Source organism: Acidobacteriota bacterium (genome assembly GCA_039030395.1).
Classification (GTDB): domain Bacteria; phylum Acidobacteriota; class Thermoanaerobaculia; order Multivoradales; family JBCCEF01; genus JBCCEF01.
Genome location: JBCCEF010000001.1, coordinates 461,371 through 576,713, shown reverse-complemented (window position 1 = coordinate 576,713; position 115,343 = coordinate 461,371). Strand labels below are relative to the sequence as shown.

The window sequence follows — 115,343 nt, the reverse complement described above, 5'->3', positions numbered from 1 at the left end:
CCGGGTGGCAATGTCCTCTTCGATCAACCAGCTTTCGAATTCGGCGATCAGCTCCGGCGGCGGCTGCCAGGAAGCGATCGACTCCTTCGACAGCTTGCTGGCGTAGTCCACTGCGAAGCCGAAGTAGGCGCTGCGGGCGAAGAGATACTGCTGGAAGGGCGTGAACTCGTTCGGTTCGACGATCACGTCCGGCGTGATGCCGCCGCCGCCGTAGACCTCGCGGCCCAGGTCGGTGGTGAAGATCTCCGACGGATCGAGGTCGTCGCGCACCGCATCGCGCGGATCCTCGGCTAGCGGATCGTAGTTGTAGTAGTCGAAGAACGAGGAGTAGTCGCGCTGGATCAGCCGTCCGGAGGGGGTGTAGTACTTGGCGGTGGTCAGCGCCAGACCGGCCCCGTAGGACAGGCTGTAGACCGTTTGCACTAGACCCTTGCCCCAGGTGGGCGTGCCCACCACCAGACCCACATCGTGGTCCTGAACGGCGCCTGAAAGGATCTCCGCCGCCGAGGCGGTGCCCCGGTTGACCAGCATGATCACCGGCAGTTCGAGGTCCGGATACTTGTCCGAGGCGCGGAAGGACTGGAAGGAGTCGCGGGTGCGGCCGCGGGTTTCGACGATCTGCGAGCCTTCGCCCAAGAATTGATCCGCTACTTCGATGGCCTGGTCGAGGAGGCCGCCGCCGTTGTTGCGCAGATCGACCAGCAGGCGCTCCATGCCTTCGTCGCGCAGCTTGTCGAGGGCTTCCGAAACCTCGTGGCCGGTGCCCCGCCCGAAGTCCGAGATCTGCATGTAGCCGGTTCGCTCGTCGAGCATGTAGGCCAGGCGGACGGTGGTCTGTGGGATCTCAGCGCGGGTAACGGCGAGCTGCAGCGGCTCGTCCAGGCCGCGGCGCACGATGGTGATGTTCACCTCGGTGTCCTTGGGGCCTTTCAAGCGATCCACCGCCTCGTCGAGGGACATCTGCTCGGTGGGTTCCCCCTCGATGGTGTCGATGATGTCGCCGGCGCGCATGCCGAGGCGCGAGGCCGGCGTGCCCTCGATCGGGCTGATCACCGTCAACTGGCCGTTGCGGACTCCGACTAGGATGCCGAGTCCGTAGAAGCTCGACTGCTGCCGCTCGCGCATGCCGGTGTAGGCCTTGGGCGGCAGAAAGCTGGTGTGGGGGTCGAGTTCTCGGAGCATGCCCTGGATCGAGGCATACACCAGGTCGCGATAGCTCACTTCTCCGCCGTACCGCTGGTGGGCGACGGTGACCAAATCGGTGTAGACGCGGAGGGTGTCCCGAGCTTCATCGGTCAGCGCGAGTACCCGATCGCCGAACAGACCCCCACCGATCAGAGCGAGCAAAAACAGGAAGATGGCGGCTTGTTTCCAGGGTCTTTTCATGCGAAACAGTGTAGCATTTCAAGACTCGCGCCGACCCCCGGTGGGGGCGGATATTTTCTTTCTTGGCGGTGGAGGTATCGGTGTTCGGTTCGTTGGGCATTCCCGAAGCGCTGTTCATCCTGGCGTTGGCTCTGCTGATCTTCGGTCCGAAGCGGTTGCCCCAGGCGGGCCGCACCCTGGGCAAGGCGATGGGGGAGTTCCGGCGCGCCAGCAACGACCTGCGGCGCACCCTGAATACGGAAATCGCCCTCGAAGAGGAGAAGGAGGCGGAGAAGAACTCCCCTCCTGCCCTCCAACCGACCGCCGGTGGCGAAGTGCCGTCGATCCAAGCGCCTTCCGCCCAGGCCGAGATGGCGCGTCGGCAGGTAGCCCGCCGCGACGAGGTTGAGAAGCGCACCGAGCCTGCCGCCGGCGCGACGCCTCCGAAGCCCGCTTCTGAAACCTCGCCCGCCTCCGAAGCGGCAAAGGACTAGCCGCTGAGCACCGCGCGGGATTCGAGCGCCCTGCCGCCGGCCGACGACGAGGTTCTGGAGCAAATGGGGCTTCTGGATCACCTGGAGGAGCTGCGTCGCCGACTGGTCTACTCGCTAGCGGCACTGTTCGTTGGCTTTCTCGCCTGCTGGTCTTTCGTCGACCACATCTTCGCCTTCCTGGCGAAGCCCGTCGAGCGGTTGTTGCCGGAGGGCACCCGGCTGACCTTTCTGGGCATCTCGGATCCCTTCCTGCTGTACGTCAAGGTGGCGCTGTTGGCGTCGCTTTTTCTCGTCTCGCCTTTCTTGATGTACCAGGCCTGGCGCTTTATCGCCCCGGGGCTGTACAAGCGCGAGCGGCGCTACGCCCTGCCGTTCATCGTCTTCGGCACCCTGTTCTTCGTCGCCGGCGGCGCCTTCGCCTACTACATTGCCTTTCCCTTCGCGGTGGAGTTTTTGCTCGGCATCGGCGAGCAGTTCCAGCCGATGATCACCATCGAGCGCTACTTTCGCTTTCTGCTGACGGTGATTCTGGGTCTCGGGCTGATGTTCGAGTTGCCGATCGTGATCGTGATGCTGTCAATGCTCGGGCTGGTCACGCCGGGATTCCTGATGCGGCACTTCCGCTGGGCGGTGGTCATCATCTTCGTGGCGGCGGCGATCATCACCCCGACGCCGGACGTGGTGAATCTCTGCCTGTTCGCCCTGCCGACCATCGGGCTGTACCTGTTGGGAGTGGCCGCCGCGGCGATCTTCCGGCGGAACAGGGCGAAGGCCGAGGAGTAGGTCAGAGATATCCGAGAGCTCGAAGCCGCTCCAGATCCTCTTCCGACATTTCCGCCGGCGCCGCCTTCGGCGCCGGGCGCCGGGCGCCATGCCAGCGTTCGAGCAGTTCGCGCAGGGGCTCTTCCTGCGGGTGGCCGGTGCCGGCAAGGTTTTCCGTCTCGCCCGGGTCCTGGCGCAGGTCGTAGAGCATCACTGGGTCCGGCACCATCGGGTTGTCGCGGCTTAAGATCAGTTTGAAGTCCGCGGTCCGCACCATCTCGCCCTGGCCGTGGGCGTGTTCGGCGAAGACCGCCCGGCGACCTTCGTCGTGCGGATCTCGCAGGTTGCGACCGTCCGACGGCGGTATCTCATCCGCGCTGAGGCCGGCCGCCGCCAGCAGGGTGGGGTAGAGGTCGATGCTCTGGGCCAGGCCATCGAAATGCCGGCCGCGATGCGGCCGCCCGGCGGGATCCAGCGGCACCTGTCGCTCGGGCCAGCGGATCATCATCGGAACGTGGGTAGTGGAGTCCCATAGGCCCGCGTGGCGGAAATCGATGCCGTGGTCGCCCAGGTTTTCGCCGTGGTCCGCCACCGCCGCCAGCAGGGTGTCGGGTAGGTGGCCGCCGGCCTCCAGGAAGCCCACCAGCCGGTCCACCTGGCGGTCGAGATAGGCCACTTCGCCGTCGTAGAGGTCGCGCTGGCCGCCGAGGAAGCGTTCCGTGAAGCTTCGCGCCCCGAGGGGGCGAAAAGGCAGCCAGCCGCCGGTCGGCTTCAGGCCGAAGGGCTCCGCCGGCCGCAGCCCCAGGGCGTAGGGCTTGGGGGGAGTGTGTGGGGTGTGCGGGTCGAATAGGTGCAGCCACACGAACACCGGCCGGTCCGCGGGCAGGTGCTCGTCGAGGTAGTCGATTGCCATGTCCACCACCAACTCGGCGGCGAAGGTCTGGTCCGAGACCACCACCTCGTCAAAGCCCTGGCCGAGACCGGAGGGTCGCGGGCCGAGATGGCGCGCGGCGATGATCGCCAGGGTGCGGTAGCCGGCGGCGGACAGCGCTTCCGCCAAGGTGGTGTGCTCCTCCGGCAGGGGGGTCACCAGGTCGTAGACGCCGTGGTTCTTGCCCCACAGGCCGGTCAGGATCGAGGCGAAGCTGGGATTGGTGACGTTGAAGGCCGAGAAGGCGCGGGTCCACACGTCACTTTTTGCTGCCAGGTGATCGAGGGCCGGGCTCAGGGTGGTCCGGAAACCGCGCGGCCCGAGGGCGTCGGCGCGCAGCGTATCGAAGCCGAGGAGGACGATGTCCGGCCGATGTCTGGCCGGTGCCGGCTCGCTCGTCTTGCCGCCGGACGGGGGCTGTTCGTCCGTCGCCGGTTCCGGCTCGCGTCTACCGTAGATCGCCGGGCTGCCCCACAGCGCCCAGGGTGTTGGCCCACTGGTGAGATCCGTTCCGGGACGGGGATCGACCTGGAAGATGATCTCCACGTTGGTGTCGCCGAAAGGCGTGAGGTCCAGCTCGACGGTGGCCGGAGCCGCCGCCGGGTCCGTTCCCACTTCCGTTTGGTAAAGCTCCTGCAGGAGACCGTCGGCGTCGCGCACGCCGGTCCGGTAGGTGCAGCGGCAGGCGCCATCGGGGCTGCCCAGGGGGACGAAGGAGAGGTAGCCGTCCTCCGGCAGGCGGAGGGACCAGGCCAGGCGGGTGCCGCCTTGCTGGGCGACGGTGCGCACTTGGCTGCCGGCTCGCCGGCCGCGTCGTGCCTCGGCGACGTCGGCGCCATCGTCCCGCGGTCCCAGCGGTTCCAGCCGTCGCTCGAAGGCACGGCCGCGGCGCGGTCCCGCAATCTCCACCTGCGGCCGTTCGATGAACAGGTCGATGCGCTGCCAGGGGGGCGGGGCCGGTTCCTCCCGGGCGGAGTCGCCGCATCCGATCAGCAGAGCGGCGACCGTCAGGGCGAGGAGGGCGGTGCGCATGGCGCGGGAGTCTAGCAGCGGAGAGTTCATCCAGCAGGCGTCTCCTCGACCGGTGGCCGCCGGCGCCAGCGGCGGTGCATCCACACCCACTGTTCCGGGCACTTGCGGACCTGACGTTCGATCTCTGCCGTCAACCGGGCAGTGCCTTCGCGCTCGTCTTGGGGCAGGTCTACCGGCGGCCGGAAGGTGACCCGATGGCGGCCGTCGGCGAGGCGTTCGGAGAAGGTCGGGATCACCGCCACCTTGGGCCGGCGCCCGAGCTTGGCGGCGGCCGATGGGGTGAAGGCGAGGCGGCCGAAGAAGGGCACCCATACGCCGTCGACGTCGGTGTCCTGGTCGATCAGCAGAGCCAGGGCGTCGCCGCGCCGCAGCACGCCGAGCAGCCGGCGGGCGGAATCCGGCTGTCCCCGCTCGATGGTCTCGCTGCCGAAGCGCCGCCGCAAATCGACCATGATGCGGTTCAGATTGGGCTCGTTCCAGGAGCGGGCGATCACCGACAGGGCCAGCTGCTGGTCCGGCGGCAGGTCGCGGCCCCGGCCGTTGGTGAGGGCGGCGAGCATTTCCCAGTTGCCGCAGTGGCCACTCACGATCAGTACCGACTGCCCCCGCCGGCGCGCTTCCGCTATGTGTTCCCAGCCTTCGCAGACGATGTGCGACGCGAGCTGCCGCCAGTTGCGGTGGCGCAGGTGGAGCAGCTCCGCCAGGGTGGTGCCGTGGTGGCGGAAGCAGGCCCGCGCCAGGGCGATTCGTTCGTCCTCGGATTGCTCCGGATAGGCGATGGCCAGATGTTCCAGCGCCCGCCGTCGATCCCTTCTTCCGAGGTGCCAGGTGAGGCTACCGATGCCGCGCCCGATGCGCTGTGCGACCGACCAGGGCAACCGGCCGAGCAGGGCCGACAGGCCGCGCACGGCGGCCTCGATCAGGCGCGCCCGCGGCGGAATCGAGCCCCGGGGTGAGACGTCTGAGGCCATCGGGTTAGCCGTCGAGGTAGGGGCGCAGTAGATCGCTCCAACGGCCGCGTGGCCGCAGGATGCGCTCGACCATCTCGCGCACCGCACCATAGCCGCCGGGGGTGGCGAGCACCAGGTGAGCATGCTCGCGCACTTCCGCCGTGGCGTCCGCCGGGGCGCAACCGAAGCCGCAGCGGTTGAGCACCGGCAGGTCCATCCAGTCGTCGCCGGCATAGGCCACCTGCTCGGCTTCGAGGCCGTGCTCGGAAAGAAAACTCTCGAAGGCTTGGGCCTTGTCGCTCTGGCCGGTGAGGATGGGATCGAGATCGAGTTCCCGCGCCCGGCGGTCGAGCACCGGACCGCCGCGGCCGGAAAGGATGCCCACGCCGAGGCCCGCCCGCTGGGCCAGGCGGATGCCGAAGCCGTCCCGCACGTGGAAGTTCTTGAGCACCTCGCCTTCGGCGCTGTAGGTCAGGCGGCCGTCCGTCATCACACCGTCGACATCGAGCAGAATCCAGCGCAGGCGGCTGGCGCGGCGAGCCAGTTCGGCGTTCGAGAGGTTCAGAACAGCTCCAGGCCCCACAGGTCGTGCAGGTGGACGATGCCGATCAGCCGGCCGCTGGAGTCCACCACGAAGAGCGAGGTGATGCGGTGGTCTTCCATCTCCTTGAGGGCGGTGGCGGCGAGCTCCTCCGGGTCGATGGTGCGCGGTCCCCGGTGGCCGACCTCCGCCGCCCGCCGGGTGAGGGGGTCGGAGTCTTCGGCCAACAGGCGCCGCAGGTCGCCGTCGGAAATGCAGCTCACCAGGCGGCCCTCGCCGTCCACCACGGCGGTGATCCCCAGCCCCTTTTTGCTCATCTCGTAGATGGTGTCGGAGAGCGGCGCGTCCGTTGTCACTCGCGGCATGTTGTCGCCGCCGTGCATCAGCTCGCGCACTCGCATCAACCGCTTGCCGAGATTGCCGGCCGGGTGCAGCTTGGCGAAGTCTTCCGGCGAGAAGCCCCGCGCCTCCAAAAGCGCCATCGCCAGCGCGTCGCCCAGGGCGAGGGTGGCGGTGGTGGAGGCCGTCGGTGCCAGGTTCAGGGGGCAGGCTTCGCGGTCGATGGCGACGGAGAGATGGAGATCCGCCAGCCGGGCGAGGGAACTGTCGGCGTTGCCGGTCATCACGATCAGCGGTGCGCCGAGGCGCTTGACGGTGCCCACCAGCCGCAGCAGTTCCTCGGTGGTGCCGGAGAACGAGGCGGCGAGCACCACGTCGCCCGGCACGATCACCCCGAGGTCGCCGTGCACTGCCTCCGCCGGGTGCAGGAAGAAGGCCGGCGTGCCGGTGGAGGAGAGGGTGGCGGCGATCTTTTTGAGCACCAGGCCGCTCTTGCCCATGCCGGTGCACACCACCCGGCCGGTGGCGCCGCGGATCATCTCGACGGCGCGGTCGAAGCGCTCGTCGAGCTGCGGCAGGAGGCCCTGGATCGCTCCGGCTTCGGTGGAGAGCACCTCCCGCGCCACCTCCCGCGGATTGCGTCCGGGGGGCTTCGAGTCAGGTTTCATGGGAGTACCGCCCGGCGCACCGTCGCCAGGGAGGTCAGCAAGGCCTCGGCGCGCTCCGGATCGAGCTGCACGGTGCGGTCCGACAGGGCTTTGTCCGGGTCCGGGTGGACTTCTAGGAACACGCCGTCGGCGCCGGCGGCGACTGCGGCCCGCGCCAGCGGCTCGGCGAAGCGGCGATCGCCGCCGGTCTCGTGGCCGCCGGAGCCCGGCAACTGGAGGGAGTGGGTGACGTCGTAAATGGCGGCGACGCCCTCTTCCCGCAGGATGGCGAAGGAGCGCATATCGACCACCAGGTTGTTGTAGCCGAAGGCGTAGCCGCGCTCGGTGACGGTCACCCGGGTGTTGCCGGTGCTGCGCGCCTTGTCGACCGCCCGCAGGATGTCGCCGGGGGCGATGAACTGGCCCTTCTTGATGTTGACGGCGCGGCCGGTCTCGGCGGCGGCGACGATCAGGTCCGTCTGGCGGCACAGAAAGGCCGGAATCTGAAGCACGTCACAGACCTTCGCCGCCTTTGCCGCCTGGTGCGGCTCGTGGATGTCCGTCAGCAGCGGTAGGCCGGTCTCCTGGCCCACCAGTGCGAGGATCCGCAGGCCTTCCTCCAGGCCCACACCGCGGAAGCTATCGATGGAGCTGCGGTTGGCCTTGTCGAAGGAGGCCTTGAAGACCGTCGGCAGCTCCAGCCGCTGGGCGATGGCAGCGACCCGCCGGGCGGCTTCCAGGGTGCGTTCCTCGGATTCGATAGCGCAGGGGCCGGCGATCACCGGCAGGGGGCCGGATCCTGCGAGCAGAATGCCCGGGGCTAGTTCGACGGGTTCGACGGGGGTGGTGATCACGGAGGCCTCGCGAGTACGGCGGTCGTTCGAGCGGGAAGGGCTAGCCTGGACTTCTCACCGGCGACCGTAGCGAGAGGCCGTAGGTCGCTGAAAATGCAAGGCATCCGCAGGTTCTGCGACGAAGGCGTACTCGCAGTACGTCGAGGAGCGGGTTCTGTGGATAACGCAGCAGATTCAGTGACATACGGCCTCGCAGTAGGTTGCTGATGAGAAGGGCAGGCTAACGGCTGTCCGGCACGGCGGAGAGTTCGACCCGCGCCGGGGTCTCCTCGTCCGCCTCTTCGTCCGTGCGGCGGAGCTGATGTTCGAGAGCCGCCTGGATGTAGGAGACGAAGAGTGGATGCGGCTCCGTCGGCTTCGACTTGTATTCCGGGTGGAACTGGCAGCCCAGGTACCAGGGATGATCGGCCAATTCCACCATCTCCACGAACTTCCCGTCCGGCGATTTTCCGGCCACCGTCAGGCCGTGGTCGACCAGCGGTTCGAGGTATTTCTGGTTGACTTCGTAGCGGTGGCGGTGGCGCTCGCTGATCTGGTCTTGATCGTAGATGCGGTGCGCCAGGGTGCCCTCCGTGAGACGGCAGGGATAGGCACCGAGGCGCATCGTGCCGCCCATCTCTTCGACTCCCAGGAGATCGCGCAGCTTGTAGATCACCGCGTGATCCGCTTCGCTGTCGAACTCCGATGAGGTGGCGTCTTCGATGCCGCAGACGTTCCTGGCGAACTCGATGACCATGATCTGCATCCCCAAACAGATGCCGAACATCGGCACCTTGCGCTCCCGGGCGAAGCGCATCGCGCGGATCTTGCCCTGGGTGCCCCGCTTGCCGAAGCCGATCGGCACCAGCAGGCCGTCCACTTCGAAGATCTCCTGAGGCCAGTTGCCGGTTTCGATCTCCTCGGCGTTGATGTACACCAGCTCGACGGAGGCATCGTTGGCGATGCCGCCGTGGATCAGCGCCTCGTTGAGGCTCTTGTAGGCGTCCGGCAGCTCGACGTACTTGCCGACGATGCCGATGCGTACCTCGTGGTGCGGGTTCTTGATCTTGTTGACCAGCTTCTCCCAGCGCGACATGTCGCGGTCGTACTGGGGTAGGTTCAAGAGCTGCAGGATGCTGTTGTCCAGGCCCTCGCGGCAGAAGGTCAGCGGCACCTCGTAGATGGTATTGACGTCGACGGCGGCGATCACCTGGTCGACGTCGACGTTGCAGAACAGAGAGATTTTTTTGCGTACATCGTCCGGCAGCGGCCGGTCGACGCGGCAGATCAGCACGTCCGGGGCGATGCCGATGGCCCGCAGCTCGCGCACCGAGTGCTGGGTGGGCTTGGTCTTCAGCTCGTCGGCGGCGGCGATGTAGGGCACCAGCGTCAGGTGCAGGTTGATGGCGTTGCCGCGGCCCAGCTCCTGGCGGAACTGGCGGATGGCCTCGACGAAGGGCAGCGACTCGATGTCGCCAATGGTGCCGCCGATCTCGACGATCACCACGTCGTGATCGTCCGCCACCCGGCGCATGGCGTCCTTGATCTCGTCGGTGACGTGGGGGATCACCTGCACCGTCTTGCCGAGGTAGTCGCCGCGGCGCTCCTTGTTGATCACCCGCTCGTAGATCTTGCCGGTGGTGTAGTTGTGGCGCTTGGAGGTGACCGTGTGGGTGAAGCGTTCGTAGTGGCCGAGGTCGAGGTCCGTCTCGGCGCCGTCCTCGGTCACGAACACCTCGCCGTGCTGGTAGGGCGACATGGTGCCGGGATCGACATTGACGTAGGGATCGAGCTTCATCAGGGTCACCGAGAAGCCACGCGATTCGAGGATCGCCCCCACCGAGGCCGCCGCCACGCCCTTGCCCAGGGACGACACCACGCCGCCCGTCACGAAGATGTACTTGGTGGTCATCGTCCTCTCCTCACTCCTTGGGGCGGCCTGCCGCCGCCTGCGAAAAGATGTCGCTCACGGCCCGCCGCCGTCACCGGCCAGCAGGGCCTCGATCCGCGCCAGGTCGTCGTGGGTATCCACTCCCGGTGCCGCTCCCTCGGCGGCGACCAGTACACGGATGGCCATGCCGTGCTCCAGGGCGCGCAACTGCTCCAGAGATTCACTGCCCTCGAGGGGCGTCGGTTCGAACCGCGCAAGTTCGAGCAGTGCTTCCCGTTGATACCCATAGATTCCTAGGTGCTTCAGGGGACTTGCCGTCGCTCCCGCCCCGCGCTCATAGGGTATCGCAGACCGGCTGAAGTAGAGGGCGTAGCCGCGGGTATCGAGCACTACTTTGACGGCGTTGGGATTGCCCAGATCCTCCCGTTCGGCGGGCGCCGCCAGGGTGACCATCGGGTCCGTCGGTTCGGCGATCAGGTGCCGCGCCAGGCGGGCGACGCCCGCGCCGTCGATCAACGGTTCGTCGCCCTGAATGTTGACCACCGCCGAGTCGCTCCAGGAGCGAGCCGCATGGGCGATACGGTCGGTGCCGCTGGCGCAGTCGGCGGGGGTCATCTCCACCTCCCCGCCGAAGGCTCGCACTGCATCGGCAATGCGTTCATCGTCCGTCAACACCACCACTCGGGAGAGCTCTCGAACGCTCGCGGCCCGTTCGTAGACGTGCTGGATCATCGGTCGGCCGGCGATCGGCAGCAACGGCTTGCCGGGCAGACGGGTTGAGCCGTAGCGGGCCGGAATGGCGCCGACGATGGTGCGGGGACCGGGAATGTCTGGCGAGGGGGGCACGTCCCAATCTATGTCCCCTCGGGCGGCCTGTCAACGGCCGATTCGTTGACACTGCTGTCGGGGCTTGAAAGCATGACCCCTTCGCTTTTTGAGGCAACGACTCCGATTGCAGGTCCCGCTATGTCACCCGTCGCCTTCCTCCATCCGCCGCCGGCCCGCCCGTTCGGGGCGCCCGAAGACTTGTCCTCGCTCGGCCATGAGGTGAAGTGGCGGGTGGCGACGGGCCGACAGGAGGCGGTGGCGGCGCACCTCGAGGGCTGCTGCCGACAAGACGCGGAGTACCCGGCGAACACCGTCGCCAGCATCTACTTCGACACCCCGGATCTCGCTTTCCTACGCGAGAAGCTCAGCAGCGACTACCTCAAGACCAAGGTTCGGCTGCGCTGGTACCCGCAGGCCGGTCGACCCTCGACCCGTTGCTTCGTCGAGATCAAGGGGCGGATCGGTACTCGCCGATCGAAGGCCCGACGGGCTTTGCGCTTCGTCGCCGGTGGGTTCGATGATGGGGACGGCGCCGGCCCGATGCTGCGCCGCCAGGTCGACGCCCGTGCCTTCGGCGTCGACGACCTGGAAACGGTTCCGCTGTCGGCTCTGAAGGCCCTCGATCTGCGGCGGATGCCGGAACTCGCCGGGCTGCCGGGTCCACTCCTGCCGGTGCTCGAAGTGCGCTACCGGCGGCGGCGATGGCGGGATCCATTCAGTGACCAACGCCTGGCCCTGGACTCCGAGATCCGCCCCGGCCGGATCCATCCCGTCGTCGGCCGATGGTCCGGCGGCGCCCACGGGGCGTTGCGGTCGCACCTCGGCCGGGTGTCACCGACGGTAGTGGAGAGCAAAGGGCCGAAGGCCGCCCTGCCGACATGCCTGGAACCGATCGTGGGAACCTTCTGTTTCCGGTCATCCTTTTCGAAGTACAGCGCCTGTTTCGCGGCCCTCGGGATCGGGGATCGGCGCTCGGGAGAGAGCCTTTGAATCTCGACTCGCTGATGGGACCTCTGTCCAACCTGCAGGACGGCCGGGTCTCGGAGATCGGCCCTGGGCCGTTCCTCCTGATCATGACCGTATCGCTGGCCTGCGGGTTCTTCGTCGCTTTTCTGTACCGCTTTTTCTATGCCCGACGCGAGACCGGCTCGCAGATCCATCGGTCGTTCCCGCTGCTGGCGGTGTCGATCACGGCGATCTTCATCTGTATTCAGTTCTCGTTGCCCCTGTCCCTCGGCCTGCTGGGGGCCCTGTCCATCGTACGCTTCCGCACGCCGATCAAGGAGCCCGAAGAGATTGGCTTCCTGATGGTGGTGATCGCCACCTCCCTGGCCTGTGCCACCTTCCAGTTCGTGTTTCTGGCGATCCTTCTGTCGCTAGTGCTGGTGGCGGTGGCGGTCCGTGGATGGGTGCCATCGCTCCTCGGGTCGGCGACCCGCCACGGTCTTTTGCTCCTGGCGGTGCCGAAGGATCTGTGGCGCGCCGAACGGGAGGATCTGTTGGCGAAGCTCACCGCTTTCCTGCCCAAGGGACGGATCGAGAGCCTGACACAGCTCGACGACGAGGTGGCGGTGACCTACAGCTTCCGCAATCTCGCCCCGGAGCGCTTGACAGCCCTCGAAGGGGAGTTGCTGCGGGAGATGCCGGACCTCTCTCTGACCCTGAGCTACGATCGGCCGGGAGCGCCGTAGGGCGTACCGCCCTTGAAGTTCCGTTACCTCGTCGCGTGGATCACCGGCCTGCTGCTGGCCGGCTTCGTGCTGGAAGGGATTCTGCGCGACTCCCCGGCCGGCGACGAGGTCGAGCGCCAGCAGGTGTCCGCCGAGGAGATGGGCGAGGGCCGCCTGCCGGAGTTGCTCGAACGTTTGGGGGCGCTCGAACCGGTGGCCGGCACCGGCGCCCGGTCCGCCGCCGGGGAGGACGCCCGGCCCGCCTGGCGCACCCCGCCGGCCGCGGCGGAGCCCGGCCGGAGCGCTGCCGGGCGGTCACCGGACAGTACCGCGCTGCGCGAACTGGTGCCCTTTCATTTCCGCCGCAAGGGATTGCGCACCGTGTCGATCCACACCGATCCGCAGGGGCTCGAATGGATCCGCCAGCAGCCGATGGAGCAGCGGGAAGTGCCGGCGGCGGTGGCCGTGCTCGAAGGCCAGCGGGTGCTCTTCACGGCCTATGCGGGGCTGCGCCTGCACGGTGGAACCACCCGTACCTTCGGACCGTCGCGGAGCTGGCGGCTGATGTTTCGGGCCGGGGACGGCTTCGCCCCGTCCCTTCTCGGCTGGGCGGCGGGGCCGGCCCTGGAATCGCTGATCATCCGCAACTCGCTGCGCGTCGATCGCGGTGACCGCCAGTGGCGCTACACCAACGCCATGGCCTTCGATGTCGTCCGGCGGATGGGTGGAGAGGTGCCTCACACCGCCCCGGCGCTGCTCTTCATCAACGGTGAGAATCGCGGCTTCTTTTTCCTGACAGAGCGCATCGATCGAGGATTCTTGCGCCGCCGCTACGGCCACGACCGCTTCGTTTTCGTGTGGACGAAGGACGCCGACTATCGGTCCATCGTGCGGTGGGGCAATCCGCTGCTCTACGAGCGCCTGATGGACCTGTTCCCCACCCGCACCAAGGCGGGGCCCCGCCGGGTGGCCCGTTGGGTGGATCTCGACAATCTCGACCGTTGGTTTCTCTCGGTGCTGTTCTGTGCCACGACCGATGCCTACCAGGGAGCCCTGCTGCGCGACGAAGGGGATCCCGCCGGTCGCTGGTTCTGGCTCCACTGGGACATGGACCAGAGCTTTATGGCGGCCCTCGCCGACCGCCTGGATCCGTGGAACAGCGACATCTGGTCGACGGTGACCGAAGGCTCCCGGCACGACCTGCGGGCGCGGCTGTTGCGCTCGTTGACGGTCCGCTCCGAGGAGTATCGGCGGCGCCTGGCGGGGCGCGCCGCGCTGATGCTCGACCGGCAACTGACGCCACCCTTCTTGGCGGAGCTCCTCGGCCGCTACCGCGAAATCGAGCGGCGCTACGAGGTCGACGACACGGAGTCCCTGGAATTGATCGGGCGCTTTTTCGAGGAGCGGCCGAGGGTTCTCCGGCAGCGCCTGGCGGAGCGCCTCGGGCCGCTGCCGGCGCCGCACGATGATCCGCTCGCCGCCAACGCCGCCGATCCACGGTAGGCTTCACCGGTGAACGATTCCCCCCTTCGATTCGGCCCGATCTTCGCCCTGGTGATCTCAGTGGCCGTCTCCCTTTGGCTGCTCATCGCACAGCTCCCGGGGCGGAGCCTGCTGCGGGCGTTTCCGGCCGAGATCGGGCAGGCCGAGTGGATTTGGACCGAAGGTCCGCGGGACCGCCGTTCACCGGTGGCCTTCTACGCGCTCAGGGATTTCCACCTCGCCGAACTCGGCCGAGACCCGGCGGAATCCCCGGCGCCCGCGGTCGTCTATTTGGAGATCACTGCCGACGAAGAGTACGACGCGTTCCTGAACGGAGTCCGCCTCGGTTCCGGTCGCCTCGCCGCCTCGGGCCTCCCGAGCCTCGACCGCTGGCCGGCGGCCCATGCCCTGCGTCCCGGAACCAACCGGCTGGCGGTGGAAGTGCGGAGTGCGCGCGGCGCCGGTGGCCTGCTGGCGCGCCTGGTCGATGGCGCGGGCCGCTCCCGGGTGGCAACGGACGATCGGTGGCAGATCTCGCGCCGTGCCCTGCGCGGGCTGGTGACCGGCTGGCAGCCGCTCGACCGCGCCGAGCCGGCCTTCTCCTGGGGCCGGCCGCCGGCGGGCCGTTGGGGTTCGCTGCAGTCGGTGCTGCCGCGCACCCCGCCGGCGCTCGGTGCCGCCACCTTCGAGCCGCGGCGCGGCCGCATTCTCGGCCCCGGCCAGGCCTGGTACGACATGGAATCCGGTCCTCCGGTGCAGGAGGTCCGGCGGGCGATTCCCGGCGCCGTTTTCGACTTCGGCGAGGAGATCACCGGTCATTTACATCTCGGCTTCGGGGGCAACGATCTGCGCTGTGCCTTGGCCTTCGTCGGGCCGCGACCGGCGGGTCCCTTCGCTGCCGTGGAGGCGGCCCACGGTGAGATCCGGGAAGGTGAACTCCCGGACGGCGAGGTCCGGCCAACGGAATCTGTTTCGATTGTGCTGGTTTCCGGCGCCCGCCACTGGCGCGACACGGTGGCGCGGCAGTTCCGCTACGTGACGGTGCTCGGCGCGGTGGGCGGGGTGGTCGCCTGGGTGGAACAGGCGCCGCCGCTGGCGGCGGCCGAGAAGAGCGGACCGCGCCGGGGGGTGGAGGCCCTGGGAATTCGGCCGCCGCGCCTACGAACGCCGATCGAGGACGAAGTCGGGCGCGAGCTGCAGCGCTTCCCGGCTCTCGCTGGGGGGAAAGACCTCTAGGGCGGCCTTCGCTCGGGACGAGTACTCGGCGGCGAGCTGGCGGGTTTCTTCCAGGGTGCCCTCGCGCTCCACCAGCGCCAGGATCTCTTCCGCCGCCACCCGCTCGAAGGAGCGATCTTCGAGCACCCGTTCCACCCGTTGCCGGTCCGCCGCCGGCACCCGTGGCAGCAGCAGGATCAGCGGCAGGGTGAGCTTGCCTTCTTTCAGATCCGACAGCACCGGCTTGCCGAGAACCTCCGGCCGGCCTTCGAAGTCGAGCAGGTCGTCGACCAATTGGAAACAGATCCCCAGGTTGGTGCCGTAGCGCTCCAGCACCTCGCCGGCTTCGGGGCGCATCGGCGGGATGAGCGCCGGCACCGCGCAGGCGGCGCCGAACAAGCGCGCCGTCTTGCGGTGAATGATCTCGAAGTACTCTTCGGAGGCGAGATCGACGGCTCCCAGCCGGTCGAGAGCCAGCAGCTCGCCCTCGGTCATCTTCAGGGTGGCCCCGACCAGCTTCTGGATCACTTCCACCCGGTTGTGGGACAGCGCCTTCTGCATCGCCAGGGTGTAGATCCAGTCCCCTAGCAGCACCGTCGGGTGATTCCCCCACAGGCGGTTGACGGTCGGTTGACCGCGCCGCCGGTCGGCATGGTCGATCACGTCGTCGTGGATCAGGGTGGCGGTGTGGATCATCTCCACCACCGCCGCGTAGGTCACTTCTTCGTCGCCGTCGCGGCCGAGAAGGCGGGCGGCTAGGAGCAGCAGCGCCGGCCGAACCCGCTTGCCGCCGCCCTCCACCAGGTAGGGCCCGGCCTCGTGAATCAGCGGCACGTCTCCATCCAGCGCCTGCCGAAAGATCTCCTCCGTGGCGGCGAGCTTGTCCGCCACCAGGGCGAGGAATCGCGCCGCCGACGGAGGGGCGACCGGGGTGTGATGTTCAGGCTGCACGAAGCGATCTCTCTAGAAGGGTTTCACCGGCGAAAAACGTTCGTCGCTCACCAGCGAGCCGTCGACGAAGCGGAACACGTGCCCACTCTCGAAGTACCACCAGGCGGCTTCCTCGCGCTGCGACGACACCTGCTCCTCCACCCGGTCCGGCTTGCCCATCTGCTGGTAGATGCGGTTTTCGTCGTCCGTCGAAAGGCTAGCCAGGAACTTGCGCACGGTGGCGATGTACTCGGCGTCTTCCACCACCAGCGGAGTGACCAGCGGATTGCTGCGCTCCAGTCGGCGGGTGATGTCCAACCGCTCGAGGGGTTGCAGGTCGCCGCCGTCGGCCTGCCGCACCGGCACTCCGGCGATCAGCTCGAAGGTGTTGTAGTAGCGGTTCCAATGCCACTGGATCGAGTAGCGGCCGCGTTCGTCGGTGAGGGACGAAAGGCGCGTGCGGTCGCGCTGCTCGCGGCTCAGGGTGCGCAGTTTGAGCCGGCTGCGGGACGCTTCGAGCACCACTTCCACACCCGGCACTGGATTGCCGTCGGTGTCCGTCACCACGCCGCGCACCTCCACCTGCTCGCCTTCCCGGTAGCCGGCCTCGGCGGAGGAGCCGGTGAGGGCCCAGGCCGCGACCAGGGCAAGGGCCAGGAAACCGCGTGGAAAACGGGCCATGTTGCCGGCTGAGGGGTAGAGGATCTTCACGACCCTCGGTAGTTGGTGAAGGTGAGAGGAACGTCCAGATCCAGTCCCTTGAGGTGGGCGATGACGTTTTGCAGCTCGTCCCGCTTTTTTCCGGAAACGCGCACCGTGTCGCCCTGAATGGAGGCCTGGACCTTGAGCTTCTGGCGTTTGATCTCCGCCACGATCTTCTTCGCCGTCTCCTGCGGTATGCCCTGCTGAAAGGTCACCTTCTGCCGCGCTCGGCCGCCGGCGGCGGGCTCGACCTCGCCGTAGCGGCAGGACTTGAGCTGCACGCCGCGCCGCACCAGTTTGCCCTTGAGCACTTCGAGCGCTTGGGAAACGTTGAAGTCGTCGTCGGCGGTGACGGTGACCTCCTCGCCTTCGAGGGTTACCGTGGCATTCGCTTTCTTGAGGTCGTAGCGGCTGGTGACCTCCCGCGCCGCCTGGTCCACGGCGTTCTTCACTTCCTGGAAATCGACGTTCGAAACGATGTCGAAGGAGTTGTCGGCGGCCATGGTTTTTTGCTCGATCGTCGGAGCGGTCGGCAGAGGCGCCGCCGCCGATTCAATTATACGGGAATCACGCGTCGCCGCTGGCGGTCCTACGGCTCTTGCCAGAGGATCGATTCCGGAGGGGTGAACTGGCCGCCCTTCTCGAGGGGGCCGTAGCCGGAGATCTCGAAGCGGGTACTGCCCCCCTCACGATCCTCGTAGGACACCTCCAGCAGGCGGTCGGTGCGCGAGTCGATCACGAAGCGGGCGCCGATCAGGACCGTCGCCATCTCATCCGGCTCCAGGTCGAGGATGATGTTCCCGGCGTCGTCCGTTTCGGCCGTGGCGCGATAGCGGGTGGCCAGTTGCCGCGTATCGAGCAGCAGCAGGTCCAGCCCCGGCTCGCCTTGCGGATCGACCATCGAGCGCTGTCCGGTGCCGTCTTCGGGCACCCAGAAGTGGGCTTCCCGGCCGCAGATCAGGAAGCTCTTGCCGTAGGGCTCCCGGTAGTCCCAGCGCAGGCAGTCCGGCAGGGCCAGGGAGAGTTCGCCGGACTCGACCTCGCCGTCCGGAAAGCCGGCGGGGATGTAGTGGTGAACGAAGTCCGCCCGGGTCGGCCCGTCCGCGCGGAGCTGGTTTTTGACCTCGGCGAGGGTCGCCCAGGGATCCAGAGCGTTCTCTTCGGCCCAGGACGGTGAGGCAAAGGCGAGGGCGAGGAAGCCACCGGCCGCGGCTAGAAAGACGTTTCTCATGAGTCGTACCGTATCGGAATCGGCCTTGCGGCGCGATAGGATCGACAGCATGGTGTCCTGCCGCCGCTGTTTCGCCTTCGGCCTGGTGCTGGTGGTCCTCCTGGGCCTGGCGGCGCCGATGTTCGCCGAGCCGGACTGCGGCTGCTGCGGCGGAACTTGCGATGCCGGCTGCTGCATGCTGAAGGCCCTCGCCGGCTTCGCCATCGGGCATCCGTCCTCCGAACGGCCCCACTGGAAGCCACCGACCGAGGTGCGGGCGGAGCTTCCCTGCGCCGTCACCGGCGCCGCCTCTGCCCTTCCTACGCCGCGGACGGCGGAACCGTCCTACCGGGCACCGGGGATCACCCTCGATCGCTGGAGCCGGCCGGACGACTCGACCGCTCCCGGCCTTTCACCGTGCGCCAGACCGGCCGCGCCGCGCGGACCACCCCTCCCTCAGACCTGACCTCTTTGTCGTGAAGTTCGTGCGCCGTGACCGAGTTCGGTCGTGGCGCCGCTTTCCGCACGGCGGATTCGTGCCTTTTCCGCCGGCGACGATCGAACGACGGTGCGCGTTTGAACAGCGCGCGATGGGAGATGGGTAGATGACAAACAAGAGATGGATCTTCGGCCTCCTCCTCGCCCTCTGCGGGGCGATGGCGGCCGGAGCCGAGAACGATAGAACGAGCGGCACGGTGGTCGATCCTCAAGGTCGGCCCATCGCCGGCGCGACGGTCGAGCTGATCAGCGCCGACGGCGAGACCCTGCAATCGGTGCGGACCGGCAACGACGGCACCTTTCGGTTCGAGGGATCGGCGCCCGGGGCGACCCTCGCGGTGCGCGCCCGCGGTTTTGAAACGGTGAGGCAAGGCGCCGCCGAGCAATTCGGTCGCATCGAGCTGCCGCTGGCGGCGGTGCGCCAGGAGCTGCTGGTCACCGCCGGCAGCCCGGATCTGGCGACGGAACTGCAGGTTTCCGCCGACGAGCTGGAGCGGGCATCGCAGAATGATCTGGCCGAGGCCCTGCGCGGCACGCCGGGGCTGTCGGCGGTGCGCCGTGGGCCGGTCAATCTGGAGCCTTCGATCCGCGGTCTGCAGGAGTCGCAGGTCGCGATGTTCGTGGACGGTACCCGCACCTTCGCAGCGGGGCCGGCGCGGATGGATTCGGATCTCTCCCACGTCGGTCTGCACGCGGCGGAGCAGGTGCGGGTGGTCAAGGGCCCCTACGCCCTGACCTGGGGTTCCGGCGCCCTGAGCGCCATCCAGGTGAACACCGCGGCGCCGGTGTTTTCGTCGACGGGATTCAACGTCGGCGGCTCCGCCGGCCTCGGCTGGAACGACAACGCCTCGGCCGGCGGCCACGGCTCGGTGGCGATCTCCGGGTCACGGATCGCCGGCTCGCTCTTTGCCGAGCGGCTGGAGGGCGACGACTACGAGGACGGCGACGGCTTCGAAGTGCCCGGCGACTTCGTATCCTCCACCGGCCGCTGGCGCCTGGCGGCGGATCTGGCGGATGGCCTGGTGCTGGATTTGAGCGGCGGCTATCAGCAGCAGGAGGACATCGACTATCCGGGCCGGTTGCTCGACGCCAGCTACTTCTACACCCGCTCCCACGCCCTGTCGCTCCAGGCCCAGAACCGCCGGGGCACCTTCTCGGAGCTGTACGGCCAGCTGTGGGTGAACCGCAAGGATCACCGCATGAACAACGACGAGAAGCCCACGGCGCGGCCGATGGCCGGCCGCATTCCGCCCTTTGCCTTGCGGGTGGATCTGCCGACCGAGTCGAACGCCGCCGGCGGCCGGTTCCACGCCGCGACGGACGGCGAGCGCTGGCGCTGGAAGGTCGGCGGCGATGCCTATCGTTCCGAACAAATGGCCCAGCGGCGCATCTTTCGACGAGCTGGTGATGGTACCGGGGGGGATCGCCTGCTGTTCAACGACATCGTGTGGCCGGAAGCCGAGATCGAGAACCAGGGGGTCTACGCCCAGGTGGTGCGCTCGGCGGCCGCCGCCGAGATCAGCCTGGGGGTGCGGGTGGATCGGATCGACGCGTCCGCCGGCGAGGTGTCGGACTTCTTCCGGGCCAACACCTCCGGCGATCTCGATCAGGCCGAGACCCACGTCAGTGCCGCCGTCTCCGGCCGCTGGCGGCTGACGGACCGCTGGAGCGCCACCGCGGGCATCGGCCGGGCGGTGCGCACGGCGACGGTGCTGGAGCGCTATTCGGACCGCTTCCCGGCCTCCAAGTTCCAGGCCAGCGTCGAGTTCATGGGCAACCCCGCCCTCGATCCGGAGACCAGCCTGGAGTTGGATCTCGGCAGTCAGTGGTCCGCTGGCGACTTCTGGTTGGACGTGGCGACCTTCTATCGGCAGATCGATGACTACATCACCATCGTGCCGGATCCCACCTTGCCCAAGCGGCTGCCGCTGAGTCCGCCGACGGTGTTTCGCTACATCAATGGCGATTCAGCGACTTTCTGGGGAGGCGAGTTGACCCTTCGGCAGCAGCCGTCGGAGAACTTCACCTGGTACGCCTCGGCCAGCTACACCCGCGGCGAGGACGACCTGCTGGACGAACCGGTGCTCGGCATCGAACCGCTCACCGGGCAGCTCGGGCTGACGGTGCGCTCCGCCGGCGGGCGCTGGTGGGGTGACCTGTCGGCGACCTTCGCCGAGCGCCAGGATCGCGTGGCGATCCGCCGTTTCGAGATCGAGACTTCCGGCTACACGACGGTCAATTTGCTGCTGGGGACCGAGGTGCGCCAGGGCTTAAAGATGGAAGTGGGGGCGGAGAACCTCTTGGACGAGGCCTACGCCGATCACCTGAACGCCCGCAACCCGTTCACCGGTCAGCGCATCCAGGAGCCCGGCCGGGCCGCCTTCGTGCGGGTAAAGCTGGACTTCTAGTCGGCCTAGGAACGGCCGGGGGCTCGTCCCCCGGTCTGTCTCCAGCCGATCCACGCCAGCAGCAGGCCGAGGAGCACCCAAGCCCAGGTGCCGAGGGTGGGAATCTCCACCGGTGCGATCTCGCCCAGTGGAGCCTCGGCTTCGGCGTCGAAGGACCCCGGGGCGGTGAGGAAACTGCGCGCTGCAGCGCGATTGATCGGCGTCGCCTGTCCGGCGTCCCCGCTCGGTTCGATCCGCAGATCCAGCTCGCAGGTGCGGGCCTCGCCGTCCTCGAGCTGACCCACCTGCCAGAGCAGCTCGCTGCCGGCCGGATCGCCTACCGGGGGTCCGGCGCCGCAGTCATCGCCCAGCCAGGTCACCCCGGCGGGCAGGAAGTCGACCACCTCGACGGCGGCGTTCGCTCCCGGACCGCCGCCGATCACCTCCAGAGTGCAGAGGAATCGCCCAGCCTCGCCGCTCGCCGCCGCCGCGCAGCGCTTGTCGAGGAACAGCGCCGGAGCCGTGCCCAGCCCGGAGAGCGGAACGGTCGCCGTCGCCCGGGCCGGATCGTCGCTCTCAAACACCAGCTCCGCCCCACTCCCACCCGGTGCCAGGGGAATGTACGAGAGTCGGAGGACGCGCTCGCCGTCCGGGGTCAGCACGAAGGGCGCGGCGCCCGTTTCGATGCGGAACCGGTCGGCGTCAGGCCCGAATATGCTGCTGGTTTCGACGCTCAAGGTGGCGTCGCCGGTGTTCTGGACCCGCACGAAGCGCACCGCCTCGGCGCCGGCGCCGACCGGGCCGAAATCGCGCTCGGCGGGCTCCACCGTCAATTCCGGCAGGGTGCCGATGCCGAGCAACTCGATTTCCAGACCGCCTTCGTCCGGATCGTCGTTCGGGAGGACTAAGAATGCGCCGCGCTCGCCGGTTTCCGAAGGCCGGAAACGCAGGGTGATCTGCGCCGCGTCGCCGGCCGGCAGGATCGGCGGCAGGGTGCCTCCGGAAATCGTGAAGTCGCCGGCCTCCGGCCCCTCGATGGTGGCGCCGGCGAGAGCCAGGTCGCGGCTGCCCTCGTTGGCGATGGTGAAGATGCGCTCGCGAAAGCGGTCCACCCGCACGCTGCCGAAGAAGTACACCGGCCCCGGGGTCACAGCGATGTCCGGCCCCTGGGCGGTGCCGGTGAGTTCCAGGCCGAAGCGCGGCCGTTTCGGATCGTTGGTCGGCAGGAAAGCGAAAGCCCGCTGGGTGCCCACCCGCCCTCGGGGCCGGAAGGCGAGGGTGATCTCGCCCGCGCCGCCGGCCGGCAGCGAGAGCTCCGCCCGCCCGACGGCCTCGAAGCGGTCGCCGTCCGGCCCGTCGAACACCGGCGGACCGATCTCTAGCGCGCCCTCGCCGCCGTTGGTGATGCGGAAGGAGCGGAGGGACTCTATTGCCGAGTCTCCGTAGATGAGTTCTCCGAAGTCCTCGGCTAGGGGGTCGACCGTCGCTGCCGGCACGCCGCCCTGTCCCAGGAGGCTGACCCTCGGCTTCGGAGCTAGGGGATCGCCGGAGGTGGTGGTCAGGGTGCCCAGGAAGGCCCCGAGGCCCGGGGGAGTGAAGGCGACCTCGGCGGTGGCGATGCCGCCGGCCGGCAGGGACGCCTCGGCGAGGTCGAAGGACTCCAGCTCGAACCCGGTTCCGGTCAGCGCCGGCGGAGCGAGGGCCAGAGGTGCCGTACCGGCGTTCTTGTAGGCGACGGATCGGCGGCTCTCGTTGGTGACCGGTTGGGCTCCGAAGTCGACGCTCCTTGGCCGCAGCACCAGTTCCGCCCGGGGACCGCCAGCGACCAAGGCGAAGGCGATGGCATCGAGCGTGTTCTCGATGCCCGAGAAGGCCTCCACCGGGCTGTAGTGGTCGCGGTCAAAGTCCACGTCGAGATCGTCGGCGCTGCCGAAGATGCCGTCTTCGCCCACTCCGAGGAGCAACGGGATGCGGCCGCCTCGGTCCATCAGGGTGGTGGGTCCGGAGTCCCGTTCAGTGTGAAAATTGGCCAGGAAGTGGCCGGCCTCGTGGGCCACCAGGTTGCCGAGGGCGGTGCCGATCAGCTCGACCGCCGACACTCCCGGCGCCCGCTCGATGCCGTTCAAGGAATTGGGGTCGTCCGCCTCGGCGCTCAGAAAGTCGAGCAACACCACCGCCGTTTCCCGCGGCGCAAAGTTGCCCGGATCGATGCTTTGCGCCAGTCCGATGGTCAGGCCGCCGAGCTCATCCACCGTGCCGCCCACCACCACCCGGCTCACCCCCGGCTGGCCCCAGGGGTCGGTGTGATCGCGGCTGTTCCGGAGTTCGAGGTCGAAGCGGCCAAACAGACCCTCGGTGGAGAAGTCGCCGTTGCCGCCGCGGCTCCGGAGGTCGTCCCGGAGGTTTTCTGCCACCACCGCCAGGACGCGGTCGATCAACGCGTCCTCGTCTGCCGGCGACAGTCCCCAGCGCGGTAGAAAGTCCGCCAGTGGAGAGAACGGTCGCGGGCCCGGCTGAAGGCGGAAGATCACCGGGTCGATCACCGCGCCGTCAAAGTCCACGAACAGCACCGCCGTTTGCGGCGTCGCGGTGGCGAGCAGGGGGCCGCGCGCCAGTTCCACCTCGACCCGATAGGCGCCGCGCTGGAAGGAGGGCGCCCGGGCCACCGTCAGGGTCCAGGGGCCAGCCCGGTCGACAACGTAGGCGAGGGCTGCCTGGCCGCCGCCGGGGAGCGGCGAATCTGCCGGGTAGATGGCCGACAGGTCCCGTCCTACGGAGGTCACCCGCGGGAGGCCGCTGGGATCCGTCAGGGTCAGTCCCAGGGCGCCGCCCAGGAGATTGGCACCGATCACGTCGCCCGAGCGCAGGTCGAGGCGGAAGGTGTCCTTATCCACCCGCCGGCCGCTGCCCGGTCCGGGGGCATCGAGGCCGGCGGTCAGCGTGTAGCGGCCGGTGCTGCCGGCGCCGGGGCCGGAGGCGGCGTCGAAGGGGTCGGAAGGGAACTGGTCTTCCAAGTCCGACGATCCTCCCGCATCGCCGCGGCCCCCGACCACCGCGTAGTAGGTGCCGTCCGCCGGCAGGGTGACGGCCAGGTAGCTGTCAAAGGATTGGAGAAAGCCGGAGCCGGGCAAATTGTCGTTGAGGTCGATCACCTCGCCGGCAGCGCTCCACAGGGCGACGATGGGATCGAGGTCCGCCAGCGGCCGGTCGGTGTCGACGGCGAGTTCCAAGAGCTGCCCGGCGACCCCCTGGAGGCGGTAAACGTCGAAGTCGCCGGAGGTGGCGCCGAAGGCGCCGTCGCCGATCTCGCCGCGCACCGCCCGCGCCGCGCCGGCGCCCACATCGAGGAGAGGTGCCAGGGGAATGGCGCCGTTCGGTTCGGAAGCCGGCGCTTGCTCCGCCGGCGCCGCCAGCAACGTGCCGTGGATCTCGAAACGAGCGCTTTCGCCGGGCGCCGTGCCGGCCTCCGGCAGGCTCTCGGCGAAGGGGGGCAAGTCGTTCTCGCCGCTCACTCCGTTCGCCTCCTGCTCGCCAAAGATCGGTCCCGCCAGGGCGCCCAACCGCCGGCTCCTTGCCGCCGCCTCGGCGGCCATTTTGGTATTCCACGCCTTCCAGTCCGGCGTCACACCGGAGGGAAGCCAGGCCAGGTAGGGGTTGGGTAGGGGGAGGTCCGGTCGCAGAGAGCGCTGCGCGGTCGGTTCGGGGGCACCGGCACCGGCCATCATCGCCAAACTCCCGCAGGTTGCCACGATGAGCGCCCAGGCCCATCTGCGCGCGGCCCGCCGTCGGCCCGAGATCAAAGGCGCCATCGCGGCAGAATAGCACCGGGCACGGGTGCTTCTGCCGGCTTTGCCGTCCCGCCGCCCGTTCGCCCCTAGGGGCTTTCCGGTAATCTCGGCCCGCCATGTTGTCCACTTCTCGCCGAACCTTGCCGAGTCGTGACCTGCCGCGCGCGGAGGTCCTCAAGCTGATCGGCCTCGCCGCCGTGGTGGCGGTACTCCTCGCCTGGGTGCCGTGGTTGTCGGCGCTGGCCTTCCCCTTTCGCCTGCTTCTCACCACCGTCCACGAGCTGGGACACGGCCTGGCCGCTCTGTTGACCGGCGGGGAGTTCCAGCGCTTCTGGATCGCTCCGGACGGTTCCGGCCTGGCCTACACCGCCGGCGGCTGGCGCTGGCTGATCGTCCCCGCCGGCTATCTGGGGGCTGCTCTCTTTGGGGCGGTGCTGGTCCTCCTCGGTCGGCGGCCGCGGGCCGGGCGCTTCGCCCTGATCGCCATCGGCGGCGCCATGGTGCTCTTGACCGTGCGCTATGGCGTGCCGAATCTCCTCTCCGGCGACCTCGGCGCCGGGCTGCTGACAGTGGTGGCCGGCTGCGGCATCGGGTTGCTGCTGCTGTTCGTGGGTCTGCGGACTTCGGCCCGCTGGGTGGTCTTTACGGTGCATCTCATCGCCATCGAGGCGGCGCTCTTCGCTCTCGACGACCTGCGGGTATTGGTCGGCCTGTCCACCGGTCTCGGCGGTGCCAACGATGCCCGTTCGATGGCCGAGATGACCTGGATTCCAGCGGTGGTGTGGGCGCTGCTGTGGGGTGCTGTGGCCGGCGCGATGATCGGCTTCGCCGTTTACCGAGCCTGGCTGCGGCGATGACCGGATGGCGATGAGGAGGCGATCGTCTCTCTGGGCCTATTTATGGGCCTGGCCCACCACTACCGTCGGCCTGCTGGTGGCCGCTCTCGGCCGCTGTACCGGCGGCCAGGCGCGCTCCGTCGACGGGGTGCTCGAGGTCCACGGCGGCTTTGCCACCTGGCTGCTCGAGCGGCGCTGGCTGCGAGCGACGGCGTTGACCCTGGGCCACGTGGTGGTGGGGCGCCGCGGCGGCGACCTCGACCGCTGGCGCCCCCACGAGCGCGTTCACGTGCGCCAGGCGGAGCGCTGGGGACCTCTCTTCATCCCGGCCTACCTGGTCGCCGGCGCCTGGGCCTGGCTACGCGGCGGCCATCCCTACCGCGACAACCCCTTCGAGCGCGAAGCCTTCGCCGCGGAGGAAGCCGGCGAGGCCGTTTGGGAAGATCCTGTCAGCCGCCCTGGAGAATGAAGCCGGCCCAGTAGTAAGGCGCCTGCCAGCGCGGTTCCTGGGACATCTCGAGCTGGGCGTGGCGCAGGGCGGCGCTCACCGACAGGCGGTCTTCAAGGAGCGCTCGGTAGAAGCGGGTCATCAGCTCGGCCGTCGCCTCGTCGCTGACGTCCCACAGGCTCACCACCACCCGCGGCACCCCGGCGTGCATGAAGGCGCGGGTCAGGCCGAGGAGGCCCTCGCCTCGTACCACCTTGCCGAGGGCGGTTTGGCAGCCGGAGAGCACTACCAGATCCGCTGCCAAATCGAGGGCGGCGATGCGGTGGGCGCGGAGGAAGCCCGGCCGCGGATTGCCGGCGGAGTCGACCAGTGAGAGCACCAGCCCCGACAGTTCCGGATGGTGGCTGTTGACCAGCGTGTGGGTGGCGAAGTGGAGGATGTGGAAATCGCCCAGGCGGCCGCCCGTCACGGTGTCCAGGTTCGCATCGAAGTCGAGGGCGATCAGCCGCCGCTCGGCCGGCAGCAGCCGGCCGATGGCCAGCGCCTCCCGGCGGGAGAACGGCAGCCGGCCGATGCGGTCCAGGGACAGTTCTCGGGCGGAGCGCTGGAGATCCGGGGGGATTTGAGCGTGCACGCCGCCGCCGAGGGTCGAATCGGCGAGAGTGGCGATCGGACGAGGCGAGGCGGCTCCGGCTTCAGGAGCCGCCTCGCCGGCTGCCCCCCAGGCCGCTTGATGGCCCACCCGCTCGTCGCGGGGAGCAAACACCGGATCCGCCATCACCGCCAGGCGGAGGGGCTCCGCACTCTCCGGGCCTTGCGCGGGACCCGTGCGGCGGCGCAGCTCCGCCAGCACTCCGGCCGATGGAGCGTAGATCACATCGTGGCTGTCGGCCAGCGGCCGCGCCTCGCCGGTGCGGCGAGGTACCGAAAGTTGGCCGAGGGGCAGGTAGGCGAGGGCGCCGTCGCTCACCAGCACCAGCCGCTCTCCGCCGAGCCGGTCCAACACCGGCCCGAAGAGCTGCTCTCCCAGCCTGCGCGAAGCCAAGTCCACCGAGGGGCCGGCGCCCCGCAGGTGACTCTCGGCGAGCAGTCGGTGCAGCCGAAGGGCCTGCTCTTCGATCTCTCGGCGGGGAGGCAGGCGGAAGCTCTCGAAATGCTCCGATCCGATGTGCCAGAGAAAACTCTCCTCGCGGCCCAGAGCGATCTCGATCAGCTCCGTGCCGTCGGCGAGGACTTCCCTCTGTAGGCGTTCCACGGAGGTGTGAGGAATCTCCGTCAGAGCGGCGTAGCGCGGATCTTCGGCCCGTGCCTGGGCGCGCAGATCGCGGTAGCGGTCGAGGGCTCGGCGGATCTCCCGGTCGATCACCGCCAGCGCCTCCAGCGAAGGCTCCTGGCGGCTGCGCAGCCGCAGGCGCTGGGTTTCGAGGGCTTCGAGGCGCCGCCCTTGGTGGCGCAGCGCTTCCGCCTGGCGGCCCGTGGCAAAGGCATCCGGCTGGCCTTGGCGACCGCTGATCAGGGCTTCCCTCAAGCTCCGGGCACGGGCCGCTTCCCAGGCTTCGAAGGCCTGGCGGTCGAAGCCGGATGTCTCCGGGTTCGCGCGGTGGAGATCCATCCACAGGGCGACGTTCAGCTCGTAGACGAGAGCTTTCGAGGCGGCATAGGACGTCCGCCGGTCCGGCCGCACCAGCCGGTCCCGATGGGCTTCGATGAGGGCCATGGCGCTGTCGATCCGCTCCCGGGCGCTGGCGAGGGCGCCGCTCTCGCGTTCGCTCTGGGCCAGGGCGAGGAGGGCATGGAGCTCGCCGTCGCGGTAGCCCAGGGCCCGGTTGCGCGCCAGGGCTTGCTCGGCAAAGGGCGCCGCCGCTTGCGGCCGGCCGCGCTCCAGTTCCACCTGGGCCATGTAGAGCAGCAGGTCGGCGTCGTTGCGGTTGGGCCGTTCGATCAGGGAACGACCCTCCTCGAGGCGGGCGAGGGCATCGGAGTAACGGCCGGCGTCGGTCAGCGCCCGTCCGAGATTGCGCAGCACCCAAACCTGCACCCGTCGGCTCTCCGATTCCACCGCCAGGGGCAGCGCCCGTTGCAGATGGTCGAGGGCTTGGTCGACATCGCCCAGGGCCAGGTGAGTGGCACCGGTTTCGGCGAGGCTCTGGGCCTCGCCGTCGAGCCAGCCGATGGTCTGCTCGAGGGCGGCGGATTCGGCGAAGGTGCCGAGGGCGCCTTCGAAGTCGCCGAGGTTCTTCTGCAACACCCCGAGGTTGCGCAGGGCGGTGGCTTCCACCCAGCGGTCGCTGCCCCGGCGAGCGAGATCGATGGCTTGCTGCGAATAGGAAAGCGCCTCCTCCGGCCGGCCGAGCTGTTCCGTCACCGCCATCAGGCTCGAGAGAGTCGCCGCGTGGGCTTCTGGATAGTCGAGCCGCTGGTAGATCGGGAGGATGGCTTCGAGGGTGTCGACGGTCTCCTCCCAGGCGCCCATGGCGTGCCGCGCCGTCGCCATATTGAGCTTACTGTCGGCGAGGTAGACCTCCTCGCCGGCGGCGGCGAAGCGCTGCTGGGCCGCTCGGTAGAGGGGAATCGCCGTCTCCGGTCGGTCGAGCAGCCAGTGGCAGAAGGCTGCGGCGTCGAAGCAGCGGCCTTCGAGGACGAGCCGACCGGCGGTCTCGAAGGCCGACCGCGCGGCGTCGAAGTGCTCGATGCAGGCCGCCGCCCGTTGGGCCGAGCGTGCCATCAGTTCCCCGGCGCCGGCGATGAAGCGGCGTTCGGCCGCTACCTGGTCCCGGTCCGCCGCCCGCGCCGGACGCACCTCCACCAGCGAGATGACGTAGCTGCCGGCCTTGGCGTCGGGGACGACCGGCGCGACTTCTATCTCAATGGGAGGCACTCCGGTGGGGTCTGAGTCCTCGGCCAGGAGCGTCACCTCCTCGGTGCCGAAGGGACCGCCGAGATTCTCCATCGTCCACGCCGGTTTTTGGGCGGCGGAGAGGAGGTGCACTTTGAGGTCGATCTGCTGCTGTTCTACCAGCAATCGGCCGTGCAGACCCGGCAAAAGGGCGAGGCGATAGCGATGTGATTCGCCGCCGGCGAGGGTGCCTTCGACGGCGAGGTCCGGAGCGAGGTCGCGCACCGCCGGCTCCGCGGTTTGCGGAGAAGGCGCAAAGAGGCCGGTCACCAACAGCAGTGCCGCGCCTCTCACCATCCCCAGGGCGCAACAACGCCTCGTTAGAGAGGGTTTCCGGTCCATCGAGTGATCCTTTCTGCGTGCCGCCGAGGGGGGCGCTCGGGCGAACCGGCCCCCTCCATCCTATAAAGAATGTATCCCGTCCCCGCAGGAATGTTTAGTTGTGGGGACGGGATGATGAAGAATGTCTGTCATGGATTCATACGAACGGATCTACGCAGTCGTCCGGGCGGTACCCCGCGGACGGGTTGCCACCTACGGTCAAGTGGCGGCTTTGGCGGGGCTTCCGGGACATGCCCGGCAAGTCGGCTACGCCCTCCACCGAAGCGGCGAGAACGAACTGCCTTGGCAGCGGATTATCAATGCCAAGGGCGAGGTCAGCCCGCGCTCCGAGCCGGGCTACGAAGGGTTGCAGCGCGCGATCCTCGAAGAGGAAGGCGTCGAATTCAATGCCCACGGCCGCATCGACCTCCGCCGATTCCGCTGGGAACCGACCGCCGACCTCATCTTCACCTAGGTGCCAGGGGAATGTTCAACGCCCCTCCGTCGAGGTGCTCCGTCGAGGTGCCAGGGGAATGTTCGGAAGCCTCTGTTGAGAGGTTCGGCGGACTCGATTCACACCTTTCCGCTGAGGTGCCAGGGGAATGTCAGGAGCGACCGGCCGCCACCGCAACTCCTGGATTTGATTATACGAACGATCGTGCTATTGTCATGACCCATGAGCAAGGGAGCAGAAACCCGCAAGACGATTTTGCGAGAGGCCCTCGCCCAGGCGAGTCGGCTGGGGTTGGAGGGTTTGAGTATCGGCACCCTCGCCAAGGAGGTGGGGTTGTCGAAGAGCGGGCTGTACGCTCATTTCGACTCCAAAGAGGATCTACTGATCGGAGTACTCGAAGCCGCGGCGGCCAGTTTTGTGGAGATCGTGGTGGGACCGGCGCTGGCGAAGCCGCGCGGCGAAGCGCGCGTTCGGGCGCTGTTTGACAACTGGTTGAAGTGGGAAAAGTCCGTCTTCTTGCCCGGCGGCTGCGTCTTCATTTCGACCGCCAATGAACTCGACGATCGCCCCGGTCCGGTGCGGGATCGGCTCGTCGCCTATCAGAAGGAATGGCTCAACACAATCGCTCGCACCGCGTCGGTGGCGGTGGAACTGGGTCAGTTTCGAGGCGATCTCGATGTACAGCAGTTTGCCTACGATGCCTACGCGGTGCTCCTGGCCTATCACCACTTCGGCCGCCTGATCCGTGATCCGGACGCCGGAAGCCGAGCCCGTTTGTCGTTCGAAAACCTGCTCGAGGTTTCGAAGGCCTGAAGTGGGAGGAATCGGCGCATGAGGATCAACAATAAAGGCACGATCGTTCGTGTTGAATTCTCGCCGAGTGTTGGACCTCTTAGCCCGCAATACCGCCTTCCCCGCACAAGGTGCCAGGGGAATGTTCGAGGAGCGCAACTGACCTCTGCTCTCGGCATAAAAAGGCACGATCGTTCGTGTTTGTTTACCTCGAAGGTAGGCCCGATGCAGTCCAGAAGGACTAAAAGGCGACCCGCTAGCAGGTGCTCCACAGGCAGGTGCCAGGGGATTGGGGCCGAGGGCGAAAGGCGACCCGCTAGCAGGTGCTCCACAGGCAGGTGCCAGGGGATTGGGGCCGAGGGCGTTTGGCACGGTGCGACACCAATCCAGATGAGGAGATTCCGATGACCAAGACCATGATCTACGTCGAAGACAGCGCGGAAATCCGTGTCGGTTTGCCGCTTCGCGCCCTGCGCCTGGTGCTCGGCGGGGCCTGTCGGATCGCCCCGGCGACGATGTCGCGGTGGGCGGAGCGACGGTTCCTTCGACCGCGGCGTTTTCCTCCGCCGTCCCGGGAGTCTCGGTGGCTGGCTGAGGCGGACCGATTCTCGGTGCCCTTCGGCGCAGGTGAGTTGGCCTGTTGGGCATGGGGCGAGGGACCGCTGGTCCTGCTGGTCCACGGTTGGGAGGGGCGTGGTGGTCAGTTCGGAGATCTCGGGCGGTGGTTGGCTCGGGAGGGCTTCCGCGCCGTGACCTTCGATCATCCGGGTCATGGCGAATCGCCCGGAAAGAGTTCTTCCCTGGTGGCGTTTGCCGAGGCCATCCACGCGGTGGTCGGAGTCGCAGGCAGGCCTTTCGCCCTGGTCGCCCACTCGGCCGGCTGCGCGGGTTCGTCGTACTCTTTGCAGATGGGACTCGAACCGGACCGCCTGGTCTACATCTCTCCGCCGTCGGAGTTGGCGCCCTGGGCGCGCCAGTTTGGGGCGATGATCGGTCTAACGGAGCAGGTCTCTGAACGGATGCGCCTGCGAGTGGAGGATCGCATCGGCGTGCGTTGGCGCGACATTCACGGTCTCGATCTGATGGTGGACAAGACTCAGCCTTTGTTGGTGATCCATGACCACGACGATCGGGAAGTGCTCATCAGCCACGGTCGCCAGCTAGCCGCCCACTGGCCTGGTGCCCGGATGGTCGCTACCCGCGGCCGTGGGCATCGCCGGATTCTGCGGGCGCCGGAGTTGAAGGCGGCGGTGAGCCAGTTCCTCGGTTTGGGCACTGCGGCGGTCGGTGCACCGTTGGAGCGAGTGTCGTGAAAGCACTGTCTTTCGCGCTCGCCATCTCGCTTTGCCTTCCGCCGGGCTTTTCTCTTGCATTACCCGCTGCCCGGACGAGCCCCGAGGGAACGAGTTTGTCCAACGCCGTGACTCGCGAGATGGTCCAGTGGGCGCGACGGTCGGTTCCGAAGCGCGCAACCGACGAAGCGAGATTCACGGCGCTGATCGAGGCTTTGCTCGACCACGGCATGCGCGAGGTCGAGGGGCCGACGGAGGCTGCGCCCGTTGCCTTCGCGGACCGGCGGGCCAACTGCGTGAGCATGGCCCATCTGGTCGTCGGCCTGGCGCGGCGGCTCAAGATTCCCGCCTACTTCGTTCTGCTGCGCGCGCCTCCTCTGGTCGAGAAGCGAGGCGATCTGAGGGTGGTCAACGGCCACCTGGCGGCGGCGGTAGGTCCCCTAGAGTCCCCAACAGTGGGAGATTTCGTCGGCACGACTTCCATCTCGACCGTTCCCCTGGCACCCGGTGAGGAGGCGGTCGCATCCGGTGAGGCGGTGACTCCGACCCTTCCCCTGGCACCCGTGTCGGATGCAACGGCGGGGGCGATATTCGAATTGAACCTGGGGGCGGAGAGGCTGCTGGCGAGGGACGTCGAGGGCGCGGTGCGGCATCTCGGCGCGGCGGTGGCCCTCGATCCGGAGTTCGAGCAAGCGTGGCTGAATCTCGGGGTTGCCCTGCGCCGGTCCGGCAACCGCGGCGCGGCGGCGGGTGCCTATCGTCGGGCATTGGTTCTCAACCCTGACTTGCTCGCTGCTCGCCAGAACCTTGCATTGTTGGAAACGACCCCTTCCGAGATCTCTGGACCGTAGGGCTATGGCGGTTTGGAGGCTGCTTCGGATGGCTTGGAGCGGGTTGCGCAGGGCAGTTGTCCGGCCCCGATCGGCGCTCAGGCCTTGCTGCGGGCCGGTCAGCTAACGGACCGATTCGATGCGAGTTGTTCAGAATCCAGGGACCCGTGCCGTGGCAGCTCGAGGCGCTCGAGAAGCGACTGGAATCGGGCATCTGCCCTGACCGAGTCGAGTGCTGGATCGATGGCCAGGAAGGGCATGAAGCCGGAGCGCTGGGAGTAAGCCGCCTCGAGCCAAAAGATAGCCCGGTCGGTATTTCCGACTTCAGCATGGGCCTGGGCCAGGGAAATGGCGTAGGTGGCGTCGGCACTCTCCTCCAGGCGGGCAAGGCGTCGGGCGCGATACGTCGCGACCGCCCCTTGGGCGTCGACGGCGGCAAGAGCGTCTAGCTCCGCGAGATCTGCTGGCGGACTCTCCGCTCGCTTGAGCAGTGCCTTAATTTGGACCCAGGCTTCAGCACTATCGTTCTCGGTTAGGGCGACGGAAAGAAGGCAAGACCGTGCATTCCAGTCATCGGGTTCCAGATCCAACGTCTCGAGACAATGCTGTCGAGCGTCCGAGTAGCGCCGGGCGCGATAGAGGAACCAGCCAAGATCAGCCTGCAAGTTGACCGAGATCGGATCGAGGAGCAGGGCGCGATCTACGCTGTCGAGCGCCAGTGTGTGTTGTCCTTGGCTCGAGTAGAAAAGCGCTAACCCCTTGTGGGCCTCTGCCAGATTGCCGTTCAGGGCGATGGCCTTTTCAAAGGCATCCTTCGCTCCCTTCCAATCCCATTCGGAGAAGAAACGGAAATTGCCGAGCTGCAAGTTGGCTGTCGCCGATTGGGGATCGAGGGAAATGGCCTTCTCGAGCAGCACGCTCACGCGCTCGGATCCACCAAAGGATCTGTTGGGGCACGACATCACGGCACGGGCCAGGTCGACGTAGGCTTCAGCGAAGTCCGGCTCGCTTTCGATCAGTTGTTCAAAATGGGCGACGGCCTTGGCAAGGCCCTCGGCATTCTGCTTGCGCAAGTGGTACCGCCCTTTGAGCTGAAGTGCATAGGCCTCTGGAGTGAGGATTGGGCTGGAACGCGGTCGTGGGGCGGGCACAATGCCTGAAAGGGCCGTCATGACCCCGTGACGAATCTTGCCTTGAATCTCGAGGAGACTGGCCAAGTCGCCGTCGAAAGTTCCGCCCCAGGCCAAGGTTTGATCCGCTGTGCGTACCAACTGAGCGGTGATTCGCAGGTCATTGCCGACTCTCCGAACGGTGCCCGTGAGCAGAAGGTCCGCCCTCAGCTTGCGGCCGATCACCAGTGGCGTTTCGCGGCCTGGGTCGTAGCGGTCGGCAGAGCTCCGAGCGATGACCGCCAGGTGTTCCATTTGGAGGGCTCCAAGCTGGTAGGTCAGCTCTTCACTGAGACCCAGAGCGAGGACCTCCATGTCGGGCTCCTCGGTCAGGTGTTCGAACGGAAGGACGGCAATCCGCTTCGCAGGTTCGATTCCGCCGTTCTCTTCGATTTGGCGAGGACCTGCACTCCAATACCAGCCGAGGGCAAAGAGAGTCAGGGCCGCCGTGACACCTACCAGAAGCCTGGTCCGGAATTTGGGCTCTGGCTCGGACCGGTGGCTTACCGGGGCGATAAACCGGTACCCTTCTCCTCGAATCGTTTCTACATAGCTTGGGCTCTCGGCGCTCTCCGCCAAGGCTTCGCGAATCTGTCGGATGCAGAAGTTGATTCCCAGGTCCGACTGGACATGGGCCGTACCCCACAGACGCTTCTGTAGTTCATCTCGCGAGACGACAGTGCCCGCCGACTCTAGGAGGATGGCCAACAGCTTGGCGGGCTGTGGCTGCAGCCTGACCCTGTGGCCATCACGACGCAGTTCCCCACTTTCGATATCGAACTCGAAGAGACCGAATCTCACCGTTTTGGATGGGCTCATGGAGGAAGGCAAGATATTGATGAGAAGGGGTTTATTCGATCATCGTGCGGCTCATGTGAACTCATGAAGGGAAAGTCCGAAAGGCGGCTTACGATGACTGCGTGCGCTGCTACGAACCATCCACGATTCCAACCACTATAACGGTTGATGGGAATTCCCGAGGAGACACCCACGTGTTCAAAACGATCGCCGTCGCCGCCACCATGCTGATTGCCCTTCCTTGTTTCGCCGCCACCGAAGGCCTGGCGGAAGCCGTTGCCCGTCACCAGTCGGGGGCTCCCGACAGTGAACTCGAGCTCTCCATCGTGGAGAGTCTCTCCAAGCTCAAGAATGATGGCTGGCTGCCCGATTTTTGGTCGGCCTACATCCTCACGCAGGTGGTCATGCGCCACCCGGAGGATCGAGCGAAGCGTCTGGCACGCGCTCAGGATCACCTGACGAGAGCTATGGAGAAGGCTCGGCGCTCAGATGAGGCCCCGATGGGAGACCTGTTTTCCCTACAGAGCCTCGTGTACTCCTTCTCGAGCGGACAAGCGAAGAACAAAGAGGAGGCGGAGAAGATCCAGGAGGCAGCCACCGCTGAGCTCGCAAAAGCCTTCGAGGTGGCGGTTGATAGTCCAACCGTGATGGTCATGGCTGCGACGGAACTGATCAAGGTCGGCCAGAAGGAAGAGAGCCGACCACATTTGATGGCCGGCAAGGCTCTCCTCGAGAAGGCAAGGGAGCGGTTCGAGGCTTCGGATCTTCCTCTCGGTGAAACCACTCACTTCAACGGCGAATGGGTTCAGCCATGGATCGATTGGGTCGACCGCATGCTGGCCGACGGATTCTCCGCCGAGTAGCCTTCCGCTGAAGAGCGAGGTGACGTCCTGGCGGTGATGAGCCGGGTCCCCACGCCGTCAGGTCGTCTCGATGACCACCTTGCCGAAGTGCCGGGCGGAGGCCAGGTGGTCGAAGGCCGCCCGCGCCTCGTCGAAGGGGAACACGCGATCGACCACCGGGTGCAGCGAGTTTGCCGCCAGGGCGCGGTTCATCGCTTCGAAACCGTCTCGATGACCGACCAGCACTCCCTGCAAACGCACCTGCTGCATCAGGACGGGAAGGACCGACAGCGGTGCCTTCACCCCCGCCAGCACGCCGATCACGCTGACGGTGCCGCCCGGGCGCACTGCCTTGAGGCTCTGCTCCAGGGTGCCGGCGCCGCCGACTTCGAGCACCTGGTCCACGCCGCGGCCGCCGGTGAGCTGGCGCACGGTCTTGCCCCATGCCTCGTCCCGTCGATAGTTGAGGGTTTGCCAGGCACCGAGGTCCCGCGCCCGCTCGAGCTTGGCGTCGCTCGACGAGGTGACGATCACCCGTGCTCCGAGGGCGACTCCGAGCTGCAGCGCGGAAATCGAGACACCGCCGGTACCGAGAACCAGCAGCGTGTCGCCGGCGGTCAGATCACCAAGGGTGACGAGGGCGCTCCAGGCGGTGAGGGCGGCGCAGGGTAGGCAGGCGGCTTCCGCATCGCTCAGGTGCTCCGGCGCCGCCACCGCGCCTTCCGCCGGCAGGGTCATGTGGCTGCGGAGGGTGCCGTCCAGGGGGCCGCCGAGGGTGGAGCGCAGGCGCTCCGGGGTCGGCTCGCCGGCGATCCAGCGTTGGGAGAACAACGGGCACACCCGGTCTCCCGGCACGAATCGCGTCACCCCCGGTCCCACCGCCTCGACGGTGCCCACCCCGTCGGAGCACGGCACCAGAGGCAGCGGTTGCCGCGGGTTGTACTGGCCGGTAACCATCAGCAGGTCCCGGTAGTTGAGGGATACGGCGGAGAGGGCGATGCGAATCTCACCGGGACCGGGCTCAGGTCTCGGACCCTCACCGGGAGTCAGGTTTTCGAGACCGAAGGCCTCTGTGACTTCGTACCGTTTCATGGAGCGATCCCTTCGAGCAGCGCTCTGCGAATGTGCTCGCGTTCTGGCCTCGTGCCGGCGGAGGGATTTTCTCCGGCGCCACGCTGTTTACAACACTGGCGCTTACCGTTGCGCCAGCCGGAACGAATCTACCCCACCTGACCGATGAATAGGACTTTGCCCATGAAACCCGTTGCTCGCTTCCGCCCCCGATCTCTTTTGGCCGCCGCCGTTTTGATCTTGGGGCTGCTCGTCCTGGCGGCCGTGCCGGCCGCCGCGGACACTCTGCCGATCGTCGAGAAATCCATCGCCCTGCACGGTGGCGACATCCTGGAACACTCGGTGGTGGAGCTCGAAATCTGTTCGCGCTCCGGCTGTACGGCTCTCGAAGTCGAGACCGACGGCGAGCGCTACCGCCACGTGGCGAGCGGCGAGGTCGGAGAGGTCGAGCGGCGGGTGGAGGCCACCAACGACTCGGTCACCCTGTGGGAGGACGGCGAAGAGGTACCGATTGCCGCCGACGACGAGCAGCGATATCGCGATTGGGTGAGCGCCCGGGTGTACTTCGCCTTCCTGCCAAAGCGGTTGGAGGATTCCTCGGTCAATCTGCGGGATCTCGGTCTGGTCGATTGGCAGGGCCGGTCGCTGCACAAGGTCGAGGCGACCTTTGACACCGGATCCAGCACCGCCGCCGCCGACACCTACATCTACTGGTTCGATCCGGAAACCGCCCGCGTCGAACAGTTCGCCTACAGCTTCGGCTCCAAGGGTGGGCTACGTTTTCGTCCGGCGTTCAACTACCGGCAGGTGGAGGGCGTGACGTTCTTCGACCAGAAGAACTACGGGGTAGAGAACCCGCAGATCACCACCGGTGACATCGACCCCGAGATCGCCGACGGAATGGAACTGGTCTCCACGGTGACCTTGAAGAACATCTCCGTCCGTCCGCTGAAGCCTTGAGCCGACTCGGTTTGCCGTCCTGCGCTGACTTCCGGGCCGAGGTCCTGTAGTGAGGGGTAGTGCTTACTCGATGCGCCATCGCCGCCTGGGGATGCGATCCCTGGTGGTGGCGGGAGCGGTTCTGCTGGGACTCGTGTCCGCTTCGGCGGAGCCACGCCGCGGAGTCGCCTCCCATGCCGGCGAGCCGATCGATCCCCTAGAGGGCTGGTGGCAGGTACGCTCCGGTGACCAGGAACTCTTCACCAATGCTTCGCCGGAACGCGGCGCCGAGATCCTTCTGCGCTTGGGCTACTTCCGTGCCGTGTTCACTCGCCTGGCACCGGAGATCGAGCAGCGTTCGCCGGTGCCGCTGCGCATCATCGCCTTCCGCGACGCGGCCGCCTACGCGTCTTACAAGAACGGTCGCGACCGGGGTGGCGTGCGCATTCTCGGCCAGTTCGTGCGCAGCCGCGAGGACGCCTTCATCACCTTGAACGCGGCGGCCGATGGGAGCGGTGGAAGAGATGGTCTCGCCGTCGCCTACCACGAGTCGGTTCACGACCTGATCGCCCACAACTTTCCGGCGGTACCGCGCTGGCTGGACGAGGGATTGGCCGAGTACTACGGAGCCTTTCGCATCGAGGGCCCGCTCACGGCGGCAGGTGCCAGGGCGGCAGGTGCCAGGGGAATGGCGGAAGGAATGGCGGAATGGCCGAACTCGGCAGGTGCTGCCACGGCGGCAGGTGCCAGGGGAATGGCGGAATGGCCGAACTCGGCAGGTGCCAGGGGGGTGGAAGAGCCAGTGGCTGGGGGTGCCAGGGGGGTGGAAGAGCCAGTGGCTGGGGGTGCCAGGGGAAGGGCCGAAGGGCCGAATTCGGTAGGTGCCAGGGGAATGGTCGAAGGGCGGAATCGGATCGATCCTTCGGAGGCCCCGGCGACGGTCGCTCGCATCGGCCTGCCGGTCGAGCGTCATCTCGATTGGCTGCAGCGAGACCGCAATCTGGCTCTGCGAGAGGTGGTAGCAGAGCGGGACTTGCACGGCGGCCGCTCCAGTCGAGTGGGCCGTTTCTATGCTGTCTCCTGGGCGTTGGTCCACTATCTGCTGTCCAGCCCAGAGGACACTGGCCGCCTGGGGGACTTTCTCGTCCGATTGCTCGATGGCGAAGATCCGGAACGGGCTCTACCGGCGGCGATGGGTCGCTCCCTCGACCGCCTCGAAGAGGAACTCGAGTCGTATTTGCTCGCCGGACGGTTCGCGACGCTGTCGGTTCCCGTCGAACAACTGCCGGCACCCTCGGCGGTTGAGGCGAGGCCATTGCCTCGGGCGGAGATCGCGACCCACCTGGGTGATCTGCTCGCCCTTTCCAATCGGCGGGAAGAGGCGGCGGAACACTTCGAGCTTGCCCTGTCGGCCGGGTCGGACCTGGCCGAGGGGTGGTCCGGTCTCGCCTGGTTGCAGGATCTCGTCGGCAGTCATCAAGAAGCCGAGGTCCTCCACCGCAAGGCCCTGGCTTTGCAGCCGAGACGGGCCGCGACCTGGCTGCGGTGGGGCCGCAACCGTTCTGCCGTAGGCGATTGGAACGCCGCCCGAGCCGCCTTCGCCGAGGCCCTGGTTCTTGATCCCGGCTTCGCCGAGGCCCGAGCCTTTCTGGGGCGCGTCCACGGTCGCCCCGGCGGGGATCCGAAGAGCGGTGCACGCCACCTGGAGCGGGCGATCGCCGCGCTGCCCTATCGAATGGACCTGGTGGTCGATTTGGTGCGGGTTCTGCTGGCGGACCGGCGACCGGACGAGGCCGAGCGTTGGGTGGAGGGGATGCTCGCCCGCTTCGGCGAGGGAGAGCAGGTCGACGGAGCCCGCCAGGATATCCAGCGCGCCCGTGAACTCCTCGCCGCCGAGGAAGCCTTCGCCGTCGGCGACGCGGAGGCCGGCTTGGCGGCCTTCGACCGGGCCGTTTCGGCCACCCGCGACGGGCCCCTGCGCCAGGCGATGGAGGAGCGCCTGCGCGATCTTCAACGTCGCTATCGCCCCTAGCCAGGTCACCCGGCGTCGACTGCCCATCGCCTGCTGAAGTTTTTCTGTCGAATACCCTTCCGCTGGAGCGATCTCGCGGTACGATGCTCGTTTCCTTTACGGTCGCTTCCTTCGCAGACGCCTACCATGTCCGATCTGATCAATTTCGAATTTCTGGGAACCGGAATCGGCCTGCTTTCGATGCCCGGAGGCGACGGCCATACGGCGATCTACGTCGGCAAGGTCGCCAACCTGTCGCGCCCCCTGCGCTCATGTACCTGCCGCGAGAGCAATCGCAAGACCTGCCGTCACTTGCTCGCCCTGGCGAAGGGCGTGGCGTCGGCGCGCAAGCGGTGGTCTGGACGTAGCTTCCAGGAGTTCTTCGAGAGCACCGTATGGCATCGCCTGGCCGGGCTGCTGCACGAGGCGCGGCCACCGGCTTGCGACGTGGTGCGGGTGGCGTCCGTCGGTGGGGCGGTGCGGGTGACCATGCCCGACGGGCGCGAACTGCTGCGCTACGTGGACGCCTCGCCGGCGCGCCTGCGCTTCCTGGAGCGCACTGGCAAGGCCCCGGTGGGTGATGGCTCGACGGTTGATCGGGCCGAACTCCTGGAGCGGTTGGCCCTCTTCCAGCTCAACACTTCGGAGTACCGCCTGCGTCAGGCGGGCATGCCTTCGAACCGCGAGTCCTGGCAGCGCAGCATCTGGTACCGGGTGGCGTATCACTGCGTGCGGGAGTTCGGCGACGGCGGCACCTTCCATCCGGCGGTGGACAAGGAAGAGGGCACCTTCGTGGTGACCTACCGCGACCCGGAAGGCCGCGCGGTGTTGGAGATCAGCGTGCCGCGACCGCGGGTGGACCAGATGCTGCGGCTGTTGGCGACCGCCTACCCGGCCCAGGACGACCTCAAAGTGCGGCCGATCCCGCTCCAGGCGCTGCGCAAAGTGATGGGGGACTCGGACCTCGAGGTGGAGGTGCGGCCGGTGCTCCGCGCCCTCGACGAGCACGGGGTCGAGCGCTTCTTCGAAATCCGGGAGCGTTTCCGCTACGGAGACCTGGCGTACCTGTGGGAACTCGGTGTGCTGGTGCGGATTGACGGCGGTGCGGCGGACCAACCGCTGACCCGCCTGCGCCTGGAACGCGGGCAGATCGCCACCTTTCTGGACGAGAACCGCGACGCGCTAGCGGAGGGCACCCTGGTGCTCGACCAGCCGCTCCAGCACCTCAACGTCTTCAAGGAGGTCGACGATCTGCGGGTCCTTGTGGGCGAGGGCGAGCGCTGGGACGAGGTGACCGTGTACTGCGGCTTTGGGGACGACGAGATCCCGTTGACGGAGATCGCCCAGGCGAAGAAGGCCGGTCTGCCGTTCCTCGAAACGGAGAGCGGCTGGGTGGACTTGAACTCCCCGGCCATCCGTTCCTTGACGGCGTTGGGCGGTGCCACCGGCGAGATGTCCGCCGGTCATCTCCTACGGCTCAAGGGTGCCCTTGGCGAAGGGGTGCGGTTGGCCGGCGAAGAGGCCGGCCGGGAATGGCTCGATCGCATCATCGACCTGCGGCCGTCGGAACCCTGGCGCGCCACGCCGGGACTTCGCTCGGAACTGCGTCCGTACCAGCGCCACGGGGTCGACTGGCTGCGCTTTCTGGTCGAAAACCGCCTTGGCGGTTTGCTGTGCGATGACATGGGCTTGGGCAAAACCCACCAGGCCATGGCGTTGATGGTTTCGCTCCTCGAACAGGGAGAAGGCGGCGAGGGTCCCTTCCTGGTGGTCTGTCCGACCAGCGTGGTGCCGCATTGGGAGAACAAGATTCGTGAGCACGCGCCGGGCCTCAAGGTAGAGGTGCACCACGGCCCGGATCGCGATCTTGAAACCTCCCTATCGGTGGGACCGCGGGCCGTGATCCTGACTTCCTACGGCGTCATGCTGCGGGACGCCAAGGCCCTCGCCAAGGTCGCCTTCCGGGTGATCTTCTTCGACGAGATCCAACACCTCAAAAACCGCCAAACCCAGGCCTTCAAGGCGGCCCGGACGCTCAAGGCGGAGTCCTTCTTAGGGCTCACCGGCACGCCCGTCGAGAACGCCCTGCAAGAACTCAAGACCCTGATGGACGTCGTGCTGCCGGGCTACCTGGGGACCGACGCTGAATTCGCCGAGCGCTACGGCGGCGATCGGCCGCCGCGGGCGCTGCTCGATGAACTGCGTCGCAGCCTGGCGCCCTTCGTCCTGCGGCGCCTCAAGTCCTCGGTACTCGATGAGTTGCCGGAGAAGTTCGAAGATCTGCGATTCTGCTCCCTGGCGAGAGCCCAGGAAACGCTCTACCGTGACGTCGTGGCTACCCGCGGCGCCGCGCTGGCGAAGGTCCTGCGCTCCGGCGACGGGCCGGTGCCGTACCTCCACGTCTTCGCGCTGCTCAACCAGCTCAAGCAGATCTGCGACCATCCGGCCCTCGCCCTGCGCGACCTCGACCGGGCGTCGGACCACGTCTCCGGAAAGTGGAACCTGTTCAAAGAGATCCTCGCCGAGTGCCTCGACAGTGGCCACAAAGTCGTCGTCTTCAGCCAGTACCTGGGGATGATCGAACTGATGCGGCGCCACCTGGTCGCCGGTGGCACTGAGCACGAGATCTTGATCGGCAAGAGCCGCAATCGCGGTGCCCTTGTCGAGCGCTTCAACAACGATCCCGACTGCCGGGTGTTCCTCGCCAGCCTCAAGGCCGGCGGTACCGGCATCGACTTGGTGGGGGCGTCGATCGTCATCCACTACGACCGCTGGTGGAACGCCGCCCGCGAAGACCAAGCCACCGACCGGGTGCATCGCATCGGCCAAAAGCGCGCCGTCCAGGTGTTCAAGCTGGTCACCCAGGGGACACTGGAAGAGCGCATCGCGGCGATGATCGACCGCAAGCGCCAACTTCTCGAAGACGTTGTCGAAGAAGACGACCCCCGCCTCTCCAAGGTCTTCAGCCGCGAAGAACTCCTCGAACTCCTCTCCCCCCCGTAAAGGTGCCAGGTGAATGGTCGCGAGGCCCCTGTAGAGGTGCCAGGTGAATGGTCGCGAGGCCTGCCATAGAATCCCCCATCATGGAATTCTCGGGTCGATTGAGCGCCTTTCCCCCTGGCAACATCCTCCAGTGGGCGGGCAATGAGCGCCGCACTGGTGCACTGGTTGTGCGCCGTAGCAAAGTAGAGAAGAGAATCTACTTTGAAGAGGGCCGCATAGTCGGCTGTCTTTCCGACGATCCCGCGGAGTACTACGGCCAGCACCTTCTGCTCCACGGTTTTTTGGACGAGAAGACCTTTCTTCGGGCTCTCTACGAATGCAAACGCAGGTCTCGCCGCCTCGGAGCCGTACTGGTCGAGCTGGATCTCCTCACTGCCGAGGAGATCGAAACGACCTTACGGCAGCAGATCATCGATTCTGTTTGCGATATTTTCTTGTGGGAGCGGGGTGTTTTCTTCTTCGAAGCGGATTCTCCGGAGGAAGAAGAGATCAGACCGACCCCTATCGATACGGTCGCTGTTGTGATGGAAGGTTCGCGTTGGATCGACGAGTTGGCTCGAATCCGAAAGGTATTCGTTCACGACCACATCGTCCTTCACCGAGGGCAAGAGGCCACATATGGCGCTCTGACACCTTTGGAGAAAAAAATTCTCGCGGCCACCGACGGCGCCAAAGATCTCAGGCAGGTTCATTCGGTGGTTCGTGGTTCTTTTTTTAGGTTTCTGGAAGCAGCGTATCGGTTGTGCCTGCGAGAGGCCTTGGATATCGCGGCCATCGCCGACTTCGAGGACCAGCCCTCGCAGGAAATTCGCCTGGTCGATCTAATGCTTGAACAAGTAGCGGAAGAAGAACGGGCGATTCTCGACGAACGCCAGCAAGCGATCCCGTTAGCGGCTCTGCGAGAAATGGTCCCTGTATGGGCAAAGAATCTTTCTGAGGAAGAGAGTAACCGAGTGTCCGAAGCATTGCGTGAGTTCTGCCGTCGCCTGGATGGCGAGAGAGCCCTCGGGGACGCCCTTTCGAAGCAGCCTGAGCGTCTTCGGGAGGAGCTCGAATTTCTGCAGGTCCGCCTGAGCCAAGGCAACCTCGCGCTCCTCCCGTGTCCGATCGATCGATTGGACTCAGAGCTGGAAGTCGCAGGCGGCGAGACCCCGTGGTGGCGCCGATTGGTGGCCCGAAAAGAATAGGTGCCAGGTCATTGGTCGAAGGGTCTTCGATGCCGAGTGAGCGTTGGTTTTCTCCTTTGGCGTCTCCCTAGTTATGGCCAGACCTATTCGATACGTACCACCCGACGGCGGACTATTCCTCGTAACCACGAGGACGATCCAAGGACGGTTTCTCCTGCGGCCCGGCAAGCGACTCAATAGTCTGGCTGCTGGAGTGATCGGACGCGCGCAACGCAACCATGCCGTGGACATTCACGCGGCGGTCATCCTCTCGAACCATTACCATCTACTGATCTCTGTTCAAACAGCCTTACAGTTGGCCTCCTTCATGAGAGAGGTCAACAGCAACTTGGCCAAGGAGGCTGGGCGCCTGTACGGCTGGCGGGATCGATTCTGGGGCAGGCGCTACCGCGCCACCCTGGTCAGCGAGGAGACAGAAGCGCAGGTCGATCGCATGCGCTACGTTCTCGCCCAGGGTTGCAAGGAGAACCTCGTCGAGAGCCCGCTCGACTGGCCCGGTGTGAGCTGTGTCCGGGCACTTCTAGAGGGGCGGAATCTCAAGGGAATTTGGGTCGATCGCACTCGCCGTTATCGTGCCCAGCGCCAGGGTATATCTGCTTCTTCGAATGAGACTGAGCAAGCGGAAGAAGTCGTGTTCTCGCCCCTTCCCTGCTGGAGTTCTCTCTCCCCAGAGGTCTATTGCGATCGCATTCGGAATCTGGTCGAAGGGGTCGAAGACGCAGCCGCAAAGGCTCGGAAGAATTCCGGAATGCAGAAGGCTTTGGGCGCAAGGCGGATCTGCCGGCGGCATCCTCATCATCGTCCTGTCGAAAGCGCGAAGTCCCCTGCTCCGATGTTTCATTGTGCGACCAAAGAAGTAAGAATCCACTGGTTGGCTATTTACCGGGAGTTCTTGGGTGCCTACCGCGAAGCCGTATCCCTCCTGAGACAGGGGGTCGATCGGGTGGAGTTTCCGGCCGGCTGCTTCCCTCCGGCTCTCCTTAGACCTGGCTAGGGCAATCTCTCCCAAACGGCGATCTCGGGATTGACGAACCGTTGGCTTGTTCCGACATCTCCGAAGTAGAGGTCTCCAAAGTAGAGGAGGTTGAAGAGGGGGCGGCCCTGGTGCGTCAGAGCGCGCACATATCCCAACTCGCCTCGATCCATGCGCTCGACGAAAGCCCGCTCTCTAGGGGCGCGCAGGTCGGTGATATTGATGGCGACAAACCGGGGGCGTGCCCGGTCGAGAATTCCGCCATCGGTGCGGTAGATCTTGCTCCAGGGTAGGCGTTGGAACCGTGGAACGTGCTTGGTTCGTCCGATGGCGAGCACCTCTGCGCGCGGAGCCCGAGAAGACACCCAGTCCTCGATCGCGTAGCGGCCATCGGCGACCATCCGGGTGTCCACCGAGGCGGCGTAGAGCAGAGAAACTCCCAAGACCACAATCATCGATGCCGCAGAAAGGGTGCGACTCGCTTTCTGGTGCTGACTTCTTTCGAGCCATAGCGCAAAGCACCTGGCACCTGCGAGGGAGAGGATGAGGGTGACCGGCAGCACATAGCGATCGAAAGTGAATCCAATCACCGCGATCAGCGTGATGTAGTACGAGACAGCGAGGACGAGGGCTCCTCCCAGAAGCCGAGCTTCACGCCGAGCACCAAGTCCCTGGCACCTCCTCGTGGTGCCGCGCTCGGTGGTCCTTCGAGCCCGCCGGAGTGTCCATAGGATGCCGATCACGCAGATGATGAAAAGCAAAGGATTGAGAGCGAAAACGGTCTGCTGCACGAAGGCCTTCGCCAATAGAAGCTGATCGGTCACTCCATGGCCGTATTCCCGGTATGGGCTGCTCATTGGACCGAGAAGGAGATCTACGTGATGTGAGAACCGCACCCAGTTGAAGATCAGGTTCTGGAAGACGGCGTACCCGAAGGCGGCCGAAATGCCCGCGGCCATGAACCGGCGATCCACCGTCGCCCTCGCGAGGCGACTGAAGATGGAGTTGGCGTCTTGTTGGCGGGCCAGCGACAGCAGAACGGGCATCGGGGCCAGCGCGTAGAGCGCATAGGCCTGGTCCTTGGTGGCGACCGTCGCCGCCGCTGCTAGACCGAAGAAGATCGCGTCGCGCAAGCGCGGCCGATTGAGCAGCCGGAGGTAGAAGAGCAAGGAGCAGGCGAACCACAAAAGGTAGGGAGACTCCAGGTTCGCCATCTTGGCGTAGTACACGTAGGGCGCGGTCAGGGCCATGATCAGCGCGGCGAATAGACCCGTAGTGGTCGGTGGCCGAATTCTGCCGGCGACCAGGTAGTTGCCAATGAAGAAAAGAACCACCAGAGTGGACAGGGCCATCAGCACACTGAGAACACGCGCCGCCATCGTCAGCCAGAGATTCTGATGCCAAGAATCCTTCGGTATCGGCCCCTCTTCGGACATTGCCCAGCGAACGGGCTTCGCCAATGTGTTGAGAATCGTGAAGTGCAGTGGAGGATAGCGGGCGTGCCATCCGGCGTGGGTTTCCGGCGTGACCGCTCGTTCCCAGGACCGGGGATGCAGCTCATCCGCCGCCCAGCCGTTCCAGGAGGGCAAACCCCAGTTGATGCCGACGGTGAAGAGAATCGCTGCTCCACACAGCAAGAGCGCGAACCACCGCCAGCCATTCACCCATTCCTCCGCTACGACCCCTGATTCAGGGTTCTCCGTGGCCCGACTCACGCGCCACTTTCCGATCGAGGATCTGCTCCCGCGGTGCCGGCGGGCTTTGGTGAGAGTCGTGGGCTTCGACGCAGGCCCAATCGGTGGAGGTACCACTCACCGAAAACCAAGCCCGTTCGGAGGGCATAGCCGGTGGCTGCAGCGAGACCGATGGTGCTCGCCTCCGAGAAGTAGCGGACCGGGACCGGCACGTCTCCGATCCGAAAGCCGAACTGTACAGACTGGACGAGAAACTGCGAGTCGAAGGCAAATCCGTCGTCGTTCTCGTCGAATGGAATCGTCTCAAGGACGCTCCGCCGATAGGCGCGGAAGCCACTGTGCCACTCGCCGAGATTCTGGCCTGAGAGGATGTTCTCGATGAAGGTCAGCCCCCGGTTGGCCAGGTACTTGACCAATGGCATACCGCCACCCAGTGCCTCTCGGCGGGTGCGAATCCGGTTGCCGAGCACCACATCGCAGATGTCGTGGGACAGGACATCGAGGGCTGCCGGCGTCATTCGGGCGTCGTACTGATCGTCCGGATGGAGCATTACGATGTAGGAAGCGCCCCGCTCCAGGGCCAGGCGGTAGCAAGTCTTCTGGTTGGCGCCGTACCCTCGGTTCTCCGAGTGCTCGACCAGCGTCACCGGGAGTCGTCGGGCGATTTCACGTGTCTCGTCCGTCGAAGCGTCGTCGACCACGATGATCTCGTCCGCAACCCCTTCCGGGATACTCGCGACGATGCGCTCGAGGGTTGGAGCGGCGTTGTACGCCGGCATGACGATGACGTTGCGGGGTTTCATGATCTGGGAGGAGAGAACTCAGGCCATCGGGCAGAGACAGGACCGAGTGGAGAGCCTCGACGTAGCCTGGCGAAGGTTGATCTTAGCGGACGTGGATTTGTTTGGCCGGGTGGCTGAGTCGGTGCTGTGAACATTCCCCTGGCACCCGCTGCTACCAGTCCCTCGATGATTCGAACATTCCCCTGGCACCCACTGCTAGCACCCACTGCTAGCGCTCGATTTCGAGGTCCTCGGCGGGGGTGCCTGGGTCTTGTTCCGGTTCCTTGGCGATGATCACCGTGTCCGACACCGGCAGCAGCACTCGGTGGGTCCGTTCCCCGAACGAGACGTTGACCTCGTAGTACCCCAGTGCCTGAATTTGCAGCAGCGTTCCGACGCTACCTTGGAGGCCGAGCTGCGCGTTGTGGATCAAGACTTCTGACGGCAGTTCCATCGATCAATCCTCCACGTATCCCTGCTCTTTGTAGTCTTTGAGTTTGCGCTGTAGCGTGCGCAATCCGATGTCGAGCAGATCGGCGGCTTTGGCGCGGTGGCCCTCGGTGCGCTGCAGGGTTTCGAGAATCGCCTGCCGTTCGATCTCGGCCATGGTGCGCGGCTCGGCGGTGACCGGCTGCACCGGCGCTCCGGCGGACGACACGGTGGCCGAATCCCGCATGTCGGCGGGCAGATCTTGCAAAGTGATCTCCTCGCCCTGGTGAAACACGACGATCGATTCCACTCGGTTGCGCAGCTCGCGCACGTTTCCCGGCCAAGGAAAGCGGCTGAACACTTCCTGAGCCTCGGGGCTCAAGGCCCTGGGCTCTTTGCCCTGCTCGTCGCAATATTGCTTGAGGAAGAAGTCCGCCAGTAGCGGAATGTCGCTCGGCCGCTCGCGCAGCGACGGGATTTCCAGAGTGACGACCTTCAAACGGTAGTACAGGTCTTCCCGGAAGCGCCCTTTCTCCACCTCTTCCTCGAGGTCCCGGTTGGTCGCTGCCACCAGGCGAAAATCCACGTCCAGGAGGTCGGCACCGCCCACCCGCATCACCTGCCGCTCTTCGAGTACCCGCAGCAGTTTGACTTGCAGTTCCGGGTACAGTTCGCTGATCTCGTCCAGGAACAGAGTTCCGCGATGGGCCAGCTCGAATTTCCCAATCTTGCGCGACACGGCGCCGGTGAAGGCCCCTTTCTCGTGGCCGAAGAGTTCGCTTTCGAGGATGTCGCTCGGGATGGCGCCACAGTTGATCGCCAGAAATCGTTCGCTTTTGCGCGGACTGGCGTGGTGCAGGGCGTTGGCCACCAGTTCCTTGCCGGTACCGCTCTCGCCGATCACCAGCACGCTGGCGCGGGTCGGGGCGACCATCCGCATCTTCTCGAACAGCGTTTCCATCGCCGGTGCTTTGCCGATGATGTTCTCGAAGCCAAAGCGTTTGTCGAGCTGTTCCCGCAGGCTGGTCACCTCTTCGCGCAGGCGCTCCTTTTCGACCAGGTTGGAGACGCGGGTGCGCAGTTCGTAGAGGTCGACGGGCTTGGGTAGGTAGTCGTCCGCCCCGACGCGCATCGCCTCGACGGCGGAGTCGATACTGCCGAAGGCGGTGACCAGAATCACGGCGAGGGGGTGCTTTTCCTCCCGCACCGCGGCGAGAAATTCGAGGCCGTCCATGTTGGGCATCTTGAGATCGCACACGGCGACTTGTGCCCGAGTCGGATCTTCGGCGATGAACTTCAGAGCGTTGCGCGCATCGTCGAAGGTGCGGACTTCGAAGTCCGCCTTCTCAAGCGCGATGGCCATCGATTCCCGGGAGCCGGTTTCGTCGTCAATGATCAGAACAGAGGGTTTGCGAGCCATAGGCCGGCCATATTGGCACACCGCGAGGCGTCCGTCGAGATAAGATTTTTGCCTTCGCACCGAGCATCGACGGATTCTCGGCGCGCTACCGCCCAAACCTCATGGATTCTGCTCCCTCACAACTCGAAGGCGTCCTCGAAAAGGTCGTCTACTCCAACCCGGAGAACGCCTGGAGCGTGGTGCGCCTGAGCCTCGATCCCGGCGGCGAGGCCACTGCCGTCGGCAATCTCCTCGGTGTGCAGGTGGGGGAGAATTTGCGCCTCGAGGGAAGCTGGATCCAGGATCCGAAGTTCGGGCGGCAGTTTCAGGTGACCTCCTACCTGACGCTGACGCCGAGCACCTTGGCGGGCATCGAGAAGTATCTCGGCTCCGGCTTGGTGCCGGGCATCGGCAAGGTCATGGCGAAGCGTTTGGTGGCGCATTTCGGCTTGAAGACTCTGGACGTCATCGAGAACAAGCCGGAGCGATTGACCGAGGTTCCCGGCATCGGGCGCACCCGGGTGCAGCGCATCCGGGAGACCTGGGTGGAGCAGCGGGAGATCAAAGATCTGATGATCTTCCTGCAGTCCCATGACGTCGCCACCCACCACGCGATCAAGATCTACAAGACCTACGGCGGCGAGGCGATGGGAATTGTGCGGGAGGATCCGTACCGCCTGTCGGCGGAGGTCTGGGGAATCGGCTTCAAAAGTGCCGACCGCATTGCTGCCTCTCTCGGCCTGCCGCCGGATTCACCGCAGCGAGCCAGGGCCGGGTTGCTCCATCAGCTCGCCACGGCGGCGGATCAGGGACATGTCTACTTGCCGAGAAAGCGGCTGTTGGACGGCGGAATCGACCTGCTGGACGTGCCGGAGAGCAATCTGGTCGCCGCCCTCGCCGAACTCGAAAGCACCGGCGAAGCGGTCGTCGAAGAGCGGCCGGTCGACGAGGCGGCGGCCTACCTAAAGGCGCTCCACGTGGCCGAAACGGGGGTAGCCGAGCGCCTTCGGGTGCTCTTGAAAACACCGCCTCGGGATACCGCCATCAATGTCGAAAAAGCCCTGCAGTGGTTCGCCGGGCGCGAGCGCATCGACCTGGCGCCGCAACAGCGGGAGGCGATCCGCCGCGGCCTGACGGAGAAGGCGCTGGTCATCACCGGCGGGCCGGGAACCGGCAAGACCACCCTGGTGCGCGGCATCGTCAAGGTGCTGGCCGCCAAACGACAGCGCATCTTGCTGGCCGCTCCCACCGGCCGGGCGGCGAAGCGGCTCTCCGAGGCTACCGGCATGGAGGCTACCACCGTCCACCGCATGCTGGAGTTCAACCCGCAGACGCGCGGCTTCGAGCGCGGACCGGAGAATCCGCTGGCGGCGGACCTATTGATCGTCGACGAAGCTTCGATGCTGGACATTCACCTGGCACACAGCATCGTCAAGGCGCTACCGGACCGCGGGCGCCTGGTGCTGGTGGGGGATGTCGATCAGCTCCCGTCCGTCGGCCCGGGCAAGGTGCTGGCGGACCTGATCGCCTGCGGGCGCATCGAGGTCGTGCGCTTGACGGAGATTTTCCGTCAAGCAGAGCAGAGCTTGATCGTGGTCAATGCCCACCGGGTGAACGCCGGCGAGATGCCGCTGCTCAAGCCACCGCGCGCCGAGAGCGCAGCGAAGGCCGCCGATTTCTTCTTCATCGAGCGCAAAGAGCCGGAAGAGCTGATCGCGACCATCGCCTATCTGGTGTCGCAGCGTATCCCCCAGAGCTTCGGTGTGGACCCGGTGGAAGAGGTGCAGGTACTCACCCCGATGAATCGCGGGCCGCTCGGCACCGAGAACCTCAACAACGCCCTGCGCGCCCAGCTCAATCCATCAGGTGTCGAAGTTTCCCGCGCCGGCAGGATCTTTCGCGTCGGCGACAAGGTGATGCAAATCCGCAACAACTACGACCTCGGGGTCTTCAACGGGGACCTCGGCCGGGTGCTGGCGATCGATGAGGAGAACCAGAAGGTCGCCGTCTCCTTCGACGGCCAGGCAGTACAGCACGAATTCAGCACCCTTGACGAACTGGCACCGGCCTACGCCTGCTCGATCCACAAGTCCCAGGGCAGTGAATATCCTTGCGTCGTCCTGCCGCTCACCACTGGTCACTGGGTGATGCTGCGGCGAAACCTCCTCTACACCGCCCTCACCCGTGCCAAAAAGCTGGCGATCCTGGTAGGGGATCCGCGAGCCCTGGCGGTGGCGGTCAAGAATGCCGATCTGAAGGATCGCTTTTCGCTGCTGGCCGGGCGTTTGCGGGCTCAGTAGATTCCTCAAGCATTCCAGCTTGACAATCGCCTGACACCCACCGCCGAGGCCTCTTGCACATTCCCCTGGCACCTTTTGGATCCGGCACCTTTTGGATTCGGCACATTCCCCTGGCACCATTTGGATTCCGCGCTTGGTCTGAGGCCGAGGCGGCGGAGTTCGACAGCGATCTTGCCGACCAACGCCAAATCGATCCGGAGATCTGGGATTGAGGCGTATCGTCCTCGATACCTCTGCCTACTCGGCGTTCCTTCGCGGTCATGGAGAGATCCGAGCTGTTCTGCAGCGGGTCGCAGAGATCTTAGTGATCCCCGTAGTGTTGGGCGAATTGCGCGCAGGTTTTCGGAAAGGAAGCCAACGTCCCAAGAACGAGAAATTGCTCGAACAGTTTCTGGCTTCTCCTCGCGTTCGGGTGATTCCGCTGGATGAAGAGACGGCAGATCGATACGGCGAGATCGTCAGCAGTCTGCGAGCCGCGGGTCGTCCAATTCCGACCAACGACCTTTGGATCGCTGCCTCAGCGATGCAGTGGGCAGGTTATGTGGTGTCGACCGACAGCCACTTTCGCCACATCCCCCAGATCACCTCGGAGATTTTCTCTACCCGGTGACTTCCAGAAACGCGGTGTTTCCGCCATTCCCCTGGCACCTTCAGCGAGGCAGTGTTACCGCCATTCCCCTGGCACCTTCAGTGAGTGGTGTTACCGCCATTCCCCTGGCACCTTCAGTGGGCAGCACCTTCAGCGAGAAACGCGGTGTTACCGCCATTCCCCTGGCACCTTCAGCGAGGCAGTGTTTCCGCCATTCCCCTGGCACCTTCAGTGAGAAACGCGGTGTTACCGCCATTCCCCTGGCACCTTCAGTGAGCGGCACCTTCAGCGAGAAACGCGGTGTTACCGCCATTCCCCTGGCACCTTCAGTGAGCGGCACCTTCAGTTCGTGGCATCGGGCAGTCCAGTTGGAGGACAGCTCCACTCGTTTCCGCTTTGGAAGATCTCGAATCGTAGTGACAACGTCTCGTCGAGGCTCTCGGCAAGTTGACCGTCGAGGTGAATCGTCAGACTGTCGGTGTCGCGCTCATAGATCCAGTTGAGACCCTCGACCCGCGACGGTTCAGTCCACCTCGGTGATCGGACGTCCAGCGCTCGGGGTGGATTGGCGCGGACCCGGAGGATTCTTGCGGTCAGATCGGCGTCGAGTTCCGCCCGAATCGCCTTGGTCCAAGAATCGAAGAAGTTCGGGTAGAAGAGTCGGGTGATGACTTGCCAGCGAGGAATCGCTTGGTAGTGAGACTCGAAGAAGTCTTGAGAGTGGAACGTCAGAGGGGCTTGGCCTGGAAGATCCTCGACGGTTCTCGAGAAACGGCGCGCGAAGTCCCGGAGGCCAATTCGATTCATCGGCTTTGCCCAACCCGGTAGTTGCTCGTCGCCGAGAGGCTGCTCCAGGTGGGAGGACCACCAAGCGACCCACGACTCGTGGTGAAAGCCGATCAATACCCGTCGCCTCAGGTCCGTGGCCTCGAGCCGGTCAGTCCATCGAGAATCTGCCATGCAGCTTCCGCGCAGCGCCATCATCTGCATGTGTAGGTTCGCAATATCGATCAGCGCTTCGATCAGGTACGGGGACTCATGCAAGTTCGACCTAAGGCGCCAACTCGCCTCGAGGACCGGACTGGGATCTTCGAAGGCCTCGGCCCGTTGTAGAGCCTCGAACATCAATACGCGCTGTAGATAGAGGATACCGAGCAGATTCGGGAGCTTGGAGGAAAAGCCATTCCGAATGTCCCTTTTCCACTGTGGTGGCGAAGTCGAGTTCAGTGTTCTGATCAGTTCATCGAGGGCGTCCTCGTGCTGAGCAAGGAATGCTTCGACCTCCTGCGATAGCGGCGGCCGATTCTCACCTTCGTACTTTCGCAGCTCTGCGAGCCACGGCCTCCAGCTCTCGTTGAGCGCCTTGAAAACTTCACGCTTTTCCTCGGAAACCGTTGGCGAGATGTCGGCCTCTGGAGGCGCCAAGTCGATACCGAGGGGCGCCGCCAGGGTCACGAGCCGTAGCGCGGTGTCATTGATGTCAACGGGGGGGTATGCCTCAAGGAAGGTCCGGTTGTCCAGTACCTGCCGCCATCGCTTCTGGGCCTGCCGGTCGAGATGGTTCGCCCGCATCCATCCCACCGCGAGGACTGCGAGTACGAACAACACCAGAGCGGAACATCCGATTTTGATCCTCCGGCGGATTTTCGATGGTGCCACGATGTCTTTCTCCTCGGGTTGGGTGGCTAGCCGGGTCGGCGTTGCAGCGTGAGGACTATGTCATCTCGACGGACAGCTAGTTCCGCGATGTCCCTCAAGTCTCCTCAGAGGTCTTGCCCGCCCGATGGTCCCTTCTGTCTTTCTCGAGTCCCTGCCCGCGCCAGATGAAGTAGATCGCCGGGAAGACGACGAGGATGGCCACGAAGGAGGTGAAGACGCCGCCGACCATCGGGGCGGCGATGCGGCGCATGACGTCGGAGCCGGTGCCGGTGGCCCACAGGATCGGCACCAGCGAAAAGAAGGTGGCGGCGACGGTCATCAGCTTGGGGCGGATGCGCTGCACCGCGCCGTGGTCGACCGCTTCGCGCAGGTCGGTGTAGGTCGCCATGCGACCTTCCTCGCGCCAGGTGTCGTAGGCGAGGTCGAGGTAGAGGAGCATCACCACGCCATTTTCCACCGCCAGCCCCGCCAGGGCGATCATGCCGACGATCACCGCCACGGACCAGTTGTAGCCCAGTCCCGCCAGCAGCCAGACGGACCCGACGAGGGAGAAGGGGATGGCGGTGAGCACGATGGCCGTTTTCGTCACCGACCGGGTGTGGAGGTAGAGGATCAGCAGAATCAGCAGCAGGGTGACCGGCACGATCAACGCGAGACGCGCCCGGGCGCGCTCCATGTACTCGTACTGGCCGGACCAGAACACCGTGTAACCCGGCGGCAGGTCGACCCGGGCGGCGACTTCTTCCTTCGCCCGCTCTACCCACGAGCCGACATCGACGCCCTGGAGGTCCACATAAATCCAGGCGTTGGGCCGTGCGCCCTCGGACTTGATGCCCGGTGGCCCGTCCCGCACTGCAAGGCGCGCCACCTGCTCGAGCGGGATCTGGCCGCCGCTCGGGGTCGCGATGAGGATCTCTTGCAGCGCCTCCGGGGAGTCTCGCAGCTCCCGCGGGTAGCGCACGTTGATCGGGTAACGCTCGAGCCCTTCCACCGTCCAGGAGACGTTCATGCCGCCGACGGCGGAGCGGATCACGTCCTGGATGTCCTCCACCCGCAGGCCGAAGCGGGCGGCGGCCCGGCGGTCGATATCGAAGTCGAGATAGCTGCCGCCCATCACCCGCTCGGCGTAGGCGGAGAGGGTGCCCGGCAACGGCTTGACCACCGCTTCGATCTCCTGGGCTAGGGCTTCGAGGGTGCGCAAGTCCGGCCCGCCGACCTTGATCCCCACCGGCGTTTTGATGCCCGTCGACAGCATGTCGATGCGGGTCTTGATCGGCATCGTCCAGGCATTGGTCAGGCCGGGGATCTGTACTGCCCGGTCCATTTCGGCGATCAGCGCCTCGCGGGTCAGCCCCGGTCGCCATTCGCTCGGATCCTTGAGCACGATGGTGGTCTCGATCATCGACAGCGGCGCCGGGTCGGTGGCGGTGTCGGCGCGACCGATCTTGCCGAAGACGGACTCCACCTCCGGGAAGGTGCGGATGATCCTGTCCGTCTGCTGCAAGATCTCCCGTGCCTTGGTGATCGACAGGCCCGGGAAGGTGGTGGGCATGTAGAGGAGGTCGCCCTCCCACAGCGGCGGCATGAACTCCGAGCCGATCTTCTGAAGCGGGATCCAGGTCAGGATCAGCACCACGACCATCGCCGCGATCACCAGCCAGCGCCAGCGCAGGGCCAGGTGGAGCACCGGGGTGTAGAGGCCTGCCAGCAGGCGCGATACCGGATGGCGCTTCTCGCTGCGGATCCTGCCGCGCACGAACCAATACATCAGCACCGGCACGACGGTGACGGCGAGGATCGACGCCATGCCCATCGCATAGGTCTTGGTGAAGGCCAAGGGCCGGAACAGCCGCCCTTCCTGCGCCTGGAGAGTGAATACCGGCAGGAAGGAGACGGTGATGATCAGCAGGGTGAAAAACAGCGTCGGCCCCACTTCCTGAGCGGAGCGCAGGATGATCTCCCGGTGCGATCGCTTGCCGCGCCATTCTTCGTAGTGCTTGTGGGCGTTCTCCACCATGATGATGGCGGCGTCCACCAGCACGCCGATGGAGATGGCAATGCCGCCCAAGGACATGATGTTGGCTCCCAGACCCTGCCACTGCATGACGATGAAGGCGAGCAGGATCGACAGGGGGATGGAGACGATCGCCACCAGGGCCGAGCGGAAGTGGAAGAGAAACAGGATCAAGATCAGCGACACCACCAGCAGCTCTTCGAACAAGGTGTTCGTCAGCGTGGCGATGGAACGCTCGATCAGGCCGCTGCGGTCGTAGGCGACGGAGATCTCGACGTCCTCCGGCAAGCCGGCCGCGAGTTCCTCGAGGCGCCGCTTCACCCGTTCGATGGTGGATCGGGTGTCGGCGCCGGCGCGCACCACCACGATGCCGCCGACGGTCTCTCCCTCACCGTTCCAGTCCGCCAGGCCGCGGCGGATCTCCGGCCCGAGTTGGACCTGGGCGACTTCTTCGAGCAGCACCGGCACGCCGCCGGGTCCGGTGGTGAGGACGATCTCCTCGAGGTCCGCGAGGTCTTCGATGTAGCCGCGGCCGCGCACCATGAATTCGCGCTCGGCCATTTCCACCAGGCGGCCGCCAGCGTCGAGGTTGGAGCGCTGGATGGCCTCCTTGACGGTCTTCAAGTCCACCCCATAGGCCCGCAGGCGCACCGGATCCACTTCCACCTGATACTGCCGCACGAAACCGCCGATGGAGGCCACTTCGGAGACCCCTTCGACGGCGGAGAGCCCGTACTTCAGGTGCCAGTCCTGATAGCTCCGCAGCTCCGCCAGGGAGCGCTCGGGCGAGTTCAGCACGTACATGAAGGCCCAGCCGACGCCGGTGGCGTCCGGACCGAGCTGGGGGGTGACCCCGGGCGGCAGCTCGCCGGTCAAGGCGGAGAGGTATTCGAGCACCCGCGAGCGCGCCCAGTAGAGATCCGTGCCGTCCTCGAAGATCACGTAGACGAACGAGAAACCGAAGAACGAGTACCCCCGCACCGTCTTGGCGAAGGGCACCGACAGCATCTTGGAGGTGATCGGGTAGGTCACCTGGTCCTCGACCACCTGCGGCGCCTGGCCGGGGAAATCGGTGTAGAGGATCACCTGTACGTCGGACAGGTCGGGAATGGCGTCCACCCGCGTTTGGCGGATCGACCACAGGCCGCCGAGCACCGTCAGCAGAACCGCCACCAGTACCAGAAGCTGATTCTTGAGGGACCATTCGATGAGGCGATTCAGCATTCGGATCTCCTCGTCAGGGCTCGGAATGATCGCCGTGCCCGGAGTGATCCGACGGGTCGGTCATCTCGTGGGCCGCATCGGGCGCCGCCGGAGAGGGATCCGCCATCGCCGGGTCGGTCATCAGGGGGGCGGTGGCCGGTCTCTCGCTACGCTCGGCGACCATCTTCTGCACCGCCTCGCGCAGGGTGGACTCGGAATCGAGCAGGAACTGCGCCGAGGTCACCACCCTTGTGCCTTCATCGAGGCCGGAAAGGATCTCTGTGTAGCCGTCCGCACGGTGACCGAGGACGATCTCCCGCGGCGCGAAGCGGCCCTCTCCGAGGGCTTCGACCACCACGTTGCGCTCGCCCGTCCGCAGCACCGCATGGGAGGGCACGACGAGGGCGTCGGGCACCTGGATGGGGTTCAACTCGACGGTGGCGTACATGCCCTTGCGCAGACGGCCGCGCGGATTCGGCACCTCGACCATCGCCCGCATGGTGCGGGTTTCCTCCGACAGTTCCGGTTCCAGGTAGCGCACCGTGCCCCGGAAGGTCTCGCCGGGGAAGTACGACAGTTCGATCAGGGCTTCGGTGCCTTCCCGCACCGCGGCGAGTTGACTTTCGAACAGCTCCACCGAAACCCATAGGTTGCTCAGATCGGCGATGTGGAACAGCTCCATTCCCGGCTCCACGGCCATCCCTTCGAGGCCCGCCATGCGCTTCATCACCAGGCCGCCGGAGGGCGCGGCCACGCTGAGGGTACGAAACACCTCGCCGGTCTCCTCCAAGCGGGCGATCTGCTGGGGGGCGATGTCCCAGTAGGTCAGCCGCACTCGCGCCGACTCGACCATCGACTCCGCCCGCTCGAGTGCGTCCGCCGGCGCGTCGCGCATCTCCTCGACGAACTCGAGGGCCGACAGCAGCTCGCGCTCCGTCTGCACTAGCTCCGGAGAGTAAATCTCAAAAAGCGGCTGGCCGCGACGCACCTCCTCGCCGACGTAGTTGACGTAGACCTTCTCCACCCAGCCCTTGTACTTGGTGGTGACGGTCACCATGCGCTGCTGGTCGAACTCCAGGTAGCCGACGGTCCGGATGGGCTGGTTGAGGTCGCGGCGAGTCACCTCGGCGGTGCGAACGTTCATGTTCTGGACCATCTCCGGTTCGATGCGGATAGCGTCCGCGGCGGGGTGCGCTGGATGGTCGTCGGCGAAATCCCCGTCGCTGCCGCGCACCGGGGTCAGATCCATGCCGCAGATCGGACACTGGCCGGGACCGTGCTCGATCACGTGGGGGTGCATGCCGCAGGTCCAGAGCGGATCCGGGTCGTCCTGCGAGGCCGGCTGTTTTGCGGATGTGCCGCGAAGGCCAAGGAGATCCGCCGGCAGAAACTGGCCGAGGACGATGCCGAACAGTAGCGCCCCGACTCCGAGGGCGATCATCAAGAGGGGGCGGGAGCGTTGCGGGGAAGGGCTCATGGGATGGACTCCGGGCGGTGAGGGTTTCGAGGCGTGGGGAGTGCTGAGGTGCCGGGTGTCAGGGGAGCCGCGACGGCGTGCTCCAGTCGCGCCCAGGCGATGGCGAGGTCGGCGCGAGTGCGGGCGGCGGCGATGCGCACTTCGAGCAACACCACCTCCGCATCGAGCAAATCGACGGCGTTCAGTTTTCCGGTGCTGTACGCCGTCTCGGCGGAGCGTAGGGCCTCTCGCGCCTGCCTTTGGAGAACTCCCTCCAGCAGCTCGAGGTGCTCGAAAAGCAGCGGGATGCGCGCCACCAGGTCGCCGATGTCGGCTTCGATCTCCGCGAGAAGGCGGCGCCTTTCCGCCTCCGCCGCGCGCCGGGAGGCGTCCGCTTCTTCGACCCCGGCCGCCAACTTGCCCCGCCGGACTGGCAGATCGACGGAGCCCGTCAGAGCGAGAGTGTCGTCGCCGTTTCCTTCGGGCGCGATGCGCCGCCCGGCATCGTCGTCGCGGCGGCCGACAGCGGTATAGGACAGGCCGAGACGCCAGTCCGGGAGAAAGTTTTTTCTCGCCAGTTCACCGAGCGTGCCGGCGGCGGCGATGCGGGCCTCGGCGGCGGCGACTTCCGGCCGGTGGGAGGCGGCGAACTCGCACAAAGCCTCTACCGACAGGCTGTCCGTCTGAACTGCCGGCAAGGGCGGCGGCTCGATCGGCTCCGAAGCCGGCCGGTCCCGCAGCGCATTGAGCATGGCTGTCAGGTGGATCCGGCGCTCCCGAATCTCCAGCAGGCGGGTGTCGGTGTGGGTGATCTGCGCCTGGATGCGGAGAATCTCCTGCTGGAGGCCCGTGCCCGACGAGTACCGCGCCTGGGCTGCTCGCTCATAGCGCACCAGGGCACTTCGCTCCGTTTCCACGATGCCCTGGTAGTCCGAGAGAAAGGCCAGCTCGTGGACCAGGCGGCGGGCTTCGGTGAGCGTTTCGAGGCGCACCGCTTCGACTTCCGCTTCCGCCACCGCGGTGGCATAGAGCGCCGCCTGCTCCCGCAGAGCGAGCTTGCCGAACCACGGCAGCTCTTGTTCGATGGCGACGCTGAACTGCTGCGGCCCGGTGCGCGTCTCCGGCGAGAGCACGAAGAGTTTCAGCGACGCCACGGGATCCGGCATCGCGCGCACCTGTGGCACCCGGGCTGCGGCCGCCGCCGCCCGTTGGCGGGCGCGGGCGATCACCGGACTGCGCTCCAGCACTTCTTCCAAGACGAGCCGGAGGTCTGATTCCACGCCGGCGAGCAGCTCCTCGACGCCAGGACTTCTCGAGGGGGTTCCTTTCGGGGCGGAACTCTCCGATTCCGCCGCGGCCGGGGGAGCGCCTTCGAAAGCGGTGGCTATCGGCGTCTGGGACCATCCCCAGGCCGTGAGCCCAAGAAACTGGCCTACGACCAGCCAGGGCAGGATCTTTGATTCAGCCATGATTCTCCTTTCGGGTACGGTTCATCGCGCGCCGCATGGGGCGCGAAACGCACTACACCGAAGGGGGAATCAAAGGAGCAGAGAGCTGTTCAGCGTGTAGAGGGGGCCTGGCCTGAGTCGCTCCGTTCGACCCCTGGGTACCTCCTCCGAGAACGAGGGGGAGGGCACAAAGGCGGGTACGGCGGCCACTCCGTCCAGAGAGATCGGCATTGTGGGAACAGCCGTTGGCTTCGCTTCGGGAACGAGGGTCGCGGCACAGCAGGTGGTCGTCGCGGGGGTACCGAAGGTTCCCGTGGACTGAGGGTCGGAGGACGGAGTGGCGGCGCGCGCAGTCTCCGCCATGGCGTCCTGTGTCGGGCAGTGGGCGTCGTCCCGTCCCTTGTCGGCCACTTCCAGCAGCGCGCAATGGTCCGGCCCGCAAGCTCCGCACAGTACCGGATTTCCGACTACCGTCAGAGCGAACAGGCTCAAGGCGACCCATAGGCGACGCGACTTCATGATGCAAGCCTAGCTGCTGCTGCCGACTGGGCGCAAGGGCCATTCCCCAGTGGGCGTGGGGATCACGCGGCGGCGGCGGGGAGGGATATTGATCTGTCACGGACACGGGTATGTGTTTTCTTATTCTATTTTATGCATTTACTTTTCGTGTAGTATGCGGTGTTTCTTTTGTTAAAAATGTGGAGTGAGTTGTGGGTGCTTTCCCGGTTCCCGTGGTTGTGACCGTTTCGTGGAGAGGTGAACGGGAGGCCCGTTTGGGTGAGTGCTCTCTCGCTACCGGCTCGCGGCAGAGATGGAAGCAACTGAGATCTTCACTCTCCCTGACCGCAGGGACTTGCCACAGGAGGCATCATGGCTGAAAAGAAGTCGAAACCGCCCGCCACGACGATCGTCGGAGAGGAGAACGCGCCGATCACCACCCTCGCCATCGGCGAGGAGCACCAGATCACCACGCTGGTTGGAGAGGAGGCTCAGCCGACCGCAGACCTGGAGCGGGTGATGGCAGCGTCCCAGGACGAGGGGACGACCACCGTGGTGGGAGAGCACAGCCCGCCGTCCGGCACCTTCGCCGCGACCACCACGGTGGTCGGTGAAGAGCATCAATTCACCACGACCGCTGTCGGTGAGGAGCAAGGTCCGACCACGACCGCCGTTGGTGAGGAGCAGGGTCCGACGACGACCGTCGTTGGCGAAGAGGACCCAACGACCACCGCCGTTGGCGAAGAGCAAGGGCCGACCACGACCGCTCTTGGCGAAGAGGGCCCGACGACCACTGCCGTTGGTGAGGAGCAGGGTCCGACCACGACCGCGATTGGTGAAGAAAACCCGACCACCACCGCGATTGGTGAAGAAGACCCGACCACCACCGCGATCGGTGAAGAAGACCCGACCACGACCGCGATTGGTGAAGAAAACCCGACCACCACCGCGATCGGTGAGGAGCAAGGTCCGACCACCACCCTCGTCGGCGAAGAAAACCCGACGACGACCGCCGTCGGTGAGGAGCAGGGTCCGACGACCACGCCGGTGGGCGAGGAACAGGGTCCGGCTCAGGATGTCGGCGGAGTGACCACTACCGTCTACGGCGAGGAGCACGTCACCACGACCGCGGTGGGTGAGGAACACGGTCCCACCACCACCGCCGTGGGCGAAGAGCAGGGCCCTGCTCCCGCGGTGGGTGGTGCCACGACGACCGTGGTGGGTGAGGAACATCAAACCACGACCGCCGTGGGTGAAGAGCAAGGGTCCACCACCGCCGCCGTGGGCGAGGAGAGGGGCGGCCCCACCACCACCGTGGTGGGCGAAGAGGGACCGGGTGGAGGGCCGGGCGGCGGCAATCCCTTCGGCGGTTTCTGATCATGCCGCCGAGGACCGACCCGGAGCCCAACGCGGAGATTCTGCTGGCGGGAGGGGATGCCGATCCGAACCTGGCGACCCTCCTGGCTCGTCTACAGGATCGTCGGTTGTCCTGCCAATCGTTGCTGGTGGGTGCCCGCAGCCATCCTCGGGTGAGCTGGGATCTGTCGAGCGATGAGTTGTGGGTCGACGGCCAGCCGTGTAGGCCTCGGGCGGTCTTTGTGCGTCACGATGTTTTCACCAGCCTGGCCGAGCGCCGACCCGAGCCGGGTTATCGGGCGATGGCGTGGTTCACCGCCCTGGGTGGCTGGCTGTTGGCGCATCCGGAGGTGCGGTTGCTCAATCGCGAGAGTTTCCAGCGAGTGACCAACAAACTCCAGGTGCTCGACCTGGCCCGGCGGTTGGGTTTGGCGACTCCGCGGACCCTGGTGAGTAACGATCGGGAGCTGCTCTTGGAACGGGTGAAGGAGGCGCCCTTGGTCGTCAAACCGGTCAACGGTGGCGACTTCACCCGACCGCTGGAAGACGTCTTGCCGGCCGCGAGCCACCGCGATGGGGCGCTGGCCTCGCCTTCGATCATCCAGCAGCGATTGGTCCCGCCCGAGGTCAGGGTCTACGGTATCGCCGGCGGCTTTTTCGCCTTTCACCTGCAGGCCGATGCCCTGGACTACCGCTCCACGGCCGATTGCAAGGTGCTGCCGGTGGGACTCGACACTCTGCCTGACAGCCTGTTGGAGCGCCTGGGTGCATTGATGGAGCGCCTCGGTCTCAACTTCGGCGCGGCGGATTTCAAGGCCGACGCGGACAGTGGGGAGTTGCTTTTTCTGGAGATCAACAACGGACCGATGTTTGCCGCCTTTGACGCCGCCGGCGAAGGCTGCCTCACCGGCGCCATGGCCGACTTCCTCGCCGGTGGATGACCCGGTCCGTTCCCCTCGCATCGGAGGCGGTCGAAGCGCCTCCGGGGCTGCGCCGGGTCCTGGCAGCGATCCACCTTCGCTCCCCGACGGCCTTCGACTTTCCGTCGGCGGTTCCGGCGGCGGCCGCAGGGCCGCGGGAGCCGGTTTCCCCGGCGATGCGGGGTCGGCTGGAGGAGGCGTTGCGAGATCGGCTCTACAGCGCCGCCTTTGCCCGCCCGCTCCCCGGAGCCGCGGAGTCCGTGGCCGGGGGCCTAGGAACCGGCGCCTCGGTGTTCGCGGAACCGAACCGCGAAGACGCCGCGCTGGGGCCCGAAGAACTCGCCAGTCGCTTGCGAGAGGCCAATCAGGGCCGCGAACGCTGGCTTGCCGGCTGGCGCATCGAGTCGGTCCGGTCGTCCGGTGAGATCGTCGCCGCAAGGGGCGACCTCCGACGCAGTGCTCGGTTCGGCGACTACGCTCTGACCTTCAGCGAGGATTTGCGGCCCTTCGGCGGAGCCGCCGCCACCTTGCGCCTGGCGGTCGATTCATTGACGCTGCAAGCTGGGGTCTACACCGTCTTTGGGGAAGCGCTGCCCGAACCGGGAGACCGTTCGCCGGCACTGCGTCTCTACCTGGCTACCGCCGGTGCGGCCTTGCCGGACCTCTACGCTGTGCTCACCGGTGAACTCAATCGGCGCCAGGTTCCGTTCACCTTGAAGAGCATGCTGGTGCCGGGCGAACGTCATCGCCTAGACGCCACCGTTTTGTACCTGCCTCGCCGGCACCACGCTCTAGCCCGGCGAGTGGCCGATTGGCTCTCGGGACAAACCCTCGGGCCGGCGGTGCCGCTGTTCACCGCGCCTCTCGCTCCGGGTATCGGTTTGGCGCAGAGTCCCGGCAATGGCGAAAGTTTCGGTATGCACCGCTGCCGCCTCCTGGCCGAGGGGGTGGTGGAGGCTTGGCTCTCGGGACACCAAGACGTCACCCACCGTCTGCAGGCGGTGGCCGAGCGGTTCCGCGCGGCGCACCTCGATCTCGCGCAGCCCCATCGGGGAAGGATAGACGGTCGGGCGCTCGCCCCATCATCGGCTGCACCGCCGGGGGCTCCCACCGCAGCGGTCGAGCAGTCCATCGCCCTTTGCACCGAGCGCGGCTGGTTGCCCGCGGGAGTCCGTTGGCAGGCCACCGACGTGACCCGGCGCAACTCGAACGTGGCGCTGCGGGCGGTATCTGAGGTCGACGGTGACGCGGCGGTGTCCTACGGTTTCTTCCTCAAGAAGCTGCGAGTGATGGGCGAAGAGAGTCGGCGAATGATGGAGCGGGAAGCCGCCGTCTATCGCCTGGCGAGCCGGGACCCCGCCTGCGCGGCGCTGGGCGATCTCCTGCCCCGGTTTCACGGCTTCGACCGTGCGTCCGGGATTCTGTTGCTGGATCTGGTGGAAGACGGTGCGACGCTCGTCGAGCGGCAACGGTCCGGCGCCCGTGCAGCGAGGACCTCAGCCGCCGCCTTGGGGCGGGCACTGGCTCTCCTCCACGGCCAGGTCGATCCGTCGACCCGCCTCGATCCCGGACTGTTCCCGCGCCAGGTGCCGGGTATCTTCACCGCTCACCGGGGAGGCCCTCTCCTCGATTGGCTGTCGTCCGGACAGAAGCGACTGGTGGAGGAAATCGGTAAACACCCTCTTCTCGCTTCAATTCTCGATGCGGCCGTTGCCGATTGGCGGTTCGACTGCTTCACCCACGGCGACCTCAAGTGGCAGAACGCCCTGCTGGAGAGGTCCGGTCGTCTTTACCTGGTGGACTGGGAGCTCGCGGATGTGGGCGACGCGGCATGGGATGTCGGCAGTGGGCTACAAGATTGGATCGCCGAAGCGGTTCGACGGCCAGGGCACCGGCTTGAACTCCGCGCTGCGGCCCGAGCCTATTGGGCGGCCTACCACACGTCTCCTGCCGTCGCCTTCGATGCCGCCAGCTTCGATCGCCGCTGCCGGGTGTGCGCCGCGGCCCGCCTGCTGCAGGCCGCTTTGGAAGAAATGCGCGCGCAAGATCCTCAGTCCACCATCGCCCCCGCCGCCGGTAGCCTCCCGAGGCGGCTAGTGGACCAAGCGATCTCTCTGCTCGAGAACCTGAACGACGCGGACCCCTGGCCGCCCTGACGATTCGACCTCTCCGGAATGCTGGCCATTGGTTCTAGGTTGTTCGGATCGATGCGCCGTCCGACCGTCATCGTCTGCTTCCTCGCGCTGCTGCTCGTCGCATCGGCGGGGTTCGCCTTGCCGTTCGGCCTCGGTTCGGCGGTCGAGGCGGTCGAGGTCAACGCACCACCCTCTGAGTTCCTGAACTCGCCCGACGGGGCCGAGGTTTTGCCATCGGCCCCCGCTCTCCCCAGCCTGCTGCGGCGGGGACCTCCAGTCCTCGGTGTCTCTTGCGCGACGACACCGAACCAACGGACTTGGAGGAATCATGAGACGAATTCGCAGCCGACTGGCGAAGATCCTGCTCTTCGCTACCTTGGAGGTGGGGGCCTTGATGGGCGTCCCCATCCGACCGCAGGACATTGAGTTTCTAACCCGCCAGATGGCCGCCGCCGTCTTGGTGGAGGCCGAAGAAGAGAACGATCAGGACAGCTCGGAGCCCGGGCCGACGCGGCGCGCATTCGAGAAGCGTTCGGCCTCGAAGAGGCGCCGTGATGCCGGTCAAGAAGTTTCGCTCCGTCGCCGAGATGCCGGAAGTCGAGCCGCTGCCGCCCCTCGACCCGGACAATCTGCGCATTGCCTGTGAGCTGAGCGAGCTGGCCTACGCTCTGCGGCCCTGGAGGTTCGAGCCGGGTGTGCGCAAATTCCCCTCGGTGGAGGAGCTTTGGCGACACCGCCACGCCTGGGAGAAGGAGCAGATCCGCTCCCGGAGGCGAATGAAATGAATCAACCCGCAGCGGAGGTCCAACTGAGGACTTTGCTCCGAAGCGGTCGCTCAGGCGTCGCTCAGGCCTTCGACCAGCGGTCGTAGAAGTCGAAGGCGGTGGCTGCCAGGGCGAGGGCCGTGGCCAGGGCCAGGACGGCGAGCGGATCGCCAGGGTGGGTGAGGCCGCCGGCCAGGCCTGTTGTTTCGGCCAGGCCGAGCCGTGGCCAGGTCCTGGCGCCGAGGATCACCGCGGCGGCGCCGCCGGTGGCGATGCCGATCTTCTCGATTGTCCGGATGGCCCAGGTGGCGCGGTGGGTGCGCTCGTCGCGGCCCTTCAGGCGCGCGCGCAGCCAGATCAACCGGGGATCTTCCGGCGGCGCCGCGGCGCGTAGGGCCCGGGCGTCGGCAGCGAAGAGTTCGTCCAGCCACAGGTGCTCGCCGCACCGGGCGCAGGCCCGGGCGTGGGCCGCCAGAACGGGGTCGGCGGTCAGTCGGCCGTGGCGGGCTGCCCGGGCGACGGCGTCGGTCTGCGGGCAAGGAGATGGGGTCATCGGGTCGTCTCCGGAGTGATTCCGCCCTCGCGCAGCAGGGCCGCCATTCTCTGGCGGGCTCGGAAGGCGATCACCCGAATGCTGGCCGGCGCAAGGTTCAAGATTTCGGCGATTTCGGCGTGGCGCGCCCCTTCGACATGGGCCAGCCACAGGACTTGCCGCTCGCGCGGCTTCAGCTTGGCCATGGCGCCGGTCAAATCCTGGCGGATCTCTCGTGCGCCGGCCGCCGAGGGAACGGCCGGCTCGCCTTCGATCTCTCCCGCCGGGCGGCGGCGGCGGTGGTGGTCGCGCAGCAGGTTGCTGGCGATGCGAAACAGGTAGTGGCGCAGGTGCAGTTCGCTCTCCGGCTGAAAGTCCGCCCGCAGCAACCGAAGATAGCTCTCCTGGGTCACATCCTGCGCCAGGCTGGAGTCGCCGCTGGCGCGGGTCAGATAGGCCCACAGCGAACGAGCGGTGCGGTCGTGGAAGGCGCTGAAGGTGGCTTCGTCGGCAAGCAGAGCGCGGGCCGAACGAGAACGTCCTCGGAAGGCGGCAATGGCCTCCGAGGGGGTCCCGAACAGCGAGGGGTTGGAATCGCTCACACCGACCACCGACATGGGTTCAGTCTACCGATGGCGCCGGCTCCAGGAGACCCCAGCTCCGCGAGAGGAAGTAGGCGACTCCCGCCGACAACAGGAAACCCACCCCCAGGGCGATGCCGAGGGTGCCCAGGAAGGTGAAGCCCTCGTAGGAACCTGCGATCAGGTGGCGCTGAACGAAGAAGGCGATGCCGCCCACCAGCAGAATCAGGCCGGCCTGGATCGAGCCGAGGATTCGGCCGAAGGGATTGCCTTTCTCCTGGGTCGCCGACTCGACGAAGCGCGTGCCCGCCTCGCTTTGCAGAAAGGCGAGCATCTCTTGGGAGGAGTCGAACTTGTCGAGCAGGCGGGTCTGCAGGTCCAGTTTGGCGCGGGCGATTTCTCGGCTGCGGCGGCTGTGTAGAAGGGTCCGCACCAGCCAAATGGGGCCGAGAACCACGCTGAGGATCGCGATCAGGGGTGCAAAGTCGTTCATGAAGTCTTTCCTCTCGAAGTCAGGCGCCGATGGAAGGCCTCGGCGCTCGGTGTTCGTTGGCTATTACCGGGAGGAGGGGAAAGGGTTAACAGGCGGGCCGGAAATTTCGGCCCCTGGTCGAGGCGCCAGGCACCGATTCGACGGGTTCCATCGTCCAGCAAGCCCGCTGGATGGGCCGGCGGCGGGGACCGGTATAGTTTGGCGACTCGGTTTTCTTTTCACTCCACTTTGGGATCGATCACGATGCGACACGCGCTGATTTTCGTTCGGGTGGTACTGGTCTTCGCTTTCTCGCTGGCTTCTCTACCGCTGTTGGCGACCCATGGAAACCACCAGGGCCATCACAGCCACGTCCGGTCCGTCGAGGACGCGACGGCTCCTGTCGGAAGTCCGTCGGAGGAGACCGCGGACGAGGGAATGGACAAAGATTCCGAATGGCAGGTGAATTCTCCGCCGGAGGCCTTCGGTTCGCTGACGGAGGTCGCCCTCGATGTGACTTCCGGCACCTGGATGAGCCTCGATGTGTCGCCGGACGGCACGGAGATTGTGTTCGACCTGCTCGGCGATCTGTACTTGCTGCCGATCGAGGGCGGAGAGGCGAAAAATCTCACCTCCGGCCTCGCCTGGGACATGCAGCCGCGGTTCAGCCCCGATGGTGAGCGCGTCGCCTTCACTAGCGATCAGGGCGGCGGCGACAATGTGTGGGTGATCGGCCGCGACGGCTCCGGCGCCCGGGCGGTGACGAAAGAGAGCTTTCGTCTCCTCAACTCGCCCGCCTGGACGCCGGACGGCGACTTCCTGATCGCCCGCAAGCACTTCACGTCGCGCCGTTCCCTCGGCGCCGGCGAGCTGTGGATCTACCACGAGAGCGGTGGCGATGGCGTGCAGATGGTGGAGAAGCCCAATGAGCAGAAGGATCTGGGTGAGCCGGCCGTGTCGCCGGACGGGCGCTGGGTGTACTTCAGTCAGGACACGACGCCGGGCTCGCGCTTCCAGTACAACAAGGACCCCAACACGCAGATCTACGAGATCCGCCGGCTGGACCGCGAAGACGGTCGGATCGAAGACTTCGTCAGCGGTCCCGGTGGTGCGGTGCGGCCGACGCCTTCGCCGGACGGCAAGACCCTCGCCTTCGTTCGCCGCGAGCGCACCGAGAGCGTGTTGTTCCTAAAGGACCTGACCTCCGGCGAGGAGCGCCCGCTGTACCGTCAGCTCGACCGCGACATGCAGGAGACCTGGGCGGTCCACGGGGTGTACCCGACCTTCGCCTGGACCCCGGACTCGGGCTCCCTGGTGGTGTGGGCCGGCGGCGAGATCCGGCGCGTCGATGCGGTCACCGGCGAGGCGCAGACGATTCCCTTCCGGGTGCAGGACAGCCGCGCCGTCGCCCCGGCGGTGCGGGTCCCGGTGGAGGTGCACCCGCAGCGCTTCCCGGTGCGCATGCTGCGCTGGGTCCAGGTGTCACCCGCCGGCGACCGGGTGGTGTACCAGGCTTTGGGTCATCTGTGGGTGCGCGATCTCCCCGCGGGCACCCCGCGCCGGCTGACCCGCCAGCAGGAGCACGGCGAGTTCTATCCCTCCTTCTCGCGGGACGGCCGCTCGATCGTCTACACCACCTGGGACGACGCCGAGCTGGGCACCGTCCGCATCGCTCCTGCCGGCGGCGGCGAGGGCCGGGTGATCACCGCCCAGCCGGGACACTACGTGGAGCCGGTGTTCTCGCCGGACGGTGAAACGGTGGTGTACCGCAAGGCCACCGGCGGCTGGCTGCGCACCCCCACCTGGTCGGCGGAGCCGGGGATCTACCGCGTGCCGGCTGCCGGCGGCCAGAGCGAGCGGATCACCCGCCAGGGCTTCGACCCGCACTTCGGCGCGGCGTCCGACCGCGTCTTCGTGATGCGCTTCGGTGAGAACGACACCCGCATCCTGGCGTCCATCGACTTCGACGATCGCGAAGAGCGAGAGCACCTGTCCAGCCAGGCGGCCACCGAGATGCGCTTGTCGCCGGATGGCCGCTGGCTGGCCTTCCGGGAGCGCTTCAAGGTGTTCGTGATGCCCTTCACGGCGACCGGCAAGAGCTTCGAGATCGGTCCCAAGGCCAAGGCGCTGCCGCTGAAGGAGGTGTCCGACGAGGCCGGCGAGTACCTCCATTGGTCCGGCGGCTCCGACCGCCTGCACTGGGCCCTCGGGGCGAATCTGTTCACCGTCGCGCTAGCGGATGCCTTCGACTTCCTGGCGGAGAGCGAAGTCGCTGATTCCGAGAGGGCGGACCCGGAAGAAGACGACAACAAGGTGCCCAGCGAGCGCGTCGCCATCGGCTTCGAGGTGGAGAGCGATCGGCCCGAAGGCACCATGGCGCTGGTCGGCGGCCGGGTGATCACGATGAAGGGCGACGAAGTGATCGAGGACGGGGTGGTGGTGATCGAGGGCCACCGCATCGCCGCCGTCGGTGCCCGCGGGGAAGTCGACGTGCCGGCCGGCGCCCACACCGTGGACGTTTCCGGTAAGACCCTGATCCCCGGCCTGGTCGACGTCCACTGGCACGGCTCGATGGGGCAGAACGGCCTGCTGCCGGAGCAGAACTGGTTCAACTACGCCACCCTGACCTACGGCGTGACCACCCTCCACGACCCGTCGAACGACACCGCCACCGTCTTCGCCGCCGGCGAGCTGGCCCGCGCCGGCCGGATCACGGCGCCGCGCATCTTCTCGACGGGCACCATCCTGTATGGCGCCAAGGGCGACTTCAAGGCGGAGATCGACAGCCTGGACGACGCCCGTTTCCACCTGAAGCGATTGAAAGAGGTGGGGGCGATCAGCGTCAAGAGCTACAACCAGCCGCGGCGCGATCAGCGTCAACAGGTGATGGCCGCCGCCCGCGAGCTGGAACTGATGGTGATGCCCGAAGGCGGCTCCCTCTTCCAGCACAACATGACCATGGTGGTGGACGGTCACACCGGCATCGAGCACTCCATACCGGTGGCCGCGATCTACGACGATGTGCGCCAGCTATGGGCTGCCACCGACGTGTTCTATACCCCCACCCTGGTGGTGGGCTACGGCGGCCTGTGGGGAGAGGAGTACTGGTACGCCAAGACCAACGTGTGGGAGGACGAACGGCTGCTCGCCTTCGTGCCCCGATCGATGATCGATGCCCGCTCGCGGCGCCGCACTCTGGCGCCGGACGAGGAGTGGGGCCACTTCCACAACGCCCGGGTGGCGGCCGAACTCGCCGCCGACGGGGTGGGGGTGACCGTCGGCGCCCACGGCCAGCGCGAGGGGCTGGCGGCCCACTGGGAACTGTGGATGCTGGAGCAGGGCGGCATGACGCCACACGAAGCGCTGCGTTCCGCCACCTTGACCGGCGCCCAGTACCTGGGGCTCGATAGCGACGTGGGATCCCTCGAAGTGGACAAGCTGGCGGACGTGGTGGTGCTCTCCGCCAACCCGCTCGAAGACCTGCGCAACAGCAGCGAGGTCGAGCACGTGATCTTGAATGGTCGGCTGTACGACGGCCGCAGCCTGGAGCAGCTCCACCCGGAGTCGAAGCCGGTAGAACCCTTTTACTGGCAGCGGGAGGCGGGGTTCTTTACCAACCGCTGAGGTGGCTGAAACCTCCGGAGGAAGACGAGTCCGGGCTGGGAGGGGCCACCAACCGGCCCGAACCCGCCTCCCTCGGAAGAATCCAAACGCCAAGTGCCTCGGAGGATGTATCAACTCAGAAGTCTGATCTTGAAGAAAACCCAAGGCGGGGGCACGCCACCGTGGTCGTTGCCGCCGGTCTGCTCGGCAGCGCCGAACGCGACCGGGTATTTCGATCTGGCCTCACCGCTGGTGCAGTTCGGTGGGCCGTTCAGCGGCGGCACCGACCTGATCGTCTGGCGCGATACGAAGGCGGCGCCGGAGGGCGGAACCGGTCCGCTCGGTTGCGGCGGTCCTCCCTCGTGGTATCCGCTGCGCGAGCAGGACGTCCACGCCTACGACGAGGACGGCAACCAGGCCCTCAACGTCTCCAACTCGGCCTTCTTCCCACTCGCTACCCAGCGCATGCCGGCGAACGATCTAGGGGCACTCGGGTTCGGGCGCTGGGACCCTTCCACGGCGCCGGTCCCTACCGGCCGGCGCCGTCGTGGGTGATGCCGCTGCTCACCGCCGCCGGCCGCTACAGCTTCAGCTTCGCGGCCAGCCCCTGGTACACCGTCTGCGGCCTGGATCCGGAGTGACGGGCTCTCAATACCCTGCCGCTTGGCCGTCTTTCCTGGATTCCGACGCGCCGTAGTACACCTTGTTTGCGGCATCCCACAGGATGGCCTGGTAGCCGCCGAAGGGGCCGACGCTCTTGACTAGGCGATGGCCGCGCCGGGCGAGGTCGCGCTCGACCTCCCAACCGAAACCGGTCTCCAGGGCCACCCGGCCGCCGTCGGTCATCTGCTCGCCGGTGGGCTGGGAGGAGCCCGAGTGGAGGATCCGCGGGGCGTCGCCGGCCTCCTGCAGGTTCATGCCGAAGTCGAGGATGTTGATCAGCACCTGGGCCTGGGCCTGCGGCTGGGTGGCGCCGCCCATCACCCCGAAGCTCATGAAGGGCTTGCCGTCCTTGGTGACGAAGGCCGGGATGATGGTGTGGAAGGGCCGCTTGCCGGGGGCGTAGACGTTGAAGTGGCCTTCTTCGAAGGTGAACAGCTCGCCGCGATCCTGGAGCACGAAACCGAGGTCCCCCGGCGTCATGCCGGAGCCCATGCCGCGGTAGTTGCTCTGGATGAGAGAGACCATGTTGCCGTTTTTGTCGGCGGTGGTGAGGTAGATGGTGTCGCCCTCCTCCAGGGCCGGGTTGCCGGCCTCCAGGCGGCGGGCGGCGCGCTCCGAGTCGATCAACTTGCGGCGCTCGCCGGCGTACTCTTTGGAGATCAGTGCGGCCACCGGAATGTCGTGGAAGTCCGGATCGGCGTAGAACTTGGCGCGGTCTTCGAAGGCCAGCTTCTTGGCCTCGATGAAGAGGTGGATGTAGTCGGTGCTGCCGAAGCCCATGGCGGCGAGATCGTAGGGTTCCAGCAGGTTCAAGATCTGCAGCATGGCGATGCCCTGGCCGTTCGGCGGTAGCTGCCAGACGTCGTAGCCGCGGTAGGAGGTCGACACCGGCTCCACCCACTCGGAGGTGTGGGTGGCCAGGTCCTCATAGGAGAGGAAACCGTCGTTTTCCTTCATGTAGCGGTCGATGGCGCGGGCGATGTCGCCCTTGTAGAAGGCATCCCGCCCTTCCTTCGCCAGGGTTTCGTAGGTGTTGGCGAGGCGCGGATTCTGGAAAATCTCGCCCTTGACGGGGCCGCGGCCGTCGGGTGCGAAGGTCTCCGCGAAGCCCGGGTAGTCGGAGAGGAAGCGGGCGCTGCGGCCCCAGTAGTAGGCGATCAGCTCGCTCACCGGGAAGCCCTGGCGGGCGTATTGGATCGCCGGCGCGAGGACTTGATCCATCGGCAGGACGCCGTAGCGCCCATGGAGGGCGAACCAGCCGTCTACCGCCCCCGGTACGCTCACCGGCAGAGGGCCGTGGCTCGGCACTTTGGTGAGGCCGCGGCGCTCGAACTCTTCCAGGGTGAGGGAAAGCGGTGAGCGGCCGCTGCCGTTCAGGCCGGTGAGTTCTTCTTTCTCGGCGTCCCACACGATGGCGAAGAGGTCGCCGCCGATGCCGCAGCCGGTGGGTTCCATCAACCCGAGCACGGCGTTGGCGGCGATCGCCGCGTCCACCGCGCTGCCTCCCTGCTTGAGGATGTCCAGGGCCACCTGGGTGGCTAACGGCTGGCTGGTGGCGGCCATGCCGTGTTGGGCGATGACCTCCGAGCGGCTGGCGAAGGACCGGCCGGTCACGCGGTCGTAGGCGTCCGTGGCGGCCGGCAGCAGGGCGGTGACGAGGGCGACGGCGACGACGGCTGAACGCTTCATGGGAGGGCCTCCTGGACAGTTTGAGGAGGCGAGTATACGCGGCGGCGAACCGCCGGTTCGCGCACCCACGGGCCGAGGCCGTGTCACGTTTCTCATATTCGGCGCACTGCATCTATAGGAAAATCAAGAAATTTGTATATCTCGGCGTATTGGATGGATTTTTGTGCCGAGATCGCTGGAGGAGGTGCGCCCATGTCGAGACTGAAGCTCTTCACGGCCGTGCTGGCGGCCGCCCTGCTGGCCGCTGGAATCGTTTCGATGGGCGCCGCGGCGCCGCCGGACGGCGACGGGACGGGGGGAACCCCCCCGGGGACGCCTTCCGATTCGGCGCGCGAGATTGCGACGGTCGCCGCTTCGCTGCCGCGCGACGCGCTGCTTCTCGGACCGATCCCCGGTTTGACCACCGCCTGGCACCTAGCGCCCAAGGTCACCGGCGTACCGCGCGGCTCGACGCTGCGTTTTCTGCGCGCCGCCCATCCGAGCGTGTCGATTGCCTGGCAGGGTGCCAGGGAGGTGTATCGAGACAGCCGCTGGTCGATGGCCGAAGTGGCCTTCGAGGAAGTCGGTACCTATCGAGTGGTGGTGGGCTACGAGCTGCCGAACGGCCAGGTACTCGAAGACGGAACCGAGCTCCAGGTTCTCGATGTGGCGCCGCGCAGCGTCCAAGTCCGTCCTCTGAGGGCGGAGGCAGCGCGGAGCGAAGGTCGATCCCTACGACCGGTCTCCACCGAGCGTTGGTTGGCTTCGACGTCGACACCGGTTCGCCTCGTTGCGAGCGCCGAGCCGGCGGCGTTCGACCCTCTGATCGAATGGGTGGTCGATGGCAAAGCCCGGCTGGAGTTGGGGCCAGTACTCGAACTGCGGAATCCGCGCCCGGGCGCGGTCAAGGTCCAGGTGGGTCCTTCGGGGAAGGCCCGGCAGGGGATCATCGAGCGCTACTCCGTGGCGATCAAAGGGGATCCCGCGAACGACACCAGCGACAAGAAAATCTTCTATGCCAAGACCACCCCTACCGGCCACGAAGACTCGGTCGGATGGAAGGTCTCCGGCTCTCCGGCTTACCCGAGCACCGGCCGAGGAAGCACCTTTGCCTTCAAGCTCGATCATCGTGAGGCTCCTTACCGTCTGTGGGCCGACGACAAGGAGTATGTGCCGCCGCGAGAGCCGGTCGCTGTGGAAGAGGGGTTCCTGTCCACGGCTACGATCGAGGTCACCCTCGACCCGAATGATCCGAGCTGCTCCTCCGGCGTCATCTTGAAGTTGGCCGCCGATGGCCTGCCTCCGGCCATCGTCGAGCGGCCGGCGCCGCCTTACAAGGTGGGCGATGTGGTGTCCACGGAAATGAAGCAGCTCGAGCTCGGTGCTTTCGATTCGTCCTTTGGACATGTGATGGCAAGCCTCAGGCCGGATCGCCCGTCCACCGGCTGGATCGAGGTGGAGGGGGTGAAGAACGGGCAGTTCGTTGCAGGATCCAGCACCTTCGAGATGTTCGTCGAGGTGGCTCTTCCGGATCTGGGATTCACCTTCGACACGGGGGACGAGTCGATCTCCATGAGTAGCGGCTTCATCACCGACCTACCGCCTTACGGCACCGCCTACCAGCCCACCACCGGCCAGCCCGTACCGTTGTACTCGAAGGGTTCAGAGGACGACGGAGAGGAGCGCCAGCAGGTGGGCTGGTTGTGCCATTCGGAACACATTCCCACGACTCCGGAGCCGCCCTATCCGCCGGACACGCCGGACGAGGACTGGTTTGAGTCTACGGGCCAGACCACCGTCGCCATCAGCCCGGTATTACTCCAAGCCCTGCGCGGCCCTTGGGCCGGCGCCCTGGATCCGGTGGAACCTTCGGACTTCGTACCGGTTCAAGTCGATCTGACCTCCGACGGCCTACAGCCGGCGGAAGTTTTCTTGGACCCGGCTCCCTACGAGGCCGGGCAGATCATCCATACGGAGATGGCGCGTCTGGAGTTGGGAGGGCAGATCGACGGTCTGGGAACGGTCATTCTGCGCGAGCGCCAGGACCGATTGTCGCGAGGACAGATTTTGGTGCACGAGGTGGACGCGGACGGCAACCTCATTGCCGGCGAGGCGTCCTTCGACATCTTCTTCGACCTCGAGCTGCCGGAACTTGGAATGACCTTCCACACCGGGATGGAGTCGGTGCATGTCACCGCCGGCACCATCACCGGCCTGCCACCGATCGGTGCCCCCTACGAGCACGATGAAGACGATGTCCAGGACATTTTCTTCTTCGGCTATGGGGGATCTTTCGATCCGGCCGGCGAACTCTATGCGGGAAACCACTGGCCGACCCGGGAGGTGCCCTGCAGCCGCTGCGCCGTCGATCTGGATATCGACAGCGACAACAACAATGGTGTGGGGTTGCCGGATCGCTCCGCCTTCGAAGACTCCATTGAAGAGAACTCGCCGGGCAAGTACATCGCTTTGAATGATGACGACGACAACGGCGACAACCTGAAGGACTTGACCGTCGAGCCGATTCTGCGCAACCCGCCGGAAGACGATCCGGTGTGGATGGTGATGGAGTTGTCGCCCAACACCCCGCCGGACCAGTGGACGCTCACCTATCCGGCGCAGGTCCAGGTCTACGACATGGACGCGAACCCGCCGGCGATCATTCCGTCCGGGGTCACTTTTCCTGCGCCGCTGGTGCCGAATCCCAAGAATGTGGCGGTGGAAGGCGTGCAGGTGAGCGCCGCCCTGGGTGACGTAGCGATGACCCTCACCTATGAGTGCACCTACGAGAAGGACGGCTACGCCTTCACCGAGGTTCTCCAAGACACGGTGAAGGCGACGGTGATCAAGGTCGATCTCGACGTGGACAGCGACAACAATCGAACCACGGCGGACTACGGGCCTCATCGCACCGACGCCGAAGACAACATCGAAGACCAAAACAATCAGGACGGTCGCTTTGTGCCGGTCAACGGTGACGACGACGACAACGATCGGGTGATCGATTGGGCCGACGGTTGGAACCGCGACACCATCATGTCTCTGGACGATGTCAACCCGCAGGAGAATGACGACGTGAAAATGGTGCTGGAGATTCCGGCACCGGTGGACTTGACCGTTGCCACCCTGCGGTTCACCTATAGTGCCTCGGATCCGGCGGCGATGCCGGCGGCGCCGAATCCGGCCAACCTCGCTCCGGCGCCGGGCAACCTGCGCATCTGGAACAAGAAGGGCAATCCCGCCCGCCGCAAGGAACGGGTCAACAATAACGGAAACTACATCCACACCCTGGAGGTCTACAAGGCGACGGATCTCGGTTTGGGGAGTTCGAATCGCTCGGTCGATCTGTGGCTGGAAGGCATCCGTCCGTCGGTCGGCAATCCCGATCGCATTCTGGTGGAAGTCGATCCGGACGGCCCGGGACCGGCCGGTTGGGTGGCCAAGGACGCGGTGCGGGTGACGGTCTTCGGGATCGAGATTCTCGGCCCCGCCGGCGGGGCCGGCGCCGGTGCTGCCACGGACCACGTTCAGGTGGGTCGCTGGGAAACTTCCTTCCAAGGAACCGCCGCCAACCCTGCGGTGCGCAACAACTTTGAAGATCTCGAAGCCGAGCGCTACTACGTGGAAGTGACCGATCGGGCCGGCGGAGCAGGTCCCATTGCCGCCGACAAGGAGTCCTTCGAGCGCAATATCAATCCCAACGGCGGAGCGGCGCTGGATCAAGTCAACAACCTGTCTCTCACCGCCGGCGCCGCAAATACCTACCGCTCCGGCGCCTTCGTTCTGGTGGTCAACGACGACGACATCGATGATGACTTTGTTCAGGCACCGGATGTTGACGGCACCGACGACGGTGCCGACGACGTGACGATGTTCGGTCGCACCGACGGCAAGGTGATGGCGACATACACCAAAGCCGGGGCAACTACCGGATCGATTGTCGACGTTTGCGACAAGAAGCCGACCGACGAAACCAAGCGACACGATGTTCGCTTCCACCGTCTGCGAGTGACTCCAGGCGGGGCGGCGGTGGGCGGTGCCACCATCGTGGCCGATGGCTTGAGAAGCATGAACGATGGTTGGGCGCAGTGCTGCATCCAGTTTGACCAGGTGCATTCTCAGACCGTGGATCCGCCGGCCGCGGAAGCCTTCAACGACACCGGCTTCGACCACGACGGCAATGCGGCAACGCCGAACATCGGTGCCGGAAACGGGACCTTCGACTTTGTCGATGCAGATAACGACAATCTGCACGACAACGGCGAACGCTCCGAGACCTTTACCGATGCCAACGGCAACAACGGTTATGACTTTGGCGTCAACCTGGCCGACGGCATGAACGAGTTTGGCGGCAACTTGATTCCGACGCGAGAGGAGCGGCATCTGATCGATACCTTCTCCGACGGGAACTCCGCGACCTTCGAGTACATCATTGTGAACTTCTTGAACAACGGCTCGGGCTCGGGTAGCCGTGGTGAGAACTTCCGTGCCGGCAACCTCCCGATGCTGAACAATCTGACGGATATCAACATCTTGATCGTCTCTCAGAATGTTCCTTCGGCGGGCTTTGTCACCGCTCCGCACGAAGCCGGACACATCTTGCTGGCCGATGGCAGTCATACCAATCGATTGATCCTGGCGGGCCGGATCAATCTGATGAAAGGGGGCGGAACCGATGCCAACGACGCGGTGGGGCACTCCAAACGATTCACCAACGCCCAATGCACTACCGCGAGGGGGTTCTAGATCATGAACAGAACGAAGATGGACTGGAAAAACCCGATGACTCGCTCAATTCTCGGCACTGTTGTGGTGGCCCTTTCGCTCATCTTTGTCCTCTTGCTCGTCGTACCCGTAGCCTCGGCTCAGGAGGCTGCCTCAGTGGATCGCTTTGCGCTGGCACGGTCGCTCGGTAAGCACGAAGCTTCCTTTGGCCAGCGAGTCGCCTTGGTCGCTCAGGGTGGTCCAGCGATGGTTCCGGAGTTGCTGGATGAGATCGCCGCGGGTCGATCCGATCGGATGACCGTTACTGCCCTCGGTTACTTGGCCACGGCGGACAACGATTCGGTCCTCGATGTTCTCGACGGACTCGCTTTCGGCGGCGATCCGGCGGCGCCGCGCCTTGCCGCCGTAGAAGCCTTGCTCCGCCTTGGGGGACCAGGAGTCGAGCGGGTGACCACCGCCCTTGCAAAGCCCGGAATGCAACCGATTCCGGCGGCGGAGATCTTGGAAGTCCTGTGGCAAGTTCCTGATCGAGCCGACTTGCGTCGAGCTCTTTCGGCGCTTGAGGCGCTCGCCCGCAATCACCCGGATTCGCGCATCCGGACCCTCGCTGCGGAATATGGCGTGCCGCGCCTCGAGACTGCCCTCGCCATTCGCCTGGCACCTGAATCGGAGGGAGCTCGGAGGCTGCTCGAAGAGGTGCTGGCGGACCAGCAACCGGCCTTTGCGGTACTGGCCGGAGGACGCGCCGAGCTGTGGGCGGCAGAGGGCTTGGCTCGCTGGCATGGCAGCGCCGCGGCCCCGGCTCTTCAGAATTTCCTCAGAGCGCAGCCAAACTTGCCGGCGGGAACTCAGAAGCAGGTCTTGTCAGCCTTGGCCCAAATCGAGGATTCGCTGACCGAAGGACAGCGCAAGACTCTGGCCGACCTGGCGACCCTGGATGCCACCCCACTGACCGTCGATCGCACCCTCGCGGATCTGCCTGCGCCGCCCGCGGTGGAGGAGCTGGTGCCCTAGGAGTCTGTAGACTGGTGCGGTGAAACGGCAGATTTCCTGGCCATTGCGGTGGATGCTGTCCGCGAGTGCGATCGCCGTGGCCTGCGCATCACCGGAACCCAACGACGTTGCCCCACGCGGCCGCCTCGGCGGTGGTGGAGCGCCGATCCTTCCGGTCGTGGCTTCAGGGATCGAAATCACCCCCGATGGGTTTTGGAGCGAGCAGCCCTGGGCGGCCGAGGACGACTGGGAGCCGGCGGTGGCCGTTGCGCCGGATGAAGAGGGAGTCGTCCACCAGCTCACCACCCGCTACGGGACGAGCTTCGGTACTCCGGACCCGGCGGTGGTCGCTCGGCGCTCCCTGGACAGCGGGTGGACCTGGCAGGCGGATGCACTGCTCGAGGCGGCGCCGGTCACTCAGAACGATCCTCAGGTGATCACCGCGTCCGGCGGATGGGTGTTCGCCGCCTGGATCGAGGGCTTCGAGCCGGGCGTGAAGGTGGTCCGCTCCAGCGACTCCGGAGTCACCTGGTCGGCGCCGATCACCATCCTTCAGGCGGGCAAGCCGCCGGACTTCTCCGACAAGCCCATTCTCGTCGCCTCAGCCGATGGTCAGCGGGTGTGGGTGGCCTTCAACGCCAGCGACGGTTGGGTGGCCTCGTCGGACGACTTCGGCGCCTCCTTCGGTGTGCCGCACCGAACCTCCGCCGACGGCCGGTACTGGTTCCACAACGGCGGAGCGGTGGCGCTGGACGGTGCCGTCTGGTTCACCGCCGTCGACTACAGCCAGGACTACTCCGGCGATTCCAACATTCGGCTGGTGACATCACCGGACGGCGAGCCTCCCTGGCAGACCCCCACCCTGGATACCTCCCGGGAACTGCCGCCCTGCACCTGGGATCCCGGCTGTCCGGAAGGTTTCCTCGGCCCCACCTCGGCGGTGGCGGTGGACGCCGCCGGCCGCATCGTCGTCGCCTACTCGGCGGCGCGGGTACCCAACGGAACCCTCCACCTCTACACCCGCCGTTCGACGGACGGTGGCGCCACCTGGTCGCCGCCGGTGGAGATCAGCGCCGGCAGAGGCCATCACACCTTCCCGGCTCTCGCCGCGGGACCGGTGCCAGGGGACTTCCGCTTGGCCTGGCAGGACGATGGGGCGGGGACCGGATTCTGGAACACCCGCCTCGCCCGCTCGACGGACGGCGGCCTCACCTGGTCGGCGCCGGTGCGGCTGTCGGACCGCGGCGACGGTGCGCCCTACAAAGATCCTCTCGGCTATGTTTTTCCCTATGGCGACTATCTGGAACTGGCGGTGGACTCGGCCGGCCGCGAGCACGTCATCTGGGGAGAGGGCCCCGGCTGGCAAGGGCCGGGAAACGTCTGGTGGACCCGCCGCGCCGATGCCCTGACGATCTTCGAGGATGGATTCGAGTCGGGAGGGACCGGTCACTGGTCGGCTCAAGACCGATGAACGAGCTGGGACTAGTAGGGGTGCCGGAAAGAGCTTCCGGCACCGTGTGGTTGCGGGGGCTATTGGACTCCGCAGAACCCCATGTTTTCGCGGTGATCCCAACAGGCAACACAGCCGGTTATGCAGCAAGGCCGGGGTCCGAAACACTCGCAGTCGGTGCAAGTGCAAGATCCTTCGGTTCCTTCACAGGTGCCGCCTGCCGGCGTGAACAGTTCGCTGAACAGCGTTTCGACCGCCTTACTGTCTTCGTCGCCCTTGATTTCGCGCTCGAGAACGATACTGGAGGATTCGTCGGCTTTGCCCGCGGTTTCGGCCTCGTCGGCGAGGGCGATGCCGGCGGCGAGGGTGAGGGCGAGGCAGAGGGTCAAGATCAAGAACTTCTTCATGGCAAACCTCCTGGATGTCGAGGCGGACTTCCACCGTGCCCGCACATCGGTGCTGGTGGAGGCCGCCGTGAAAGCGTTCCGAGAGGAGGTCGACCTGTTTCCCTGAACTCGTTGAATGTATCAAATTTTTCGAAATGTGGATCGGAAAGAAAGATTCCATAACCTATGTAATCCGGTACTTCTCGGGGGTCCGCAGGAACCAGCGCAGCAGGACCAGCGTCGCCACCACCGCCAGAATCTCCGTCGTGCCGCTGATCAAGAACGCGAAGCCGTAGCCGCGGGTTTCAAGCGCCCAGGCACCGAGCAGGGGGCCGACGGCGAAGCCGAGGGAGCCGGCGAGGTTGAAGCCGCCCATGGCGCTGCCGCGGGTGCTTTCTTCGCTCAGTTGAGCGGTCAAGGTGATGAGCGGCGGGAACATCACCGCCGCCAGCAGGCCGAGGAGCACCATCACGAACCACAGGGAGTAGAGGCCGGTGGTGCCGACGAAGCACAGCGCCGTTCCGTAGAGGAAAGAGCCGGCGAGGAGGGGCTTCAAGGGGCCGGTCTTCTCGGTGAGCCGTCCGGCGAGGGGTTGCAGCAGCGAGAAGGGAAAGAGGAAGAGCGCCAGATAGCGGCCGCGCACCGCCGGATCCTCCACTCCCAGGCTGCCCAGGTAGAGCGGGAACAGGACGACGAAGAACCCCACCGTCAGGCGGTCCACGAAATAGAAGCCGTAGGGCAGGAGCAAGCGCGGCTGGAGGCGCAGGGTACCGAGGATCTGACCGATCTGGATTTGCCGGCGCACCTGGCCGGAGTCGCGCAGGAAGATGAGCGTGCCCACCCCCAGCAGCAAGAACAGGCCGGCGGCCACTTCGAGGGGCGCTCGGGGACCCATCGAGCGGGTGATGTGGCCGCCCAGAGGGGCGCCGATGGAGACTCCCAGCGTCAGCGCGCCGCCCATGATGCCCATGTACCGCCCGCGCCGTTTTTGGTCCGGCTGGTCGAGGACCATCGCCATCAGGGTGGACCAGCCGAGCACCGCCGTCGCGCCCTGCACGAAGCGTACGGCGAGGAACGCCGGCACCGAGTCGAGCAGGCCGTAGGAGGCGTAGAGCGGCGCCGTCAAGAGGAAGCCGACGGCGGCCAACGGTACCCGCCGGCCCAGGCGGTCGCTCAGTACCCCCCACAGCGGTGCGAACAGCACGTAGGCCAGCATCTCGATGGAGAAGAACAGGCTGGCGTCCCGGGCCGTACCCCCCAGCTCGTCGACGATCAGCTCCTTCAAACCGGCCACCACCAGGGTGAGGTTGAGCATCGCCACCAGCAGGAAGACCGACGGCAGCAGGACGGTACGGCGCCAGTCCGTCGCGGCGGGGGAAGAGCTATTCATCGTACACAGAAATAAAGTGAGCGGCGGCGAGGTCTCAGGACAGGCAAGTCAGGAATGGGGCGCGGCCACCCAATAAGTCCAGGCGGCTTCGAAGCTCTCGCGGCCACCGAAGACCCGCTCCATGGCGTGGCGCATCAGATCGAGGCGAGCCTGGACGATCTCCTCCGGCGCCGCCTCGCCGGTGACCTTCTCGGCGCCGCCGGCCCATCCGAGCACCCCCTCGTGGTAGACCGCCAGGAACTCGTACCACTCGTCCACCCGGGCGGTTACCGGCCGGCAGTCCGTCTCGAGGATCTCAAAGCCGGCGTCTTCGAAGGCCGATAGGTAGGTCTCCAGGGGCCGCACCGGCAGGAAGAATTTCTGTCGCAGGTTGCGGTGGGCGGCCATGTGCTCAGCCTCGTCGAGGTGGCCGCGAAAGCGCTCGTAGCGCGCATCGAGGCCCACCAGATCGACCGCTGCCCGGTGGATGTGCTCCACCGTTTCGTCGATGATCCAGTGATCCTTCGGCGCCGCCGGATTGCGAATGTTGCCGGACTGCACGAATGCGCGGCCGGCCGGGCCGGCGTCGTGGAAACTCTGCAAGCAGCGCAGCCAGGAGGCGAGGGTGTCGGCGAGGTCGTAGTAGAGGTGGATGGCGTTGGTGGAGACGATGGCGTCGACCGGCAGCCTCGTCGCCGAGCTGGAGCCGTCGTCCGGCGCCAGTACCTCTTCGAGGAGCTGCAGGCGGCGCTCCGCCTTGAGGAACTGGATGCGGCGGAATGCCACTCGCTCATCGTGCCGCAATTTCTCCACCGCCAGGCGCAAGAATTTGGGCGACGAGTCAGCGATCACCACCCCGCAGGGATGGTCCGGCAGGCGACGCAGCAAGCGCTCGGTGAGGATGCCGGTGCCGCCGGAGTAGTCCACCACCACGGCGCCGTCCGGCAGCCAGGCGGCGACCGTTTCGACCGTCGGGTCGAGGTTCGAGTACCAGCCGTGGGCCTCTACGGTGTCGTAGCCGCGGGCCAGGGAGCCGACCCGTTGGCCCACCCAGTCTTCGTCGGGGATGCGGGGAAACGAGTCCGGCCAGGAGTAGGTCATGGCGCCGATTCTAGCCTTCGAATCGCTTCACGACCTCCCTTTTGACCACCTTGCCGAGGGTATTGGTGGGCAGCCGGTCGAAGATCTTCAAGCGGGTGGGCCGTTTGTAGGGCGCGAGGCGCTCGCCGGCCCAGGTGCGCAGCTCGTCGAGCAAGGCGGTTTCGTTGGCCCGGCGGTCTGGATGCAGCACCACCGCCGCGGCGATCCGTTCGCCCCACGTTTCGTCCGGCAGTCCGCAGACGGCGATCTGGGCGAGTTCCGGGTGCCCGGCGAGCACCTGCTCGATTTCCAGGGCGGAGATTTTGTAGCCACCGCATTTCAGGATGTCCACGCTTCGCCGGCCAAGAATGCGGTGCACGCCATCGGCCTCGATCCGCGCTTCGTCGCCGGTGCGGAACCAGCCTTTGTGGAATGCCTGGAGGGTCTCTTGGGTGCGCCGCCAGTAGTTGTCGAAGACCCCCGGGCCGCGGACCTCCAGTTCGCCCGCTTCGCCCGTCGGCAGGACCCCTCCGGCGTCGTCGACGATGCGCGTTTCGACGCCCGGCAGAGGCTTGCCGACGGTGCCCGGACGGCGTTCGCCGTGGAGGGGGTTGGACAACGCCATTCCGATCTCGGTCATGCCGTAGCGTTCGAGCAGGGTGTGGCCGGAGATCGCGCGCCAGCGGTCGAGTACAGGCACCGGCAGGGCGGCGGAGCCGGAGACCGCCAGGCGCAGGCCGCCGGCGCCGGCGGACCAGGCCTCTCGTTCCGCCGCCGACGCGCTCTCCCACTGTTCGATCATCTGCGACCAGATGGTCGGCACCGCCATCAGCACGGTGATCTCGCCCGAGGCCAGGCGGTGCCAGACGGCTCGCGGGTCGAAGGCCAGCGCCATCTCACAGGTTGCGCCGGCGGCCAGGGCACAGCCGAGTACGTTGACGATGCCGTGAGTGTGGTGGAGGGGGAGGACCAGGAGCGCCCGGTCCGCGGGGCGCCAACTCCAGGCTTCCACCAGCACCTCGGTCTGCCAGCTCAGATGCCGGCGGCGGAGCACTACTCCCTTGGGGCGGCCGGTGGTGCCGCTGGTGTAGAGCATCATCGCCGGCCGTTCCGGGTCGTCTTCGGGTATGTCCTCCGGTGGCGTGCCCTCACCGGCGAGCAACTCCGCGACGGAATGAAAGGAGCCGGCTCCTTCGAGGGCGACCGGGCGCAGGCGATCGCCGTGGCGGTCATCGGTGATCACCAGGTGCGGTTCGGCGTCCTCGAGGATCGCCCGGAGTTCCGCCGCCGGGTGGAGCGGCGAGAGGGGCACCGCCATCGCTCCGGCCCGTCCGATGGATCGCTGCACCAGCGGATAGGTGAAGTCCGGCGACACCAGGAAGGCGACCCGGCCGGCTCCGGCGGGTACGGCCGCGGACCGCAATCGGCGGCGCAGCACCCCGCCGAGGTGAGCGACGCCGCGCTCGAGCTCTTCGTAGCTGTGGCGCCCGCTGCCGTCGACGATCGCCGTCGCCGCCGGGTCCCTCGCTCGCGAGGTTCGTCCGTTGGTCAGGGGACCTCGCTGGTCCAGGCGGAAGTCGAGCCGGATTCGAAGCCGTCGGTGAAGATGTTGAGGGCGGCGTCGAGGGCGGCGTCGGCATTCACCCGCGGAATGGTCCGGCCGTTGCGGCTGTCGAAGATGCCGTCGCCGGTGCCGATCAGGAGATCGCGGATTTCGTCCGCCGTCAGCGACGGCACCGCTTCGAGCAGCGTCGCCGCCACGCCGGCCACGAAGGGTGCCGCGGCGGAAGTGCCGCCGAAGCAGTTGCGGGTGTCGGTGGTCGAAGTGGTGGAAGCTCGGATCGACTTGGCGCAGCGGGTGGGCGCGAAGACATCGAGGAGAGAGCCGGTGTTGAGCAGACATACCGGCTGATCCGCCTGGGGACTGGGATCAGTGCAAGCAAAGCAGCCGAGATCCGGGTTGTCCTCTCCACGGCAGGACGAAAGACTGACGCAGTAGGAGCGTTCGCCGATGGCGTCGTCGTAGGCGCCGCTGGCGCTGATCACCGTCGGTAAGCAGGCCGGAAAGGCGATGGCGTTGCACAGGCCGTCGTTACCCGCCGCCGCGGTGATGACGATGCCGGCGTCGTAGGCGTCCTGCAAGGCGTCGCGAACGGGGAGGAAGGACGACTCGCAGGAACTCACGTCGTCGAAGGCACCAAAGCCCAGGCTCAAGGACAGCACCTCAATGTCGAAGGTGGCCCGATTGTCCACCACCCAATCGATGCCCGCTGTCAGATCCCCGGCATAACCGAGGATGCCGCAGTCGTCCGCCGCCGCCAGCTTGATGTAGACCAGTTTGGCGTCCGGCGCCGTGCCGGTGAGGTCGCCGCCATTGCCGGCCAGAATGCTGGCGATGGAGCTACCGTGGCGCTGGAGATCGCAGTCCAGGGTGGGGTCCGCGTCGTCGTCGGCGAAATCGTATCCGCCGAGAATCTTCGCGTTCGGGTAGGTCGGCTGGCCGCCGAAGGCGGCGTGGTCGTGGTCGATCGCGCCATCGATGATCGCCGCCGTCACGCCGGCTCCGGTATACCCGCGGCTGTGCACCTGGTCCACGCCGGTCAGAGGATGGGATTCGTTGAAAAACGGCTCCCAGATCGGCATCGATTCGATGGACTCGACTTCCGGTCGGCGGGCGAGGTCGCGAATGGCCGCGGTATCGGCTCGAGCGGAGAAGCCGTGCATTACCTTGTACTCGAAGAGGACCTCGAAGCGCCCGGCGGGCTTGACGGCGAGGGCGCGCGAGCGCACCGCCGCCACGTCCGCCCGGAGAGCGTCGAGGGCGCCGTTGTCGCCGGAGGCGTCGAGGGCGCGAAAGGCCGCCGAGCGCTTCGCCGGATCAGCGAAGGCGTCCGGCCGAAGCCCGACATGGATGCGGTGGAGAGCCCCCGATCCCTCGTCGAGTTGGGCCGCCAACGATGGGTGAATGGGGCTCTCCGGGATCCCGGACGGCGGCACCCCGGTCGTCGCTCCGAGAGCGGGGCCGGCGATGGCGCTCAGCAAGATCGAGACAAATAGCGTCTGGCGGCTCATGAGTCGAGTCCTTTCGTCCAGCCTCGGGGTACCGAGTGGAGCGACGCCTACTGGCTCCAGGGCGGCACAACGCCGTTCGATCGGGCGTAGGCGATGGCCTGGCCGAGGTGCTCGTGGGCGTGGCCGTTGATGATCAGCAGGATGCTCCAGGCGCTGCGCTTGCTGTTGAAGAAGGGCAGCTCGCGGTCGAGGTCGGTGCCGACGACGTCTTCGAAGGCTTCCTTGGTGTAGGCGATCGAGCGCTTCAGTTCCGCTACGACCTTCGCCTTCTCGGTGATCGCCTCCAGGTTGTCGGTGTTCTCCGCCTTGGCGGCGCCCAGGGCCGCGCCGAGGGCGAAGTTGACCTGCGCCACGTGCATGAAGTTTTCGCTCACCGAGCGAATGCCCTCGGCCGGGCGCCAGGAGTACTTGTCGGCGGGCGTCGCCTCGGCGAGTTGGATGAGCTTGTCACTGGCGCGCTCGAAGTCCTGCTGCTGGGCGGTGTGGAAGCCCATCCCGGCGCTCTCATCGTGAGCGACGACCGGGCCGGCGAAGATCGCGACGGCGGCGAGAAGGAGCAGAGCGGTCAAACGGTGCATGATGGATCTCCTGTGGATACGGATCGGATAGCGGCGCTCGGCAGGAATGGCGCCGGTGAAATTCCTGTAAATCTTACCAGCAGCCTGCGCTTCGGCCTTTCCGGCCCTGCGAGAAGATGAGGCGAAACGTTTTTGCGTAGCGGGTCATGTCTAAGCAGGGTGCGCAAGCAACCTGCTCCGAGCCCAATGGGCGAGGCGGCGCCAAAGGTGCCAGGGACGGGGCGAGCCCGAAGGCACTGGTGCCTTCGGGTGAGGGGGCCCCTAGCCCCCTCAAGGGAAAGCTAGCAGAGCAGCTAAAAGAATAGGCCGAAGGCCTTTCAGCAACCTGCTAGGCGGTGCGTGCTCGATGATGAGGGTGTACCATACGAGCCGCGTGTATTTCCGGTTCGAAGCTTCGGAATATGTTGATGAAATCTACCTTTTTCCGAGGTTTCATGAGTTTGGGGCAAGGGTCCTTCAGAGGAGCGATGCGATGACGGTTTCTGCGATGAAGCGGCAGGGTTGTGGGGAGAAGCGGCAGGGTTGTGGGGAGAGTTTCCTTCGGCGGGCAGCATCCCTGTGCGCGGTGTTGGCCTTCGTTCTGGTGTTCTCGGCGTGGGCGCCTGTCGCCCAGGCCGCTACTTCCGAGTTCAGCCTGTTGATGGACCTCGACGACCAGCCCGCCAGCGGCTGCTCAGTGGCGACCGTCGATGGTGCCTTCGACGGCGTCGAGCAGATCCTGGTCACCACCGTCGACAACTCGACCGGTGATCCGCAGGTGATCTCCGTCGCCACCCGCGACTGCGTGGACCCGGGGACCAACACCTTCGGTGCGCCGGTGATCGTGGACATGCCCTACGCGCCGCCCTGGCCGGTGGCGGTGGATGACGGCACGAACGGCTCCGACGGCATCGAGTCGTACTGGCCCGCCCAGATCGATCCCAACCAGCGCTTCATCCGCGTCGCGGCCATCAGCTCCGAGGACGGCGACGGCGAAGAGGACGCGATCCTCGACCTCGGACTGGTGGAGGTCGGCGGCTTGTCGGTGCTAGAGATTCCTACCCTCGGTACCTGGGGTCTCTTCGGCCTGGCCCTGGTGCTGTCCTTCTTCGCTCTGCGGATTCTCCGTCGCTATCCCTCGACGGCTGCCTCGATGGTGGCCGTTTTGCTGCTGGTGAGCGCTGCCGGCGCGGTGTGGGCCGGCGCCGGAATGTTCATGCCCGACGGCGATTTGTCCGAGTGGGCGCCGATCTCTCCCCTGGGCAGCGATGGTGCCGGCGACGCCGGACCGGACGCCGATCTGATCGCCGTCTTTGCGGCTGTAGACGAGACCCAACCGGGTCTGCTCTTCGTGCGTTTCGACGCGGTGCTGAACGACTGTCCGACGGCGGTGGACGACGCCGTAGCGACGGATGCGGACGCCGTGTTGGGCGGCGACGTGCTGGCCGACAACGGCTCCGGTGCGGACTCCGACCCGGAAGGCCAGGGCCTCACCGTGACCGCCGTCGACGGCAACGCCGCCGATGTGGGGACCCAGATCACCCTCGCCTCCGGCGCCCTGCTGACGGTCAACGCGAACGGCACCTTCAGCTACGACCCGAACGGCCAGTTCGACCCGCTCGCGCCGGGCGAGTCGGCGACGGACGGCTTCTCCTACACGGTGGAAGACGATCTTGGCTGCGCCGACGGCGCCGACGTCACCATCACCGTCAACGGCGTCAATGACTGTCCGACGGCGGTAGACGACGCGGTGACGACGGACGAGGACACGCTGCTCAACGGCGACGTGACGCTGGACAACGGCAGCGGGCCGGACACCGATCCCAAGGGGGACTCGCTGGTGGTGACCGAGGTCAACGGCAATGCGGCCGACGTCGGCGTGCAGATCACCTTGCCGTCCGGCGCATTGCTGACGGTCAACTCCGACGGCACGTTCGCCTACGACCCAAACGGCCAGTTTGAAGCCCTGGGTGCCGGCGAGTCGGATACCGATACCTTCACGTACACGATCGACGACGGTTCCGGCACCTGCTCCGAGACGGCGACGGTGACGGTGACGATCACCGGCATCAACGACTGTCCGACGGCGGTGGACGATGCGGTGATCACGGATCAAGACACGGTGCTGAACGGCGACGTCACCGCCGCCAACCCGACGACCCCGGATTCGGATCCGGAAAGCGACACGCTGGTGGTGACGGAGGTGGACGGCAACGCGGCGAACGTCGGGGTGCAGATCACCCTCGCCTCCGGCGCCCTTTTGACTCTCAACTCCGACGGCACCTTTGCCTATGACCCGAACGGCCAGTTCGACGATCTAGGGGCTGGGGATTCAGATACGGACAGCTTCACGTACACGATCGACGATGGTTCCGGCACCTGCTCCGAGACGGCGACGGTGACGGTGACGATCACCGGCGTCAACGACTGCCCGACGGCGGTGGACGACGCCGCGTCGACGGACGAGGATTCGGTGTTGAACGGCGACGTCACCGCCGCCAACCCGACGACCGCCGACTCCGATCCGGATGGCGACCCGTTGACGGTGACAGAGGTGAACGGCAACGCGGCGAACGTCGGGGTGCAGATCACGCTAGCCTCCGGGGCGTTATTGACGGTGAACGCCAACGGCACCTTCAGCTACGACCCGAACGGCGCCTTCGACAGCCTTGGTGACGGGGATACCGACACGGACAGTTTCACGTACACGCTCGACGACGGTTCGGGGACGTGCTCTGAGACGGCAACGGTGACGATCACCATCAACGGTCTCAACACCTGCCCGGTGGCGGTCGACGATGCGGTGTCGACGGACGAAGACACGGCGCTCAACGGTGACGTCTTGGCGGCCAACCCGACGACGCCCGACTCCGATGCCGACGGCGATCCGATGACCGTGACGGCGGTGAACGGCAACGCCGCGAATGTCGGGGTCCAGATCACCCTGGGTTCCGGTGCTCTGCTGACGGTGAATGCCAACGGCACCTTCTCCTACGACCCGAACGGTGCTTTCGACACTCTCGGGGCGGGCGCCACGGATACGGACAGCTTCACGTACACGATCGACGATGGCTCGGGGACCTGTGCCGAGACGGCGACGGTGACGGTCACCATCAACGGTGTCAATGACTGTCCGACGGCGGTGAACGATGCCGTATCGACGGATGAGAACACGGCCGTGAACGGCAACGTCACCGCCGCCAACCCGACGACCGCCGATTCCGATCCGGAAGGCGATTCCCTGACCGTGACGGCGGTGAACGGCAACGCCGCGAACGTCGGCGTCCAGATCGCTCTCGGCTCGGGCCTCTTGACGGTCAATGCCAACGGCACGTTCACCTTCGACCCCAACGGCGGTTACGAGACCCTGGGTCCTGGCGACATGGCGCAGGAGATGTTCACCTACACGATCGACGATGGTTCGGGAGCCTGTGCCGAGACGGCGACGGTGACGATCACCATCAACGGCGTCAACGACATCCCGATGGTGGTAGGGGAGAGCTTCGACACGGTCGCCAACACGCTGCTTCAGGTGGCGGCGAGCCAAACCCAGACGCCTTCGGTGTTCGTGGCCGGCAACCTGCTATCGAACGACTCCGATCCGGATGGCCCGGCGGCGCTCACCGCGTCGCTCAACACGGCCACCGCCGGAGCGGTGGTGACGGTCAACTCGGACGGTACCTTTACCTATTTGCCTCCGGCCGGCCTGACCGGTTCCGACTCCTTCACCTACGACGTGTCGGACGGCTCGACGACGGTGGCCGGCACGGTCGACATCACCTTTGTCGGACGAGTCTGGTACATCGAGAACGATGCCGCCGCCGGTGGCCTCGGCCGCTCGAGCGATCCCTTCGACACCCTGGCCGAAGCGGGGGCGGCCCACGGCGCCAACGACATGATCTGCGTGCGCACCGGGGACGGCTCTACTGCCGGCCATACGAGCGGCGTCGAGATCAGCTTCACCGGCGTCCTGCTGCACGGCGAGCATCACGGCTGCGAGCCCAACGTGTCGCTCAACGGCAATCCGGCGCCGACCTCGTTGGTGGCGGCGAGCGCCGGCAACCACCCGATGATCGATCACACCGGCGGCGGAGTCGGCGTGCAGGTGATGGCCGACTCCGGTGACCTCACAGGCATCTTCATCCGCGGTCTCAACATCGACGGCGACGACAACGCCATCGACGTCACCTCCACCGCCGGCCACCGGGTCGACGTGACGGTCGAGAACAACATCGTGCGCGCCGCCGGGGACGACGGCATCGACGTCAACCACAACAGCACCGCCACCGACAGCCGGGTCGTGATCTCCGGCAACTCCCTGGCCGCCGCCGACGATGCGGCAGAGCTGCGCACCACCAACGGCGCCCTGGAAGTGGAGTTCGACAACAACACCGACATCACCGGTGGTCTCAACGGCGTGGTGATCAATGGCTCGGGTGGAGGCACCCTGACGGTGTCCTCCTTCGCCGGCAACTCGGTGCATCAGGATACGGTGGAAAACGGCATCGTCATGAACAGCGTGGTCCTCGACGCCGACGGCGGCACCGGCGCCGGCGGCGATGCGGACTTCACTGGCGATACGGTTGTGGCCGGCGACACCGCGGTGGGCGCCATCGGCGACGGCGTCGGCGACTCGGGTATCTTGCTGACCAACGTAACCGGCGACCTGAGCTTCGGCGATCTCGATGTGGTGGCCGATGGCGGCGCCGGCTTGATGGCGACCGCCGCCGGCCCGTTGAACGCGGGAGCCGGCACGGGCTTTCGTCTCGCTACCGGTGCCGGCACCAGCCTGGCGGCGACCGGCGGACCGGCGCTCGATCTGGATCCGCTGACTGCCGCCATCACGGTTTCCTCGCTGGCTTCGACGAACAGCTCCAGTACCGGCGTCAGCCTCGACGACATCAGCGGTACGGTGTCGATCGGCGGCGGTTCGATCGTCAACCCGAGCGGCTTCGGCCTGCGGGTGGATGGCGCAGCGCCCATCGTGAGCTACGGCGGTTCGATCACCAGCGCCGCCACCACCGCCGTGCAGGTGACGAATACGACCGGAGGCTCGGTGACCGTCGACAACGGCACCTTGAGCACCGACGGCGGCGCCTTCGCGGCGATCGCGGCAGTCAACACCGACGGCGCGGTCAACATCACCAACATGACCGTCAGCCACTCGAACGGTCGGGTCATCTCGTTCAACGATGTGGACGGCGGATCGAGCTTCGCCGGCACCACCATCTCGACCACGAATCACCATGGGATCAGCGTGCAGAACAGCGCCGGCTCGCATACCTTCCCGAACATGGTGATCGCCGGCGGCACCCCGTCGCCGGTCGATGCGGTGTTCCTGAACGCCAACAGTTCCGCGACGATCAACTTCAGCCGGGTGGCCGTCAGTACCACTGGCGCCGGGGTGCGCGGGCTGGTGGCCACCAACTCGGGCACCGTCAACGTCACCGACAACACCAGCACGATCAGTTCGACCGGAGGACCGGCGGTGGTGATCAATCCCACCAGCGTCGGGATGACCTTCGCCAGCGTCAGTTCGGCCAACAGCAACGGCGCCGGGATTAGCCTGACGGGGGTCACCGGTTCCTTCGTCGCCAACGGCGGAACGATCGGTAGCGCCGCCGGGGTGGCCATCGACATCGATGCCGGCTCCGGGACCAAGACCATCGACAGCAACGTCACCAACTCCGCGGCGCGCTCCGTCGAGGTGACCAATCACGGGGCCGGAACGGTGACCATCGGCGGCACCATCACCGATACCGGCAACGGCGTCCTGCTCGACAACAACGATGCGGCGACGTTGGTATTCGACGGCGCGATGGATCTCGACACGGGAACCGTCGATGCCTTTACGGCGATCAACGGCGGCACCGTCAACGTGCTCGACCCGACCACTTCGCACTCGCTGAGCACTACGACGGGCCGGGCCCTACGGGTCGACAACACGACCATCGGCGCCATGGACATGACCTTCCGGGACATCTCCGCCAACGGCGCCCCGAGCGGCATCGTGCTCGTCAATACCGGCACCAGCGGCGGCTTGACGGTGACCGGCGACGGCACCGACACCACCCAGGGTGGAAACAGCTCCGGCGGCTTGATTCGCAACACCACCGGGACGGCGGTGCTGGTCGACCAGAGCCACGAGCTCAACCTGGCCCGCATGCGCATCTTGACGCCGGGCGGTCACGGAATCTTGGCGGATCAGCTCAGCGGCCAGGGGTCGTTGATGCACACGACCGTCGAGGACGTCGATGTCGCCAACACCAGCGCCGTCTTCCTGCGCAACGACAATGTCAATTTGAACGCCGGCACGGGCTTCACCACCGGCAACTCGATCTTCCGCAACGCCGTCACCGGCCAGGTGATGTACCTGGTCGAGGGGCGCGGCACCTCGTTGATGAACGTCACCGTCGAGAACAGCCTGTTCGAGGACTTGGCGCCCGATGCCTTCCAGCACTCGGCGGGGCTCGATCCGGGCGACAACGGCACCATCACCTCGGTGTTCCGCAACAACACCGTGCGCAACGCCCGCGCCGCCGTCGGCTCGAGCGTCATCAACATCGGCAAGGCGCACAGCGCTAACTCGGCCTTCACCATCTCCGGAAACACCATCCAGAATGTCGGCATCCCGGGGGTCAATGGCGGCGTCATCAACATCGCCGCTTCGGCCGCCAACGTCGGCGGCACCATCACCGGCACCATCTCGGGCAACCGCCTCGAGAACGTGCAGGGTCGCCGCCGGGGCATCAACGTGGTGCCGGAACCGGCGAGCGGTTCGGTGGGAACGGTCGATGTCACCATCACCGACAACGACATCAACGACATGACCAACGGCATCGGCATCTTCGTCGACATCCGCGAGAACACCCCGTTGACCCATCTGCGGGTGACCAACAACCGCATCGGCACCGGCAACTTCGGGACCACCGCGGGCAACATGGGCGGCACCCGCGACGGTGTCTTCATCCAAGCCGACGACACCCAGGCGAAGACCCTCAACGTGTTGTTCGAGGACAACACCATCCACGTCACCAACGTCGGCACGGGAACGAGTTCCGATCAGGCGGCGGTGATCAAGGCCGACAACGACAACTGTACGGTCAACGCCACCGTACAGGGCAACACCATCATCCAGGGGGCCGGGGGCACCGGCGATTTTGTCTTCGAGGCCGAGGGCGCCTCCACGTACTGCCTGGACTTGAACGCCGCCAACGTCGGTGCCGACGCCAACGCGGCGGCCACCGGCATCGTGCTCGAGCGCGAGGCGGCGGCGACCTTCCATGTCGAGGGCATGGCGGCCGGTCCCCACACCAACGCGGTCGTCGAAGCCTTCCTCGATCCGCGCAACTCCAATCATGTTCTGTCGCCGGTCGGCGGCGGCTTCACCAACAACGGCGGTGCCGGTTGTCCGACACCGCCGTAGGTTGGCATTCGTTCTATTAGGGATGTAGAGGAGCGGTAACCCCACCCGGTGGGATTTCCTCCGGGTGGGTGGCAACACTCACCAAAGGAGGAAAAGATGTCGGAACCATTCTTGGCCGAAGTCCGCATTGTGGGCTTCAACTTCGCGCCCCGAGGCTGGGCCTTCTGTGACGGCCAGATCCTGCCGATCAATCAGAACCAGAGCCTCTATTCGCTGCTCGGCACCACCTACGGTGGCGACGGTCGGACCTCCTTCGCTCTGCCGGACCTGCGTGGCCGGTCGCCGATGCACGTCGGCCGGAGCAACGGTGGAGGCGACCACCGCCTGGGGCAAAAGAGCGGCGAGGAGACCCACACCCTTTCGGGCGCCGAGATGCCCAATCATGACCACGTGCTGCGGGCCACGAACGCCAACGGCACGACCGATCAGATCAACGGCACCGTGCTGGCGCGCGCCGTCGGCGCCAACGTATACGGAGAGTTCGGCACCCAAGTCGGGATGGCCTCCGGAACGGTGGCGAACGTCGGAGGCGGTCAGGCCCACGACAACATGATGCCCTATCTCGCGATCAACTTTTGCATCGCTCTTCAGGGACTCTTCCCGTCCCGCAACTAGAGGAGATCAGCGATGTCAGAACCTTTTGTCGGAGAAGTTCGGATGTTCGCGGGCAACTTCGCGCCGCGGGGCTGGGCCTTCTGTGACGGCCAGCTCCTGGCGGTGTCGCAGAACGATGCCCTCTTCAGCTTGCTGGGAACCATCTATGGTGGCGACGGTCGCACGACCTTCGGCTTGCCGGACCTGCGCGGTCGGGTTCCGATCCACGCCGGGTCCGGGCCGGGTCTGTCTCCCCGCCGATTGGGCGCCAAGGCCGGAGTCGAGAATGTGACCCTGACGGTCAACCAGCTACCGAGCCACACCCACGCCATGCAGGCGGCCAACACCCAGGCCAACAATCAGCAACCGGTCGGCCGGGCGCCGGCCTCCACCATCGGTATCGACGCTTGGGCCGAGGATCCCGACCCGGTGAACTTCAGCACCCAGTCGATCACCAATGTCGGGGGCAGCCGAAGCCACACCAACCTGCAGCCCTTCCTGTGCATCCACTTCATCATCGCCCTGGTCGGCATCTACCCGTCCAGGCACTAGGAGGCGAACATGTCGGAACCATTTACAGCGGAAATTCGCATTTTCGCCGGCAACTTCGCGCCGCGTGGTTGGGCCTTTTGCAATGGGCAACTCTTGCCGATCGCTCAGAACACGGCACTGTTCTCGCTCATCGGCACGACCTATGGGGGCGATGGCCGGACAACGACGGCCCTGCCCAACCTGAAGGGCCGGCTGCCGATGCATCCAGGCCGGGGGCCTGGGCTGACCTCGCGCCGTCTCGGGCAGCGGGGCGGCGTGGAGATGGTGACCCTCTCCGAAGCGCAGATGCCCAATCATACCCACCAGCTCATCGGCTCTGGGGAAGACGGCAACTCGCAGAATCCCCAAAACCATCACTTCGGCGCCGGCACCGACATGTACCGGTCGCCGTCGGGGACGACGCTGGAATCGATGGCGGACCAAACCTTGCCTTCGGCCGGAGGCAGCCAGGCGCACAACAACCTGCAGCCGTTCTTGGTCATGAACTTCATCATTGCCCTGGTTGGGCTGTATCCGTCGCGAGGCTGAGTTCAGGTTCGGTTCTCCACCAGAAGTTCTTGCAACCATCGGTATTCATTGCCTTTCGATAAGGAGAAGAACATGCCAGATCAAGGAGCCTCGAGCGTTGAGTACCGCGCTTTCGTGCGGGATTTCGATCGCCAGGATGGGCGTGATGGTGTGCTGTACGTCATCGCTACGATGAGTTTTCCGGACAGCGGTTGGACCGCCATGATCGTGCCGCAGGCCGACCGGCCCGACGAGTGGCGCCTGCTGGTGCAGAAGCCGCCGTATCGTGACGGCAGCCGCACCTATGTGATCGCTTCCGGTACGACGGAGCACCAGATGGAACATGTGCCCAAGGTGATTCGGGTCTTCAACGTCAGCGAAGAGACCAACGTCAAGGTCGAGCCCTGGGACTGATGGGCTGAATCTTGGGAGGTCCTGTACCTCCCAAGATCTCTCGCTAGAATTTCCATCCGATGTCCGAGATCACATTGCGACCGATGACCGAGGCGGACCTACCGTTCATGCGGCGGGTCTATGCCGGCACGCGGGTAGAGGAGTTGGCTCAGGTGCCCTGGAGTGATGGAGAGAAGCAGGCCTTTCTCGATATGCAGTTCCACGCCCAGCACACCTACTACCAAGAGCACTTTGCGGATGCCGCCTTCGATGTGATCGAGGCCGATGGCGAGCCGGTCGGCCGGCTGTACGTGGATCGGCGCGAGGACGAGATTCGCCTGATCGATATCGCTCTTCTGCCGGAGCATCGGCGCGGCGGCATCGGCGGCCGGTTGGTGAAGGAGCTGCTGGCGGAGGCCGGCGAGGCCGGCCTGCTCGTCCGCATTCACGTCGAACAGAATAACCCGGCGATGACCCTGTACAAACGCCTCGGCTTTCGCATGATTGAGGAGCAGGGCGTCTACTACCTGATGGAGTGGGTGCCGGAACCGTAAGCATCCATCCTTTTCCTTTTTTCTGGACTCAGCGGAGAATTTTTCGATGCTCGAAAAACTACAGCTTTCCACCTTCCAGGAGCACGTCGGTTCCAAGGCCCGACTGACCTTGGAGGGCGATCCGGCGATCGACCTCGAGATCACCGAGGTCACCGCCATGGTGAAGAATCCGGATTCCTCGCGGGAGCCCTTCTCGGTGCTCTTCCGCGGTCCGGCGGAGCCGGTTCTGGAACAGGCGATTTACTCCCTGGAGCACGCTGGTCTCGGCGAGATGGGCTTGTTCCTGGTGCCCCTTGGGCCGAAGGGTGACGGCATCGAATACGAAGCCGTGTTCACCTGATCGCCCCTGGGGAGCGGCCCGCTGAGCGCTATACTCACTTCATGGCTCACTCTCCCAGCGACACCCGGCGAAAGAGCTTCATCGAAAACTTCGCCGGCCGACTCAAGTATCCACAGCTGTTCTTCGTCACGGCGGCGGTCTTCTTGATCGACCTCGTCCTGCCGGACATGATCCCCTTTGCGGACGAGATCATGCTCGGCCTGTTGACCGTTTTCCTCGGTCGCTTGCGGCGGCCGGAGGCCGCCCAGGACGACGACCACGACGATGGATTCCACCGGCGGCGCCCGAAGAACGTGACGCCTCCTGGAACGGACCGGCGGTGAGGCGTGCACTGGCGACGGCGTTAGCGCTAGGCGCTTTGCTCCCCGGCGGTGCCTCGGCGACAGTGTCCGGCGCCGTCTTCGAGTTGGAAGAACTCCGCCATCGCCTCGCCGGCACCGAAGGCCCCTGGCTCGAGTTCTTCGCCAATGCCAACCTGCGTACCGGCCTCTATCGGCTGCCGGCTGGATCCGAGGACCTCCAGAACCCCCACGCCGAGGACGAGATCTACTTCGTCCTTCGCGGCAAGGCGGTGATTTCCATCGCCGGCGAGGACCGGCCGGTAGGGAGTGGAGCGGTGATCTTCGTGGCGGCCGAGGTGGAGCATCGTTTTCACTCGATCACCGAGGACCTGGACGTGCTGGTCTTCTTCGCTCGTTGAATCGAGCGTTTCCTCCGAACAACGCAAGGAAGAGAACAGGCGACCGAGGGATCTCGATCGCCCGAGGGGTGCTTCGATCAGAAGCTGCGGGGCCGGTCGTTCGGGCCGCGCGGATTGGTTGGGGCCGGAGCCGTTTCCGCGGTGGTCTTCTTTTTACAGGTACAAACCGTATAGCAATCGCCGTCGCAGCTACACGGTGAGCAGCCGGTGGCAGAAGGATCGCAGCCGCGGGTGGCGCACCAAGCTCCCGAGCAGGTGGCGGTACAGGTGGTGGTGCCGCCTCCAATGGCTTGACCTTCGGTATTGAACACGACGAACGGCAGGCTGGAAATCTTCGTGTCCTTACCGTTCACCACCTCGTGGCGGGTGCTCGGGGCGGCGGTCGCCACCGCCCGCCCGGAGGCCAGCAGATCGAGAGCCGTTGGCGAGCTGTCGTCCACGGCGACCGCCTCACAGCCGGCCTTTCGCTCGGCGTAGGCGGCGGTGGCAAAGAGCGCCGCTGCGATCCAGAGTACGAGTGCTTTGCGCATTGAGTTCCTCCGTAAGAAAGTGCACGAAATGGCTGGCTAGAAGAAGGGCGTCGGCGTGCGGTCCCGCGGCACGTTGCCGGGTTCCGCCGGAGCCGGCGAGTAACTGGATTCCTTTTTACAAGTGCAGCCGTAGTCGCAATGGATGCCACTGCACGAGCAGTGGGAGCAGCCCGCCGTTTCGGCCTTGCAGCCGCTGACGGTGCAGTCGCTGCTGCCGGCGCAGGAGCCCGTGCAGGTGGTGGTTCCGCCGCCGATGGCGTAGCCGTCCTTGTCGCGGATCACGAAGTCCTGTCGCTCGACTTTGACCGCTCCGCCGGCCTTCCACTCGACCTGTGGAGTGCCCAAGGCAAGAAGATCGCCGGTGCGCAGGAGATCGGCGATCGCCGGTGCGGTGAGGTCGATGGCGAGGGGTTTGCACTCGGTCCCCTGCGGGTCGGGAAGATCCATGGTGAGGGCGGGGCCGGCGACCAAGGCCAGCAGCAGGATGGCAAAAGAGAGTTTCTTCATCGGTCCTCCTAGAGCTCCGCCGGCGGTGTACGCCGACGAAGCTGGATTGAGATTCGTTGGGGAAGGGCGCACCTAACGGAAGCTCGGCTCACGCGGTACGTTGCGCGGATTGACCGGGGTGGGAGCGGTCTCCGCCGTCGTGGTCTTTTTGCAGGTGCACTCGGAACTACAGTTACCGTTACAGGAGCAGGCCGAGCAGCCGCCTTCGTCTGGATCGCAACCGGAGACGCCGCACCAGGAGCCGGTACAGGTGGCCTCACAGGTGGTGGTTCCGCCGCCGATCGCCATGCCGTCCCTATTGCGGATGATGAACGGCTGGGAGGACTCCTTGACGACGCGAGTGCCGATGGTGTTGAGGCGCGTAACCGGAGCGCCGAGGGCCTGCACTTGGCCTTGGGCCAGCAGGGCGGCGATGTTCGGTGCCGTGGCGTCGATGGCGGTGGGCTTGCAGTCGACCGGTGCCTCGGCCAGGGCGAAGGGCGAGAGGGTGAGCAGGATCAGCGCGGACAGGACGGTGATTTTCTTCATTTCAGTTTCCTTTCCGGTTCAGTCGAAGGAAGGGGAGCGCGGAACGTCGTCCCGCGGCCTGGGCTGGTTTGGCGCGGTCTCGGCGGTTGTCGACTTCTTGCAGGTGCAGGACGGACAGTCCCAGTTGTCGCGGCAGATGCAGCCGGTACAGCCGCCATCGTCCGGGTCACAACCGGAAATGCCGCAGCCGCCGGTGCAGGTGGCGGTGCAGGTGGTGGTTCCGCCGCCGATGGCGTAGCCGTCTTTGTCGCGGATCACGAAGTTCTGCCGGGATTCCTTGACGTTGACCTCGCCCTGCCGGGAGCGCTCGACCAACGGTTGGCCGAGGGGGGTCACCACGCCCCTGGCGAGCAGGGCCGCGACCGAGTCCGAGGTGGTGTCGACGGCGATGGGCGTGCATTGCGAGCCCGTGGCTCGTTCGGCGAAGGTGGGGAAGGTGAAGAGGGTGAAGAGGAGGGCGAAGATTCCGATCCAGCAACATCGAGATCCGAAAGACTTCATCAAAGCGCAAGCTCCTTGTGGCCTGCCGGCAGTCCGCCGGAACTCCAGAAGCTCCAATACCGAGCGGTCGCCAGCGATTGGAAAGGGGATCGCCGGGAGCGATGCGGTCCGGAGACACCTCCACCGGGGCGCCGGCGGATGGATCCGCGACGCACCGGCCGGTGCCCAAGCTACCGGCCGCGATGGCTTCTCAGCGATCGAGGTTCTATTTAGGAATGCGCAAAACGGCGAACGATCCCCTCACCGGGGCGGAAGGAAGCTTCAGGAGGCAGCGTCCTTACGCCGCTCCAACTCTTCGAGCGTCTTTGGCCAGTCGCCTTTCAAGAGCTTGGAGAGCACCCGGTCCGCCAGCAGCTTGCCGCCGGTCTGGCAGGGGGCGCAGTAATTGGACTCGTTCTCCGCGTACAGAATGCGCTGCACCGGGGCGCCGCACTCCGGGCAAGGCTCGCGGTAGCGCCCGTGGACGGCCATCTCCGGGCGGAAGGCGGTGACCTTCTTCGGGAAGCCGTCGCCGGTCTCGGTCTGCAAGCGCTCGATCCACTCCGTGAGGACCGCCCGCATCGCCTGGAGTAGGCGATCGCCTTCGTCGTCGGTCAGGTGCTTGGTCTGCTTGAAAGGCGAGAGCTGAGCCCGGTGCAGGATCTCGTCCGAGTAGGCGTTGCCGATGCCGGCCAGGATGTGCGGGTCGGTCAGGGCTCGTTTGAGGGTGTGGTTCTCGGCTCGCAGAGCGGCCAGTACGGCCTCGTCGGGCGAGGTCAACGGTTCGATGCCGCCGGGATCGTGCAAGCGTAGGCCCTTCTCGCCCTCCACCAGATGGAGCGATGCCCGCTTCTTCGAGCCGGCCTCCGTCAGCAGCAGCGTGCCCGCGGCAAAGTCGAACGCCGCCGATCCGAGCCGGCCGGGGATCTTGGCCGGCGGGTCACCTTCGTGCCGCGGCTTCCACTGGAATCGCCCGGCGACCATCAGGTGGATCACCAGGAACAGTTCATCTTCCTGCTCGAAGACGATCCGCTTGCCGATTCTTCGGAGGCCGGTGACCGCCTTGCCTTCCGCCGTGGAGATCGGCGGCCGAACGCTGCGCAACAGAAAGGGGCTCGCCAGGCGAATGCGCTCCAGCCGTCGGCCGACCACCCGGGTCGTCAGGGCGTGAAGGTACAGCTCGACGTCAGGCAGCTCAGGCAAAGAGATTCTCGTCCGACTATCTTACGTGGTTAATGACTATAAAGACGCCTTCTCTTGACGGCGAAAAGTACAAGAGTCCCTGGTGTTTCCAGTATGCAGAGTAGGTAGATCTCTCCTGTGAAACCCGGAAGTAAAGACCGTCGGAAGCGATACCCAATCGCTTGAGGATGAAGGTCTGAGATAGCCGCGCTTTGGCTCTTCGAGGAGTTTGTTCAAAGTAGAAGGTCGCCTTGAACTGTTCTTTTCGGACCCTGAAATCTAGTCCCAATGTGAAGTGAGACATTTCATCGTCAGTAAGAAGTTCATCCTTGCCGATCTTCGCACCAAACGCTGTGATGTCGTTGACCAAGCTCCGCGCCGCAGTGCCCAGACGCTCATTCTTGAAGGTCGTGTGTGGGACGTCAATGGGTGTGTGAAATGCTTTGGTATTGGGCAGTCTGATGCCGTTGGGCAGGAAGGGCGTCGATATCATTGCTGGATTTCTCGTAACGCCTTTCGCTATGCCAGTTGTCTCAATCTGACTGTGTGGGGAGTCGAGGATGAACGCGCTCATCGCATCCGTTAGTGGAATGAACGAGTCGCGGGGAACTTCAGCTATGAACTCCTCATTTCCCCATTGCTTCGCGAACAAGTACTCCATGATGGATCGATGAGAGAACTTGTAGTTGCCGACAGCGTCTCGGTTGAGGAGCGCCCGGCCACGCGCTTGCCAGGGCTGAATGTCGATCTCCCACCGGCTTGCGAGTTCTGAGAGCTCATCGGCATGCACTGCTTCCATGCCCCGCCGTTCGCGTTCCAGGTACAAGTTCGCGGCGAGCCGCTCTGAGAACTGCCACAAGGTGTTTTTGTTCACCCATCCATCTTCTCGTTCAATCCAGCCCGCGACGATGGCCTCGTAGATCTGCGCTCTCGTGCTGATGCTGTCCTGTTCCACCAGCTCCGGAAGATGACTGAGCAACATGGGGCGTAGCATGAGGTCCGCGGACTTCCGAAGAAGACCTTTGGCCCTGCGACGCGCCTTGACTTGCCAAGGTTTGAAGCACCGTCGAAGGTATCGACGTACCTCCCGATCGTTGAGAGGCGCCAAGTACAGTTTCCAGAACTCGTATACGGCGCCTTCCCCGAGTCCACGCGGTTGGATCTTGGTGATGCCGGTCTCGGTGGGGATCTCCTCATCTCGGCTGAAGAACTGGGTCCGGCAAGTGATGACCACGGCTCGAAAGTCCTTCGACAATTCCATGAGGTCCCGGATTCGGGCTCGGTGGTCCTCGACTGCCTGGACGTCTTCGTCGAGCGCGTCGAGAAACAGCACGGTCTCATTGGGAAACTCGGCCGCGGCGATTCTCTCTTCGACATCGTCTCGACCCAGGGGCACGAGATGCAGTGTTCGCCTTCGCTTGGAAGGCTTCGTTGCGTTGTAGGCGTAGTAGTTCAGGACAAAGGAGGTCTTGCCGGTTCCAGGTCCAGCCAAGAGCAAAAGATGACGTCGCGACGTCCCCTCGGCCAAGAAATCATCGACGGCCTCGAAGAGGTCACCGGACGCGGCGACGGGCATTCGCCGTTGGGTCGCTTCTTGTCCTGGATCGATGTTGGTGTATCGCGGGCGAATGTAGCGCCGGGTGGCGAATTTGATCGTGTCGGAATCAAAGGGGCCGCGGGCAAGTCGATTCTCGAGTAGTTTCCGCGAGCGATGCTCGCTGAGGATCGGGATCCAGGCCGCGGCCAGTCGCCCAACCGCTATGTAGAGACCGACTACGCCTACCGCGAGGGCGCCAGCCGTTAGGAGAAGGTCGGGGCCGAAGAATGAAGTGCTGACAGCCTGGGCTCCCTCTAGAAGCTCCACTCGGCGAACAGCTTTTGCTGGAAGCGCTGGAGGTCGTGGACCTGGGGGACGGTGTCTTCGTTCTGCAGCTCGACGAACTTTTTGTTCATGGCGTGGAGCCGCCGGGCGAGGACGCGGGTGATGTGGAGGAAGACCTTCAGGGTCGGCCGGTCGCCCTGCAGGTAACGCTCGCGTAGGGTGGCGCAAGGCAGCACCAGGGCGCGGGTTTCCTCCAGCGGGCGCACCGAGGCGGCGCGGGGATCGCCGGTCAGGGCCTCCATTTCGCCGACCACTGCCGGGGCTTCGAGCACCGCGAGCTGGACGTCTTCGCCGTCCAGCTCCTGAAAGACTTCCAGGGTGCCGGCGAGCACGAAGTACAGGGTGTCGCTGGAAGTGCCGGCTTCGATGAAGGCCTCGCCGGCGGCCAGCGTTTCTTCCCGGCAGGCGGCCACGAATTCGGCCAGTTCGGTCTCGGGGAGATCCTGGAACAGGGGAAAGGCTCGATAGTTCATCTCGATGTCTCCGGATCGTTGGTCAGAGTCCGCGCAGGACCGTGGCCTTGCCCACTTCGCGAATCGCCAGCACGAAGGCGGCGGTGCGCAGGTCGAGGCTGCGGCGCTCGGCCATGGTGGTCACCGCGTCCCAAGCTTTGCGCAGCAGGCGCTCCAGCTTTTCGTTGACCTCGTCGCGCTCCCAGTAGAAGCGCTGGGTGTTCTGCACCCACTCGAAGTAGCTCACGCTCACCCCGCCGGCGTTGGCCAAGATGTCCGGCACGATCAGCGTGCCCTGGTTTACCAGCGAGCGGTGGGCGGAGGGCACCGTCGGGCCGTTGGCGCCCTCGACGATCACCGGCGCCCGCACCGTGGCGGCCACCTCATCGGTGATCACGCCGCCCAGGGCGGCCGGAATCAACACGTCCACGTCCATTGCGAAGAGTTCCTCTTCGGAACTGTCGTCGGCGCCCGGGAAGCCTTTGATGGAGCGCTCCGGACTGGCTTTGACGTGGTCCGCCAGGGCCGCCGCATCGAAGCCCTCGGGGTTTTTGAGATACGCGGCGTGGTCGCCCACGGCCGCCACCTGGGCGCCCCAGGAGTCGAGAATCCTTCCGGCCCAGCTCCCGACGTTGCCGTAACCCTGGATGGCGACGGTGGCCCCTTCGATGCTCCGGCCGAGACTTTCGAGCGCCCACTTCGAGCACAGCGCCACACCGCGGCCGGTGGCCTCGTCCCGACCTTGGGAGCCGTAGATCTCGATCGGCTTGCCGGTGACGACGCCGGGCTCGAAGCCGTGAAATTTGCCGTACTGGTCGGCGATCCAGGCCATGGTCTGGGAGTTGGTGTTGACGTCCGGCGCCGGGATGTCGATGTTCGGGCCGATGATGAAGTGGATCTGGTCCACGAACTTGCGGGTCAGGCGCTGCAGTTCGCTGTTGCTCAGCTCGTGCGGATTGACCATCACGCCGCCTTTGCCGCCGCCGTAAGGAATTCCCACAACGGCGGTCTTCCAGGTCATCAAGCTGGCGAGCGCGTTGACCTCGTCGTCGTTCGCTTCCGGATGGAAGCGGATGCCGCCCTTGAAGGGGCCGCGGGCGGCGTTGTGCTGCACCCGGAAGCCGTCGTACACGGCCACCGTGCCGTCGTCCCTCTCGATCGCCACCTCGACCTTCATCTGGCGTGCCGGCGTCACCAGCAGTTTTTCGATCGAGGGGCTCACGTCCATGACGCGCGCCGCGTCGGTGAAGTACTGGAGGGCGTTGTCGAAGTGGCTCGCCATGATTCTGTTCTCCTCGCGGTGGGGCGGGGAGATGGTACCACCCTGATCTTTCGGTCTGGGGCAGGCGGGCGCTAGCGGAAGTCGACCCGCCAGTTGATGTACACGGCCACCTCGTTGCCGTTGATGCGGGCCGGCTGGAAGCGCCAGTCGCGCACTGCTTCCGTCGCCAGGTAGGCGCGTAACGGAGAAGGCGCTTCGACCACTCGCGGCAGCGTCGGCCGGCCCCGCCGGTCGAGGTGGATCTGGAGGATCACCGGCCGCGGCGACGAGCCGCGTCCGTAGCGCGGATCCTTGCCGCTCTTGCGGTCCGGCAGGATGGAGTCGCCATCGACGGAGAACAGAGTTGCCGGGCCGCCAGGCCGCTCGGCGAACCGCTCGTCGGTGATCTCGCCGTCGACCGCCAGCGGGCGCTCCTCCCAGGAGGCCACCAGAGTGCCGGTGGGGCCGAAGCGCAGCAGGTTGAGGTCCTGAACTTCCGGATCGAGGTGGAGGGCGAGGGCCCAACTCCAGCGGGCGGAGTCGAGGTCGTCGATGCCCGCCTCGGCCACCGCTTGGAGGGCCAGCAGGCGGGCGATCTGGGCGGCGCCCTCTGGGTCATCGGACACCCGTTGGGTGAGCCTTTCCAGGGCGCGGCGGGCCAGTCGCAGGGCGCGCAGCGGTGAGCGGCTCTCCAGGGCGCTTTCGATCGCGTTGATGTTGGAGTCTCCGCCCTGCGGCAACACCGGCGGGGCGAGAGCGGCGAACGAGAGAAGGACGAGCGGAAGGAGGCAGCCGATTCGCATGGTCGATTCCTATGCTCGCACGAACCCGCCGCCGGTTCCAACCGGTATTTCGAAGCTGTCACAAGTCTGGTCTACATCGAGGCGTCCTCGGTGACCTCCCATCCTCCACCGGTCTTCCGCCGCAGCACGATCAGGGTCAGTCCCGAGGCGTCTTCCCGTTCGTACTCGTCCGGGTAGCCGAGCATCCAACGGGCCACCACCGTGGCGCCGTGGACGGCGCTCGGCACGGCGTCGCCGAGGAGGGAGACCTCTGTGCCGGTGACCGGCTCAACGGAGAGGAACTCGAAGGTGAGGTGCCCCATCGCCTTGCCGTCCGGGTAGCGCCGCTGATAGCGCGCCAGCACCTCCGCCCGGCCGCGGGTGAGGCCGGTGGGCGAGACGAAGAGCGCATCTTCGGCGTAGGAGTCGGCGAAGGTCACCAGGTCGCCGCGATTCCAGGCCTCGGCCTGTTCGAGGAGGAAGGTCTTGATTTCGGCCACCGCCTCGGCCTTGCGGCGCTCGTGCTGCTCCCGGTGCCAAAGGCCCGGTCCGTGGGATCCAACGTAGCCCGGCGCTTCGGCGAACACCGGATCGGCCAGCACCTCGTCCGCTGCGGCAAAGCGGTAGCCCTTCTCCTTGAGCCACTCGAACAACCGATCCCACTGCGCGCCGCTCACCGCCATGGCGTGGAGCAGCAATACCTGGGGCACCGGGCGGTCGAAGAGGCGCTCGGAGAGTTTCCATTGGGAGCGAATCGAGACGTGCATCGACTCGTGGTACGACTCGGCGATACGGCCCTGCGCGGTCTCGTCGTCGCCGGCCTCCAGCCAAGGAAGGGCGAGACTCCAGTCCTGGTTGTCCAGGGTCACCGGCACATTACGTTGGCCGGATTCGTCCAGGTAGGCCCGCACGGCGTCGAGTTTCGCTTGGCTGTCACCTTCGCGCAGGTAGGGAAAACGAAAAAAGCGCACCGTCGATGCGGGATCGCGCTGACGCAGAAACTCCGCCAGCCCCGCGCGACCGGCCTCGGCGTCGGCGATGAATTCTGCCGCCGTCAACCGGTGCAGGCTCGGATGGTTGGCGGTGTGATTGCCCAGCTCATGACCGGCCTCGAGCCAGGCCGCGAGCACCGCCTCGTCCCCCTCCTGCAGGCGGCCCCAGTTGACAAAGCCGACGGCCGGAACGGCGTGCCGTTCGAGGGCGGCGAGCATCTCCCGGGTGAGGCGCAGACGCTCCTCGGGATCTCGATGGAGGCTGCCGGACATCGGCAGATCGTCGACGGTGACGAGGAGGGGGATGCCCTCGGTACCGGCCAAAGCCGGGACTCCAGCGATGAAGACGAGGACAAAGGCGAGAATCCGGTATGAATTGCGCATGCCGGGATTCTAGCGGGCCGGCCCTGAGGAAGAAGACGAACGTCTGGGTTTTCTGTTCGACCTAGTGTTGGCTCGTCAATCGTTGTCGACCTCGAGCGCGATGTCCTCTTCGAACGGCTGCCATTGGAGCTGGAGTGCGACCAGATGCCGAATCACCATGAGTGCGATGGCGGTCAGTCCGAGCATCAGGGCGTCGGCACCGATGCTGAAGACGGTCGAAAAGGTGATCTGCTCAAAGGTCTCCGCACGGAGGGCGAGTCGAGTATCCGTTCGGTTGACGAAGTGACTAGCCACCCACAGAACCCACCAGAATCCGATAGTGGAAGCCTGGGCTTTGGCGAAGGGTTCGTCGGTGATCGACTGGCTTTGGGCTCGCAGTTCCTCCATGACCTGGTACGGTCGCAGGAGGTTGACCAGCGGGATGAACCAATAACCGACAGCCCATCCCGGCGTGAATCTCAACGCTTCGCCTTGTCTTCGCTCCAGCGCTTTGTACGAGGCATGGAGCCATCGCAGCCAGAAGATTGCGGTGACCAGAAAGAGAACGCCTTGGATCAGGTCGATGCCGATAGACGTCCAGTCGGAGACGGTGAGGAGATGATTGGAGAAGTCCCTTCCCTCCCGGATGCCCGCAACCAGGACCCATTGAACCAGGCCCGTCAGGACTCCTAGCGAGCCGACGACTAGGTTGGCGATCAGTAGGCCCGTTAGCCGATGACCCCTCTGGCGCGCGATGTCGTCAATGGATTCCGCCGGTGGTGCCTCTGCCACCTCTACTGGATGTTCGGTGCCGGGAACATACGATTCCTCGGGAGCCATGGTGCTCCTTTCCTCCCCTCTCCTGGGCGGCTTTCACGATCTGACGAAAACGGGTTCTATTGGGAGCCCAGGGGTTCCGCCGTTGGCTAGATAGAAACCAAGTTAATCCGAATGGAATGTAGCAGATGGCACAAAGTGAGACGGCGGATCACTCCCCGATACGCACCAGCCGGATCAGCGGCCCGTCGAGGCTCTCTTCATCGCGCAGATCGACCTCGCCGGCGAGGTGCCAGAAGTTGTCGCCTTCGGGATCGATCAGGGTGTGTTCCACCTTCCACCGGCGCGGGCCTTCGGCTTCGATACGGGTCCAGTGGGCCTGGCGGGCGTCCGGCGTGAAGAGGATCTCTTCGTAGTCCGCCAGGAAGAAGGCGAGGGTCTCTTCGAAGCGCTCGGCGGTCCAGGGTTCTTCCGGGTCGGCACTCTTCACGCAGCCGGCGGCGGCTTCCCAATCCTCCTGCGACAGGGCGCGCACCAGGTGGTGCAGCTCGGCGCGCACCCGCGCGGTGAAGGCCTTGGGATCGTGGAACAGCTCGTAGAGGCGGAGTTCTTCCTTTGCCTTGACGCGCTCTTCGGCGTGCTCACCGGTGGCGTCGTACACCAGCTCCGGGTGCATCAGGCTTTCCCACTCCTCGATCAGGCTGGTGTCCACCCGCTCGATCATGGTGCGGAAGAAACTTTGCACGTCGAGCACCCCTTCGGTCTTGTACTTTTCCGGCACGCTCTGGGCGAGGGTCTTGTAGAGCTGCGACAGGTAGCGCAGCAGCACGCCTTCGCTGCGGGCCAGGCCGTAGCGGCGCACGAAGTCCGCGAAGGACATGTACTGCTCGAACATCTCCCGCCCGACGGCCTTCGGCTTGATCGCCTCGCCGCGCACCCAGGGATGGATCTCGCGGAAGGCGTTGAAGGTCTGGTAGATGCGCTCGGCGTCGGGCTTCGGGTGGGTGATCTCCTCCAGCCGTTCCATGCGCTCGTCGTAGTCGACGCCCTCCGCCTTCATGCGCATCACGGCCTCTTCGCGCGCCCTGTCCTGGAGCTTGTAGAGCACCGCCCGGGGATCTTCCAGAATCGCTTCGACGAAGGTCAACACCAGCACCGGGTACTCGGGCTCTTCGGGATCCAGCGTGCCGAGGGCTTCCACTAGATACAGGGAGAGTACCTGGTGGAGGGAGAAATTCTCCTGGAGCTCCTCGTCCACCACCGCCCACAGGTAGTCGGTGTCCGTGTCGCGCTGCATCGTGAGGACGCCGGCCCGTCCCAGGGAGCGGATGCGCTCGGCGGCGTCTCGCAGGTGTTGGCGCTTCGAGCCGTCGTCTTCGTGGCTGGCGGCGACCAGCTCGCGGATGGAGGTGAAGTTGCCGCGCTCCGGGTCGTCGAGGGCGGCGTCCCGCTGCACCAGATCCAGCACCATGCCGTGGGTGATGCGGAAGCGCGACTGGAGCATCTCCGGCGGCCGGTTCATCAGGCTTTCGAAGGTCTCCTTCGTCCAGGACACGTCGCCCTTGCCGGGACCTTTCTTCTTCGCCAACTTCTTGCGCTTGGCCTTGGCGCTGGCGTCGCTGCGCTCGATGCGCGCTTTCTCGATGATGTGTTCTGGTGCCTGAGCCACCACGCTGCCGCGCTCGTCGAAGCCGCGGCGGCCGGCGCGGCCGGCGATCTGCTGGAAGTCGCGCACCGAGAGAATGCCCACCTTCTGGCCGTCGTACTTCGCCAGCTTGGTAAAGAGCACCGTGCGGATGGGAACGTTCACCCCCACGCCGAGGGTGTCCGTGCCGCAAATCACTTTGAGGAGACTCTGCTGGGCGAGCTGCTCCACCGTCAGCCGGTACTTGGGCAGCAGCCCGGCGTGGTGCACGCCGACTCCGAAGCCGAGAAAGCGCTTCAGCTCTTTGCCGTAGGGCGTGTCGAAGCGGAAATCGCCCAAGGCCTCCCACACCATGTCGCGCTCCTCCCGGGCGGCGGGCTTCAAAGACGTCAAGCTCTGGGCCAGCTCGGCGCACTCGCGCTGGGTGAAGTTGACGATGTAGATCGGCGCCTTGCCGGCATCGAGAAGCTCCTGCACCGTCTCGGTCAGCGGTGTGTCCCGGTAGTCGAAGTCGAGCGGCACCGGTCGCTCGTCGGAACTCACATGCGAAGCCTTGCGACCGGTGGTCTCCTCCAGCCGCTCGGCGATCGGCGCCGTGTTGCCGAGGGTGGCGGACATCAGCAGGAAGGTGGTGTGCGGCAAGGTGATCAGTGGCACCTGCCAGGCCACCCCGCGCTCCGGATCCGAGTAGTAGTGGAACTCGTCCATCACCACATAGGGCGCGTCCGTCTCCTCGCCGCGCCGCAGCGCCATGTTCGACAGCACCTCGGCGGTGCAGCACAGGATCGGCGCCTCCGGATTGATCGAGGCGTCGCCGGTGAGCATCCCCACCCGGTCCGCTCCGAAGTCGTCGCACAGAGAAAAGAACTTCTCCGACGCCAGCGCCTTGATCGGGCTGGTGTAGAACGATGTTCGCCCCTCGCACACCGCCTTGAAGTGAAGCGCCTGGGCCACCAGCGACTTGCCCGAACCGGTGGGGGTGTTCAGGATCACGTGCCGCCCGGCCACCAACTCCAGAATCGCTTCCTCCTGCGCCTCGTACAGCTCAAACCCCACGGCGCCGACCCAGTCCAGAAAACGGACGAGGATCTCGTCCGGATCGGTGAGCCGGTCGGCGGGAAGGTGGTCGGCGAGGGTGGAGGAAGCGGTCACGGGTCGGTCTCGGGTCGCTCGGGAGTGGAGGGGCTGACCGTGGCGGACTGTACCGCAGGGTGAGTCGCGGTTCCGGTTTCGCATCGGCCGATGCAAGAGTTCCCGATGCTAGAATGTCACGGGTATGTCATTCCCGGCCTTTCCCGTCGGGCCTCTTACCTCATCGATTTTTCCGATCGGAGCGGCCATGAAGCCTCCCGAGATTTTGCATTTGACGCCCGGAAAGCGGGTTTTGTTTTTGACCAAGGATCCGGACCTCATCCGGCGGCAGCTTGCCGGGGAGCTGGATCTTCAGATGGACTCTCTGTCTGTTGACGACTTGCTGGACGACATCAATACGGATGCCATGACCCCCGCCTGGGTGTGCTTTTCGCACAAGCCCGAGGACATTGCGCGGGATGCCTATGCCGGCCTGATCGTGGACGGCGAGCGGCTGTTCGAGCGCGATTCGCTGCGGGACGGCAATTTTGAGGTGATCGTCTCCGGCCTGCGCAAGGGCGTGGGCAGCTCCCGGGAGACGGCGGTGCAGGCGGAGAAGTGGTGCGGCATTCGCCTCGCCATCGCCGCCTCTTTCGCCCCCATCCACGCCCGCAACAACATCAACCAGGGCGTGCTGATGGGCGACCACTCGATGCTGTCGCGCTTGCAGCGCGGCGAGGGCATTGCGCTGGAGGAGTTCTATCGGGACTATGACCCGATCACCCAGCGTGTGGTGCGCTCGGGGGGCCTGTTTTCCTTCTCGAAGGCGCTGTCGAAGGGCGAGATCGATCTGCCGGAACTAGCGACCGGGCCGCGGCCGATGACCATGGCCGAGAAGGTCCTCGCCCGCCATCTGGTAGGCGCCGAGGAGGGCCAGCGCTATGTCAAGCCCGGCGACGCGGTGGTGGTGGAGGTGGACGGCGGCTACTCCCACGAGTTCACCACGGCTCAGGTGCACTATTTCCTGGAGCAGGAATACGGCGACGACTACCGGGTGAAGAATCCCGCCAAGTTCGCGGTGTTCGAGGACCACCTGATCTACGCCGACGACGTGCCCAAAATGCGTCCCTTCGTCGGCAAGATCCAGACCCTGCGGGACCTCCAGCGGGATTTCCAGCGCCACACCGAGACGCAGGACTTCTCGGCCACGGACAACGTGTCGCCGGGCATCTGCCACGAGGTGGCGCGGGAAGAGCTGATCGAGCCCGGCGATTTCATCCAGGCGACGGACAGCCACACCTGCATGGGTGGGGTGAACAATGCGCTGACCTGGGGAGTGGGCGCCACCGAGTACGCCAACCTGATCTACGCCGGCTTCACCCAGGTGGAGGTACCCGAGTCGATCCGCTTCGAGCTGTTGGGTGAACTGCCCGAGGGAGTGACGGCGAAGGACCTGATGCTCTACATCCTGCTCGAATACGCCAAACCCCAAAAAACCCTGAACCGGGTGATGGAGTTCACCGGTCCTGGATTGTCCAAACTGTCGATGGACGAGCGCGCCACCTTGACCAACATGGCGACGGAGTGCGCCGCCCGCACGGCCATCTGCCTGGCGGATGAGGAGACCTTCCGCTGGCTTGCCGAGTGGCGGCCGGAGGTGGATATCGAGCGCCTACGCGCCCGCACCGTGGCGCCGGATCCGGGGGCGGAGTACGCCGGCGGCGTGCACACCCTGGACCTGTCGGCGATGCGGCCGATGGTGGCCCATCCGGGGGACCCAGACCAGGGCATTCCGTCGGACCCCACCAACGGCGCCTTCATCGAGGAGATGGGGGAGGTGGCCGTCGAGATCGCCTACGGCGGAAGCTGCACCGCCGGCAAGATCGACGACCTGGAGTTCTACCACCTGGTGGCGGAAGAGGCGTCCGAAGCCGGCCTCCGGGTGCACGAGGGGGTGCGCTTCCTGATCCAGTTCGGTTCGGAAGCGGTGGAGCGGCACTGTCGGGAGCGCGGGATGATCGAAACCTTCGAGAGCGCCGGCGTCACTCTCATCCGTCCCGGCTGCGGCGCCTGCATCGGCTGCGGTCCCGGCGTTTCCGAGAATCCCGACCAGGTGACCGTCTCCGCCATCAACCGCAACTACAAGGGCCGCTCCGGCCCGGGCCGCCTGTACCTGGCCTCGCCCCTCACCGTCGCCGCCTCGGCTTTCACCGGCAAGATCACCGCCTACACTCCGGGGATGTTCGCGCGGGTGGAGGAGCCGGTGCTGGCGTAGGGGGCGTCAGAGCCGCTTCACGTACCGCTCGAACTCTTCGGCGACCTGATCCGGAGTCCGGCCGTAGACCTGCTCGAAGGCGACGTCCGCCGGGTAGCCTTCAACGGCGTAGAGCAGGAAGCGCGGGAACTCCTTGTGGAACCAGTCTTTCTCGCCGTGGCACAGGTAGTGGCTGAACAGCCAGGCGGTGGGAAAGTAGAGGCGCGGCCGCTCGGCGTTGGTCTGGGAGTCGATGTCCAGTAGGTCCGCGGGCGAGATCCCCCTGCCGTCGCGCACGGCCCCTTTCACCCGATCCAGATCGCTCTCCGCCAGCGACCGTGCCCGGTAGGCTCCGCCGAAGGGGCTCAGGGCCCAGCGGCTCGGTTGGATCTTGCCCGGCACGATCGCTCCCTCTTTGATCCGGGCGTTACTGATGTACCAGGTGAAGCCCTGTTCGATCCACGCCGGCAGAACAACCCCTCGCCGTTCGAGGTGACGGTCGAGGTAAGCGCGGGTGGTTTGGAAGAGCAAGATGCGCTGGAAGAAGTCCGGATCCAGCACGTCCGTGTCCAGCACCATCAGGCCCGACTTGGAGTAGGTACCGCCGATGGAATCCCCACTCCGTAGCTGCCGCCGAACTTTCTTGGAGCGGTCCTTGTTGGCGAACACGAAGACGGCGATCTTGCCGTCCTGCGGTCGCGGGGAAATGCGATCGCCGACAAAGGCGTCGAGGGCGTTGAATACCGATTCCATCTCGGTGGCGAGCTGACGGGCCAGTTTCTCGTCGGGCACGTCGGTGACCACGGTGAACCGGGGAGTATCGAAACGCGAGCGGTAACGGGGATCGAGCAGGGTTTCTGCGTACTCGGCGTGGCGCCGCAGGAAGGCGAGGCGTTCGCTGCGATCCAGCTCGGCGATCGACTGCGCTTCGGAAGTGGCCCAGGGCGAAAGGTGGGTTCCGCCCAGGACCTGCGGCGGGCTCGGCGAGGTTTCGTCGAAGCTCTTGTAGGAGACGGTCCACTCGAGAGTTGCTGCCACGGGTTCACCGTTCTCCAGCGCCGGAGCGTAGCGCCAGCGGGAGAGCTGCGAGCGGGTGTGGTCGACGAAGAGGTGGTCGTAGGCCGTCGTGGGCTGAATCCCCAAGATCTCCACCTCGGACACCTTGCCGCGAGGATTCACCTGCACCCGCACCTTGAGCTCCGGGCGGATGTCCGTGCCGGATGCCTCCATCGGGGCGTAGAGGGACGAACTCTCGATGAGCATCGGGGAGAGGTTCACTCCCGGAGCGTCCTGGGCCGCCATCGGAGCGGGGCTCCATAAGGCTCCGGCCGAGAGGCCGAGCGCCAGGATGATCGCCATCTTGCGGGCGAGGATCGAGGGATCGAGGGGATGTTTGCGGCTCATCAGGGTTCCTTCGAGGCTTCGTAGGCGTCGCGGTGGGCCTTGGCCGCCGCCGCGTCGCCGAGGGTGGCGTAGCACTCGGCGAGGTAGTAGTGCGCCGTGGTGCGCGAGGGGGCGAGGCCGATGGCGTTTTCCAGCGAGGTGACCGCCTCGCCGCAGCGAGCCAGGCGATGGAGGGCGAGGCCCAGGAAGTAGTGGGCTTCGGCGCGCCGTGGATTGAGCTGGGCGGCGCGGCCGAAGGCTCCCGCCGCCTCATCCCATTGCTCCAGGCGAAAGCTCGCCATTCCCAGGTTGTACCAGGCGGCTTCCAGGTCCGGCAGGCCGGGAGCGGCCCGCCGCAGCAGGTCGACGGCGCCGGCGGCATCGCCGGTCGTCATGCGCCGGGTGCCTTCGTCGAAGAGGGATTGCGCGTCGGTCACCTTCGCCCACCGATCCTCGGCCGCCTCTGTGCGGGCGACGATCTCTTGGTCGCTGGCGAACAGGTGGAGGATGGCGGCGTTGGCGACCTCGGATTTCGGCCGCAGGGAGAGGAGCCGGCGAAAGACCCTCTCGGACTCCGCTTCCAGGCCGCGATCCCACAGATCCCAGGCGGCCTGTTGAAGGATGGCGGGAACGCTACGTTCGATTCCGAAGAGTTCATCGAGGTTGATCGGCTGCTCCGCCGCCTGGTCGGCCGGCGGCTCCGAGGCCGGTGCTGGGTCGCTCAGGGCGTCGATGGCGGCGAGGAAACGGTCGGCGGAGCCGGCTTTGCCGAGAGCCTTCAGATACCGCCGTTCGAGGGCGACGGTGCGGTCCGGAATCTCTGCGAGCAGGTCGAGAACGACGGACCAGCGCTCCAGGCGCTCGGCGGCGGTCGCCAACTGCCAGCGCACCTTCGGATCGCCGGTCAGTTCCCACTGTTGCGAAAGCGACTCGAAGGTGCCTTCGAGGTCGTCCAGGCGGGCTTGGTAGCGGGCGAGGAGACCGAGGGCCTCGGGTTCCGGCGCCGCGTCGGTTCGGGCGATCCGGGATGCCAGGCGCTCGGCGAGGAGTTCGGCGGTCCCTTTGGCGACCTGGCGGTCTTGAGCCACCTGGGCGAGCATGGCTACCGGCAGAGGGAGGTCCCGGTTCTCCACCCGGTGACCGAGGGCCTTTACCAGCGCGGCGTGCTCGGCTGCCGGCAGGGCGTGACGCTGGTGGTAGCCCAGCAGGGCGGCGAGTACCGCTATCTCGTCCGGAAACGCTTCGCGCGCCGCCCGCAGGTGGGCTAGCTCGCCTGCGGGATCCGTCTCGAAGCGGGCCTCCCGCAGCATCCGCACGCAGTCCTCCGGCGGCAGGGTGGGAGGGCTCTGGGCGGCGGCCGCGCTGACGGTCCCCACCAACAAGGCAAAGGCAGTAAGGGCCGACCGGCGCACCTTGGTGAAGGAGCGAACAAGCATGGCTGGAAGAACTCTATCGCGAGGCCGGTGGAGGGAAGGTGGCTGACCGCTTGCTGAAAAACCTATCTGCACACTGTTCCGAGCCCGAAGGGTGAGGCGGCGCCTTTGGCGCCGTGGGCGGGGTGAGCCTGAAAAGATGAATCTTTTCAGGTGAGGGGGCGTCCAGCCCCTGGCGAAAAAATCTAGCAGGGCAGCTGAGATCATAGGGCGAAGCCCTTTTTCAGCAACCTGCTAGAACTTCCAGCGGGCCGAGGCGGACCACACCTGGTCGTCCGCCGAGTAGGTGCCGCGGGTGTCGGGGAAGCGCGGTTCCTGGCCGTTCGCCGTCACCGAGTCGTGATCGTGGATCGAATAGCCGAGATCGAAGATCACCTTGGGGAACTCGTAGGAGAGGCCGAGGGCGTAGACCATGGCGTCGCCGCGCGGAAAGCCGGGATCCACCTCGTCCTCGGGCACCGGCGAAGGCTCGTAGGCGAGGCCGCCGGTGAGGGTGAGGGCATCGGTCAGGCGCCCTTCGGCACCGAGGCGGATCGACACCGTGTCGTCCCAGCCGGCGCGGTCTCCGAAGAAGGCGGGCAAGACCGGGGTCAGCTCGGCG

At 66.0% G+C, this 115,343-nt stretch carries 90 protein-coding genes (2 of these 90 only partly in view); 41 read left to right on the top strand and 49 right to left on the bottom strand.

Going from position 1 to position 115,343, the window contains the following annotated elements:
- Positions 1 to 1,386, bottom strand: partial view of a S41 family peptidase gene (locus tag AAF481_02190; GenBank protein ID MEM7479960.1) — the 5' portion only. Its footprint begins 261 nt before the window's first position; only the first 1,386 of its 1,647 coding nucleotides appear in the window; it begins with the start codon at positions 1,384 to 1,386; its stop codon lies beyond the left edge, outside the window.
- Between the two features lie 80 nt (positions 1,387 to 1,466).
- Between AAF481_02190 and AAF481_02185 the strand changes: the two genes are divergently transcribed.
- Together AAF481_02185 and tatC are read left to right on the top strand one after the other, a co-directional pair.
- On the top strand, positions 1,467 to 1,859 hold the full coding sequence (locus AAF481_02185; GenBank protein ID MEM7479959.1) for a twin-arginine translocase TatA/TatE family subunit: 393 nt from the start codon (positions 1,467 to 1,469) through the stop codon (positions 1,857 to 1,859).
- A gap of 63 nt (positions 1,860 to 1,922) precedes the next feature.
- On the top strand, positions 1,923 to 2,642 hold the full coding sequence (gene tatC, locus AAF481_02180; protein ID MEM7479958.1) for a twin-arginine translocase subunit TatC: 720 nt from the start codon (positions 1,923 to 1,925) through the stop codon (positions 2,640 to 2,642).
- A 1-nt stretch (position 2,643) separates the two neighbouring features.
- Here tatC and AAF481_02175 read toward each other — a convergent pair whose 3' ends face one another.
- From AAF481_02175 to kdsB, 7 genes are all read right to left on the bottom strand, one after another.
- Positions 2,644 to 4,614 carry a sulfatase gene (locus AAF481_02175; protein ID MEM7479957.1) on the bottom strand — a complete coding sequence of 657 codons (1,971 nt, stop codon included), beginning with the start codon at positions 4,612 to 4,614 and terminating at the stop codon, positions 2,644 to 2,646.
- Positions 4,611 to 5,555 carry a lysophospholipid acyltransferase family protein gene (locus tag AAF481_02170; GenBank protein MEM7479956.1) on the bottom strand — a complete coding sequence of 315 codons (945 nt, stop codon included), beginning with the start codon at positions 5,553 to 5,555 and terminating at the stop codon, positions 4,611 to 4,613. The genes AAF481_02175 and AAF481_02170 overlap by 4 nt, the downstream gene beginning before the upstream one ends.
- 4 nt (positions 5,556 to 5,559) lie before the next feature.
- A complete protein-coding gene (locus AAF481_02165) occupies positions 5,560 to 6,117 on the bottom strand; it encodes an HAD hydrolase family protein (GenBank protein ID MEM7479955.1) in 558 nt (185 codons plus the stop codon).
- Positions 6,096 to 7,082: a KpsF/GutQ family sugar-phosphate isomerase gene (locus tag AAF481_02160; protein ID MEM7479954.1), complete on the bottom strand. Its 987-nt coding sequence runs from the start codon at positions 7,080 to 7,082 to the stop codon at positions 6,096 to 6,098. The genes AAF481_02165 and AAF481_02160 overlap by 22 nt, the downstream gene beginning before the upstream one ends.
- A complete protein-coding gene (gene kdsA / locus AAF481_02155; protein MEM7479953.1) occupies positions 7,079 to 7,915 on the bottom strand; it encodes a 3-deoxy-8-phosphooctulonate synthase in 837 nt (278 codons plus the stop codon). Before kdsA ends, AAF481_02160 begins: the two co-directional genes overlap by 4 nt.
- A 220-nt stretch (positions 7,916 to 8,135) precedes the next feature.
- Entirely contained in the window at positions 8,136 to 9,806 is a 1,671-nt protein-coding gene (locus tag AAF481_02150) for a CTP synthase (GenBank protein MEM7479952.1), read from the bottom strand.
- Positions 9,807 to 9,860: 54 nt separating this feature from the next.
- Entirely contained in the window at positions 9,861 to 10,631 is a 771-nt protein-coding gene (kdsB, locus tag AAF481_02145; protein ID MEM7479951.1) for a 3-deoxy-manno-octulosonate cytidylyltransferase, read from the bottom strand.
- Positions 10,632 to 10,751: 120 nt separating this feature from the next.
- Here kdsB and AAF481_02140 point away from each other — a divergent pair, with 120 nt between their 5' ends.
- Genes AAF481_02140 through AAF481_02125 form a run of 4 tightly spaced genes read left to right on the top strand, consistent with a single transcriptional unit; the run spans position 10,752 to position 15,001 of the window.
- Entirely contained in the window at positions 10,752 to 11,603 is an 852-nt protein-coding gene (locus AAF481_02140; protein ID MEM7479950.1) for a VTC domain-containing protein, read from the top strand.
- The gene (locus AAF481_02135) at positions 11,600 to 12,304 is read left to right on the top strand and encodes a DUF4956 domain-containing protein (protein MEM7479949.1); all 705 of its coding nucleotides are present in this window, start codon (positions 11,600 to 11,602) and stop codon (positions 12,302 to 12,304) included. Before AAF481_02140 ends, AAF481_02135 begins: the two co-directional genes overlap by 4 nt.
- A 12-nt stretch (positions 12,305 to 12,316) precedes the next feature.
- The gene (locus AAF481_02130; protein ID MEM7479948.1) at positions 12,317 to 13,786 is read left to right on the top strand and encodes a CotH kinase family protein; all 1,470 of its coding nucleotides are present in this window, start codon (positions 12,317 to 12,319) and stop codon (positions 13,784 to 13,786) included.
- A 9-nt stretch (positions 13,787 to 13,795) separates the two neighbouring features.
- On the top strand, positions 13,796 to 15,001 hold the full coding sequence (locus tag AAF481_02125; protein ID MEM7479947.1) for a hypothetical protein: 1,206 nt from the start codon (positions 13,796 to 13,798) through the stop codon (positions 14,999 to 15,001).
- Here AAF481_02125 and AAF481_02120 read toward each other — a convergent pair.
- The 4 genes from AAF481_02120 to AAF481_02105 all read right to left on the bottom strand — a co-directional run bounded on the left by AAF481_02120 (position 14,924) and on the right by AAF481_02105 (position 17,843).
- Positions 14,924 to 15,931, bottom strand: coding sequence for a polyprenyl synthetase family protein (locus tag AAF481_02120; protein ID MEM7479946.1), 1,008 nt, complete (start codon positions 15,929 to 15,931; stop codon positions 14,924 to 14,926). The two genes, AAF481_02125 and AAF481_02120, sit on opposite strands and share 78 nt — an antisense overlap.
- A gap of 12 nt (positions 15,932 to 15,943) precedes the next feature.
- Complete coding sequence (locus AAF481_02115; GenBank protein ID MEM7479945.1) at positions 15,944 to 16,621, bottom strand: carboxypeptidase-like regulatory domain-containing protein; 678 nt, start codon at positions 16,619 to 16,621, stop codon at positions 15,944 to 15,946.
- Positions 16,618 to 17,115 (bottom strand): YajQ family cyclic di-GMP-binding protein, encoded by a 498-nt coding sequence (locus AAF481_02110; protein MEM7479944.1) that lies wholly within the window; start codon positions 17,113 to 17,115, stop codon positions 16,618 to 16,620. The genes AAF481_02115 and AAF481_02110 overlap by 4 nt, the downstream gene beginning before the upstream one ends.
- An 86-nt stretch (positions 17,116 to 17,201) precedes the next feature.
- Positions 17,202 to 17,843, bottom strand: coding sequence for an outer membrane lipoprotein carrier protein LolA (locus AAF481_02105; protein ID MEM7479943.1), 642 nt, complete (start codon positions 17,841 to 17,843; stop codon positions 17,202 to 17,204).
- Here AAF481_02105 and AAF481_02100 point away from each other — a divergent pair.
- Positions 17,842 to 18,288, top strand: a complete 447-nt coding sequence (locus tag AAF481_02100; protein ID MEM7479942.1) for a hypothetical protein — start codon at positions 17,842 to 17,844, stop codon at positions 18,286 to 18,288. The genes AAF481_02105 and AAF481_02100 overlap by 2 nt on opposite strands.
- 139 nt (positions 18,289 to 18,427) lie before the next feature.
- Positions 18,428 to 20,728, top strand: a complete 2,301-nt coding sequence (locus tag AAF481_02095; protein MEM7479941.1) for a TonB-dependent receptor — start codon at positions 18,428 to 18,430, stop codon at positions 20,726 to 20,728.
- Between the two features lie 5 nt (positions 20,729 to 20,733).
- Here the strand turns inward: AAF481_02095 and AAF481_02090 are convergent, their stop codons facing one another.
- Entirely contained in the window at positions 20,734 to 24,456 is a 3,723-nt protein-coding gene (locus AAF481_02090) for a choice-of-anchor D domain-containing protein (protein ID MEM7479940.1), read from the bottom strand.
- Between the two features lie 155 nt (positions 24,457 to 24,611).
- On the opposite strand from AAF481_02090, the gene AAF481_02085 reads away from it, so the two are divergent.
- Together AAF481_02085 and AAF481_02080 are read left to right on the top strand one after the other, a co-directional pair.
- Positions 24,612 to 25,352, top strand: a complete 741-nt coding sequence (locus AAF481_02085; protein ID MEM7479939.1) for a M50 family metallopeptidase — start codon at positions 24,612 to 24,614, stop codon at positions 25,350 to 25,352.
- Between the two features lie 10 nt (positions 25,353 to 25,362).
- Positions 25,363 to 25,800, top strand: coding sequence for a hypothetical protein (locus tag AAF481_02080; protein MEM7479938.1), 438 nt, complete (start codon positions 25,363 to 25,365; stop codon positions 25,798 to 25,800).
- Here AAF481_02080 and AAF481_02075 read toward each other — a convergent pair.
- Entirely contained in the window at positions 25,781 to 29,017 is a 3,237-nt protein-coding gene (locus AAF481_02075) for a CHAT domain-containing tetratricopeptide repeat protein (GenBank protein MEM7479937.1), read from the bottom strand. The genes AAF481_02080 and AAF481_02075 overlap by 20 nt on opposite strands.
- A gap of 130 nt (positions 29,018 to 29,147) precedes the next feature.
- On the opposite strand from AAF481_02075, the gene AAF481_02070 reads away from it, so the two are divergent.
- The 4 genes from AAF481_02070 to AAF481_02055 all read left to right on the top strand — a co-directional run bounded on the left by AAF481_02070 (position 29,148) and on the right by AAF481_02055 (position 32,385).
- On the top strand, positions 29,148 to 29,471 hold the full coding sequence (locus AAF481_02070) for an MGMT family protein (GenBank protein MEM7479936.1): 324 nt from the start codon (positions 29,148 to 29,150) through the stop codon (positions 29,469 to 29,471).
- A gap of 201 nt (positions 29,472 to 29,672) precedes the next feature.
- A complete protein-coding gene (locus tag AAF481_02065; GenBank protein MEM7479935.1) occupies positions 29,673 to 30,263 on the top strand; it encodes a TetR/AcrR family transcriptional regulator in 591 nt (196 codons plus the stop codon).
- A 383-nt stretch (positions 30,264 to 30,646) separates the two neighbouring features.
- Complete coding sequence (locus AAF481_02060; protein MEM7479934.1) at positions 30,647 to 31,555, top strand: alpha/beta fold hydrolase; 909 nt, start codon at positions 30,647 to 30,649, stop codon at positions 31,553 to 31,555.
- A 95-nt stretch (positions 31,556 to 31,650) separates the two neighbouring features.
- Entirely contained in the window at positions 31,651 to 32,385 is a 735-nt protein-coding gene (locus AAF481_02055; GenBank protein ID MEM7479933.1) for a tetratricopeptide repeat protein, read from the top strand.
- 98 nt (positions 32,386 to 32,483) lie between these two features.
- Here AAF481_02055 and AAF481_02050 read toward each other — a convergent pair whose 3' ends face one another.
- Entirely contained in the window at positions 32,484 to 34,352 is a 1,869-nt protein-coding gene (locus AAF481_02050) for a winged helix-turn-helix domain-containing protein (GenBank protein ID MEM7479932.1), read from the bottom strand.
- A gap of 173 nt (positions 34,353 to 34,525) precedes the next feature.
- Here AAF481_02050 and AAF481_02045 point away from each other — a divergent pair, with 173 nt between their 5' ends.
- Entirely contained in the window at positions 34,526 to 35,194 is a 669-nt protein-coding gene (locus AAF481_02045) for a hypothetical protein (protein MEM7479931.1), read from the top strand.
- Between the two features lie 57 nt (positions 35,195 to 35,251).
- On the opposite strand, the gene AAF481_02040 is transcribed toward AAF481_02045, so the two are convergent.
- Positions 35,252 to 36,265 (bottom strand): NAD(P)-dependent alcohol dehydrogenase, encoded by a 1,014-nt coding sequence (locus AAF481_02040; protein MEM7479930.1) that lies wholly within the window; start codon positions 36,263 to 36,265, stop codon positions 35,252 to 35,254.
- 162 nt (positions 36,266 to 36,427) lie between these two features.
- Here AAF481_02040 and AAF481_02035 point away from each other — a divergent pair, with 162 nt between their 5' ends.
- The 5 genes from AAF481_02035 (at position 36,428) to AAF481_02015 (ending at position 44,378) form a co-directional block, all read left to right on the top strand.
- Positions 36,428 to 37,204, top strand: coding sequence for a DUF6503 family protein (locus tag AAF481_02035; GenBank protein ID MEM7479929.1), 777 nt, complete (start codon positions 36,428 to 36,430; stop codon positions 37,202 to 37,204).
- A 70-nt stretch (positions 37,205 to 37,274) separates the two neighbouring features.
- Entirely contained in the window at positions 37,275 to 39,215 is a 1,941-nt protein-coding gene (locus tag AAF481_02030; GenBank protein MEM7479928.1) for a tetratricopeptide repeat protein, read from the top strand.
- Positions 39,216 to 39,341: 126 nt separating this feature from the next.
- A complete protein-coding gene (locus tag AAF481_02025) occupies positions 39,342 to 42,197 on the top strand; it encodes a DEAD/DEAH box helicase (protein MEM7479927.1) in 2,856 nt (951 codons plus the stop codon).
- 80 nt (positions 42,198 to 42,277) lie between these two features.
- Positions 42,278 to 43,384, top strand: a complete 1,107-nt coding sequence (locus tag AAF481_02020) for a DUF4388 domain-containing protein (protein MEM7479926.1) — start codon at positions 42,278 to 42,280, stop codon at positions 43,382 to 43,384.
- Between the two features lie 193 nt (positions 43,385 to 43,577).
- The gene (locus tag AAF481_02015) at positions 43,578 to 44,378 is read left to right on the top strand and encodes a transposase (protein ID MEM7479925.1); all 801 of its coding nucleotides are present in this window, start codon (positions 43,578 to 43,580) and stop codon (positions 44,376 to 44,378) included.
- On the opposite strand, the gene AAF481_02010 is transcribed toward AAF481_02015, so the two are convergent.
- The 4 genes from AAF481_02010 to AAF481_01995 all read right to left on the bottom strand — a co-directional run bounded on the left by AAF481_02010 (position 44,375) and on the right by AAF481_01995 (position 48,682).
- On the bottom strand, positions 44,375 to 46,021 hold the full coding sequence (locus AAF481_02010; protein ID MEM7479924.1) for a hypothetical protein: 1,647 nt from the start codon (positions 46,019 to 46,021) through the stop codon (positions 44,375 to 44,377). The genes AAF481_02015 and AAF481_02010 overlap by 4 nt on opposite strands.
- A 47-nt stretch (positions 46,022 to 46,068) precedes the next feature.
- On the bottom strand, positions 46,069 to 46,854 hold the full coding sequence (locus AAF481_02005; protein MEM7479923.1) for a glycosyltransferase family 2 protein: 786 nt from the start codon (positions 46,852 to 46,854) through the stop codon (positions 46,069 to 46,071).
- Positions 46,855 to 47,062: 208 nt separating this feature from the next.
- Positions 47,063 to 47,287 carry a hypothetical protein gene (locus AAF481_02000; GenBank protein MEM7479922.1) on the bottom strand — a complete coding sequence of 75 codons (225 nt, stop codon included), beginning with the start codon at positions 47,285 to 47,287 and terminating at the stop codon, positions 47,063 to 47,065.
- A gap of 3 nt (positions 47,288 to 47,290) precedes the next feature.
- Positions 47,291 to 48,682, bottom strand: a complete 1,392-nt coding sequence (locus tag AAF481_01995; protein ID MEM7479921.1) for a sigma-54 dependent transcriptional regulator — start codon at positions 48,680 to 48,682, stop codon at positions 47,291 to 47,293.
- Between the two features lie 101 nt (positions 48,683 to 48,783).
- Between AAF481_01995 and AAF481_01990 the strand changes: the two genes are divergently transcribed.
- Positions 48,784 to 50,961: an ATP-dependent RecD-like DNA helicase gene (locus AAF481_01990; protein ID MEM7479920.1), complete on the top strand. Its 2,178-nt coding sequence runs from the start codon at positions 48,784 to 48,786 to the stop codon at positions 50,959 to 50,961.
- Between the two features lie 208 nt (positions 50,962 to 51,169).
- A complete protein-coding gene (locus tag AAF481_01985) occupies positions 51,170 to 51,571 on the top strand; it encodes a type II toxin-antitoxin system VapC family toxin (protein MEM7479919.1) in 402 nt (133 codons plus the stop codon).
- Between the two features lie 321 nt (positions 51,572 to 51,892).
- Here the strand turns inward: AAF481_01985 and AAF481_01980 are convergent, their stop codons facing one another.
- The 4 genes from AAF481_01980 to AAF481_01965 form a co-directional block, all read right to left on the bottom strand.
- Complete coding sequence (locus AAF481_01980; GenBank protein ID MEM7479918.1) at positions 51,893 to 53,209, bottom strand: hypothetical protein; 1,317 nt, start codon at positions 53,207 to 53,209, stop codon at positions 51,893 to 51,895.
- Positions 53,210 to 53,303: 94 nt separating this feature from the next.
- On the bottom strand, positions 53,304 to 56,447 hold the full coding sequence (locus AAF481_01975) for a CusA/CzcA family heavy metal efflux RND transporter (GenBank protein ID MEM7479917.1): 3,144 nt from the start codon (positions 56,445 to 56,447) through the stop codon (positions 53,304 to 53,306).
- 13 nt (positions 56,448 to 56,460) lie between these two features.
- Positions 56,461 to 57,903 (bottom strand): efflux RND transporter periplasmic adaptor subunit, encoded by a 1,443-nt coding sequence (locus AAF481_01970; GenBank protein ID MEM7479916.1) that lies wholly within the window; start codon positions 57,901 to 57,903, stop codon positions 56,461 to 56,463.
- Positions 57,900 to 59,351: a TolC family protein gene (locus AAF481_01965; protein ID MEM7479915.1), complete on the bottom strand. Its 1,452-nt coding sequence runs from the start codon at positions 59,349 to 59,351 to the stop codon at positions 57,900 to 57,902. The genes AAF481_01970 and AAF481_01965 overlap by 4 nt, the downstream gene beginning before the upstream one ends.
- 849 nt (positions 59,352 to 60,200) lie before the next feature.
- Between AAF481_01965 and AAF481_01960 the strand changes: the two genes are divergently transcribed.
- The 4 genes from AAF481_01960 (at position 60,201) to AAF481_01945 (ending at position 65,024) form a co-directional block, all read left to right on the top strand.
- Positions 60,201 to 61,205, top strand: a complete 1,005-nt coding sequence (locus AAF481_01960) for a hypothetical protein (GenBank protein MEM7479914.1) — start codon at positions 60,201 to 60,203, stop codon at positions 61,203 to 61,205.
- A 2-nt stretch (positions 61,206 to 61,207) separates the two neighbouring features.
- Positions 61,208 to 62,125 (top strand): hypothetical protein, encoded by a 918-nt coding sequence (locus tag AAF481_01955; protein ID MEM7479913.1) that lies wholly within the window; start codon positions 61,208 to 61,210, stop codon positions 62,123 to 62,125.
- Positions 62,122 to 64,260, top strand: a complete 2,139-nt coding sequence (locus AAF481_01950) for a T3SS effector HopA1 family protein (protein MEM7479912.1) — start codon at positions 62,122 to 62,124, stop codon at positions 64,258 to 64,260. Before AAF481_01955 ends, AAF481_01950 begins: the two co-directional genes overlap by 4 nt.
- Positions 64,261 to 64,793: 533 nt before the next feature.
- Positions 64,794 to 65,024, top strand: a complete 231-nt coding sequence (locus AAF481_01945; GenBank protein MEM7479911.1) for a hypothetical protein — start codon at positions 64,794 to 64,796, stop codon at positions 65,022 to 65,024.
- A 61-nt stretch (positions 65,025 to 65,085) separates the two neighbouring features.
- On the opposite strand, the gene AAF481_01940 is transcribed toward AAF481_01945, so the two are convergent.
- From AAF481_01940 to AAF481_01930, 3 genes are read right to left on the bottom strand one after another with little or no spacing between them, the layout of a single operon-like run.
- On the bottom strand, positions 65,086 to 65,556 hold the full coding sequence (locus AAF481_01940) for a hypothetical protein (protein ID MEM7479910.1): 471 nt from the start codon (positions 65,554 to 65,556) through the stop codon (positions 65,086 to 65,088).
- Positions 65,553 to 66,152, bottom strand: a complete 600-nt coding sequence (locus tag AAF481_01935; protein MEM7479909.1) for a sigma-70 family RNA polymerase sigma factor — start codon at positions 66,150 to 66,152, stop codon at positions 65,553 to 65,555. The genes AAF481_01940 and AAF481_01935 overlap by 4 nt, the downstream gene beginning before the upstream one ends.
- 4 nt (positions 66,153 to 66,156) lie before the next feature.
- Positions 66,157 to 66,609, bottom strand: coding sequence for a hypothetical protein (locus AAF481_01930; protein MEM7479908.1), 453 nt, complete (start codon positions 66,607 to 66,609; stop codon positions 66,157 to 66,159).
- A gap of 417 nt (positions 66,610 to 67,026) precedes the next feature.
- Here AAF481_01930 and AAF481_01925 point away from each other — a divergent pair, with 417 nt between their 5' ends.
- Positions 67,027 to 70,212 (top strand): amidohydrolase family protein, encoded by a 3,186-nt coding sequence (locus tag AAF481_01925; GenBank protein ID MEM7479907.1) that lies wholly within the window; start codon positions 67,027 to 67,029, stop codon positions 70,210 to 70,212.
- Positions 70,213 to 70,341: 129 nt separating this feature from the next.
- Positions 70,342 to 70,746 (top strand): hypothetical protein, encoded by a 405-nt coding sequence (locus tag AAF481_01920; protein MEM7479906.1) that lies wholly within the window; start codon positions 70,342 to 70,344, stop codon positions 70,744 to 70,746.
- A gap of 93 nt (positions 70,747 to 70,839) precedes the next feature.
- On the opposite strand, the gene ggt is transcribed toward AAF481_01920, so the two are convergent.
- Complete coding sequence (ggt, locus tag AAF481_01915) at positions 70,840 to 72,543, bottom strand: gamma-glutamyltransferase (protein ID MEM7479905.1); 1,704 nt, start codon at positions 72,541 to 72,543, stop codon at positions 70,840 to 70,842.
- A gap of 192 nt (positions 72,544 to 72,735) precedes the next feature.
- Between ggt and AAF481_01910 the strand changes: the two genes are divergently transcribed.
- From AAF481_01910 to AAF481_01900, 3 genes are read left to right on the top strand one after another with little or no spacing between them, the layout of a single operon-like run.
- Positions 72,736 to 77,268: a hypothetical protein gene (locus AAF481_01910; GenBank protein MEM7479904.1), complete on the top strand. Its 4,533-nt coding sequence runs from the start codon at positions 72,736 to 72,738 to the stop codon at positions 77,266 to 77,268.
- Positions 77,269 to 77,304: 36 nt separating this feature from the next.
- Complete coding sequence (locus AAF481_01905; GenBank protein ID MEM7479903.1) at positions 77,305 to 78,261, top strand: hypothetical protein; 957 nt, start codon at positions 77,305 to 77,307, stop codon at positions 78,259 to 78,261.
- A 19-nt stretch (positions 78,262 to 78,280) separates the two neighbouring features.
- Positions 78,281 to 79,711 carry a sialidase family protein gene (locus tag AAF481_01900; protein ID MEM7479902.1) on the top strand — a complete coding sequence of 477 codons (1,431 nt, stop codon included), beginning with the start codon at positions 78,281 to 78,283 and terminating at the stop codon, positions 79,709 to 79,711.
- Positions 79,712 to 79,770: 59 nt separating this feature from the next.
- On the opposite strand, the gene AAF481_01895 is transcribed toward AAF481_01900, so the two are convergent.
- The 6 genes from AAF481_01895 to AAF481_01870 all read right to left on the bottom strand — a co-directional run bounded on the left by AAF481_01895 (position 79,771) and on the right by AAF481_01870 (position 86,175).
- The gene (locus tag AAF481_01895; protein ID MEM7479901.1) at positions 79,771 to 80,097 is read right to left on the bottom strand and encodes a hypothetical protein; all 327 of its coding nucleotides are present in this window, start codon (positions 80,095 to 80,097) and stop codon (positions 79,771 to 79,773) included.
- Between the two features lie 163 nt (positions 80,098 to 80,260).
- Entirely contained in the window at positions 80,261 to 81,466 is a 1,206-nt protein-coding gene (locus AAF481_01890) for an MFS transporter (GenBank protein MEM7479900.1), read from the bottom strand.
- Positions 81,467 to 81,514: 48 nt separating this feature from the next.
- Positions 81,515 to 82,546 carry a class I SAM-dependent methyltransferase gene (locus AAF481_01885; protein MEM7479899.1) on the bottom strand — a complete coding sequence of 344 codons (1,032 nt, stop codon included), beginning with the start codon at positions 82,544 to 82,546 and terminating at the stop codon, positions 81,515 to 81,517.
- Positions 82,547 to 82,556: 10 nt separating this feature from the next.
- Positions 82,557 to 84,077, bottom strand: coding sequence for an acyl-CoA synthetase (locus AAF481_01880; GenBank protein ID MEM7479898.1), 1,521 nt, complete (start codon positions 84,075 to 84,077; stop codon positions 82,557 to 82,559).
- Positions 84,074 to 85,597, bottom strand: a complete 1,524-nt coding sequence (locus tag AAF481_01875) for a S8 family serine peptidase (GenBank protein ID MEM7479897.1) — start codon at positions 85,595 to 85,597, stop codon at positions 84,074 to 84,076. The genes AAF481_01880 and AAF481_01875 overlap by 4 nt, the downstream gene beginning before the upstream one ends.
- Positions 85,598 to 85,644: 47 nt before the next feature.
- On the bottom strand, positions 85,645 to 86,175 hold the full coding sequence (locus AAF481_01870) for a DinB family protein (GenBank protein ID MEM7479896.1): 531 nt from the start codon (positions 86,173 to 86,175) through the stop codon (positions 85,645 to 85,647).
- 472 nt (positions 86,176 to 86,647) lie between these two features.
- On the opposite strand from AAF481_01870, the gene AAF481_01865 reads away from it, so the two are divergent.
- From AAF481_01865 to AAF481_01825, 9 genes are all read left to right on the top strand, one after another.
- Positions 86,648 to 93,580 carry an Ig-like domain-containing protein gene (locus AAF481_01865; protein ID MEM7479895.1) on the top strand — a complete coding sequence of 2,311 codons (6,933 nt, stop codon included), beginning with the start codon at positions 86,648 to 86,650 and terminating at the stop codon, positions 93,578 to 93,580.
- A gap of 96 nt (positions 93,581 to 93,676) precedes the next feature.
- Positions 93,677 to 94,195 carry a tail fiber protein gene (locus AAF481_01860; GenBank protein ID MEM7479894.1) on the top strand — a complete coding sequence of 173 codons (519 nt, stop codon included), beginning with the start codon at positions 93,677 to 93,679 and terminating at the stop codon, positions 94,193 to 94,195.
- Between the two features lie 12 nt (positions 94,196 to 94,207).
- Complete coding sequence (locus tag AAF481_01855; GenBank protein ID MEM7479893.1) at positions 94,208 to 94,726, top strand: tail fiber protein; 519 nt, start codon at positions 94,208 to 94,210, stop codon at positions 94,724 to 94,726.
- Between the two features lie 9 nt (positions 94,727 to 94,735).
- The gene (locus AAF481_01850) at positions 94,736 to 95,254 is read left to right on the top strand and encodes a tail fiber protein (GenBank protein MEM7479892.1); all 519 of its coding nucleotides are present in this window, start codon (positions 94,736 to 94,738) and stop codon (positions 95,252 to 95,254) included.
- Positions 95,255 to 95,326: 72 nt separating this feature from the next.
- Entirely contained in the window at positions 95,327 to 95,647 is a 321-nt protein-coding gene (locus AAF481_01845; GenBank protein MEM7479891.1) for a hypothetical protein, read from the top strand.
- Between the two features lie 59 nt (positions 95,648 to 95,706).
- On the top strand, positions 95,707 to 96,180 hold the full coding sequence (locus AAF481_01840; protein MEM7479890.1) for a GNAT family N-acetyltransferase: 474 nt from the start codon (positions 95,707 to 95,709) through the stop codon (positions 96,178 to 96,180).
- A gap of 46 nt (positions 96,181 to 96,226) precedes the next feature.
- Positions 96,227 to 96,520: a hypothetical protein gene (locus tag AAF481_01835; protein MEM7479889.1), complete on the top strand. Its 294-nt coding sequence runs from the start codon at positions 96,227 to 96,229 to the stop codon at positions 96,518 to 96,520.
- A gap of 41 nt (positions 96,521 to 96,561) precedes the next feature.
- Entirely contained in the window at positions 96,562 to 96,843 is a 282-nt protein-coding gene (locus tag AAF481_01830; protein MEM7479888.1) for a DUF6116 family protein, read from the top strand.
- On the top strand, positions 96,840 to 97,220 hold the full coding sequence (locus AAF481_01825; protein MEM7479887.1) for a cupin domain-containing protein: 381 nt from the start codon (positions 96,840 to 96,842) through the stop codon (positions 97,218 to 97,220). The genes AAF481_01830 and AAF481_01825 overlap by 4 nt, the downstream gene beginning before the upstream one ends.
- A gap of 77 nt (positions 97,221 to 97,297) precedes the next feature.
- Here the strand turns inward: AAF481_01825 and AAF481_01820 are convergent, their stop codons facing one another.
- The 12 genes from AAF481_01820 to AAF481_01765 form a co-directional block, all read right to left on the bottom strand.
- The gene (locus AAF481_01820) at positions 97,298 to 97,750 is read right to left on the bottom strand and encodes a hypothetical protein (protein ID MEM7479886.1); all 453 of its coding nucleotides are present in this window, start codon (positions 97,748 to 97,750) and stop codon (positions 97,298 to 97,300) included.
- 36 nt (positions 97,751 to 97,786) lie between these two features.
- Positions 97,787 to 98,257, bottom strand: coding sequence for a hypothetical protein (locus AAF481_01815; GenBank protein MEM7479885.1), 471 nt, complete (start codon positions 98,255 to 98,257; stop codon positions 97,787 to 97,789).
- 72 nt (positions 98,258 to 98,329) lie between these two features.
- Positions 98,330 to 98,785 (bottom strand): hypothetical protein, encoded by a 456-nt coding sequence (locus AAF481_01810; protein ID MEM7479884.1) that lies wholly within the window; start codon positions 98,783 to 98,785, stop codon positions 98,330 to 98,332.
- Between the two features lie 18 nt (positions 98,786 to 98,803).
- Entirely contained in the window at positions 98,804 to 99,286 is a 483-nt protein-coding gene (locus tag AAF481_01805) for a hypothetical protein (protein ID MEM7479883.1), read from the bottom strand.
- Between the two features lie 261 nt (positions 99,287 to 99,547).
- Positions 99,548 to 100,468 carry a DNA-formamidopyrimidine glycosylase family protein gene (locus AAF481_01800; GenBank protein ID MEM7479882.1) on the bottom strand — a complete coding sequence of 307 codons (921 nt, stop codon included), beginning with the start codon at positions 100,466 to 100,468 and terminating at the stop codon, positions 99,548 to 99,550.
- A 16-nt stretch (positions 100,469 to 100,484) separates the two neighbouring features.
- Positions 100,485 to 102,311 (bottom strand): hypothetical protein, encoded by a 1,827-nt coding sequence (locus AAF481_01795; GenBank protein ID MEM7479881.1) that lies wholly within the window; start codon positions 102,309 to 102,311, stop codon positions 100,485 to 100,487.
- Positions 102,299 to 102,802, bottom strand: coding sequence for a cyclic nucleotide-binding domain-containing protein (locus AAF481_01790; GenBank protein MEM7479880.1), 504 nt, complete (start codon positions 102,800 to 102,802; stop codon positions 102,299 to 102,301). Before AAF481_01790 ends, AAF481_01795 begins: the two co-directional genes overlap by 13 nt.
- A gap of 22 nt (positions 102,803 to 102,824) precedes the next feature.
- On the bottom strand, positions 102,825 to 104,063 hold the full coding sequence (locus AAF481_01785) for a Glu/Leu/Phe/Val dehydrogenase dimerization domain-containing protein (GenBank protein ID MEM7479879.1): 1,239 nt from the start codon (positions 104,061 to 104,063) through the stop codon (positions 102,825 to 102,827).
- A gap of 71 nt (positions 104,064 to 104,134) precedes the next feature.
- On the bottom strand, positions 104,135 to 104,845 hold the full coding sequence (locus AAF481_01780; protein ID MEM7479878.1) for an energy transducer TonB: 711 nt from the start codon (positions 104,843 to 104,845) through the stop codon (positions 104,135 to 104,137).
- Positions 104,846 to 104,916: 71 nt separating this feature from the next.
- The gene (locus tag AAF481_01775; protein MEM7479877.1) at positions 104,917 to 106,200 is read right to left on the bottom strand and encodes a polysaccharide deacetylase family protein; all 1,284 of its coding nucleotides are present in this window, start codon (positions 106,198 to 106,200) and stop codon (positions 104,917 to 104,919) included.
- Between the two features lie 75 nt (positions 106,201 to 106,275).
- Entirely contained in the window at positions 106,276 to 107,019 is a 744-nt protein-coding gene (locus AAF481_01770; protein MEM7479876.1) for a DUF4328 domain-containing protein, read from the bottom strand.
- Between the two features lie 148 nt (positions 107,020 to 107,167).
- Complete coding sequence (locus AAF481_01765; protein ID MEM7479875.1) at positions 107,168 to 109,753, bottom strand: DUF3516 domain-containing protein; 2,586 nt, start codon at positions 109,751 to 109,753, stop codon at positions 107,168 to 107,170.
- Positions 109,754 to 109,985: 232 nt separating this feature from the next.
- On the opposite strand from AAF481_01765, the gene AAF481_01760 reads away from it, so the two are divergent.
- Positions 109,986 to 111,947, top strand: coding sequence for an aconitase family protein (locus AAF481_01760; protein ID MEM7479874.1), 1,962 nt, complete (start codon positions 109,986 to 109,988; stop codon positions 111,945 to 111,947).
- Positions 111,948 to 111,953: 6 nt separating this feature from the next.
- Here AAF481_01760 and AAF481_01755 read toward each other — a convergent pair whose 3' ends face one another.
- The 3 genes from AAF481_01755 to AAF481_01745 all read right to left on the bottom strand — a co-directional run.
- Positions 111,954 to 113,330, bottom strand: coding sequence for an energy transducer TonB (locus AAF481_01755; protein MEM7479873.1), 1,377 nt, complete (start codon positions 113,328 to 113,330; stop codon positions 111,954 to 111,956).
- Entirely contained in the window at positions 113,330 to 114,745 is a 1,416-nt protein-coding gene (locus tag AAF481_01750; GenBank protein MEM7479872.1) for a tetratricopeptide repeat protein, read from the bottom strand. Before AAF481_01750 ends, AAF481_01755 begins: the two co-directional genes overlap by 1 nt.
- A gap of 231 nt (positions 114,746 to 114,976) precedes the next feature.
- Positions 114,977 to 115,343: the end of an outer membrane protein transport protein gene (locus tag AAF481_01745; GenBank protein ID MEM7479871.1), read on the bottom strand. It continues 929 nt past the right edge of the window; 367 of the gene's 1,296 nt are visible here — the last part of the coding sequence; its start codon lies beyond the right edge, outside the window; it ends in the stop codon at positions 114,977 to 114,979.

Excerpts from the sequence above, each read along its gene's own strand:
- tatC (MEM7479958.1), top strand. The coding sequence starts at position 1,923 with ATGGGGCTTCTGGATCACCTGGAGGAGCTGCGTCGCCGACTGGTCTAC.
- AAF481_02175 (MEM7479957.1), bottom strand. The coding sequence starts at position 4,614 with ATGAACTCTCCGCTGCTAGACTCCCGCGCCATGCGCACCGCCCTCCTC.
- AAF481_02170 (MEM7479956.1), bottom strand. The coding sequence starts at position 5,555 with ATGGCCTCAGACGTCTCACCCCGGGGCTCGATTCCGCCGCGGGCGCGC.
- AAF481_02160 (MEM7479954.1), bottom strand. The coding sequence starts at position 7,082 with ATGAAACCTGACTCGAAGCCCCCCGGACGCAATCCGCGGGAGGTGGCG.
- AAF481_02150 (MEM7479952.1), bottom strand. The coding sequence starts at position 9,806 with ATGACCACCAAGTACATCTTCGTGACGGGCGGCGTGGTGTCGTCCCTG.
- AAF481_02140 (MEM7479950.1), top strand. The coding sequence starts at position 10,752 with ATGTCACCCGTCGCCTTCCTCCATCCGCCGCCGGCCCGCCCGTTCGGG.
- AAF481_02110 (MEM7479944.1), bottom strand. The coding sequence starts at position 17,115 with ATGGCCGCCGACAACTCCTTCGACATCGTTTCGAACGTCGATTTCCAG.
- AAF481_02100 (MEM7479942.1), top strand. The coding sequence starts at position 17,842 with ATGAGTCGTACCGTATCGGAATCGGCCTTGCGGCGCGATAGGATCGAC.
- AAF481_02105 (MEM7479943.1), bottom strand. The coding sequence starts at position 17,843 with ATGAGAAACGTCTTTCTAGCCGCGGCCGGTGGCTTCCTCGCCCTCGCC.
- AAF481_02095 (MEM7479941.1), top strand. The coding sequence starts at position 18,428 with ATGACAAACAAGAGATGGATCTTCGGCCTCCTCCTCGCCCTCTGCGGG.
- AAF481_02085 (MEM7479939.1), top strand. The coding sequence starts at position 24,612 with ATGTTGTCCACTTCTCGCCGAACCTTGCCGAGTCGTGACCTGCCGCGC.
- AAF481_02080 (MEM7479938.1), top strand. The coding sequence starts at position 25,363 with ATGAGGAGGCGATCGTCTCTCTGGGCCTATTTATGGGCCTGGCCCACC.
- AAF481_02075 (MEM7479937.1), bottom strand. The coding sequence starts at position 29,017 with ATGGACCGGAAACCCTCTCTAACGAGGCGTTGTTGCGCCCTGGGGATG.
- AAF481_02070 (MEM7479936.1), top strand. The coding sequence starts at position 29,148 with ATGGATTCATACGAACGGATCTACGCAGTCGTCCGGGCGGTACCCCGC.
- AAF481_02065 (MEM7479935.1), top strand. The coding sequence starts at position 29,673 with ATGAGCAAGGGAGCAGAAACCCGCAAGACGATTTTGCGAGAGGCCCTC.
- AAF481_02060 (MEM7479934.1), top strand. The coding sequence starts at position 30,647 with ATGACCAAGACCATGATCTACGTCGAAGACAGCGCGGAAATCCGTGTC.
- AAF481_02050 (MEM7479932.1), bottom strand. The coding sequence starts at position 34,352 with ATGAGCCCATCCAAAACGGTGAGATTCGGTCTCTTCGAGTTCGATATC.
- AAF481_02040 (MEM7479930.1), bottom strand. The coding sequence starts at position 36,265 with ATGAAACGGTACGAAGTCACAGAGGCCTTCGGTCTCGAAAACCTGACT.
- AAF481_02035 (MEM7479929.1), top strand. The coding sequence starts at position 36,428 with ATGAAACCCGTTGCTCGCTTCCGCCCCCGATCTCTTTTGGCCGCCGCC.
- AAF481_02030 (MEM7479928.1), top strand. The coding sequence starts at position 37,275 with ATGCGCCATCGCCGCCTGGGGATGCGATCCCTGGTGGTGGCGGGAGCG.
- AAF481_02025 (MEM7479927.1), top strand. The coding sequence starts at position 39,342 with ATGTCCGATCTGATCAATTTCGAATTTCTGGGAACCGGAATCGGCCTG.
- AAF481_02020 (MEM7479926.1), top strand. The coding sequence starts at position 42,278 with ATGGAATTCTCGGGTCGATTGAGCGCCTTTCCCCCTGGCAACATCCTC.
- AAF481_02005 (MEM7479923.1), bottom strand. The coding sequence starts at position 46,854 with ATGAAACCCCGCAACGTCATCGTCATGCCGGCGTACAACGCCGCTCCA.
- AAF481_02000 (MEM7479922.1), bottom strand. The coding sequence starts at position 47,287 with ATGGAACTGCCGTCAGAAGTCTTGATCCACAACGCGCAGCTCGGCCTC.
- AAF481_01995 (MEM7479921.1), bottom strand. The coding sequence starts at position 48,682 with ATGGCTCGCAAACCCTCTGTTCTGATCATTGACGACGAAACCGGCTCC.
- AAF481_01990 (MEM7479920.1), top strand. The coding sequence starts at position 48,784 with ATGGATTCTGCTCCCTCACAACTCGAAGGCGTCCTCGAAAAGGTCGTC.
- AAF481_01975 (MEM7479917.1), bottom strand. The coding sequence starts at position 56,447 with ATGCTGAATCGCCTCATCGAATGGTCCCTCAAGAATCAGCTTCTGGTA.
- AAF481_01970 (MEM7479916.1), bottom strand. The coding sequence starts at position 57,903 with ATGAGCCCTTCCCCGCAACGCTCCCGCCCCCTCTTGATGATCGCCCTC.
- AAF481_01965 (MEM7479915.1), bottom strand. The coding sequence starts at position 59,351 with ATGGCTGAATCAAAGATCCTGCCCTGGCTGGTCGTAGGCCAGTTTCTT.
- AAF481_01960 (MEM7479914.1), top strand. The coding sequence starts at position 60,201 with ATGGCTGAAAAGAAGTCGAAACCGCCCGCCACGACGATCGTCGGAGAG.
- AAF481_01955 (MEM7479913.1), top strand. The coding sequence starts at position 61,208 with ATGCCGCCGAGGACCGACCCGGAGCCCAACGCGGAGATTCTGCTGGCG.
- AAF481_01950 (MEM7479912.1), top strand. The coding sequence starts at position 62,122 with ATGACCCGGTCCGTTCCCCTCGCATCGGAGGCGGTCGAAGCGCCTCCG.
- AAF481_01945 (MEM7479911.1), top strand. The coding sequence starts at position 64,794 with ATGCCGGTCAAGAAGTTTCGCTCCGTCGCCGAGATGCCGGAAGTCGAG.
- AAF481_01940 (MEM7479910.1), bottom strand. The coding sequence starts at position 65,556 with ATGACCCCATCTCCTTGCCCGCAGACCGACGCCGTCGCCCGGGCAGCC.
- AAF481_01935 (MEM7479909.1), bottom strand. The coding sequence starts at position 66,152 with ATGTCGGTGGTCGGTGTGAGCGATTCCAACCCCTCGCTGTTCGGGACC.
- AAF481_01930 (MEM7479908.1), bottom strand. The coding sequence starts at position 66,609 with ATGAACGACTTTGCACCCCTGATCGCGATCCTCAGCGTGGTTCTCGGC.
- AAF481_01925 (MEM7479907.1), top strand. The coding sequence starts at position 67,027 with ATGGACAAAGATTCCGAATGGCAGGTGAATTCTCCGCCGGAGGCCTTC.
- ggt (MEM7479905.1), bottom strand. The coding sequence starts at position 72,543 with ATGAAGCGTTCAGCCGTCGTCGCCGTCGCCCTCGTCACCGCCCTGCTG.
- AAF481_01910 (MEM7479904.1), top strand. The coding sequence starts at position 72,736 with ATGTCGAGACTGAAGCTCTTCACGGCCGTGCTGGCGGCCGCCCTGCTG.
- AAF481_01905 (MEM7479903.1), top strand. The coding sequence starts at position 77,305 with ATGACTCGCTCAATTCTCGGCACTGTTGTGGTGGCCCTTTCGCTCATC.
- AAF481_01895 (MEM7479901.1), bottom strand. The coding sequence starts at position 80,097 with ATGAAGAAGTTCTTGATCTTGACCCTCTGCCTCGCCCTCACCCTCGCC.
- AAF481_01890 (MEM7479900.1), bottom strand. The coding sequence starts at position 81,466 with ATGAATAGCTCTTCCCCCGCCGCGACGGACTGGCGCCGTACCGTCCTG.
- AAF481_01885 (MEM7479899.1), bottom strand. The coding sequence starts at position 82,546 with ATGACCTACTCCTGGCCGGACTCGTTTCCCCGCATCCCCGACGAAGAC.
- AAF481_01875 (MEM7479897.1), bottom strand. The coding sequence starts at position 85,597 with ATGAGCCGCCAGACGCTATTTGTCTCGATCTTGCTGAGCGCCATCGCC.
- AAF481_01870 (MEM7479896.1), bottom strand. The coding sequence starts at position 86,175 with ATGCACCGTTTGACCGCTCTGCTCCTTCTCGCCGCCGTCGCGATCTTC.
- AAF481_01865 (MEM7479895.1), top strand. The coding sequence starts at position 86,648 with ATGACGGTTTCTGCGATGAAGCGGCAGGGTTGTGGGGAGAAGCGGCAG.
- AAF481_01860 (MEM7479894.1), top strand. The coding sequence starts at position 93,677 with ATGTCGGAACCATTCTTGGCCGAAGTCCGCATTGTGGGCTTCAACTTC.
- AAF481_01855 (MEM7479893.1), top strand. The coding sequence starts at position 94,208 with ATGTCAGAACCTTTTGTCGGAGAAGTTCGGATGTTCGCGGGCAACTTC.
- AAF481_01850 (MEM7479892.1), top strand. The coding sequence starts at position 94,736 with ATGTCGGAACCATTTACAGCGGAAATTCGCATTTTCGCCGGCAACTTC.
- AAF481_01845 (MEM7479891.1), top strand. The coding sequence starts at position 95,327 with ATGCCAGATCAAGGAGCCTCGAGCGTTGAGTACCGCGCTTTCGTGCGG.
- AAF481_01840 (MEM7479890.1), top strand. The coding sequence starts at position 95,707 with ATGTCCGAGATCACATTGCGACCGATGACCGAGGCGGACCTACCGTTC.
- AAF481_01835 (MEM7479889.1), top strand. The coding sequence starts at position 96,227 with ATGCTCGAAAAACTACAGCTTTCCACCTTCCAGGAGCACGTCGGTTCC.
- AAF481_01830 (MEM7479888.1), top strand. The coding sequence starts at position 96,562 with ATGGCTCACTCTCCCAGCGACACCCGGCGAAAGAGCTTCATCGAAAAC.
- AAF481_01820 (MEM7479886.1), bottom strand. The coding sequence starts at position 97,750 with ATGCGCAAAGCACTCGTACTCTGGATCGCAGCGGCGCTCTTTGCCACC.
- AAF481_01815 (MEM7479885.1), bottom strand. The coding sequence starts at position 98,257 with ATGAAGAAACTCTCTTTTGCCATCCTGCTGCTGGCCTTGGTCGCCGGC.
- AAF481_01810 (MEM7479884.1), bottom strand. The coding sequence starts at position 98,785 with ATGAAGAAAATCACCGTCCTGTCCGCGCTGATCCTGCTCACCCTCTCG.
- AAF481_01805 (MEM7479883.1), bottom strand. The coding sequence starts at position 99,286 with ATGAAGTCTTTCGGATCTCGATGTTGCTGGATCGGAATCTTCGCCCTC.
- AAF481_01790 (MEM7479880.1), bottom strand. The coding sequence starts at position 102,802 with ATGAACTATCGAGCCTTTCCCCTGTTCCAGGATCTCCCCGAGACCGAA.
- AAF481_01785 (MEM7479879.1), bottom strand. The coding sequence starts at position 104,063 with ATGGCGAGCCACTTCGACAACGCCCTCCAGTACTTCACCGACGCGGCG.
- AAF481_01780 (MEM7479878.1), bottom strand. The coding sequence starts at position 104,845 with ATGCGAATCGGCTGCCTCCTTCCGCTCGTCCTTCTCTCGTTCGCCGCT.
- AAF481_01775 (MEM7479877.1), bottom strand. The coding sequence starts at position 106,200 with ATGCGCAATTCATACCGGATTCTCGCCTTTGTCCTCGTCTTCATCGCT.
- AAF481_01770 (MEM7479876.1), bottom strand. The coding sequence starts at position 107,019 with ATGGCTCCCGAGGAATCGTATGTTCCCGGCACCGAACATCCAGTAGAG.
- AAF481_01755 (MEM7479873.1), bottom strand. The coding sequence starts at position 113,330 with ATGAGCCGCAAACATCCCCTCGATCCCTCGATCCTCGCCCGCAAGATG.
- AAF481_01750 (MEM7479872.1), bottom strand. The coding sequence starts at position 114,745 with ATGCTTGTTCGCTCCTTCACCAAGGTGCGCCGGTCGGCCCTTACTGCC.